The sequence below is a fragment of the Paraburkholderia haematera genome (genome assembly GCF_905220975.1).
In the GTDB taxonomy this organism is placed as follows: domain Bacteria; phylum Pseudomonadota; class Gammaproteobacteria; order Burkholderiales; family Burkholderiaceae; genus Paraburkholderia; species Paraburkholderia haematera.
In genome coordinates this window covers 1-87,639 of record NZ_CAJNBK010000026.1, presented here as the reverse complement: position 1 = coordinate 87,639, position 87,639 = coordinate 1, and the positions used below count along the sequence as shown (strand labels likewise).

General features: G+C 62.6%; 70 protein-coding genes and 1 pseudogene. 44 read left to right on the top strand and 27 right to left on the bottom strand.

The window, feature by feature from the left end; all coding sequences use genetic code 11:
* Window positions 1–37: 37 nt before the first annotated feature.
* The 5 genes from KHO23_RS29430 to KHO23_RS29410 form a co-directional block, all read right to left on the bottom strand.
* Window positions 38–796: a patatin-like phospholipase family protein gene (locus KHO23_RS29430; protein ID WP_211615738.1), complete on the bottom strand. Its 759-nt coding sequence runs from the start codon at window positions 794–796 to the stop codon at window positions 38–40.
* A gap of 142 nt (window positions 797–938) precedes the next feature.
* The gene (locus KHO23_RS35500; RefSeq protein WP_211615736.1) at window positions 939–1,442 is read right to left on the bottom strand and encodes a GGDEF domain-containing protein; all 504 of its coding nucleotides are present in this window, start codon (window positions 1,440–1,442) and stop codon (window positions 939–941) included.
* 207 nt (window positions 1,443–1,649) lie between these two features.
* On the bottom strand, window positions 1,650–2,543 hold the full coding sequence (locus tag KHO23_RS29420; RefSeq protein WP_211615734.1) for a LysR family transcriptional regulator: 894 nt from the start codon (window positions 2,541–2,543) through the stop codon (window positions 1,650–1,652).
* A 104-nt stretch (window positions 2,544–2,647) separates the two neighbouring features.
* On the bottom strand, window positions 2,648–3,256 hold the full coding sequence (locus KHO23_RS29415; RefSeq protein WP_211615732.1) for a cysteine hydrolase family protein: 609 nt from the start codon (window positions 3,254–3,256) through the stop codon (window positions 2,648–2,650).
* A 172-nt stretch (window positions 3,257–3,428) separates the two neighbouring features.
* Window positions 3,429–4,577 (bottom strand): acyltransferase family protein, encoded by a 1,149-nt coding sequence (locus KHO23_RS29410; protein ID WP_211615730.1) that lies wholly within the window; start codon window positions 4,575–4,577, stop codon window positions 3,429–3,431.
* 134 nt (window positions 4,578–4,711) lie between these two features.
* Between KHO23_RS29410 and KHO23_RS29405 the strand changes: the two genes are divergently transcribed.
* A complete protein-coding gene (locus KHO23_RS29405) occupies window positions 4,712–5,131 on the top strand; it encodes a DUF1801 domain-containing protein (protein ID WP_211615728.1) in 420 nt (139 codons plus the stop codon).
* 76 nt (window positions 5,132–5,207) lie between these two features.
* Here the strand turns inward: KHO23_RS29405 and crcB are convergent, their stop codons facing one another.
* Window positions 5,208–5,588 carry a fluoride efflux transporter CrcB gene (crcB, locus tag KHO23_RS29400; protein WP_120293069.1) on the bottom strand — a complete coding sequence of 127 codons (381 nt, stop codon included), beginning with the start codon at window positions 5,586–5,588 and terminating at the stop codon, window positions 5,208–5,210.
* Window positions 5,589–5,892: 304 nt separating this feature from the next.
* Between crcB and KHO23_RS29395 the strand changes: the two genes are divergently transcribed.
* Window positions 5,893–6,240, top strand: a complete 348-nt coding sequence (locus tag KHO23_RS29395; protein ID WP_236067031.1) for a DUF190 domain-containing protein — start codon at window positions 5,893–5,895, stop codon at window positions 6,238–6,240.
* Window positions 6,241–6,260: 20 nt separating this feature from the next.
* Here KHO23_RS29395 and KHO23_RS29390 read toward each other — a convergent pair whose 3' ends face one another.
* Window positions 6,261–7,463 carry an ammonium transporter gene (locus KHO23_RS29390; RefSeq protein WP_211615726.1) on the bottom strand — a complete coding sequence of 401 codons (1,203 nt, stop codon included), beginning with the start codon at window positions 7,461–7,463 and terminating at the stop codon, window positions 6,261–6,263.
* A 409-nt stretch (window positions 7,464–7,872) separates the two neighbouring features.
* Between KHO23_RS29390 and KHO23_RS29385 the strand changes: the two genes are divergently transcribed.
* Complete coding sequence (locus tag KHO23_RS29385) at window positions 7,873–9,624, top strand: sensor histidine kinase (RefSeq protein ID WP_211615724.1); 1,752 nt, start codon at window positions 7,873–7,875, stop codon at window positions 9,622–9,624.
* Here the strand turns inward: KHO23_RS29385 and KHO23_RS29380 are convergent.
* Window positions 9,611–9,937 carry a hypothetical protein gene (locus KHO23_RS29380; protein WP_211615722.1) on the bottom strand — a complete coding sequence of 109 codons (327 nt, stop codon included), beginning with the start codon at window positions 9,935–9,937 and terminating at the stop codon, window positions 9,611–9,613. The genes KHO23_RS29385 and KHO23_RS29380 overlap by 14 nt on opposite strands.
* A 129-nt stretch (window positions 9,938–10,066) precedes the next feature.
* On the bottom strand, window positions 10,067–10,648 hold the full coding sequence (locus KHO23_RS29375) for a DJ-1/PfpI family protein (RefSeq protein WP_211615719.1): 582 nt from the start codon (window positions 10,646–10,648) through the stop codon (window positions 10,067–10,069).
* Between the two features lie 308 nt (window positions 10,649–10,956).
* On the opposite strand from KHO23_RS29375, the gene KHO23_RS29370 reads away from it, so the two are divergent.
* The 4 genes from KHO23_RS29370 (at window position 10,957) to KHO23_RS29355 (ending at window position 15,581) form a co-directional block, all read left to right on the top strand.
* A complete protein-coding gene (locus KHO23_RS29370) occupies window positions 10,957–11,433 on the top strand; it encodes a hypothetical protein (RefSeq protein ID WP_211615717.1) in 477 nt (158 codons plus the stop codon).
* 87 nt (window positions 11,434–11,520) lie between these two features.
* Entirely contained in the window at window positions 11,521–11,976 is a 456-nt protein-coding gene (locus KHO23_RS29365) for an Rrf2 family transcriptional regulator (protein WP_211615715.1), read from the top strand.
* A gap of 144 nt (window positions 11,977–12,120) precedes the next feature.
* Entirely contained in the window at window positions 12,121–12,768 is a 648-nt protein-coding gene (locus tag KHO23_RS29360; protein ID WP_211615713.1) for an NAD(P)-dependent oxidoreductase, read from the top strand.
* A 191-nt stretch (window positions 12,769–12,959) separates the two neighbouring features.
* On the top strand, window positions 12,960–15,581 hold the full coding sequence (locus KHO23_RS29355; protein ID WP_211615711.1) for a mechanosensitive ion channel family protein: 2,622 nt from the start codon (window positions 12,960–12,962) through the stop codon (window positions 15,579–15,581).
* Between the two features lie 47 nt (window positions 15,582–15,628).
* On the opposite strand, the gene KHO23_RS29350 is transcribed toward KHO23_RS29355, so the two are convergent.
* Window positions 15,629–16,282 (bottom strand): cysteine dioxygenase family protein, encoded by a 654-nt coding sequence (locus KHO23_RS29350; protein WP_211615709.1) that lies wholly within the window; start codon window positions 16,280–16,282, stop codon window positions 15,629–15,631.
* 138 nt (window positions 16,283–16,420) lie between these two features.
* Between KHO23_RS29350 and KHO23_RS29345 the strand changes: the two genes are divergently transcribed.
* Window positions 16,421–16,903 carry an Lrp/AsnC family transcriptional regulator gene (locus KHO23_RS29345; RefSeq protein WP_211615707.1) on the top strand — a complete coding sequence of 161 codons (483 nt, stop codon included), beginning with the start codon at window positions 16,421–16,423 and terminating at the stop codon, window positions 16,901–16,903.
* Between the two features lie 86 nt (window positions 16,904–16,989).
* Window positions 16,990–17,199 (top strand): hypothetical protein, encoded by a 210-nt coding sequence (locus KHO23_RS29340; RefSeq protein ID WP_211615705.1) that lies wholly within the window; start codon window positions 16,990–16,992, stop codon window positions 17,197–17,199.
* Between the two features lie 15 nt (window positions 17,200–17,214).
* On the opposite strand, the gene KHO23_RS29335 is transcribed toward KHO23_RS29340, so the two are convergent.
* Window positions 17,215–19,719: an FUSC family protein gene (locus KHO23_RS29335; protein ID WP_211615703.1), complete on the bottom strand. Its 2,505-nt coding sequence runs from the start codon at window positions 19,717–19,719 to the stop codon at window positions 17,215–17,217.
* Window positions 19,720–19,931: 212 nt separating this feature from the next.
* On the opposite strand from KHO23_RS29335, the gene recC reads away from it, so the two are divergent.
* Genes recC through KHO23_RS29320 form a run of 3 tightly spaced genes read left to right on the top strand, consistent with a single transcriptional unit; the run spans window position 19,932 to window position 29,298 of the window.
* Window positions 19,932–23,315: an exodeoxyribonuclease V subunit gamma gene (gene recC, locus KHO23_RS29330; protein WP_211615701.1), complete on the top strand. Its 3,384-nt coding sequence runs from the start codon at window positions 19,932–19,934 to the stop codon at window positions 23,313–23,315.
* Entirely contained in the window at window positions 23,312–27,004 is a 3,693-nt protein-coding gene (gene recB, locus KHO23_RS29325) for an exodeoxyribonuclease V subunit beta (protein ID WP_211615699.1), read from the top strand. The genes recC and recB overlap by 4 nt, the downstream gene beginning before the upstream one ends.
* The gene (locus KHO23_RS29320; RefSeq protein WP_211615697.1) at window positions 27,001–29,298 is read left to right on the top strand and encodes an AAA family ATPase; all 2,298 of its coding nucleotides are present in this window, start codon (window positions 27,001–27,003) and stop codon (window positions 29,296–29,298) included. The genes recB and KHO23_RS29320 overlap by 4 nt, the downstream gene beginning before the upstream one ends.
* A gap of 156 nt (window positions 29,299–29,454) precedes the next feature.
* On the opposite strand, the gene KHO23_RS29315 is transcribed toward KHO23_RS29320, so the two are convergent.
* Window positions 29,455–30,096: a VC0807 family protein gene (locus tag KHO23_RS29315; RefSeq protein ID WP_211615695.1), complete on the bottom strand. Its 642-nt coding sequence runs from the start codon at window positions 30,094–30,096 to the stop codon at window positions 29,455–29,457.
* Between the two features lie 152 nt (window positions 30,097–30,248).
* Here KHO23_RS29315 and arfB point away from each other — a divergent pair, with 152 nt between their 5' ends.
* Window positions 30,249–30,653, top strand: a complete 405-nt coding sequence (gene arfB, locus KHO23_RS29310; RefSeq protein WP_120292934.1) for an alternative ribosome rescue aminoacyl-tRNA hydrolase ArfB — start codon at window positions 30,249–30,251, stop codon at window positions 30,651–30,653.
* Window positions 30,654–30,697: 44 nt separating this feature from the next.
* Here arfB and KHO23_RS29305 read toward each other — a convergent pair whose 3' ends face one another.
* Entirely contained in the window at window positions 30,698–31,993 is a 1,296-nt protein-coding gene (locus KHO23_RS29305) for a sensor domain-containing phosphodiesterase (protein WP_211615693.1), read from the bottom strand.
* 588 nt (window positions 31,994–32,581) lie between these two features.
* On the opposite strand from KHO23_RS29305, the gene KHO23_RS29300 reads away from it, so the two are divergent.
* The gene (locus KHO23_RS29300) at window positions 32,582–32,872 is read left to right on the top strand and encodes a putative quinol monooxygenase (protein ID WP_211615691.1); all 291 of its coding nucleotides are present in this window, start codon (window positions 32,582–32,584) and stop codon (window positions 32,870–32,872) included.
* An 85-nt stretch (window positions 32,873–32,957) separates the two neighbouring features.
* Here KHO23_RS29300 and KHO23_RS29295 read toward each other — a convergent pair whose 3' ends face one another.
* The 3 genes from KHO23_RS29295 to KHO23_RS29285 all read right to left on the bottom strand — a co-directional run bounded on the left by KHO23_RS29295 (window position 32,958) and on the right by KHO23_RS29285 (window position 34,632).
* A complete protein-coding gene (locus KHO23_RS29295) occupies window positions 32,958–33,215 on the bottom strand; it encodes a hypothetical protein (RefSeq protein WP_007182306.1) in 258 nt (85 codons plus the stop codon).
* A gap of 213 nt (window positions 33,216–33,428) precedes the next feature.
* The gene (locus KHO23_RS29290; protein ID WP_211615744.1) at window positions 33,429–33,671 is read right to left on the bottom strand and encodes a hypothetical protein; all 243 of its coding nucleotides are present in this window, start codon (window positions 33,669–33,671) and stop codon (window positions 33,429–33,431) included.
* Between the two features lie 244 nt (window positions 33,672–33,915).
* Entirely contained in the window at window positions 33,916–34,632 is a 717-nt protein-coding gene (locus tag KHO23_RS29285) for a YdcF family protein (protein ID WP_236067030.1), read from the bottom strand.
* A gap of 266 nt (window positions 34,633–34,898) precedes the next feature.
* Between KHO23_RS29285 and KHO23_RS29280 the strand changes: the two genes are divergently transcribed.
* Entirely contained in the window at window positions 34,899–35,222 is a 324-nt protein-coding gene (locus KHO23_RS29280) for a hypothetical protein (protein WP_211615687.1), read from the top strand.
* A gap of 372 nt (window positions 35,223–35,594) precedes the next feature.
* Here KHO23_RS29280 and KHO23_RS29275 read toward each other — a convergent pair whose 3' ends face one another.
* Together KHO23_RS29275 and KHO23_RS29270 are read right to left on the bottom strand one after the other, a co-directional pair.
* The gene (locus KHO23_RS29275; RefSeq protein WP_211615685.1) at window positions 35,595–35,849 is read right to left on the bottom strand and encodes a hypothetical protein; all 255 of its coding nucleotides are present in this window, start codon (window positions 35,847–35,849) and stop codon (window positions 35,595–35,597) included.
* A gap of 298 nt (window positions 35,850–36,147) precedes the next feature.
* A pseudogene (locus KHO23_RS29270) lies at window positions 36,148–36,543 on the bottom strand (transposase); the annotation flags it as partial.
* A gap of 408 nt (window positions 36,544–36,951) precedes the next feature.
* Between KHO23_RS29270 and KHO23_RS29265 the strand changes: the two are divergent.
* The 9 genes from KHO23_RS29265 (at window position 36,952) to truB (ending at window position 49,810) form a co-directional block, all read left to right on the top strand.
* Complete coding sequence (locus KHO23_RS29265; protein ID WP_211615684.1) at window positions 36,952–37,854, top strand: LysR family transcriptional regulator; 903 nt, start codon at window positions 36,952–36,954, stop codon at window positions 37,852–37,854.
* Window positions 37,855–37,986: 132 nt separating this feature from the next.
* Window positions 37,987–39,222, top strand: a complete 1,236-nt coding sequence (locus KHO23_RS29260; RefSeq protein ID WP_211615682.1) for a pyridoxal phosphate-dependent aminotransferase — start codon at window positions 37,987–37,989, stop codon at window positions 39,220–39,222.
* Between the two features lie 361 nt (window positions 39,223–39,583).
* Window positions 39,584–40,672, top strand: coding sequence for an SMC-Scp complex subunit ScpB (gene scpB, locus KHO23_RS29255; protein WP_211615680.1), 1,089 nt, complete (start codon window positions 39,584–39,586; stop codon window positions 40,670–40,672).
* Between the two features lie 64 nt (window positions 40,673–40,736).
* Complete coding sequence (rluB, locus tag KHO23_RS29250) at window positions 40,737–42,668, top strand: 23S rRNA pseudouridine(2605) synthase RluB (protein ID WP_211615678.1); 1,932 nt, start codon at window positions 40,737–40,739, stop codon at window positions 42,666–42,668.
* A gap of 533 nt (window positions 42,669–43,201) precedes the next feature.
* A complete protein-coding gene (gene rimP, locus KHO23_RS29245; protein WP_074286020.1) occupies window positions 43,202–43,660 on the top strand; it encodes a ribosome maturation factor RimP in 459 nt (152 codons plus the stop codon).
* Window positions 43,657–45,132 (top strand): transcription termination factor NusA, encoded by a 1,476-nt coding sequence (gene nusA / locus KHO23_RS29240; RefSeq protein WP_211615676.1) that lies wholly within the window; start codon window positions 43,657–43,659, stop codon window positions 45,130–45,132. The genes rimP and nusA overlap by 4 nt, the downstream gene beginning before the upstream one ends.
* A 93-nt stretch (window positions 45,133–45,225) precedes the next feature.
* Complete coding sequence (gene infB / locus KHO23_RS29235; protein ID WP_211615674.1) at window positions 45,226–48,198, top strand: translation initiation factor IF-2; 2,973 nt, start codon at window positions 45,226–45,228, stop codon at window positions 48,196–48,198.
* 204 nt (window positions 48,199–48,402) lie between these two features.
* On the top strand, window positions 48,403–48,768 hold the full coding sequence (gene rbfA, locus KHO23_RS29230) for a 30S ribosome-binding factor RbfA (RefSeq protein ID WP_120292913.1): 366 nt from the start codon (window positions 48,403–48,405) through the stop codon (window positions 48,766–48,768).
* A 106-nt stretch (window positions 48,769–48,874) separates the two neighbouring features.
* On the top strand, window positions 48,875–49,810 hold the full coding sequence (truB, locus tag KHO23_RS29225; protein WP_211615672.1) for a tRNA pseudouridine(55) synthase TruB: 936 nt from the start codon (window positions 48,875–48,877) through the stop codon (window positions 49,808–49,810).
* A gap of 144 nt (window positions 49,811–49,954) precedes the next feature.
* Here the strand turns inward: truB and KHO23_RS29220 are convergent, their stop codons facing one another.
* The 4 genes from KHO23_RS29220 to KHO23_RS29205 form a co-directional block, all read right to left on the bottom strand.
* Entirely contained in the window at window positions 49,955–51,517 is a 1,563-nt protein-coding gene (locus tag KHO23_RS29220; RefSeq protein WP_211615670.1) for a DHA2 family efflux MFS transporter permease subunit, read from the bottom strand.
* 31 nt (window positions 51,518–51,548) lie between these two features.
* Window positions 51,549–52,775, bottom strand: coding sequence for an EmrA/EmrK family multidrug efflux transporter periplasmic adaptor subunit (locus KHO23_RS29215; protein WP_211615668.1), 1,227 nt, complete (start codon window positions 52,773–52,775; stop codon window positions 51,549–51,551).
* Between the two features lie 76 nt (window positions 52,776–52,851).
* The gene (locus KHO23_RS29210) at window positions 52,852–54,375 is read right to left on the bottom strand and encodes an efflux transporter outer membrane subunit (RefSeq protein ID WP_211615666.1); all 1,524 of its coding nucleotides are present in this window, start codon (window positions 54,373–54,375) and stop codon (window positions 52,852–52,854) included.
* 49 nt (window positions 54,376–54,424) lie between these two features.
* Window positions 54,425–54,940, bottom strand: a complete 516-nt coding sequence (locus KHO23_RS29205; RefSeq protein ID WP_201084056.1) for a MarR family winged helix-turn-helix transcriptional regulator — start codon at window positions 54,938–54,940, stop codon at window positions 54,425–54,427.
* A 318-nt stretch (window positions 54,941–55,258) separates the two neighbouring features.
* Here KHO23_RS29205 and typA point away from each other — a divergent pair, with 318 nt between their 5' ends.
* Window positions 55,259–57,085, top strand: a complete 1,827-nt coding sequence (gene typA, locus KHO23_RS29200; RefSeq protein WP_211615664.1) for a translational GTPase TypA — start codon at window positions 55,259–55,261, stop codon at window positions 57,083–57,085.
* A 163-nt stretch (window positions 57,086–57,248) separates the two neighbouring features.
* Here the strand turns inward: typA and KHO23_RS29195 are convergent, their stop codons facing one another.
* On the bottom strand, window positions 57,249–58,364 hold the full coding sequence (locus KHO23_RS29195; protein ID WP_211615662.1) for a hypothetical protein: 1,116 nt from the start codon (window positions 58,362–58,364) through the stop codon (window positions 57,249–57,251).
* A 690-nt stretch (window positions 58,365–59,054) separates the two neighbouring features.
* Between KHO23_RS29195 and KHO23_RS29190 the strand changes: the two genes are divergently transcribed.
* The 5 genes from KHO23_RS29190 (at window position 59,055) to KHO23_RS29170 (ending at window position 66,702) form a co-directional block, all read left to right on the top strand.
* Window positions 59,055–61,916, top strand: coding sequence for a 2-oxoglutarate dehydrogenase E1 component (locus tag KHO23_RS29190; protein WP_211615660.1), 2,862 nt, complete (start codon window positions 59,055–59,057; stop codon window positions 61,914–61,916).
* 143 nt (window positions 61,917–62,059) lie between these two features.
* Window positions 62,060–63,334, top strand: a complete 1,275-nt coding sequence (gene odhB / locus KHO23_RS29185) for a 2-oxoglutarate dehydrogenase complex dihydrolipoyllysine-residue succinyltransferase (RefSeq protein WP_211615658.1) — start codon at window positions 62,060–62,062, stop codon at window positions 63,332–63,334.
* A 139-nt stretch (window positions 63,335–63,473) separates the two neighbouring features.
* The gene (lpdA, locus tag KHO23_RS29180; protein ID WP_211615656.1) at window positions 63,474–64,904 is read left to right on the top strand and encodes a dihydrolipoyl dehydrogenase; all 1,431 of its coding nucleotides are present in this window, start codon (window positions 63,474–63,476) and stop codon (window positions 64,902–64,904) included.
* An 88-nt stretch (window positions 64,905–64,992) separates the two neighbouring features.
* Complete coding sequence (gene zapE, locus KHO23_RS29175; protein WP_211615654.1) at window positions 64,993–66,090, top strand: cell division protein ZapE; 1,098 nt, start codon at window positions 64,993–64,995, stop codon at window positions 66,088–66,090.
* A gap of 162 nt (window positions 66,091–66,252) precedes the next feature.
* Window positions 66,253–66,702, top strand: coding sequence for a transposase (locus tag KHO23_RS29170; RefSeq protein WP_211615652.1), 450 nt, complete (start codon window positions 66,253–66,255; stop codon window positions 66,700–66,702).
* A gap of 148 nt (window positions 66,703–66,850) precedes the next feature.
* Here KHO23_RS29170 and KHO23_RS29165 read toward each other — a convergent pair whose 3' ends face one another.
* The 4 genes from KHO23_RS29165 to KHO23_RS29150 all read right to left on the bottom strand — a co-directional run bounded on the left by KHO23_RS29165 (window position 66,851) and on the right by KHO23_RS29150 (window position 72,743).
* The gene (locus tag KHO23_RS29165) at window positions 66,851–67,336 is read right to left on the bottom strand and encodes a DUF2147 domain-containing protein (RefSeq protein WP_211615650.1); all 486 of its coding nucleotides are present in this window, start codon (window positions 67,334–67,336) and stop codon (window positions 66,851–66,853) included.
* A gap of 244 nt (window positions 67,337–67,580) precedes the next feature.
* The gene (locus KHO23_RS29160; protein WP_211615649.1) at window positions 67,581–69,290 is read right to left on the bottom strand and encodes a ShlB/FhaC/HecB family hemolysin secretion/activation protein; all 1,710 of its coding nucleotides are present in this window, start codon (window positions 69,288–69,290) and stop codon (window positions 67,581–67,583) included.
* A 268-nt stretch (window positions 69,291–69,558) separates the two neighbouring features.
* Window positions 69,559–70,986, bottom strand: a complete 1,428-nt coding sequence (locus tag KHO23_RS29155; protein ID WP_211615647.1) for a collagen-like triple helix repeat-containing protein — start codon at window positions 70,984–70,986, stop codon at window positions 69,559–69,561.
* A 221-nt stretch (window positions 70,987–71,207) separates the two neighbouring features.
* Window positions 71,208–72,743 (bottom strand): collagen-like triple helix repeat-containing protein, encoded by a 1,536-nt coding sequence (locus KHO23_RS29150; protein WP_211615645.1) that lies wholly within the window; start codon window positions 72,741–72,743, stop codon window positions 71,208–71,210.
* A 659-nt stretch (window positions 72,744–73,402) separates the two neighbouring features.
* Here KHO23_RS29150 and KHO23_RS29145 point away from each other — a divergent pair.
* The 14 genes from KHO23_RS29145 (at window position 73,403) to KHO23_RS29080 (ending at window position 87,149) form a co-directional block, all read left to right on the top strand.
* The gene (locus tag KHO23_RS29145) at window positions 73,403–73,573 is read left to right on the top strand and encodes a Flp family type IVb pilin (protein ID WP_211615643.1); all 171 of its coding nucleotides are present in this window, start codon (window positions 73,403–73,405) and stop codon (window positions 73,571–73,573) included.
* Between the two features lie 149 nt (window positions 73,574–73,722).
* Window positions 73,723–74,223: an A24 family peptidase gene (locus tag KHO23_RS29140; RefSeq protein ID WP_211615641.1), complete on the top strand. Its 501-nt coding sequence runs from the start codon at window positions 73,723–73,725 to the stop codon at window positions 74,221–74,223.
* Window positions 74,220–74,717 (top strand): TadE/TadG family type IV pilus assembly protein, encoded by a 498-nt coding sequence (locus KHO23_RS29135; protein WP_211615639.1) that lies wholly within the window; start codon window positions 74,220–74,222, stop codon window positions 74,715–74,717. Before KHO23_RS29140 ends, KHO23_RS29135 begins: the two co-directional genes overlap by 4 nt.
* Window positions 74,718–74,808: 91 nt before the next feature.
* Window positions 74,809–75,738, top strand: coding sequence for a Flp pilus assembly protein CpaB (gene cpaB / locus KHO23_RS29130; RefSeq protein WP_211615637.1), 930 nt, complete (start codon window positions 74,809–74,811; stop codon window positions 75,736–75,738).
* Between the two features lie 40 nt (window positions 75,739–75,778).
* Window positions 75,779–77,230 (top strand): type II and III secretion system protein family protein, encoded by a 1,452-nt coding sequence (locus KHO23_RS29125; RefSeq protein WP_211615635.1) that lies wholly within the window; start codon window positions 75,779–75,781, stop codon window positions 77,228–77,230.
* 135 nt (window positions 77,231–77,365) lie between these two features.
* Entirely contained in the window at window positions 77,366–78,607 is a 1,242-nt protein-coding gene (locus tag KHO23_RS29120; RefSeq protein ID WP_211615633.1) for a fimbrial protein, read from the top strand.
* A gap of 3 nt (window positions 78,608–78,610) precedes the next feature.
* The gene (locus KHO23_RS29115) at window positions 78,611–79,978 is read left to right on the top strand and encodes a CpaF family protein (protein WP_211615631.1); all 1,368 of its coding nucleotides are present in this window, start codon (window positions 78,611–78,613) and stop codon (window positions 79,976–79,978) included.
* Entirely contained in the window at window positions 79,971–80,978 is a 1,008-nt protein-coding gene (locus KHO23_RS29110; protein ID WP_211615629.1) for a type II secretion system F family protein, read from the top strand. The genes KHO23_RS29115 and KHO23_RS29110 overlap by 8 nt, the downstream gene beginning before the upstream one ends.
* Window positions 80,975–81,976, top strand: a complete 1,002-nt coding sequence (locus KHO23_RS29105) for a type II secretion system F family protein (RefSeq protein ID WP_407946083.1) — start codon at window positions 80,975–80,977, stop codon at window positions 81,974–81,976. The genes KHO23_RS29110 and KHO23_RS29105 overlap by 4 nt, the downstream gene beginning before the upstream one ends.
* A 22-nt stretch (window positions 81,977–81,998) precedes the next feature.
* Window positions 81,999–82,823 carry a tetratricopeptide repeat protein gene (locus tag KHO23_RS29100; RefSeq protein ID WP_211615740.1) on the top strand — a complete coding sequence of 275 codons (825 nt, stop codon included), beginning with the start codon at window positions 81,999–82,001 and terminating at the stop codon, window positions 82,821–82,823.
* A gap of 26 nt (window positions 82,824–82,849) precedes the next feature.
* Window positions 82,850–83,197: a DUF3613 domain-containing protein gene (locus KHO23_RS29095; RefSeq protein WP_211615627.1), complete on the top strand. Its 348-nt coding sequence runs from the start codon at window positions 82,850–82,852 to the stop codon at window positions 83,195–83,197.
* A 1-nt stretch (window position 83,198) separates the two neighbouring features.
* Window positions 83,199–84,983 carry a TadG family pilus assembly protein gene (locus KHO23_RS29090; RefSeq protein ID WP_211615625.1) on the top strand — a complete coding sequence of 595 codons (1,785 nt, stop codon included), beginning with the start codon at window positions 83,199–83,201 and terminating at the stop codon, window positions 84,981–84,983.
* 10 nt (window positions 84,984–84,993) lie between these two features.
* On the top strand, window positions 84,994–86,385 hold the full coding sequence (locus KHO23_RS29085) for a sigma 54-interacting transcriptional regulator (protein WP_120292864.1): 1,392 nt from the start codon (window positions 84,994–84,996) through the stop codon (window positions 86,383–86,385).
* A 47-nt stretch (window positions 86,386–86,432) separates the two neighbouring features.
* Window positions 86,433–87,149 carry a DUF2968 domain-containing protein gene (locus KHO23_RS29080; RefSeq protein ID WP_211615623.1) on the top strand — a complete coding sequence of 239 codons (717 nt, stop codon included), beginning with the start codon at window positions 86,433–86,435 and terminating at the stop codon, window positions 87,147–87,149.
* Window positions 87,150–87,639: the final 490 nt, after the last annotated feature.

Genomic DNA, 87,639 nt, shown 5'->3' with positions numbered 1-87,639 from the left:
TCCTGATTCCATTACCACGTTGCGTATCCTGCTTGGACTACGGCTCATGCAACGATGGCACTCTTCCTGTGCGGGAATAGATTGCACGAGCATTTATATGACACAGTAAGACTAGCGGTGTGTTCGAGTAGATGCCGCCGTCCCAGTACGATTCGCCTTCCAGTCGCACCGAAGGGAAGCCGGGGGGGAAAGCGGCGGATGCCATCACGTGCTCGACGTCCATCGGCGCGTCGCGATTGGTGAAATACCGCATACGGCCGCTGCGGACATTGACCGTGCCGACCGTCAATCGCGTCGCCTTGCGATTCAGGTAGTCGAAGTCGATCAGCGAAGAGAGGGTTTCACGCAGTGGCTCGGTCGAATAGAATGCCGCGCGCTCAGGGCCAACGCGCGCCTGAATATTCACCCATGCCCCCGGCTGTGGGGTGAAGAACGACGGCACGCCTTGCGTGACGATCGCCAGGTCGCGCGACCAGTTTGCGAGCCCTGGCAGCAACCAGCTTGCTGCGTCGACGCCACGACGCGCCACGCCGTTCCAGAACTGCGTTAATCGCGCCATGCGATTCTCAGGCGGATTGCCGGCGATGATCGCGCCGTTTATCGCACCGATCGACGTGCCGATCACCCAGTCGGGTTCGACCTTTCGGTCATGCATCGCCTGATAGACACCCGCCTGGTATGCGCCGAGGGCACCGCCTCCCTGGAAGACAAGGACAACCTGTCCGGGAATGTCCGGTGCGGCTTTCGGCTGGCCGGCCGCCTTGGTGTTGCGTTCGCCGTGCGTCTTGTTGCCCATTGCAGGTCTCCCGGACGAATACCGCGGTGCCGGTGATTTTGCCACGGGTAGAGGCGGTCTGACGCGAAAGCCGGGATTGTGGTCAGAGGTGAGAGAGGCGGCGGCCAGCGTTAGGCCTCTGCTGCCCGAAAACGATCGCGCTTTACCGTCTATGCGTGACGGACTGAACCCGATTGCGCCCTGCACGTTTCGCGTCGTAGAGCGCGGCGTCCGCCGCCTGAACCAGCGCGTTGGTCGAGCTCAGCGTGTTCTGTTCGTTCGTCGCGCACCCGGCGCTGACGGTGACCCGGCCGGCAGGCATCGGCGCCGTCAGGCTCAGGTCCATGATTGCGAGCCGGGCCTGCTCGGCAATAGCCGATGCTTCTTCCAATCCCGTGTTGGGTAACACCAGGGCGAACTCTTCGCCGCCGAGCGCGCCGAGCATCGGTTGGGGTGTCACCGTAAAGCGGGCGCCGAGCAGGAACGCGGCAATGCCCGACGTGGTGAACACCGTGAGCGCGCACATCGGCATGAAGGGCATGATGGCCGGCAGCGTCTGGTGCGCCTGCGGACCCGCGATCATCAACGTGAGCAGAACGAATAACGCACAAGTACCTGCAAAAATAACCTGTTTGCGCGTCGCCGGCCCTATAAGCACGCTGTTCATGCTGACCCGTTCGGTTGGTGTTCGTTCGTCTCAGTGCACTCGCGTCGCCAACCGTCCAACGTGTATGCCGTGTCGGGCGACACATCGTGGCGTTCGCTACGGACCGCATTGATGCTTTCCCGGCAAAGCGCAACGGCGCGCGGCAGCCGGCTGGAACATATTGTCCTACAGATTGTGTCCTACAGATTGGCTCCGGTGATCAGGGGGTTACCGTTCGCGATAGTGTTCGGCCATATGGTCGACGAAGGCCCGCACCTTGGGCGCTACATACCGCGTTTGCGGGTAAAGGGCGTAATAGTGGCGCACCCCGAGAGAATAGCCGGGAAGGAGTTGAACCAGTTGGCCGCGAGCCAGATCGGTCTGGACGGTGTGGCGCGTGAACGCAGCGATGCCGGCACCTGCGAGCGCGGCGGAGTAGAGCGCGGTGATCGTGTCCGATGCCAACCGGCCGTTCAGGTCAACGTGAGCCGGTGCGCCCCGCCCGGACGTCAGCACCCATTGGTCCGCCGCATGGGCACCCGAGAAGGTCAGCAAGGCGTGTTTGGCAAGTTGCAGAGGTGTGCGTGGAAGCCCGTGTTGTGCCAGATACGCGGGTGACGCGACGAGGACGATGTCGGATACCGTCAGCTTCCGCGCAACCAGGCTCGTGTCGGACAAGGGCTCGCTGATACGCAGGGCAACGTCGAAGCCCTCTGCAACGAGATCGACAAATTGATCGCCGCAGGACAGGTCGAGCTGGAGGTCGGGGTAGCGTCGCTGGAACGCCGGCAGCCAGTCCGCCAGTTCAAGCGTGCCGATGGCAAGGGGCACACTGACGCGCAACCGGCCGGCCACCCGTTGATGTTCACCGGCCATCGCCTGAGTTGCCGCATCCACGCGTTCGAGAATGTCGACGCTGGCCGCGAAGTAGTGTTCGCCCGCGGCAGTGAGCGCGAATCGCCGCGTGTTACGGTTGATCAACTGGACGCCGAGCGTAGCTTCAAGCTGCTTCAGTTGGCGCGATACGGTGGAATGCGATGTGCCGAGCCGTTCGGCCGCAGCAGAAAACCCCTTGGCATCCACGATGCAGCGGAAGACCCGCATGGCGAGCAGTTGATCCATGAATCGAGCGCGTTGTCGAAGCGTCGGATGCTACCACGACGCGGTATCTGGATCGCACGGCAGCGCGCCGGATAGGGCGTGCATGGCCGGTTCAGCAAGGTGTATCAGGAACTCAGCGACAGCACATCCCGCGCATTCATCACGGAGCCAAAGGTATCCGCGATCTCGGCTAACGCACTCAGATGCAACATGTCGTGCGAGACGCTAACCGTGTCGTTGAATTCGACGTCCCGGGTCGCGCAAGCGTCGGCTACCACTACAACTTCAAAGCCCGCGGGCACAGCGTCACGCGCAGCGCCGGCAACACAGGCGTGTGTCATCAGACCGCATATCACGAGGTGAGTGACCCCATCGGCTTTCAACGTCTGCGCCAGATCGGTGCTGGCAAACACGCTCACGGAAGTCTTCCTGATCACCCGATGACCGGGTTTCGGCTGGATATCGGAGCAGATTTCGGCATTCCGGCCGTTGGCGGCGAACAAGGGCGACTCTGCCGTCGCGACGTGCTGCACATGCACCACTCGCCAGCCATGGTGATCGGCGCAATCGACCAGAGAGCGCGCGTTTTGCAACGCACTCGTGCCGTTGGGAATCGGCAGCGAGCCCGTGAAGTATTCGTTCTGGAAGTCAATCACCAGCAATGCGGTGGTGCGGGACGGCAAAGAAGGGGGCGTACCGGCACCGAGGATGCTACGCAGTGTGCGCTTCGACATGATGAGGTTCCTTTCGGCTGACTGGGAAGGAACGAAGTCTAGGGGCCGCAGGTTGACGCTACAACGCCGCGTGCGTCACAAGATTTGTGCATGAAGTGCACAGTGCCGGCGGCGATTGCCGCTGCCTACCGAAGACCCAGCGCCAGCTCGACAAACTGCATTGCCCGGGCGGTCATGCAGCCGGAGCCGCCGGCGCACCCGGCGTGTATTTCCTGAGTCGCTGGGAAATCAGATGGGAAGGCTTTTCGATCATCCGGTAAAACGCATAGCTGATGGCGAACGCCAACGCCACCTGGACGAACCATGCGAATCGGGACGTCTCGTCGAACGAGGTCATTTCCAGCAGTGCAAGCGCCATCTTGTGGCAAAGATAGAGGCTATAGGACCATGCCCCGAAAGCAGCCAGTCTGGGCCAAACGCCACCTTTGGAAGGCGTGGCTGTCTCCGCCGCGATCCAGACTGCCGCAAGGAACTGAAATAGCGGAAGCGTGATATCGGGCGTAATCAACGGCACAATTGCCGGTTTGAGATTCGATTCGGATAACAAAATCATAATGGCCGCCCCGGCCGCGACAACTGCCACTCTCAGCGCAATCAGATGGTGTGCGAGATAACGAGTACTGCAATCAAGGCCGCGCTTGATCAGCAGCGTAAGCGGCGAATACGCGCCACGGACGTGGAACTGCTCCGCGTTGCGCTGGGTCTCCGCGATCAGGCAGCCGAAAATCCATCCAGCCGCATACAGCAATGCCGTACCTGGAACGCCATAGGTCTCAATGACGCAGCCGTGGCAAACCGGATGTCCTATGAGACGAACCACAGCCACCATCACGCCTGCCGCAATCGCGCAGCCAACAATCATTTCGCCGATGTAGCGAAAGCGGGCGCGCAAGATCGGATAAGCGGCGTAATACATCATCTCGCAGTAGAGCGACCACAGCACGGACTCCAGATAATTCTGCCCCGTCGGCAAGGGTTGAACGACGCACAGCAGAATGACCAGCGGCAATCCAATGCGGATGAATCTGGATGCGTAATAGTTGATCGGCTTGAGCGTCACATCCCTTTGATATGCGTTATGGATGCAATAACCGGAAATGACAAAGAATACGATGACAGCGGCGGGACCCGCGAATAGCGCGGTCGACCCTGACCACAATGCGCCGCCGAGGAATGCCAGCCGATGCGGCAGCAGTTCTTTGAACGCGGGCGGCCGAAAGTGATACATCAGGACCCAGAAAGCCGCAAGAAATCGAATGGCGTCTATCTTTAACGACTTGCTCGGATGTGCGGACGTTGACAGGTTCAAGCCGATTGCCATTTTTTTGCCCCTTCTTTTATTCAGGCTGCGGCGATCTTACCTCCGTGGTCAACAACAAAAATCACAACAAAAATCGAAAAAAATGGAGAATCTAATTCCCCCTCCAGGCCACCAACAGGAAGCATAAGGATCCAATGAATCCATCGGAAAGCATTGACCAATTGATCGCGGGAATCACGGACTGGCGCGGTAAAACGTTCGCCAGCATCCGCAAGACCATTCTTGAAGCCGACCCGGAGATCATCGAGGAATGGAAGTGGATGGGAAGCCCGGTATGGTCGCGCGGCGGAATGATCGCAGTCGCCAACGCCCACAAAGGGAAGGTGAAGCTGACCTTTGCCCACGGGGCGAGCCTCCCGGATCCCGACAAGCTCTTCAATGCGGGCCTCGAAGGCAACGCGAGGCGGGCGATCGATTTTTCCGAGGGCGACAAGATCAACGCGCGTGCGCTAAAGAATCTCGTCCGAGCCGCTATTGATCACAACCTGACCAGATTGAAGAAGAACGCGTCGGCGAGTACGCGGGCGAAAGGACTCAAAACTCAAGAGAAGTGAAGCGATCGGACTATCGTTTTTGCTCGCGAGTGCGTTGCTGATTCGAGTCAGCGCGCTGCGCCGCGCACGCGCATCTTCAGCGCGACAGCAACGAAACGGTTGCGATGCCCAGGATGGTCATCACGAGCGAAGCCGCCACGTGAATGACGATCTCGCCGGCCGCCCAGCCGAGCCGGCCGTCCTGCAAGCGCTGCACGACTTCCGCCGAGAACGTCGAGAAGGTCGACAGGCCACCCATCAATCCCGTGATGACGAAGAGCCGCCATTCGGGCGCGATCTGCGGCGCCCGTGCGAACCCCGCGACCGCGACGCCGATGACGTAGCCGGCAATCACGTTGGCGGCGAAGGTGCCGAGCGGCAAGCCCGTGAACAGGCCGTTCAGACGGATACCGAGAAACCAGCGGAACAGCGAGCCGAGCGCGCCGCCAATGCCGACCGCGAGAATGGACAAATACATGCAAAAGTACTCTGGCGAAGCCGAAAGGTCGACAAACCGGACTGAAGCCGGCGGCGCGATGCCGCGTCCGCAGTTGCCCGGGCGAAGCAGGCGTTATCAGCCATCAAGGGATGGCTAACGGAGCATAAGGAGAACATGGGGAATGCGATTTCCAGCGCGCAAGTCTAGCACCGGCGGGGCATTGGGGACAGGTGAGCGCGGTCGCGGCGCGCGCATGGTCCGCATGGCATGAGGCGTGATCTAGAATGAATGAAGGGCCTGCGAGCGCTTGCCGCGGGTTCACTGCAACCGTGCGGAGGCCGCCATGATGAAGGGCTACCAGCTCACGTTCTATACCGAGAAAAACCGGCGCCACGGCAATCAAACGGTCGTGGAATGCCTGCTGTCGATTGCGAAGATCGTCGGCGTTCATGGCGCGACCGTCGTGGCCGCGGCCGAAGGTATCGGCCACGCGGGCGCGCGGCACGCAGCACGCTTCTTCGAACTGGCGGACCAACCGCAGCAGGTGATTTTTGCGGTCACCGACGGAGAGGCGGAAGCCTTGCTCGAGGCGGTGCGCGCGGGCAGCGTCCCGGTGTTCTACACGCGTTGCCCGATCGAATTCGGCCTGATCGGCGCGCACGGGGACGCGAAACATCCAGCGCGCCGCTAACCCGGTTGGCGGCTAACCCATCAGCCGACGCTTTCGCGCTCCGGCGTCGCCGAGATCTTGTGGATCGACAGGTCCGCGCCGTTGTATTCGTCTTCCTGATCGAGCCGTAAGCCCACCGTCAGGCGAATGGCCCCATACACGAGCGTGCCGCCGAGCGACGCCACCACGATGCCGCCCAGCGTGCCGATCAGTTGCGCGCCGAACGATACACCGCCCAGGCCGCCGAGCGCGTGCAAGCCGAAAATGCCGGCCGCGAGGCCGCCCCACGCGCCGCACAGGCCGTGCAGCGGCCACACGCCGAGCACGTCGTCGACGCGCCAGCGGTTCTGCACGCAGGTGAACATGTAAACGAACAGCACACCCGCAATGCCGCCCGTCACCAGTGCGCCGAGCGGATGCATCACGTCGGAGCCGGCGCATACCGCGACCAGCCCGGCCAGCGGGCCGTTGTAGGTGAAGCCGGGATCATTGCGGCCCGCGAGCCAGGCGGTCAGCGTGCCGCCGACCATCGCCATCAGCGAATTGACCGCCACGAGGCCGCTGATCTTGTCGATGGTCTGCGCGCTCATCACGTTAAAGCCGAACCAGCCGACCGCCAGCACCCACGCGCCCAGCGCGAGGAACGGAATATTCGAGGGCGGATGCGCGGCGATGCCGCCGTCGCGGTGATAGCGGCCGTGGCGCGCGCCGAGCAGCAGCACGGCCGGTAACGCGACCCAGCCGCCGAACGCATGCACCACCACTGAGCCCGCGAAGTCGTGAAACGGCACGCCGAATATCTGGGTGAGCCAGTTCTGAATGCCGAAGCGGCCGTTCCACACGATCCCTTCGAAGAACGGGTAGACGAAGCCGACCAGCACGAAAGTGGCGAACAGTTGTGGATTGAATTTCGAGCGCTCGGCGATGCCGCCCGACACGATCGCCGGAATCGCCGCCGCAAAGGTCAACAGGAAGAAGAAGCGCACCAGCGCATAGCCGTTGTGCGCGGCCAGCGACTCGGCGCTGCCGAAGAATTGCACGCCATAGGCGATCGTGTAGCCGATGAAAAAGTACGCGATTGTCGAGACCGAGAAGTCCACCAGAATCTTGACCAGCGCATTGACCTGATTCTTTTTGCGCACCGTGCCGAGTTCGAGAAACGCGAACCCCGCATGCATGGCCAGCACCATCGCGGCACCCAGCAAAAGGAAGAGGGTGTCGGTGCCGGTTTTCAGACTTTCCATCGTTATGTCCCGCTTATGCCAAAAAAGCGGGCATTGAATGCAAGAAGCGGGCCAAACCTGTGCCTTGGTGCGTCGATCAGGTGCAATACCGCACCGGAATGGGCCTCGTGTCACGCGGTGCCGATCGGAGATCGCACGATTCCTTGCACCTCGAAAGACAAAAAGGCACAAAAAAAGTGCGTGACGGTTTTATATCGGTCGTCGCGATCCAAATAGGGGCGAAATATTCGATTTTCTTTACGTTTAATTCAAAAACCTGACGGTTTATGCGCAATCGTTGCGCACGGGGCTGTATCTGAAGGCAGGCGCGCGGTTCGTGGCGCATCGTCTTTGTCTTCCTGCGCAAACGCCGACATAATGTGCCGTCCCCGTGCACGATCTGCCGGCCATCGACCTCCAATGCGTACGCATGAGACTGACCACTAAAGGCCTGTTGCTGATCGCAATTCCGGCCCTCTTCGAACTGGCGCTGCTGTCCGGCCTGGTCAAGGCGCAGTCCGACGCGGCGCAAGCCGAGCAGTGGGCCATCCATAGCGAAGACGTGCTGCGCCAGACCACCGCGATTCTCGATCCGGTGCTGGGCGAGTCCGTAGCGCTGCGTGGCGCGGTGCTTGCCAACGATACGCACTTTATGACGCCGGTCGCCGTGTGGGTGGACGTCGATCGGCGCATCGATCAATTGGCCGAACTGGTTGCCGATAACCCCGCGCAAGTCGAGCGTGTGGTGCAGGTGCGCCAGGCGGTGCAAGGGTATCGCCAATGGTCGGACCGCGTTCAGGACATGTTGCATTCGGGGCGGCGCCGCGATCTGCTCGATCGTTTCCGCGACCTGACGTCGACCGACGTGCTCGATCGTTTCCGTCAGCAGGTGGTGGCCTTCCAGACTGAAGAGCGGCGCCTCGACACATTGCGCTCAAATGCCGCCGACGCCGCGCGTGAACGGCAACAGGCGCTTGTCGTCGCCGCCGTGTTGGGCTCCTTGCTGTTTGTGGCGCTGGCCGTCTGGCTGTTCACTCGCGGTGTGCGCGGCCGGCTCGCGCTGCTGTCCGATAACGCCGGGCGCCTTGCGGGCAACGAGCCGCTCGCGCCGATCAGCCCGGGCCGCGACGAAATTGCCCGGCTCGATCTGACCTTGCATGAAACCAGCCGACGCCTGCTCGAAGCCGAGCGTATCCAGGCGCGTTTCCAGGCCGATCTTGCGCGCCGCACGGGTGAACTCGCGCGCATTAACGAGACCTTGCGGCAACAGACCCAGGAAAACGAAATGTTCATCTACAGCGTGTCGCATGACCTGCGTGCGCCGCTGGTGAATCTGCAAGGCTTCTCGAAAGAACTGACCCGTGCCTGCGACGAACTGCGCGCGGTGCTGCGCCAGTCGTCGCTCGCGGCAGAACCGCGGCAGCGGATCGAGCGGGTGGTGGACGAGGATATCGGCGAGGCCTTGCACTTCCTGCAGACGGCCGTGCTGCGTGCGTCTCATATCATCGACGCGCTGTTGCGGCTGTCGCGTGTCGGCCGCGTCGAGTATCGGCAGCAAAAGGTGGAGGTGCGCGATATCGTCCCGCGCGTGGTCGACGCCATGCAAGGGTCGATCCGGGCGCGCCGGGCGCAAGTGATCGTCGACGAGTTGCCGGCGGTGTGGGGCGACCCGACCGCGCTTGAACAGGTATTCGCGAACCTGATCGGCAACGCGGTCAATTATCTGGACCCGGTGCGCGAAGGCCAGATCGAAATCGGCACGACGCCGGCGCCGCCAGGCGTGCATTCGCTACGGATTTTCTACGTGCGGGACAATGGGCTGGGCATTCCGGCGGTCGCGCTGCCGCGGCTTTTCAATGCTTTTCAGCGGCTGCACGGCAATGTGGCGGCAGGTGAGGGGATTGGCCTTGCTCTCGTGCGGCGGGTGGTGGAGCGGCACGGCGGGCGCGTGTGGGCGGAGTCGAAAGAGGGGAAGGGCACGACGTTTTACCTGTCGCTGCCAGAAGCCGAGGCGCGGACGGCGCAGCCGGCGGTCGACACGCGAGTCAAGCTGGCGGACGGTGGTCAAGCGGTTCGCGGCGTGCGCGAAGTGCGCTCGGGCCAGGCCGATTGTGATGACCTTAGCCTGAGCGGTGGTGTGGCGCATGCCACGAAGGCCGCGCCCGGCATCAGTACGCGGTAAAGAGGCGGCGCGGCTTGAGCAGTTTGCTGCCGCGAATCGACCAGTAGCAGCCGCAGGCAATCAGGATAGTGACGCCGGTCAGCGCCTGGAGCGGTGCCGGGTGGAGGCCGGGCAGGCCGTTCAGGGCGAACAGGCCGTGCGCGACGATCAGCAGCGCCGCCCATAACGAACATGCGGCTTGCAGCAGCATGCGCGTGCCCGCCAGACGCCGCGCGCGGTTTTCTCGCGACCAGCTGGCCGGTGCGCGTGCGCAGAAAAAAGCAATCGCCATGAGCGTGACGGCGAGAATGACAATCCAGTCAGTCAGTTCCATAGAGCAAGGTTCCCAAGTCAACCGGCGACTATAGGAAAGCCTTGCGCTGCGAACTATCGGACTAGTCTCAAATGCGGGTGGGTTTTGACGAGCGCGCAGTGCCGCGAGGGCAAGGCGCTCGCCTCGCGATCAGAGTTCGATCCGCGTGCCGAGCAGCACGAGGAATTGACGCAGCCATTCAGGATGAGCAGGCCATGCGGGCGCGGTCACGAAATTGGCGTCGGTGATCGCAGCGTCGACCGGAATATCGGCGTACTCGCCGCCGGCCAGCTTGACTTCGGGCGCGCAAGCCGGGTAGGCGGAAATGCGCTTGCCGCGAATCACATCGGCGGCGGCCAGCAGTTGCGCCGCGTGGCAGATCGCGGCGATTGGCTTGCCCGATTCGGCGAATTGCCGGACGAGTTCGATCACCTTGTGATTGAGCCGCAGATACTCGGGCGCGCGGCCACCTGCGATTGCCAGCGCGTCGTATTGACTGGAATCGGCGTCGTCGAACGTTGCGTTGAGTGTGAATTGATGGCCAGGCTTCTCGGTGTAGGTCTGGTCGCCTTCAAAATCATGAATCGCGGTCTTGATCTTATCGCCCGCCTTCTTGTTCGGACAGACGGCGTCGACCACGTGGCCAACCGCTTGCAGTGCCTGAAACGGCACCATCGTTTCGTAATCCTCGGCGAAGTCGCCGGTCAGGAACAGGATCTTCTTTGCTGCCATCACATGCCTCCAGTTGATCAACGGAACACATCGAACGCTCAGCGAGTCTACTCCAACGCGTTTGACAGAACCGCGACGAAGGGCTCACGGAGTGTATTCAATGGCGCAGGGTGCAGGCGGGCGATGCCGCGTCGCTTGCAGGGCTGTTTCGCGCCGCCGTCACACCGCTTGCAGCCGCTGACTATGGCGCCGCGGCGCGTGCTGCATGGGTGACTGCCCCTGAAGGCGAGCAAGCCTTCGCGGCGCAACGGCGTATCATTGGCGCGTTTTCGCATGCGGAAGCCGCTCGATGCGGCTCACACTCAGATATGACTTTATCTATTCGTTCACCCTTGTTGCGCCGTGTCGCTGTTGTCGCCCTCGTGTTTGGCGGCCTGGCGGCATGTCAGAAGAATGATGCGTCGGCAGGACAGGTCGCCGGCAAGCTTGACGATGCGGCGCAAGCCGCCGGTCAGAAGCTCGATCAGGCGGCCAGCTACGTCGGCCAGCAGGTCGATGCGACCAAAGCCGCCGCGCAGCAGAACCTCGACTCGGCCTCCGCGCCGTCGATCAAGATCGATCCAGCCGCGCTGGCATCGACCGCGCAAGCCAATCTGCAAGGCGCGGCGAGCGCGACCAATGCCCAACTCGGCAAGGCGGCGGCGCTGACCGGCCAGGGCCTTGAGACGGCGGGGCGCAAGTTGCAGGAGTGGTCGGCGCAAAATACGGCGTCGTCGGCTGGCGGTTCGGCTTCCTCGTCGGCCTCGAGCGATTCCGGCGATGCGCAAAAGCAGATGGACAAGTGAGATGGCGGCCCGTGCGGCCGTCCGTTTGACAGCCAGATTAAATGTAATTACTATGGTTACACATTGTCGCCGCAGGGCAGGTTTGCTGTGAATACGAGTAGCCGGTTTGCGTTTGCGGTGCATGTGCTCGCGCTGCTGTCGTTGCAGGAGGGCGTGCCGCTCTCGTCGGAGATGATCGCGGGCAGCGTGAATACGAATCCCGCGTTGATCCGGCGTCTGTTGACCATGCTGGCCGATGCGGGCCTCACGGCCTCGCAACTCGGCGCGGGCGGCGGCGCGCTGCTCGCCCGGGCGCCTGGCGACATCACCTTGCTCGAGGTGTATCGTGCGGTGGACGACGCGCAATTGTTCGCCATGCATCGCGAGGAGCCGAATCCGGCGTGCATGGTGGGGCGGAATATCCAGGGCGTGCTGCGCGGCATCATCGACGACGCGCAGCAGGCCATGGAGGCGTCGCTCGGTGCGCGCACGCTCGCCGATGCCACTGCCGACGTCGTGCGCGCCGAACGGGCGCGTGAACGCAAGCGGCGTCCGCATGGGTGACGCAGCAAAGAAGTGATACAAGAAGGGCGTGCGTGGCGTAGTCGGGACGCGCGCCTGAGAATGGACGGGGGCTTATGCCCCTCTTTTTTCCGCGTTATATGTAATCAATGTAGTTACATATAGGCTTATAACAGGAGCATTCAAATGAGCAAACAGTTGAAAATCGCATTGTTCGGCGCCACCGGCACGATTGGTTCGCGGATCGCCGCGGAAGCGGCCCGCCGTGGGCATCAGGTGACGGCGCTGGCGCGCAATCCGGCGCGTGTGCCGGCACGCGTGGCGAACCTGAAAGCCGCACAGGCCGATCTGCTCGACGCCGCTAGCGTCGGCGCCGCGGTGAGCGGCCACGATGTAGTGGCGAGCGCCTATGCGCCGCCGCAAGACGATCCCGCGGCGGTGTCCAAGGCAACCCATGCACTCGTCGACGGCGTGCGCGCGGCGGGCTTGAAGCGCCTCGTAGTGGTGGGCGGAGCGGGTTCGCTCGAAGTAGCGCCGGGCAAGCAACTGGTTGACACGGACGGTTTCCCGGACGCCTACAAAGCGGTTGCACTGGCCCACCGCGACGCATTCAATTACTACCGCGGCGTTACCGACCTCGACTGGACTTTCTTCGCGCCGGCCGCGCTGATTGCCCCGGGCGAGCGCACCGGCAAGTTCCGCACGGGCGCGAATACGCTGCTCGCCGACGCTGAAGGCAATAGCCGCATTTCGGCGGAAGACTACGCGATCGCCTTTGTCGACGAATTGGAGCAGGGTCGTTTCGTCCGTCAGATCGCGACGGTGGCTTACTGAGCCTGAACAGACCGTGCGCGCCTCGTGTCGCGCATGGCCCGTTTCGCGTATTTCAGCGGCCGCTTCGCGGATGAGGGCGGCCCGCCAATGTTCCCATTTGCGCAAGCGTCCTAACAATCAGTTACGCATGTTCAGGCGCCGGTGGCAAAACTGCGGCTACACTGGCGTCTCCCGTTTTCTTACGGATCGCCATGCAGTCATGCCCATTGCGGCGTGAGTCCGGGGCCGCGCCGTCTAACGGCGGGCCACTGGCGACTCACGCCGCCTTTCAATTTTCTTCCAGTTATGCCGGATGCAACGCGCGACGCGGCATTCGTACGCTCGCCGCCATGCGGCCTGGCGCGTGGCTGGTCACGGTCTGGCTCGCGCTGATCCTCGGCATCATCGGATGGTTGCCCGCGACTGCTGAGGCGGCCGGTACCGGCACGCCGGTCATTCCGGCCTTGCAGAGCCTGATCAATAGCGCAACAGCGACGGCAACGCCTGCGTCCGCCGCCTCGGGCGCCTCGGCCGCGGAAGCGGCCTCCGCGCCGTCGCCCGCGAGCCAGGCTGAACTGGCGCGCTCGCTCGACAGCGTGATCGCCACGCTCGACAACGACCGGCAGCGCACCGCGCTTGTCGCCCAGCTCAAAAAGCTGCGCGACGTTTCGCGAACGGTCGCGCCGCCCGCGCCCGCGCAACCGAGTCCCGGCTTGCTCGGCGCGATCGCGTCGGGTATCGCGTCGTTCGAATCCGATGTGCATCAGGGCCGCACGCCGGTGCGCTATTGGGGCGGACGCTTCAACGCGGCCGGCAATGAGCTCTACACGATCATTTCGGGGCAGGGGCACGAGAGTTTCGGCCGCGTCATTTTTTCGATGATCGCCATGCTGGCCGGCTGGGGCGCGTGCGCCGGCGCGCTGATCTACCTGCAACACCGGCTATACCGGCGCTTCGGCATCCTCATGGGGCTCAACCCGAATCCCACCACGCGCGAGCTGCTGGTCTTCGCGCTGCGCCGCGTCGGGCCGTGGATCATCGCCTTTCTCGCTGCGCTGCTGTTCGTGCGCGCCATGCCCGATGCGCTCGGCCGCACGCTCGGCATGGTGGTCGCCTATGCGATTGTTGCCGGCGCGATATTTTCGGCGATCTGTCTGATCATGTTTTCGCTGTTCGGCTCGGGACATCGGCGGACTGCGGTGCGCCTGCTGATCGATCACGCGCGCCGCGTGCTGTTCGTGGTGGGCGTATGCGCTGCGCTCGGCGATGCGGCGGTCAACTACGATGTCGCGCATCAACTCGGATCGAATCTCGCCGCGCTGGTTTCGACGGCCGCCAATATGACAGCCGCCGTGCTCACCGGCTATTTCGCGCTGGCGTTCCGCCGGCCCGTCGCGCATCTGATTCGCAACCGGCCTTACGAGCAGCGCCACGATCACAGGGCCGCGACCGACGCGTTCGACGTGCTCGCCTCGCTCTGGCACGTGCCGGTGCTGGTGCTCGCCGCCGCGTCGGTAGCGGCCACGCTCGGCGGCTCGGGCTCCAGCGAGAACGTCCTGCAGATTTCGGTGGTGACCGCGCTCTTGCTGGTGCTCGCATTCTTCCTATCGGCGGTCGTGCTGCGCGTGACGCGCCCGCGCAGCCCGCGCGCGCGGCGCCGCTCGCCTTATCTGTCGCGCTTGTTGCGCTTTTGCGGCACGCTGCTGACGCTGTTCATCTGGCTGTTTTTCTTCGAACTGGCGTCGCGTTTGTGGGGGGTGTCGCTCGCGGAGGTCGTGGAGGAAAACGTTGCGGCGCGAGGGATTGCGCACGCGGTGACGGCGATCATCGCGACGATCTTCATTTCGTGGTTGCTGTGGATTCTGGTCGACACGGCCATTACCGAGGCCCTCAATCCAGGCGGCCCGCGCAACAAGTCGCGCAATCCGAGCATGCGGGCGCGCACGATGCTGCCGCTGCTGCGCAACGTGCTGCTGGTGTCGATCATGACGATTGGCGGCATCGTCACCGCGGCGAACCTGGGCATCAATGTGACGCCGCTGCTGGCCGGCGCCGGGGTGATTGGTCTCGCGATCGGCTTCGGCGCGCAGTCGCTCGTGACCGACCTGATCACGGGCCTGTTCATCATCATCGAAGACACGATTTCGGTCGGCGACTGGATCGACGTGGACGGCGGGCATGCGGGCACTGTCGAGCATCTGTCGATCCGCACCGTCCGTTTGCGCGATGGACAAGGCGCGATTCACGCGATTCCGTTTTCGCAGATCAAGATCGTCAAGAACCTGTCGCGCGACTTTGCCTACGCGGTGTTCGAAGTGCGCATGTCGTTCTCGACCGACGTCGATCAGATCACACAACTGATTCGGGAAGTCGGCGCCGAGATGATGGCCGACTTCCGCTACCGGCGCGAAATGCTCGGGCCGATCGAGGTATGGGGGCTCGACCGCTTCGATCCGAACTGGATGATCGTGAAAGGGCAGATCAAGACGCGGCCGTTGCAGCAATGGAGCGTGGCGCGCGCCTTCAATTTGAGGCTCAAACGCAAGATGGACGAAGCCGGTATCGAGATTCCGGTGCCGCAGATGCGTGTGTTCACGTCGTCGAAGGATAGCGAAGGACAGCCTTTACCGGACGATGAGCTGCCCGAGGCCGGTCCGCATGGACATGGGCACGCGCATGCGGAGACGGGGGGCTCGACGCGGGCCGCGCACGTTGCCGTGGCGGTGGCGCGCGATGTGTCGCACGAACCGCGTCCGGCGCCGCCGTCAACAGGGCAGACCGCACCGATTCCGCCACAGATTCCGACGGCGAGTGAAGCGGGCGGGAAAAGCTGACTACGCCAGGCGCGGGGGGCACCGGCCCCACGCGCGATGCACGGTTTTTAAACGAGCGCTGGTGCGTCGGCTGTGCGTACGATGTCGTTGACGTGCGTGGCGATCTGCGCGCCCGCGACACCATAAATATGCAACGAGACCGCGGGTGCGTCGCTGCAATTCCCGAGCCGGTGAATGGCGCCCCGGCCGCCGCGCACGAACGACACGGCTCCGCAATGACGCGCTTGGGTACGGGTAGCGCTTGCGCAGTGCTGTGCACCATTCCATTCGAAGACCGTTTCGCTCAGCGTGCCGTCGAGCACCGCGTAGCCGCACCACGTATGGTGCGCATGCACCGGGCTTGCCTGGTGTGGCAGCCACACCAGCGCGGCGATCGCATAGCGGCCCTCCGGGTCGGCGGCCAGCAGGTGACGCCGGTAATTTTCAGTGGAGCCTTCGCGTTGCGCCGGTGTGAGCAATTCGGGATTCGCTGCGGCTTCGGTCAGCGCGATCCGCATGCTGCGCGCGAAGAAGGTCGAATCCGACGGTTCAGGGAATTTCACGCAGGCTTCGAACATCGCGTCGAGCGTGTCGCACAGGTGCGCGAGCGGTGCGGTGCGATACGCGTGCGCGGGTGCTTCATTCGCCCCGGCTAACGGGACGGCGTGGGCGGAAGAACGGGCAACGCGGGCAACGGATATGGAACGGAGGTCTTGGCTCATGATCGCTGTGCAGCTGCATCGCTGCTTATCGGCTATTTTTGGATAGACATATTTATACCTGTTTGCTCGGAGAAAGAGTTTCCATATAATTCCACTCGAAATCTTAAAAGTAGAATAATTTTCTATGAGGGTGTCGCGATGGGAATGGATATCATCGATCGGAAGCTGCTTGAGCTGTTGCAGGAAGACGCAACCATGCCGATCGCCGAGCTGGCGCAACGGGTGAATCTGTCGCAAACGCCGTGTTGGAAGCGGCTGCAGCGTCTGAAAGAAACCGGCGTGATTCGTGCCCAGGTGGCCCTGTGCGATGCGCGCAAACTTGGCGTGGGCACGACCGTGTTCGTGGCGGTGCGAACCAATCAGCATACCGAGGCTTGGGCGCAGACCTTTACGCGCGCGGTGCAGGAGATTCCGGAGGTGGTGGAGGTGTACCGGATGAGCGGCGAAACCGATTACCTGTTACGCGTGGTGGTATCCGATATCGACGACTACGATCGGGTCTATAAACAGTTGATCGCCGCCGTGCCGCTGTACGACGTGAGTTCGAGTTTTGCAATGGAACAGATCAAATACTCGACAGCGCTCCCGGTGCGGCCTGCGGCGGTGATAGAAGGGCGCTGACTGCAAGCCGTGTGCAAGCTCAGTGGGCGTAGAATGCCGCCTTCCCAGACACTATCCGCGACTGCCTCGCGAACCGAGCCCGCCTCATGAACAAACCACCGCGCAAGAAGAACCCGACCTTTGGCATTGCTGTTTTCATCGTGGTCGCGGTCCTGCTGGTGATCGCCACGCTCTTCTATAACGCGATTACAGAAAAGCGCGATTTCGACCGCCTGAACGCGCCGGCGCCGACGATCGCATCTGACGCGGCCGCTGCGGCTACCGCCGCGAAGCCCGCAAGCGGCGCCGCCCAATAAGGCGACGCGCCTGTTTCACTCTTCCGGCAGGCGAATCACGCTCGCATCCTTGCGAATCAGCGCCGACGCCGTCAGCATCTGCTTGCACTGATGGGCGAGCAATTTCATGTCGTGCACGGCGTCCGCCGGGTGGTCTGGCGATTTCTCCGTCTCGACCACCATCGCGTCCAACTCACGCATCAATAGTTTGACCTGCTCGCCCTGATCGGCCGGCGGCGCGCTACCCGCTTCCGCCTCGGTCAGATTGTCGCGGACCACACTCAGCGCGCGTTGCAAGGGCTGTTGCGAAACGCTGTCGGCGTGCTGCGCGGAGGTGCGCAGCAACGGCGCGACCGCTGTGATCTGCGAGGCGAGTACGTGGCTGCGTACCAGCAGATCGTTTAGTTCCGGCACGAACTTTTGCGCGGATTTCGGTTCGAGCATCATGCGCTGGAACGCCTGGCCCAGATTGGCAAACGCAACGTGGACGTTCTTGCGCGCGAGCCGGTAGCGATAATCGCGATCGAGTGCCGTTGCGGCCGCTACGGCTGCAGGGGATGTACCGCCGGCCGGCTTGGCGGTTGCGTGGCTGGCTGGGGTGGTGCCGGCGCTGCCTGAACCAGCGTTTGTAGCACTAGCCGCACTGGTGTTCGCACTGGCGCTTGTACCGGCATCCGGAATAGCGTTGCCGCGCGCATTGGCGCCGGCGATTGCCACCGCGCGCGCCGGCGTGCCGAATTCGATCGCCGGATCAGCCATTGCCGCGGCGGGCGCGAACGCACCGGCTTCGGTTACCGTGGCGACCACCGCGGCGGCCGGTTTGCCGCTCCACCACCAACTCGCTTCCAGATACTGCCGCGTCGCATTGATCATGTTGTTGACGAGTTTGCCCATCAGCCGGTATTCCCAGTAGGGGAACAGGTGGCTCGCGGCAATCGCGATCGCGCAGCCCACCACGGTATCGATTGCACGTTCGCCGATGATGCGCATGCTGCCCGGCGCGAGCAGATGAAACATGAGCAGCACGTACGAGGACGTGAACACCACGCTCGCCGTGTAATTGAACAGCAACAGGCTGTAGCTCATGACCATGGAGGCGAACATCACCACGAGCAGGATGTGCGGCTCCTTGACGAAAATCATCAACGCGATACTCGCCGCACAGCCGATCAGCGTGCCGACTATCCGCTGCCCATTGCGCTGCTTGGTCAGCGAATAACCTGGCTTCAGAATGATGACGGTGGTCATCACGATCCAGTACGCGTTGGTGAGCGGCAGCAGACGGCCGAGCCAGAAACCCACGGCGACCGCAATCGTCACGCGCAGCGCGTGGCGGAAGCTCGGCGAGGCCATGGTCAGATTCGAGAAGATCTGCCCGAACGGCACGCGGCGGCTCGATACGAAGCGGGAGAGCGCCTTGTCGAGGCGCAGTTCGGTCTCCGTCTCGCTTGCGCCCGGATCGCTCGACAGGCTCTTGCGCATCTTGTCGATCAGGCGCGTGGCGCTCCAGATACGCCGGAAGGTGGACGATATCGCCGAATAAGCTTCCGGATTCCTGGCCGGCAGGTCCTGCTTGCGCATCAGTTCGATTTCGAACTCGATGGCGCGCAATTCGGCTTTGACATTCACGCGCACGCGGGGCGGCTGGTTTTGCAATACCGCGAGTCCGACTTCTTCGAGATCGGCGGCGGATTTTCGAATCAGATCGCGGTAGAACACCAGCAGGTCGGAGCCGCCAAACGTGTTGCGCACCAGCGAGTAATCGACATGCGCGCCGACAAACAATTCGTGCAGGTCGACGGTATTGATGAACAGATTGAACAGCATTGCCCGGCGCGGTTCGAGCCGGCCGGTTTTCAGCTTCGGCAGGTTGCGCAGCACGATGTCGCGCGCGGCATCCTGACGATCGACCGCAGCGATCTGTTTGTCGACCAGATTGCGATAGCACTCGTCGAGATCGTTATCGAGATCGTAAAAGGCGGCGCGCGCGAGCAGATAATCCGCACACGCGAACACGCTTTCGGCGAGCGCCTGCTGTTCGATGCGATGCATCATCCAGCGGCTAACAAAGGTCGACCAGTAGGTGTACCAGAGACCGCCCACCAGAATCCATGACGCATTGACGAGCGCCTGCATCGGCGTGAAATGCTCTTCCAGCGTCATGATCATCATGAACAGCGTGGCAAAGCTGATCTGCGGCCAGCGGTTGCCATACACGACGATCAATGACAGCAGGAACGTGAGCGGCACGACCGTGCACCACAGCGCGACCGGGTTGACGGTGGCGAGACCGGTGGCGAGCGCGGACAGGAAGCCGATCACCGTGCACGCCAGCATCTCGTTGTGCTTGTACTTGAGCGGGCCCGGCATGTCGACCACACATGCGCCGAGTGCGCCGGTCGCGATCGTGAAGCCGAGTTCGCGATCGTGAAATACGATCAAACACAAAATGGCCGGTAACGACACACCGACTGCGATGCGCAGGCCGCCATAAAAGTACTGGCTGTAAAGGAATTTCTTTATTTCAACCGAATAGCGCATCGACTGCCTGAATTCCATTCACTGAGAAAACACGGTTGAAGGGGCCAACCGGGGGCAGACCCAAACTGCCGTGGAGTCTAACTGATTTTGTGCCTGATCTGACCTCGTCCATTCGGCCAGGTTCTGCCCTTGGAGCGCGTTTGTTATGCTGTCGCTTCAATGTCTGTCGCGGCCCGGGCGTTCCGCCCGCGTCGCCTGCTTCTCCGGGATCCATGCTCCAACTCTTCTACTCGAACCGCTACGAAACCCTTGTCGGCGCGCTGCTCGACGACCTGGCACAAGCGCCGTCCGACCCCTGGACCGCGCAGCCTGTGATCGTCCCGAGCGCGGCGGTGCGGCGCCGGCTCGAGCTCGACATCGCTGCGCGCCAGGGCATCTGCGCGAATGTCAATTTTGGTTATCTCGCGCAGTGGCTGTGGGCGCAAATCGGCGGTGTGATCGAAGTGCCGAAGCATTCGCCGTTCGCACCGGACCGGCTCGTCTGGCGCTGCTACCGGCTGCTGGGAGAGGCGGATGAAGCGCTGCCCTGGAATGCCTCGCCGCGCCTGCGTACTTATCTCGACGCGGCGGACGCGTCGATGCGTTACGAACTGGCGCGCCGCGTGGCCACCGTGCTCGACCACTATCTGACCTATCGCCCGGAATGGTTGCTGCAATGGCAGAAGGGCGGTTCGATCTTCGCGAGCGGCGCCGCTGAGGACAACGGTCCACGTCTAGTCGGCGCGAGCGTTGCTGCGCGTGAGGACGAACGCTGGCAAGCAGCACTGTGGCGCGCCGTGCTTGCCGAAGTGGCGGGCAACGCGCAAACGCCCGCGGCCGCCTTGCCGCCCGCTTATCGCTTTCTCGAAGAAATCGGCACGCTCGATCTGGAAGCCATCTCGAACGCGCAGTGGCCCGAGGCCGTCAGCGTGTTCGCACTGCCGACCATGCCGCCGCTGCACGTCGCGTTGCTGCGCGCGCTGTCGCGTTGGGTCGACGTGCGCCTGTATGTGATGAACCCATGCCGCGAGTTCTGGTTCGACGTTGTCAGCGCGGGGCGCGTCGAGGCGCTCGATGCCGCAGGCCAGCTCGATTATCAGGAAGTGGGTCATCCGCTGCTGGCTGAGTGGGGCCGCCAGACTCAGGCGCAACTGCACATGCTGCATGAACTGACCGAGAGCGCGGCATCCGGCGAGACAGGCGACTTCACCGAGAATCCGGAGCCGAGCTGGCTTGCCGCCGTGCAGAACGGCATTCTCGATCTGCGGGCGGAAACGGGAAACGACGCTGACGAATTGCCGGTCGAGAACGGCATTGAAGTCCACGTGTGTCACAGCCTGTCGCGGCAGCTCGAAGTGCTGCATGACCGCCTGCTCGGCTGGTTCGACGAGTTCGACGATCTGCAGCCCTCCGACGTGCTGGTTGCCGTGTCCGATCTCGCGGCCGCCGGGCCATTGATCGATGCGGTGTTCGGCACCGCGCCCCCAGGCGACACTCGCCGCATTCCGTATCGGATCACGGGCTTGCCGCCCTCGCAGGCCAATCCGGTCGCGCGTTTGTTGCTGGACTGGCTGGCGTTGCCTGAGCGCAGCGTGGGTGCGCCGGATCTGATCGAATGGCTGCGGGTCGACGCGATCGCCGCGCGTTACGGAATCGATGCCAGTGCGCTCGAAGCCGCGCAGGAATGGCTTGCGGCAGCCGGTGCGCGCCGGGGCCTTGTGCCGAGTGAGCCGACCGGCGAGCACGTGCCTGTCGCGCGTCATACGTTCGCCGATGCGCTGACCCGGCTGTACCTCGGTTACGCGATGCCGGATGGCGGCGAGCCGGTCGATGCCTGGCTGCCCGTTGAAGGCGCCGATGGATCGGACGCTGAGCTTCTTGGCCGGCTGTCACGTTTCGTCGACGACATCGAAACCTTCGCGCAGCGCTGCGAGGTTGAGCAGACGCCTGCGGAATGGACGCAACTGCTGCTCGAAACGCTCGCGCAGTGTTTCGACGGCGGCGTGGAGTTTGCCGATTCGCTCGCCGCAGTGCGCGACGCCATCGACAAGATGGGTGACGCGATGCAAGCGGGCGCAGAAGACGTCGTTCTGCCGGCCGCCGTGGTGCGCGGCGCGCTCACCGAGGCGCTCGACGACCCGGCGCGCGGCGGCGTGCCTTGGGGCAGCGTGACGTTTTCGTCGCTGACCAGCTTGCGCGGCTTGCCCTATCGCATCGTTTGCCTGCTCGGCATGGACGACGGCGTATTGCCGAGTCTCGCCCGCGCCGACGAATTCGACCTGATGGCCGCGTTCGGTAAGGCAGGCGACCGGCAGCGCCGCGACGACGAACGCAATCTGTTCCTCGATCTGCTGCTGGCCGCGCGCGACCGGCTGTTTATCGCCTATACGGGCCGCAGCATTCGCGACAACGCGCCGTTGCCGCCGGCCGCGCTGGTCGACGAATTGCTCGACCACCTGGCGCAAGTGTCGGCGGGGGAAGGAGCGGCGCCCGCGGAAATAGAAGCCGCGCGGCACGCTTTCATCATCGATCATCCGCTGCAGGCGTTCGCGTCGGACTATTTCTCGTCGCAGCGAGGCCTCTTCACGTACGACATGGATCGCGCGGAACTGGCCAGTTTGCTAGCCGCGCCCCAGCATCCGGCCGCCGCGCCGTTCTTCGATCAACCGTTGCCGGCCGAAGACGCCGCCTCCGTTGCATTCGACGAATTCGTGCGTTTCTGGCGTCATCCGGCGCGTGCGTTGTTGCGCGACCGCCTGGGTATCGTGTTGTCGGATGCGCAGGGCGAATTGCTCGACACCGAGCCGTTCGAACTCGATTGGGCCGGCCGCGATGCCCTGGCGGAGCGGCTCCTGCCGGTCCTGTTGAATAGCGATACCGAAGACGACGACAGCATGTTCGAACGCGTGCGCCGCGTTGCCGCGGCCAGTCCCGAACTGCCGGGTGGCGCGACCGGCGCGGTGTGGCGCTCGCGTGAACTTGGCGCGCTGCGCCAGCTCGCCGACAGCGTGCGCCGCGAAGTCGCCTCGGGTGTCGAGCGTCTGCCGTTCGTGCTCGATATCGTGCCGCGCTGGCCCGATCACGCCGACATTGCCGATACGCTATTTGGGGCTCATGACGCACCGCTTCGCAAAGCGGCCGAAATACCGCTGCAGTTGCACGGCACTCTGAATTTGCTGACCGAAACAGGACAGGTGATTTTCCGCTACGCCAAACCTACTGCGCGCGATTATCTGTCGGCGTGGCTTGCACATCTGGTCTATTGCGCGGCACAGCCGAACGGCCCGCGCCGCACGGTCTGGCACGGCAGCGGCGAGAGCTTTGAGCTCACGCCGGTCGCCGCGCCGCTCGATGAACTGGCGCCGCTTGCCGCGTTGTTTAGAGCAGGGCGCATGCTGCCGCTGCGCTTTTTCCCGAAGAGCGCGTGGGTGAAGGTCAGCGAGAGCGAGTCCGCCGCGCAAGGCGTGTGGATCAATGATCGTGTGCGCGGTGAATCCGACGACCCCGCTTTGCGCATCGCACTGCGCGGCACGCCGCTTACGCTCGACGAACCGTTCGGCAGTCTTGCCTCGATCGTCTTCAAACCGCTCGTTCAGCATCTGCGGAGCGCATCATGAGCGGCGCTGTTCACAACCACGCGCTGGTCGCGGAAGAACTCGACGTCTTCGCCTGTTCGCTCGACGGCGTCAATCAGATCGAGGCATCGGCGGGCACCGGCAAGACCTGGAACATCTGCGCGTTGTACGTGCGGCTGCTACTCGAAAAGAACCTGAACGCCGACCAGATTCTGGTCGTTACCTTTACGAAAGCGGCGACCGCGGAGTTGCACGAGCGGATTCGCGGGCGGCTCGCGGAACTAGATCGGGCAATCGATACGGATGACGACGGCGGCGATCCGTTCGTCCGGCGTCTCTTTGAAACCACCCTTGCGCCGGAGCGCGGCATCGATCGCGAGACCGCATTGAAAGTCGTACGCCGTGCACTGCGCACGTTCGACCAGGCCGCGATTCACACCATTCATGCGTTCTGCCAGCGTGCCTTGCAGGAGGCGCCGTTCGCCGCGGCTATGCCGTTCGCCTTCGAAATGGAAGCCGACGACGCTGCCTTGCGTTTCGAAATGGCAGCCGATTTCTGGCGCGAGCAGGTGGAACCGGTGGCCTATGCGCATCCTGCTTTCGCTGCATGGCTGGTGGCCAAACGCGCCGGTCCCGCGTCGCTCGATGAGCAGCTCGCGCGACGGTTGAAGAAGCCGTTGGCGCAGCTACGCTGGGGCAAGGTCGATGCAGGAGGAAGTGGCGCCGATCCGCAGGCGGGTTTCTCTGCTGCTAGCGAAGTCTGGCAGGCAGAGCGCGATACGATCGTGAGATTGCTTGCAGAAGCGCAAGACCGTCTGAGCAAGACCTCGCACAAGCCTGATCTTGTGAGCGCAGCGATTTCCGCGTGGACCGAGTACTTCGCCCAGGGCGATTGTCATGCGCCGCCGCCAAAGGCGGCCTTGAAGCTGACGGCCTCCGCATTGAAGAAGGCCACCAAGGTCAAGTTCGAACCGCCCGAGCATCCCTTCTTCGAGCACGCCGAAGCGCTGGCCGCAGCCGTGGTCGCGGCCGAAGCCGCGCAACGCGCGCGCTGGCTCGCACTTGTAGAAACCTGGCTCGACTACGCGCCCGCCGAACTGGTGGCGCGCAAGCGCACGCGCAGGGTGGTGTCGTTCGACGATCTGCTGTCCAATCTGTATCGCGCGCTCGCAGCCAACCCCTGGCTTGCCGATGCTTTGCGCACGCGTTATCCGGCCGCGCTGATCGACGAGTTTCAGGATACCGATCCGTTGCAGTTCGCGATCTTTAGCCGCATCTTCGCGCCGGCCGGCCCGCTGTTTCTGGTGGGCGATCCGAAGCAGGCGATCTACAGTTTTCGCGCGGCGGATCTGCATACCTATCTGGCGGCGCGCGCGGCGGCTTCGGCGTGCTACACGCTCGCGGTCAATCAGCGTTCGACGGCGCCGATTGTCGACGCCTGCAACCGGTTGTTCGAAGCCAACCCGCAGGCATTCGTGCTCGACGGTCTCGACTATCAGCCGGTGCGGGCCGGCGAGCGGCGTCGTCCGCCTTTCTCCGAACCCGGTGCTAGCGCGGGCGACTTCCGGATCTGGACCCTGCCGCAAGGCGACGCGGCGCTGACCAAACGCGAAGCGCAACGCGCGGCGAGCGAAGCCTGTGCCGCCGAGATCGTGCGGCTCCTGCGCGGTGCGCGCGAGGGGTCGGTGACCATCGGCGACGCGCCGCTCGCGCCGGGCAATATCGCGGTGCTGGTGCAAACGCATAAGCAGGGCAGTTTGATCAAGCGGGTCCTGGCGTCGTGGGGCGTGGGCAGCGTGGAACTGGCGCAGGCCTCGGTGTTCGCGACGCTCGACGCCGAGCAGATCGAACGCGTGCTGGCCGCAGTCGATACGCCGGGCGACCTGCGCCGTTTGCGCGCCGCGCTCGCCACCGATTGGCTCGGTCTCGACGCCACCGCGCTGTGGCGCCTCGAGCAGGTCGCGGACGCGCCGGTGCCGGTCGACGATCCCGCGCATGCCGCGGACGCGATGGGCTGGGTCGAACGTTTTTCACGCTATCGCATGCTATGGCATGAGCGCGGCTTCGCCTTGATGTGGCGCACGCTGATGCGCGAACTGCGCGTTGCGCAACGGCTGGTGGCCGGACCGGACGGCGAACGCCGTCTGACGAACGTGAATCATCTGGCCGAACTTGTGCAGGCGCGTGCCGCTACGCAACCCGGCATCGCGCCGACTTTGCGCTGGCTCGCCGCACAACGCACGCAAGGTGGTGGCGAAGACGCGCAGTTGCGGCTCGAGTCGGATCGCAACCTCGTGCAGATCGTCACCGTCCACAAATCGAAAGGGCTCGAATACGCGGTCGTGTTCTGTCCGTTTCTGAACGACGGTGCGCTGCGCGAGCCGCCGTCCTCCGGCTTGCCCGATGCGCGCGAGTATCACGACGAAACGGGCGGCGCGGTGCTGCATTACGGTTGCGACGACGATGAAGCTGAACGTGCGTCACGTTACGCGGCGCGCGAACAGGCGGCGGAGCGGGCACGGCTCGTCTACGTGGCGCTGACACGCGCGGTATACCGCTGCTATCTGGTTGCGGGTACGTATCTTTCGTCGCGCTCCACCAAGGAGTCGCGCCGTAGTGTGCTGAACTGGCTGGTGGCTGGCGGCGGTCACAGCTTTGACGACTGGCTTACCGATCCACCTGACGAAGCCGCCTTGTCCGAGCGCTGGCGCGCGCTGGCAGGCGGCCCGGTTACCTTGCAGGCGTTGCCGAAAGTGGAGCGCCGTGTGCCGTTGGAAAGCCTCCAGGATAGCGGCGCGCGGATGCAGGCGCGCGCCAACCGGCGGCCGTTGCGCGATCAGTGGCGCATGGCGAGCTTCAGCGGCCTGATCGCCGCCGGCAGCAAGGCCGAGGAGCCGCGTACGCCGGTGGAAGAGGTGCGTCCCGATCACGATGAAATTGCCGATGCGCTCGCGCCTGCGCCGGTGCCGGTACCGCAAGCGCCGTCCTACGCCGAGGACGACATTCTCGCGTTTCCACGGGGCGCCGCGGCCGGCGAATGTCTGCACCGCATGTTCGAGCTCGCGGATTTCACCGACCCGCATACGTGGCCGGATGCGATCCGTGGCGCCTTGCGCGAGCGCCCGGCGCCAGCTGTGCCCGAACTCGCGGCACGATTGCCCGCCATGATGCATAAGCTGATTGCGGACGTCGTGACCACCGAGCTTGTACCCGGCATGGCGCTCGCCAAACTGAATCCGCGGCGGCGCCTGAACGAACTCGAATTTCTGTTTGCGGCGCCTTCGCTCGATTTTCCAGCGTTGCGCGAGCTGTTGATCGAGCACGGCTTTCCCGACGTTGCACTGGAGCCTGGCGTGTTGCGTGGTTTCGTCAAAGGATTTATCGACATGATCGTCGAGCACGACGGACGGTTCTGGGTCGTCGACTGGAAATCGAACCACCTGGGCGACACCGCCGCCGACTACGCGGCGGCACCGCTCGAAGCGGCCATGGCGAGCCACGCGTATCACCTCCAGGCGCTGCTCTACACGGTGGCGCTGCATCGCTATCTGAAAACGCGGGTACGCGATTATGCATATGACACGCACATTGGCGGCTATCTCTACCTGTTCGTGCGCGGCGTTCGTCCGCAGTGGCGCGATGCCGACGGGGCGGCGGGCGTGCATATGCGGCGGCCCGCCTTCGAACTCGTGGCGCTGCTCGACGCGGCAATGATCGGAGGTGTCGCATGAGCACGTTCGAGCGGAACTCCTCTGCGCCGCCGGAGCTCGATGACATCGGCGTGGCCTTACCCGCGCCGGCCGATTTCAGCACCGCGCTTGCCGAGGGGTTCGCGCGGCGCATCGGTATGCTGGCGCGGCGCGGTGGTGGGTCGGGCGAAGCGGTGAAGTGGGCGGCGCGGGCCGCCTTCGCCGCGAGCCGCGCCACGGCCGAAGGGCACGTGTGCCTGCCGCTTGCCGCGCTGGCGCGACGCTTTGATGCATCGAGCGCGGAAGTGCGCGCAGCGCTGTTTGCAAGCGGCATGGCCAGTGACGGTTCGGAAAGCGCGGCGGCGTTGCGGCCGCTCGTGATCGACAGGCAAGGGCGGCTGTATCTGGCGCGCTACTACGACTACGAGCGGCGTCTCGCGCGCTCGCTGGTGATGCATGCGGGCGGGGGGCGGGTTGAGGGTGCGAGGGTTCGCGAGCATGCGCGGGATGCGGTCGACGCCAATACCCGTGCGAGTGCGGGCTCCGACGCGGATGCCAATGCCAATGCCAATGCCAATGCCGGTGCCGGTGCAAACGCGGACACCACCGTTCAGATGTTGCACGAACGTCTGCTGCGCTATTTCGGTCCGCCGCGGGATGACGAGGTCGACTGGCAACGTGTCGCTGCTGTCATGGCGCTGTCCGGGCAGTTGACGATCGTCAGCGGCGGCCCGGGCACCGGCAAGACGACTACCGTGGTCGGCGTGCTTGCCTGTTTGCTGGATGCCCGCGCCGATCTGCGGATCGCATTGGCGGCGCCCACCGGCAAGGCCGCGCAACGGATGCAGGAAGCCTTGCTCGCACGTGCCGGCGATTTGCCGCCCGAACTTGCTGCACGCTTGCCGCAGACGTCGTACACCTTGCATCGGCTGCTCGGGTCCGGGCCGGGCGGGCGCTTCAGGCATCATCGCGACAACCCGCTGCCTTACGACGTCGTAGTGATCGACGAGGCGTCGATGATCGATGTCGCGATGGCGGCGCATCTGCTCGATGCCATTGCACCGCAGACGCGTCTTGTGATGCTGGGCGACAAGGATCAACTCGCCGCGGTCGAGGCGGGTGCGGTGTTCGCCGAGCTCAGCGCGCGGCCTGCTTTTACGCATGACGGACTGCAGCGGATCGCTGAGGCGCTTGGCATTGAAGCGGCGCGGTTGTCGCAAGCACTGCCGGGCGCATCGGGCGGCGTCGACCAGGCGCATGACGATTTTTTTGCGCATGCGGGTGCGTCGGACGATTTCGATACGCCGCCTGGCGACTTGTTCGGCGATGCTGATGCGCGCGGCGCTTTTGATGGCCTACCTGGTGACGATCTTTTTGCGAGTAGTCCGGTGACGGCCGAAGGAGCGGCATTGGCTTCGTCTTCGGGAATGGCACCCGCATCAACGTCAGCGTCGGGCTCAGGCTCAGGCTCAGGATCCGCTTCACGCTCGCCTTCATCGGCTCAAAACCCGCTCGCCGACTCCGTCGTCTGGCTCGAGCGCAACTATCGATTCGGCCTCGAGTCGCCGATCGGCCGCTTGTCGCTGGCGATTCGCAACGGCGCGACCGCCGCGGCGCTCGAAGTCCTGCGCATCGACCCTGTCGAGCCTTGCGCCGCAGCGTTGTACGAAGACACTCACGCGACGCTTGCCGAGCGCACCGTTGCGCGGCTCGCCGCAGGTTTTGCGGCGTACGCGGAGTTGCTAGCCGAAGCATTAGCCGCCGATACACCAGACCCATTGCCGCTCTTCGAAGCGCTAAACCGTTTCCGAATTCTGTGCGCGACGCGTTCGGGGCCGCGCGGCGTCGATCAGGTGAATGCCGCGATGGCCGCGCAGGTGAGGCGCTCGGCGGGCGTCACGTTGGCTGTAGGCGCACAGTGGTTTGCCGGACGCCCCATTATGGTCACGCGCAACGATTACGCGCTTGGTCTGTTCAACGGCGACATCGGCATTGCGCTGCCGGGTGCGGGCGGTGCGTTACGCGTGTATTTCCGTACGGGTGACGGCGGTCTGCGAGCCGTATCGCCTGCGGCGCTGCCGCCGCACGATACGGCATTCGCGCTCACGGTTCATAAGTCGCAAGGCTCGGAATTCGAGCATGCGGTGCTCATGCTGCCGTCGGTGTTCAGCCGTGTGTTGTCGCGCGAACTCGTGTACACGGCCATTACCCGCGCGCGTGAACGGGTGGAGGTGATCGGCGCGCGCGCCGTGCTGACGCAGGCCATCGCGACGCCGACGCAGCGCGACTCAGGCCTGGCTGCGCGAATCGCGGAGGCGTGGCGCTCCGCCCGGTAGCATGGCGCGGGCGACGAGCGTATTCGTTCGTCGCTTGATAAAGCTGTTCAGGCGGTCGAGGTAACTCAGGCGTAACACGCGGAACAAGCCGATCAAGCCGATCAAGCCGATCAAGCCGATCAATTGGGCGAGCGCCCCAAAGCGCCCAGACCGTGCCTAGTTCGCGATCCCGCCCGGCTGCACTTGCGCCTCGGCCCGGCTGCGCATGGTCTTGCGGTACCACAGCGTCCATAGCGCCAGGCCGCCGTAAATGCCATAGCCGATGAACGGTGAGACCACCAGAAAGCGCTCGACCGGCCAGGTGAGCGCCATCCATGCGCGCAGCGCCGTTTCGCCGGTCAGGCCAACGCCCCATACCAGCGTCATGAACCGTATCGCACTGACGAGCGCCGGCCGCTCGCGCCACAAGGTTTCGAATCGCGCTGCGCCGCCTTCCATCTCACGGGCGACGGTGGCGCGCGCGAGATAGAAGATTAGCGGCCGGTGCATCGGCAACGACAGCAGAAACACCACGCCTACCGCGCCGGACACCAGCGACTCCCGCAGCAACAGCATGCGGGGACTGCCGCCCAGCGCCATTGCCGCAACCGACAATACGATGCCTGCTACGACCATGACGCTAAGCGCGTCGACGCGTCGAAAGCGCACCAGTTCGATCAGGCTCCAGACGATCGGCGGCACCGCAGAGGCGATCAGTGCGCCGGTCTCGCCCAGGTGCGGCAGCGCCAGGCGGTAAGCAAGCCACGGCAGCAGAAAGTTGACGGCCAGTTCCAGCACAAAACCCGGACGGAGCTTCATATGAATTTACGCTGTAAGCGAAAACGGCAGTATCCGTGAACCGGCTGGGTCGATGCAAATAGTTTTTCGCATCGATGGCCGCGCCCGATAGTCCGTAGTCGGTAATCGGCTGCGCCCTGTGTACACTTTGCGTCTCCGAGTTCAATCCCGTCATGACATCCCGTTACCCGATCCCGCCGAACGAAATCGAATTGACCGCAGTGCGCGCGCAAGGAGCGGGCGGTCAGAACGTCAATAAGGTCTCGAGCGCCATCCATCTGCGTTTCGACGTGCAGGCGTCGTCGTTACCGGAAGTGCTGAAGATGCGCCTGCTCGCGCTGTCCGATCACCGGCTCACGCGCGACGGCGTGGTGATCATCAAGGCGCAGGAGCATCGCACGCAGGAGATGAACCGCGCGGCGGCGCTGGCGCGGCTCGATGAACTGATCGAAAGCGTCAGCGTGACGCGCAAGCCGCGCGTCGCGACCCGGCCGACGCGCGCCTCGAATCGGCGTCGCCTCGACAGCAAGGCCAAACGCAGCGAGATTAAATCCGGCCGCGGGCGGGTAGAGGATTAAAGGGGGAACGGGGGAAAGGGGATAAAAGGCGGAGCCGGTCGGGCTCAGCGTTTGCCCCCGCGCCCGCCAGAACGCGTATCGGCCGGCGACGTCGCGGGCACAAAGTCGACGCAAAGCACATGCGTGCCGTCACACTCGAATGCAATTGCCGCGGTATAGCAGTCCTGGCCGTCCGCGAGCGAATAGTGCGGCCCCATCATGGCGACGCGTCCTGGCGCCGCGAGCGCATGCTTGAAATACGCCCGCCGCGACCAGTTGCTGCGCGTATCGGTGTAGAGCGGCGCGAGCCGCGACGGAGGCGGCGGCACCGAGGCGGCCGAGATCGACGCCTGCGTCTGTTCGCCTTGACCGTCGGTGATGAACACCCGGCGCGCTTCGCGCAAATGCCATATTTTTTGTGCTGCCTGCTGCAGATCGCCGGTGGCTTTGAAGGCGTCGGCGGCGTCGAGCACGGCTTCGGCGAACCCTTCGAAGCCCAGCCGCTGGTGGCCGGCGTGAGCGAGTTCATAAGCGGCGAATTTGGCCCACATCGACTCGATCAGCGCCGGCACCCTGGCGCACGCGGCCTGCACCGAACTCTGCGGCTGGCCAAGCCAGAAGCCCTGCACGAAATCGACGTCGGCCTGCATCAGGATCATCAATTCTTCGTCGGTTTCGACACCTTCGGCCAGCACCAGCGTACCGGATTGATGCAGCATCGCGATCAGATGGCTGATCATCGAATCGTCGCCTTCGCGCTTGCCCGCACGGGCGACGAGGGAGCGGTCGAGTTTCACGATGTCGGGCCGGAAGCGCCACACGCGGTCGAAGTTCGAAAAACCGGTGCCGAAGTCGTCGATCGCAATCAGGAAGTCGCGTGGCTGCGACGCCGCGAGCATGCTGGCGACGGCGGATTCGTCGTCGGCGGGTTGTTCGAGCACTTCGATGACGATGCGCTCCTGCGGCAGGCCGAAGTGCGCCGAGAGTTCATCGATGAAGGTGCGCTGCGGCCAACCGGTTTCGAACACCTGCGGGCGCGTATTCAAAAACAGCCACCCGGTGCTGATGCCTTGCTCCATGAAATTCGCCACGTGCAGGCAGCGTGCGATGCGGTCGAGTTCGCGCGCATCGGCGGCCGAGCGTGTGCCGGAGAAAAGCACCTCCGGCGATACCGGCAAGCCGACCGGGTCGAACGCGCGCAGCAGGCCCTCATAGCCGACCACACGCTGATGCGTGACGGACAGCACCGGCTGGAACACGCTGTGCAGGGTCAGCGCGCGCCATGTCGCGGTCCAGCCTGACTCGTCCCGGACCAGGTGCGGGAGCAGGCCGCTCAGGGTCAATTCGCTGACGGTTGGCATAAAAGCGGGCATGAGAGCGGGCATAGTGACATCGCGGCAATCGGGTGACGGGGCGCGCGAACCGATTCAGCGCGCAACGGATGCACAGCCCAGGCGTCGGCAGGGTAAGGTGGGCACAGCCCGGGAACGCGGAGAGCGATGCCAGCCATGCTGGACTCCGGCGGGATTAGTCAAAACCAGTCTAGCAGTTTGCACTTTGCATGAATGTGCGGGTAATCACAGACGCGGGACGTGGCCGAAGGCCCGGTAAACCGGCTGAAGCGCGGTAGTCGGCCCTGGCGTCGTGGCCCTGGCGTCGTGGTCGTGCCGCGTGAGCGTCAGAGGCGTGGCCTCGCGCAAAATCGACCGTTTCAAACGCAATCCATCGCGCGGATGAAGCCGAGGGTAGCAGGGTGGTGAGTGGCCGCCCGCCAAACTCCAGGCAAGGACGGTGCTCAGACGTTTTGCGCATGTTTCGCGCACGCGCAAGGCCTTGGATCAGAATCATCCTGCCGTCGCCATGTGAGCTTGCCTGCTACGCGTGGCCGCCTGCAGGTTTGGCGGGTGGCGGGTATGCTGCTGCTTTTCGCGAATAAACGGAGGGCAAGCATGGCGGAAATCGCGGTGGTCGCAATCTCGGTGGCAAAGCCGGGCTATGAAGAGCAATTGCGCGAGGCGCTCGAAGGCATCGTCGGGCCGACGCGCAAAGAGCAGGGCGCGCTTCAGTACGATCTGCATCGGGACGTGCAGGAGCCGCGCAGGTTCGTGTTTGTGGAGCGTTGGGAAAGCCAGGAAGCGCTGGCGGCGCATGCCGGATCCGCGCACATTGCGGCTTATAAGAAAGCCGCGGCGGATTGGGTCGAACACGCGGAAATTCGAGTCTTGTCGAAGATCGCGTGAGCGCTAGGAGGCGGACAACGAGAGACGAACAACGGCGAGTGAGCTGCCGGCCGGATCCGGCCCGTGCGGCACTCGCCGTTTATCTTTAGTGCGTGGCTTGCGGGACGTCGAGGATCAGGATGATGGTCCAGTCGGCATCGCCATCGTGGTGATACTGGCGTTCCGCGACAATAAACGGTTGCTGCTTGCCGTCCGGGCCAAGAAACAGCACGTCGCCTTCCATCGGCAGGCATTCGACGGGCGGCAGCGCGAGGAACGCTTCCTGACCGCCACGCGGCATCAGTTTTTCGATTTTGCGAGATGCTGCTTCAGTCCATTCGATATCTAGCTGAATGTTGCTCATGCTGTCCTCCGCACCAAGGTGCGCACAGGTTAGGGGGATTCCGGCCGGGCGACGGTCGCCGGGCGCCGGTCGGTGCGCGACTTTAGCATAACGTCAGCCGGGCGCAGCGGGCCTGCAGCGAGTTCATTAGACAACAAAAAAGCCGAAACCGGCGGTGCCGGCTTCGGCTTTTCATCTCCGCGGCGAGGCCGCGGGTAATGCGCCCAACTGCGCTTACGAACTGGCGGCCATCGGCTTCGCAGCCTTCTTATGATGCGGCGCCATCTTGTGATGTTTTTCCGGCATAGCCGGTGCGCTTTCCATTGCTTGCTGGCGGTTTTGTAACTCTTGCGCGCGCTGCTCGACGTCGGCGGCCTTGGCAGGATCGGTGCTCATCATGACGCCGTTGTCCTGCGCATAGGCCACGCCCGTTACGGCACCGAGGGAAATCAGGATCGCCAGGGACACTTTCTTCATTGTTACCTCCGCAGAGTGGTTATGGACCCGAGTATTTGCCTGTCCAATCGGAAAGACAATGCATTCTAGCGAGCAATATCCGCTCCAGCGGACGTTTGTAACTGCCATGACAATTCGTTACATCTTGTTACGTTCGGCCCACTGTCGCTTTCGATAACGATCTCGCGTCAAAGCCGACAGTGCGTTGCCGGTATCAAGAATATTCGCATCTCTAAATAAATTACCGCGTCTCACCGCGCGATATTCAGAACCATCCGATTGCACGATAGACGTGAAATTGTGCAATTCCAATCAGTTCGTGCAGCGCAATCTCCGCGCTCACCAGATTGTCATAGCGCGGCAGTATACCGAGACGTGCGCGCCGCGCGCTCGAGATCAACGGCTGCGGCGCGAGGCCGAAACGATGGAAGTCGAGCAATGCGCGTGGCATCTGATACGCAGAGGTGACGAGTATCAGGGAATCGTAACGGGATCGTTCGAGAATCGCCGAGACGTTGCGCGCGTTTTCGTAAGTCGTGCGGCTGCTGTTTTCCAGCACGATGTCCGTACGCGGTACCTGTTTGCGCAGCAGGTATGGCAGATAGGTGTCCGCTTCGGTTGCGGCACGCCGCTGCGGATTGCCACCGCTCACGATCACCTGACACGTGGCTGCAGTACGCTTGCAGGCGGCATAGTTCTCGGCGCTCACCGCGATGCGCGCAAGCACGTCAGGCGGCGGTACGAGGATGTTATCGTCGTAGACGGTGCCGCCACCGAGCATGATGATCGCGGTGCGTGGCGCGAAACTGGCAGGCGTGTCGCTCTGCCGATACGGTTGCGCCAATTCAAGCAATGGCGCGGTGAGCCAGCCGGCGGCGAGCAGCCAGAACAGGGCGATCGTGACAATGGCGAGAGGCCGTCGGGCGCGTTTCCATAGCACGATTGCTGCAAAAAAAAGCGCTAATAAAGTGAATAGAATCAATTTAAATGGGGTAACGTATGACTTTCGGGATGAATCTATGGGCTTGCTATCGCGCCGCAGCGGTTGCATCGTCGGCCCGTAGATAGAACGCTAACATGCCGTTCTGACGGGGGTTCCGAAAACGAGAACAGGCAGCACCTGGCAGAGTTCTGCTGCATAGTATGCAGACGGCTTCCAGCCAAGGGCGGGTGCCATGCGCGTCACTGGTGGCGCGGTGACGTGTTGGGCATAGATGTGTCATAGCTGCACTTTAAGAAAGAAGTGAGATGACCACGTATTCCAACGAAGCGGTACTTGAAGCGCTGCGGCGGGCGCAATATCGCCAGGTCCCATGGGCCAGACGGCCGGGTGTATTCCAATATCTTCGCGCGCTAGGCCTGATGGACACTGTTCGGCAGCGCACTGTCGCGCCGGCACCGGGTTTTCATGCGCCTGTCGATATCGCCGTGCTCACCGAGCGCGGCAGGGCCGAATTCGCGAGACTGGCGCACGACGAGCGCCTGTTGAGCTGGACTGCACAGCGCATGAACGACTACGTCGTTGCTACAGCCGAAACGCGACCCACAGCCGCTCTCGAAGCCCGGTCCTAGGACGGTCGGCAGGCTGGCGCCGTTTTTTCCGGCCGCTTGACGCGGCTGGCGGCGATTTCATTGCTCCGCCTTAATGCTTGGCTTATGCGCCTGGGTACAGCGCGCACGGCCCGCTCGTCGGCGCAAAAAAAAGCCCGTATCGCAAGGATACGGGCGTACCGGAATTACTACTGCCACGCTGTGCTAATGGCGTTAAATCAGACTGGCGCCGCGCCGGGTGGTTCCCCCAATCGTTCAATTCGCCGTGCAATGTGTTATCTCGCGATTGCGGTGAACACTAGCCGTCGCGGACAACAGCCAGCGGTCCTGAAACACACGATCTGAAACGGCGATCTGAAGCGCGCCCCGCCATACGCGCGCGTTGGCGCGTGGCTAGCGGCGGCGTGTGGGATCTTCGCGCGGTGGTTCCGGCCGCATGCGTACATTGCTCGCGATATCGCCTCGCAAGTCGCCGCGCGGCGCAGGCGGTGTGAAGTCGCGCTCGCGAGTATTGCTTTGCTGCCAGGCTTCAACTGTGGCCGTGCGATCCGGCCGCCAGTTCCCGACTTGTGGATGCTGCTGTGCGAGCGCCGGTGCGGCCATTGATGAAACGACAATGCCGCACAGAAGCAGTGACATTGGTTTCATGCTGAGCTCCCGTCAAGCCGATCGACTCAAGGCCTGTTTGCATACACATAAGGTATGCCGAGTAACGAAAGCACGCTGTAAGCAATAGTAAATGGATGTTTCACCCGCAACAATCGAACCGCTTCAGCGTCTGAAGCGGCTCGGCAACGAAGTCGGCGAAGCGGGAAGGGACGACTGCGCTGGGCGCGCCGAGTAGCGGTGCCCATTGAAGGTCGGGCGGGCGTCGACAGACAGCCCACGGCGGCCCAGATACACGCCGGGCGCCAGCAGGCGCCCGGAGGCAAAACAATTCGCGTCAGGCCATCTTGACCGGCGCGCGCCACGATTCCGGATTGGTCCAGAATGCGCCACGCAGGCGGTCGCGGCTCGGCGGTGCCGGCGGTTTCGCCGCGGTCGCGCCAATGCGGCCGCGTAGCGAAATTTCACGGCCGCTGGTGCCGAGTCGCTTAACTATTTCGGCGAGCGTACCATCGGCTTGCCATTCGTCGAAGCGACGGCGGCAAGTCGGCGGTGACGGATAGCGGCCCGGCAGCTTGGACCAGCCTTCGCCCGTCGACAGCACCCACAGCACGGCGTTGACAACCGCGCGTGCTTCCACGCGTGGCCGACCGCGCCGTTCGCTCCGTGCTGGCTCCGCACAGAACAACGCCTCGACCAGCGCCCACTCGTTGTCTCTCAAATCGTCGAACAGCATCATGTTTCACCTCAGCGAAGCTAACTCCGGTGCGCTGCCCCGCGCCGCGCACTCTCCATGCACTCGATAGGCGAGTGCCAAGGGGGGTCGGGCTTGCCACGGTTTCATGTCAGTCAGAAGTCATGGCGCCGACCCTGTGTGCATGTAAATGCAGGAAGTGTGCCAAGTTGAGTCCAACTACCTGAAAGCCCTGTGACAGCGGGCCAGCGCGGGCGCCAGCTAGGGGCGTATAAGAATCCAAAAAACCCATCTCGCAAATCGGGACAATCACCAATCTTGTGCAATTAGGCCCGGCCAGCGTGCGTTTGCGCCTTATTGCTGCATTGCAGCGAGATCGCTAAATACGATAGTGGTGCGGCATTTCGCCCTACAATGCGCATCAAATGGAGTTATTGATGAGGTTGGTAAATGAATGTAACGCTGCGCCAGCTAAGGGTTTTCATTGAGGTCGCCCGTCTGCAGAGCTTCAGCCGGGCCGGCGATGAGATCGGTCTGACGCAATCGGCTGTCAGCCGCTGCGTACGCGAATTGGAGGGCGAGATCGGCCTCAAGCTGATCGACCGCACTACGCGCGAGGTGCAGCTCACGGATGTCGGCGGCAACCTGGTATCGAGCGTGTCACGCCTGCTGACGGACCTGGACGACGCGCTGCGCGAGATTCGCGAAATCGGCGAGCAGCGTCGCGGGCGCGTCGTGGTGGCCGCGAGCCCGACGGTCGCCTGCCGGTTGATGCCCGGCGTGGTGGCGTCGTGTGGACGCCAGTTCCCCTACATCACGTTGGGTCTGCGCGACGACGTGCAAAGCGACGTGGTGCGCAAGGTCAAGTCGGGCGAAGTCGATTTCGGCGTGATCATCGGCCCATTTTCCGCCGACGACCTGCTCAGCGAATCGCTGATGACGGACTCGTTTTGCGTCGTTTCGCGCGACGACCACCCTCTGGCGGCGCAGGAGCGGGTGGCATGGACCGACCTGGATGGCCAGCAGCTCGTCATGCTCGATTACGCGTCTGGCAGCCGGCCGATCATCGACGCCGTGATGCAGGAGTACGGCGTAAGCGCCACCGTGGTGCAGGAGTTGGGGCATTCCGCGACCGTTTTTGGGCTGGTTGAAGCGGGCGTCGGGGTAAGCGTGCTGCCCTGGCTTGCGCTGCCGCTGCCGGCGGGCGCCTCGCTGGTGGCGCGGCCACTCGTGCCGCGCGCCGAGCGCACGGTCGAACTGGTGCGGCGGCGCGACCGCTCGCTGTCGCCGGCGGCGGAGGCGGTCTGGGGGCTGATTCGGCAATTGCCGGCGCGGGCTGAGGATCTGGACTGATGACCTGGGCGCGGCCTTTTCACCCAGTGGCTTCACTTCGCCGTCCCAAAAACAGGCGCCGCGCTAAACTGTGGCTTTCCCCAAGCGTCAACCTTGAGCCATTGCCCGGCCGTCATCCATCTGGAAGCCTTGATGAGCGAATCGGATCTGCCTGTGCCCCCCATCCCCAACGCGCGCGATGCCGTGCGCGGACTACGTCCTTCGCAAATTCGAGAAGTCGCGAATGCCGGTTTCGGCGTCGCAGACGTGCTGCCATTCTGGTTCGGCGAATCTGACCGGGTGACGCCGGCCTTCATCCGCGACGCCGCCAGCGCTGCGTTGGCCGCCGGCGCTACCTTCTATACGCACAACCTGGGCATTGCGCCGCTGCGCGTGGCACTCGCGGACTACGTGAGCGCATTGCACGGGACGACGTCGCCCGACCATATCGCGGTGACGAGCGCCGGTGTCAACGCGCTGATGCTGGCGGCGCAACTGGTAGTGGGCGCGGGTGACCGTGTTGTCGCGGTCACGCCGTTGTGGCCGAATCTGGTCGAAATTCCCAAGATTCTGGGCGCGCATGTGGAGACCGTCGCGCTGGACTACGGAGAACGCGGCTGGCAGCTCGATCTCGAACAGTTGCTGGCGGCGTTGACGCCGGACACGAAGATGTTGCTGATCAACTCGCCGAACAATCCGACCGGCTGGGTGATGAGCCGCGACGAGCAGCGCGCCGTGCTGGCACATTGCCGTCGCCACGGCATCTGGATCGTCGCCGACGAAGTCTACGAACGTCTTTATTACGCCGACGCAACCGCCGACGCCGATTCCGGCACGCCAGGAGCCGATTCGCGCACGGCGCCGTCGTTTCTCGATCTGGCCACGCGCGACGAGCGCGTGATCTGCGTGAACTCGTTTTCCAAGGCATGGCTGATGACCGGCTGGCGGCTCGGCTGGCTCGTCGCGCCGGCCGCGCTGATGGACGATCTCGGCAAGCTGGTCGAATACAACACGTCGTGTGCGCCGGCGTTCGTTCAGCAGGCGGGCATCGCGGCCGTCCAGCAGGGTGAGCGCTTCACGCGGGAGCTGGTGCTCGACCTGAGGGCGTCGCGTGACCATCTGGTGGACGCGCTGTCCACCGTGCCGGGCGTCGACGTGAAGGCGCCGCCGGGCGCGATGTATCTATTTTTCTCGATGCCGGGTGCGTCGCGCAGCCTCGAGCTATGCAAGGCGCTGGTGCGCGAAGTAGGGCTGGGGGTGGCGCCCGGCAGCGCGTTTGGCCGAGAAGGCGAGGGCTTCGTGCGCTGGTGCTATGCCTGCGACACGGCCCGGCTCGACGCGGGTGTCGAGCGTCTGAAGCGATTCCTCGCGCAACGCGGTACGCATTGAGCCGGGGCGCGGCGGGCAGGCGGCCTGACTTAAGGGGCGATTGCGGGCCTGATCCGGTCCGATTCCCGTTCATTTCCGCCCGCTTTTCCTTTTAGGCGGTCGCATTGAGGCATAACTGAAAAATGCGCCGGGGATTTCGTCTTTACGCACCGATTGTTTTTGCGTAATATGGCGCTCAGTCACGCGATTCCTTTCAGGAACATCGCTGCTCCGTCCGGCTGGGTTTGGCTCGATTGCCTGTTTCGCCTCCCCCCGGTGCGTGCTCCCATCAATATGACCGATCAGAATCGGGCGAGCGCGTCTTCAGTTCCACATCGTCTGTTTGATCCGGTTCTTTGACCACAGGGTCTGACCTAGCTGCATGAATACCCAAGAGGCGAAGATCGTCCTCGAGACTGCCTTGATCTGCGCGCAGGAGCCGTTAAAGCTCGGCGATTTGCGCAAGCTCTTTGCCGACGGCGTGTCGGCAGACACTGTTCGGAATTTGCTCGAAGACCTCAAGCAGGATTGGTCTGGGCGCGGTGTGGAGCTGGTCGGGCTGGCATCGGGCTGGCGATTTCAAAGCAAGCCCGCGATGCGTTCGTACCTGGATCGTTTGCATCCTGAGAAGCCGCCGAAATATTCGCGCGCGGTACTCGAGACGCTGGCGATCATTGCGTACAGGCAACCGGTCACGCGCGGCGATATCGAAGAGATTCGCGGCGTCACGGTGAATACGCAGGTCGTCAAGCAGCTCGAGGATCGCGGCTGGATCGAGGTGATCGGCCATCGTGATGTGCCAGGCCGTCCGGCGCTGTACGCGACCACGCGGCAATTTCTCGACGACCTCGGTTTGAAGGCGCTCGACGAATTGCCTCCGCTCGCCGATCCGTCGGCGCAGTTGAACGCGGATCTGCTCGGTCAGCATGCGATCGAATTTTCGGAGGTCGAGGCCGCCCAGGCATCGGCTCCCGGCGAAGAGGGCGCGTCGGCGGTGCCGTTTGACGCCGCCGCGAGCGAATCGGTGGGAACGGCAATCGGCGGCGAATACGCCGAAGAACATCAAGCGCCGCTCGATCAGGTGCAGCGCGCAGAGTCGACTGAAGCGAGCGGGGCAGTCGAAGCAAGCGAGGCCACTGAACTCGCCGAGGCCACGAATGGCGTGGCGAATGTCGAGCCGGCATTCGAGCCGCATGAGGATGCCGCTGAAGTCCCGGCCGCGCAGGAACATGCCGAAACGGCAAACGTTGTACCGCAGGCCGGCGCTGCCGAACCCGCACTGAATCACGATCCGGTCTCCCAGGCCGATCCGGCAATACCCGCGCACGACTCGGGCGTACTCCGCGATACGGAGCACGCCGCCGAGCCGAACCCGACCACGGCGGCGCACGGCGATCCTGAGGATCGTCGCGATGCCGCGCAGGACGCAGGCATTCTGACCGACGACGAACCCGAGTCGCGCAGCGCCTGACGTAACCGAACTTTTTTTGCCACGCCCGCAATGGGCGTGCGCGACCTGACATTTTGAGGTTGTTTTGACACATACCCACGACACCGATTCGTCCGAATCCGAGCGCGCCGTGCCGTCGGCACGCGCCGACGAAGCGCGCACCACGCAAGCATCGGCAGGCGAGGGCGAGCGCCCGGCGCAGACCACGGAAGCAGACGGCGAAGACCGTCCGCGCCGCGGCCTGCGTCGCGGACCGCGCAGCCTGATCGCCCGGCGCCGCGCCGGCGCGAAGACGAAGGGCGCCGAAGGCGCGCCCGCGCAAGGAGCGCCGGTCGTCACGGAAGCGCCGCCGGACGGCGAGGTGGTCGCGCAAGTGCGCATGCCGCGCAAGGATGCCGGCGCCAAGGGTCAGGGCCCGCGCCGCAATGCGGGCGGCGCGAAGCGCGAGGGCGGTCAACGTGAAGGCGCACCTCGTGAAGGCGCACCTCGCGAAGGTCAACGCGAAGGTCAACGTGAAGGGCAGCGCGATGGCGCACCTCGCGAGCGTCAGCCGCGCGAAGGCGCCCGGCGCCAGAATCGCCGTGGCGGCGAAGCACCGGTGGCAGCCGCAACCGAAGCGAGCCCGGACGATCTGTTCTCGTACGTCACCTCACCCGCATTCGATGCGGACAACAGCGCCACCGGCGGCGTGCGCGCGCCGATGCTGCGCCGTGGCAAGCCGGCCGCGCCCAAGCGGGTCCTCGCCGCGGACGACGACGCACCGAAGCTGCACAAAGTGCTGGCCGAAGCCGGCATGGGCTCGCGCCGCGACATGGAAGAATTGATCGTTGCCGGCCGCGTGTCGGTGAACGGCGAACCGGCCCACATCGGCCAACGCATCATGCCGACCGACCAGGTCCGCATCAACGGCAAGCCGGTCAAGCGCAAGCTGGCTAACAAGCCGCCGCGCGTGCTGCTGTATCACAAACCGACCGGCGAAATCGTCAGCCATGCCGATCCGGAAGGCCGTCCGTCGGTGTTCGACAAGCTGCCGCCCATGAAGACCGCCAAGTGGCTCGCGGTCGGCCGCCTCGACTTCAACACTGAAGGTCTGCTGATGCTGACCACCTCGGGCGATCTGGCAAACCGTTTCATGCATCCGCGTTACAGCGTCGAGCGTGAATATGCGGTGCGCGTGGTCGGCGAGCTGGCGGAAGGCATGCGTCAGAAGCTGTTGCACGGCGTCGAGCTGGAAGACGGCCCGGCGAATTTCCTGCGCATCCGCGATGGCGGTGGCGAGGGCACTAATCATTGGTATCACGTCGCGCTCGCCGAAGGGCGTAATCGCGAAGTGCGCCGTATGTTCGAAGCAGCCGGCCTGATGGTCAGCCGCCTGATCCGCACGCGTCATGGCCCGATCTCGCTGCCGAAGGGTCTGAAGCGCGGTCGCTGGGAAGAACTCGAAGACAATCAGGTGCGCGCGCTGATGGCGTCGGTCGGCCTGAAGGCGCCGTCGGAAGAGAAGGGCGGTCGCAGAGAGGCGCCGGAGCGCAAGCAGCCGGATCCGATGCAAACCTCGATGGGCTTCATTGGCCGCGAACCGGTGCTGATGTCGCATGGCCGCTTCGATCAGCAGCAGCCGCGCGGTCAAGGCCGTCGCGGAGCGGCGGGTGGCGGGTTCGGTGGTGGTGCGGGCGGTGGTTTTGGCGGCGGTGGCGCCAGCGGCTACGGCAATCGTGGCGCTGGGCGCAGCGCCGGTGGCTTCAGTGGCCCGATGGGCGGCGGCGCGCCTGGTCCGCGTGGCGGCCGTGGTGGTGACGTCGACGGCAATCGCGCGCCGTCGGGCGGTGGCAATCGTGCGGCTGGCGGCGGTAAGCGCGCTGGCGGCCCTGGCGGCAATCCGGGCAGCGGCGGTGGCAGTCGCGGGCCGGGCGGCAATCGTGGCGGTAACGCCAACCGCGCCGGTGGTGGCAACGCCAACGCAGGCGGTGCCAATCGCGGCGGCGGCGCGCCGCGCGGTCGCTCGCGTGGCCGTTAAGCAGCAAGCGCTGTAAGCATGACGGTGGGCGGCTGATTGTTTCTCAACGATTCACGCCTCGCCACCGTCAGAATCGATCGACGAGCGCCGCGGGTTTTATCGCAGGTTTCATGTAACGCATAAAACCGTGGCGTGCACATAAGTAGGGGCAGAGTTTCCTGGCCCTACGTGCGCGGCGCGGGTCTGAGGCGGCGCAAGCCGCCTTGCAAAAGGCCCGAAGCGTCGCCATATCGTTGAAAGATTCCCATGAAATCAAGCGGAAATGCGCTTTGCGCGGCGTTCTGCGGTTTGCGTTTGTCCCGAAAAATGGCTACAATCGCGGAGTCGCTGGGCGTGCGGCTTTTCATGTGCGGCTCAGGTGCGACCACCGGTAATAAGATGATGGGCGTTTAGCCCATTTTTTTTTGCCGCTCAGTTCTAAGTGGTTCGGCATCTCGGGTAGCACGAACGTGCGCCGGCTTGGCGCGCGGCCCGCATTGGTGTTTGCAGACAAACCCGGCAGGTCTCGCCGCGCGAACATCTTAGAGGGCACTGTGCAACTGACGGAACTGATTGAAACCACGGTCGTGGGACTCGGCTACGAGCTCGTCGATCTCGAGCGCACCGGGCGCGGCAGTTTGTGTATTTATATCGACCAGCCTGCCGGCATCGCGATCGAAGACTGCGAGAAAGTCACGCGTCAGCTCCAGCACGTTCTGACGGTCGAAAATATCGATTACGAGCGGCTTGAAGTGTCGTCGCCGGGTCTCGACCGCCCGCTGAAAAAACTGGCGGATTTTGAACGCTTCGCAGGCAGCGAAGTGGTAATCACATTGAAAAAGCCATTGGACGGACGGAAATCGTACCGGGGCATTCTGCATGCTCCGCAAGGCGAGACGATCGGTCTGGAATTTGAAGGGAAGGAAGGCGCCGCGATGCTCGATTTCACCGTCGCGGATATCGATAAGGCACGCCTCGTTCCGAAAGTTGACTTTAGGAGCCGCAAACAATGAGTCGCGAAGTGTTGATGCTGGTGGATGCGCTGGCACGCGAGAAGAACGTCGATAAAGACGTGGTATTTGCCGCGCTCGAGGCGGCCCTCGCTTCGGCCTCCAAGAAACTCTTCGAAGAAGACGCGGACATCCGCGTCCAGATCGACCGTGAAAGCGGCGAGCACGAAACGTTTCGCCGTTGGAAAGTGGTGCCGGACGAAGCGGGTCTTCAGGAACCGGATCAGGAAATCCTGCTGTTCGAAGCACGCGAACAGAAGCCGGAAATCCAGCTCGACGAATTCATCGAAGAACCGGTGCCGTCGATCGAATTCGGCCGTATCGGCGCGCAGGCTGCCAAGCAGGTGATCCTGCAGAAGGTGCGCGACGCTGAACGCGAGCAGATCCTGAACGATTTCCTCGAGCGTGGCGAGCACATCATGACCGGCTCGGTGAAGCGCCTGGACAAGGGCAACTTCATCGTCGAAACCGGCCGAGTCGAAGCGCTGCTGCGCCGCGACCAGCTGATTCCGAAGGAAAATCTGCGCGTGGGCGACCGCGTGCGCGCCTATATCGCCAAGGTCGATCGCACCGCTCGCGGTCCGCAGATCGAGCTGTCGCGTACGGCGCCCGAATTCCTGATGAAGCTGTTCGAAATGGAAGTGCCGGAAATCGAACAGGGCCTGCTGGAAATCAAGGCCGCGGCCCGCGATCCGGGCGTGCGCGCCAAGATTGGCGTGGTTGCTTACGACAAGCGCATCGATCCGATCGGCACGTGCGTGGGTATCCGCGGTTCGCGCGTACAGGCGGTGCGTAATGAGCTCGGTGGCGAAAACGTCGACATCGTGCTATGGTCGGAAGATCCCGCACAGTTTGTGATCGGCGCGCTCGCGCCGGCAGCCGTCCAGTCGATCGTCGTCGATGAAGAAAAGCATTCGATGGACGTCGTCGTAGACGAAAACGAACTGGCGGTCGCGATCGGCCGAAGCGGCCAGAACGTGCGTCTTGCCAGCGAACTCACCGGCTGGCAGATCAACATCATGACGCCGGACGAATCTGCGCAGAAGCAGAATCAGGAGCGCGGCGTACTGCGTGACCTGTTCATGGCGCGTCTCGATGTCGACGAAGAAGTTGCCGACATCCTGATCGACGAAGGCTTCACGAGCCTCGAAGAGATCGCTTATGTGCCGCTCAACGAGATGCTCGAAATCGAAGCATTCGACGAAGACACCGTTCACGAATTGCGTAATCGCTCGCGCGATGCATTGCTGACGCAGGCGATCGCAAATGAAGAAAAGGTCGAGAATGTTGCACTCGACCTGAAGAGCCTGGACGGCATGGATGCCGACCTGCTCGCCAAGCTTGCCGAACACCAGATCCAGACGCGCGACGACCTCGCCGAGCTGGCTGTGGATGAACTGGTCGAGATGACCGGAATGGAAGAGGATGCCGCTAAGGCGTTGATCATGAAAGCACGTGAACATTGGTTCCAGTGAGAAATGACCATGGCGCACTAAATTGACGCGGCCGTTAGGCCGCATGACAAGATGCTAACCGCAAGGAATCGGTCCTTGCATTAAGAGGAATGAATGGCGAGTAACAACGTAGCCCAATTTGCCGCGGAACTGAAAATGCCTGCAGGCGTGCTCCTTGAGCAGCTTCAGGCAGCAGGCGTCACTAAAGCGAGCGAAGACGACAGCTTGTCCGAAACGGACAAGGCGCGTCTGCTCGACCACTTGCGCAAGTCTCACGGCTCGACTGATGCGGACAAGCGCAAGATCACGCTGACGAAACGGCATACGTCGGAGATCAAGCAATCCGACGCGACGGGCAAAGCTCGCACCATTCAGGTCGAGGTGCGTAAGAAGCGCACTTTCGTCCGCCGCGACGAATCCGCCGCTGAAGGCGGCGATGCATCGAATCATGTGGCCGAGGCCGACGTCGACGCCGACGATCTGGAACTCCAGCGTCGTGAAGAGGAAGCTCGTCACGAAGCGGAGCTGCTCGAAAAGCAGGCTCAGGAGTTGAAGGCGCGTCAGGAACAACTCGAACGCGAAGAAGCCGAACGTCAGGCGCGCGAAGCGGCTGCTGAAGCCGAGCGCCGTCGTGCGGAAGAAGAAGCGGCGAAGAAGCGCGCGGCGGCTGCGGCCGAAGCGGCTGTTCGCGAACAGGCTCAGGCTGCGAAGCCGGCGCAGGCTGCCCAGCCGGCGGCGTCGAAGGCTGAACCGGTAACGGCCAAGGCTGCAGAGCCGGCAGTTGCCAAGGAAAGCGAGCAGGACGACGAGCGCGCTGCGGCAGAACGGGCGGCACAACGCGAAGCGGCGAAGAAAGCGGAAGACGCAGCGCGTCAGGCCGCCGAGAAAACGCGCGCCGAGCAGGAAGAAATCAGCAAGCGCCGTGCGGCTGCAGAAGCCGAAGCGCGTGCGATTCGCGAAATGATGAACACGCCGCGCAAGGCGCAGGTTAAGGCGCCGGAACCGGCACCGAAGCCCGCTGAGCCGGTCAAGCCCGCGGAAGCCAAGGGCACGCTGCACAAGCCGGCTCGTCCGGAAGGCGCAGCGCCGGCACGTCCGGCAGCCAAGAAGCCGGCTGCTGCGGCTCCGGCTGCCACGACCACGCCGTCGGCTGGCGACAAGAAGAAGCCGGGCGGCGGTAAGGGCGGCTGGCAGGACGACGCAGCGAAGCGCCGCGGCATCAAGACGCGTGGCGATACCAGTGGCGGCGTCGATCGCGGCTGGCGCGGTGGCCCGAAGGGTCGCGGCAAGCATCAGGATCAGAACACCACGTTCCAGGCGCCGACCGAACCGATCGTGCGTGAAGTGCACGTGCCGGAAACCATCACGGTCGCCGATCTGGCGCACAAGATGGCGGTCAAGGCCTCGGAAGTCATCAAGTCGATGATGAAGCTCGGCCAGATGGTCACGATCAACCAGATGCTGGACCAGGAAACGGCGATGATCATCGTCGAGGAACTGGGCCACCACGCGGTTGCGGCCAAACTGGACGATCCGGAAGCCATGCTGGTCGAAGGCGAAATCACGGACGCAGAAGCACTGCCGCGTCCGCCGGTCGTCACGGTCATGGGCCACGTCGACCACGGCAAGACTTCGCTGCTCGACTACATCCGCCGCGCCAAGGTTGCAGCGGGCGAAGCGGGCGGGATTACGCAGCACATCGGCGCCTATCACGTCGAAACGCCGCGCGGTGTCATCACGTTCCTCGATACGCCGGGCCACGAAGCATTTACGGCCATGCGTGCTCGCGGTGCAAAGGCAACCGACATCGTGATTCTGGTGGTCGCAGCCGACGACGGCGTGATGCCGCAAACGAAGGAAGCAATCGCCCACGCGAAGGCAGGCGGCGTGCCGCTCGTCGTCGCGATCAACAAGATCGACAAGCCGGATGCGAATCTGGAGCGCGTGAAGCAGGAACTCGTCGCGGAAGGCGTCGTGCCGGAAGAGTACGGTGGCGAATCGCCGTTCGTACCGGTGTCGGCCAAGACCGGCGCGGGTATCGACGAACTGCTGGAAAACGTGCTGCTGCAAGCCGAAGTGCTCGAGCTGAAGGCACCGGTCGAAGCGCCGGCCAAGGGTCTGGTCATTGAAGCGAAGCTCGATAAGGGTAAGGGTCCGGTTGCAACGATCCTGGTCCAGTCGGGTACGCTGAACCGCGGTGACGTGGTGCTGGCAGGTAGCGCTTACGGTCGCGTGCGAGCCATGCTCGACGAAACCGGCAAGCCGACCAAGTCGGCAGGTCCGTCGATCCCGGTTGAGATTCAGGGTCTGTCGGAAGTGCCGCAAGCAGGTGAAGAAGTCATCGTCATGCCGGACGACCGCAAGGCGCGTGAAGTTGCGCTGTTCCGTCAAGGCAAGTTCCGCGACGTCAAGCTGGCCAAGCAACAGGCCGCGAAGCTCGAGAACATGCTGGAACAGATGGGCGAAGGCGAAGTGGCGTACATGCCGCTCATCGTCAAGGCCGACGTGCAGGGTTCGCAGGAAGCTTTGGTGCAGTCGCTGCTCAAGCTGTCGACCGACGAAGTTCGCGTGCAGATCGTGCACGGCGCCGTGGGTGGCATCAGCGAGTCGGACGTCAACCTCGCTACGGCGTCGAAGGCGGTCATCATCGGCTTCAACACCCGTGCGGATGCACAGGCGCGCAAGCTGGCGGAAACCAACGGCGTCGATATTCGCTACTACAACATCATCTATGACGCAGTAGATGAAGTGAAGGCCGCGATGTCGGGCATGCTGGCACCGGAGAAGCGCGAAGTCGTGACGGGTACGGTCGAAGTGCGTCAGGTCTTCAAGGTACCGAAGATCGGTGCGGTGGCCGGCTGTATGGTCACGGACGGTTTCGTCAAGCGCTCCTCGTCGGTGCGCGTGCTGCGCAACAACGTCGTCATCTTCACGGGCGAGCTCGATTCGCTCAAGCGCTTCAAGGACGACGTGAAGGAAGTCCGTCAGGGCTTCGAGTGCGGTATGTCGATCAAGAACTTCAACGATATCGTCGAAGGCGATCAGTTCGAAGTCTTCGAGGTTACCGAAGTCGCGCGTACGCTGTAATTCACGCGGCACGGCTAAAACGGGCGGAGCGGGCTTTAACGCCCGCTCCGCCCGTTGTTTTTGGGCCGGCGCGTTTGTCGCGCATAGCGCCTGCGGCGATTTACCGTTGCTATCCGAGCCGCTTTCATGCCGCTCGGATAGCAGCCCCTACGGCGCCGCGCGAACAACTTTTTTGCATCCGTCAGAACGGATCACACAAACATCATGCCTAAAAAACGTTCTTCTCCCAATCGCAACGTGCAGATCGCCGATCAGATCCAGCGCGACCTGTCCGAGCTGCTGCGCGAGGTCAAGGACCCGCGCATTGGCATCGTCACGATTCAAAGCGTCGAGCTGACGCCCGACTACGCGCACGCGAAGGTGTACTTCACGACGCTGACCGGCGACCCGCAACAGACGCTCGAAGCGCTCACGCACGCGGCCGGCCATCTGCACAATCAGCTGTTCAAGCGCCTGCACATCCATACCGTGCCGACGCTGCATTTCCATTACGACCAGACGATTGAACGAGCCGTTGAAATGTCCCGTCTGATCGACGAGGCGAACGCCAATCGCGCGAAAGAAGACTGAACGCTCCGTTATCCGCGTTCCGGGCTGCAATACTTCCGTTGCAAGAGCTCAGTTGCCGTTCATTTAGCGCTGTTTCCGTCCACTTCGAAGACTCTGTCTGTCTGACATGACCGCACCTCAACGCCCCCGCGTGCCGCGTCGCGCGCTCGACGGCGTGCTGCTGCTCGACAAGCCGCTCGGCCTGTCGAGCAACGACGCGCTGATTCGCGCGAAGCGTCTCTATCTGGCAAAAAAAGCGGGCCACACCGGCACGCTCGATCCACTCGCCACCGGTCTCCTGCCGCTGTGTTTTGGCGAGGCGACCAAGTTTTCGCAAGATCTGCTCGAAGCCGACAAGACCTATGAGGCGACCCTGCGCCTCGGTATCCGCACGACCACCGGCGACGCCGAAGGCGAAGCAATCGATACGCGCGACGTGACGTGCGATCAGGCGGCCGTCCAGGCGGCTATGCTGAAATTTCTCAGCGTGATCGTCCAGGTTCCGCCGATGTATTCGGCGCTCAAGCGCGACGGCAAACCGCTGTACGAGTACGCGCGCGCCGGCCAGACGGTCGAGCGGGAAGGGCGTCAGGTGACGATTCACGCGCTCGATATGCTGGCCTGCGCGTTGCCCGACGTGACGTTTCGCGTGACGTGCAGCAAAGGCACGTATGTGCGCACGCTTGCCGAGGATATTGGCGAGGCGCTCGGTTGCGGTGCGCATCTGGTCGCGCTGCGGCGTACGGGCGTCGGCGCGCTGACGCTGGAGAATTCGGTGACGCTCGACGCGTTGTCCGATGCGACGGAAAGCGAGCGCGATGCATGGCTGCAGCCGGTCGATGCATTGCTGTCCACCTTCCCGCTCGTCACACTCGACGAAGACGCGACCCGGCGTTTCCTGCATGGGCAACGTCTGAAGCTCTCCGAGTTGACCATCACCGGCGATGCTGTGAATGCGCCCCGCGTCCGCGTGTATGCAGCTGAAGGGCGGCTGCTCGGCGTTGCGAAGCAAGGCGAGGGCGTATTGGCGCCGGAGCGGCTGGTGGTCACCGCGGAGAGCTAGGTCGCTAGCTCGCCGGTCAACCTGCGAATCTGCCGGCGCGCCACCATGCACCACCACGCGCCACAAGAAAAAAGGCGGGACCGCTACCACGCGGTCCCGCCTTTTTTTTTACGTCATCTGCTGCTGCGTAACGAGCCTAAACCCTCAATGCGCCGCCGCGGCCGCCGCACCCGCGTCACCACCGGCGCGTTCCGGCTTTGCCATCCAGATCAGCGCGATCAGCGCGACAAAGATCCCCGCCGATACAAAGAACAGATCATTCACACCCAACTGCGCAGCCTGCTGCGTAGCCATCGTATTGAACAGGCCATACGCCTGCGGCTGACTGAAGCCCGCCGCACCCATCTGCCGGATGGACTGATCGAACACCGGGTTGTATGCGCTCGCCTGTTCGGCCAGTTGCGCATGATGCATGATGGTGCGGTGATCCCACGCGGTCTGGAAAATCGACGTGCCAATACCGCCGCACATGATCCGCACGAAATTCGACAAACCGGACGCCGCGGGAATCCGGTTGCCCGGCAAGCCCGACAGCGTGATCGACACCAGCGGAATAAAGAACCCGGCCATACCGATACCTTGAATCAGCGTCGGCAACAGCAGCGAATACGTATCGACGCCGGTTGTATAACGCGAGCGCATCCAGAAACACAGCGCGAATACAAGGAACGACAAGGTCGCGATATAGCGCGGATCGGTACGCGGCAACACCTTGCCGGTGATCGGCGAGAGCAGCACGGCGAACACGCCGACCGGCGCCATCACGAGACCCGCTTCGGTGGCGGTGTAGCCGATATCGGTTTGCAGCCACAACGGCAACAACACGAGGTTGCCGAAATAGAGCCCGTAGCCAATCGACAACGCAATCGTGCCGCTCGTGAAATTGCGCCGGCTGAACAGCGACAGATCGACCACCGGATGCTCGGCCGTCAGTTCCCACACAATGAAGAACGCGAGCGAAATGACCGCGACCAGCGCCAGCACGACAATCGTGGTCGACGAGAACCAATCGAGGTCCTTGCCCTTATCGAGCATCACCTGCAACGAGCCGACCCAGAGAATCAGCAGGCCGAGACCGACGCCGTCGATCGGCGCCTTTTTGATGACCGAATCGCGGTTGCGGAAGATTGTCCACGTTGCTATTGCAGCGATCGCGCCGACTGGAATGTTGACGTAGAAGATCCACGGCCACGAGATGTTGTCCGAGATCCAACCGCCGAGAATCGGTCCGGCCACGGGCGCGATCAGTGTGGTCATCGCCCACATCGATAGCGCCATCGGCGCCTTGGCGCGCGGATAGCTGGCGAGCAGCAGCGTTTGCGACAGGGGAATCATCGGGCCGGCCACGGCGCCTTGCAGCACGCGCGAGGCAAGCAAAAACGGCAGGGTGGGCGCGAGGCCGCACATCCACGACGAGATCACGAACAGGATGATCGACGCCATGAACAGGCGTACCTGACCGACGCGTTCGGTGAGCCAGCCGGTCAGCGGCACGGAGATCGCGTTCGCCACCGCGAACGACGTGATCACCCATGTGCCCTGGTCGGAAGACACACCGAGGTCGCCCGAAATGGACGGGATCGACACGTTCGCAATCGACGTGTCGAGCACGTTCATGAACACGGCGAGCGACACCGCGATGGTGCCGATCACCAGTTGCGCCCCCTCGAGCGGCGGATGAGGGGCTTGCGCCTGAGCCTGAGCCATTAAAAAAGCCTTTTATGAATCGTCGCGCCGCTTACATCAACTTTGCAGCGGGCTTTGCGGCGCCGGCTTGATCCGATTTCTGCGAGCCGCCGTTCGGACCTGCGTTTGCCGAAATGATGCGAGCGATTTCAGCGTCGGCCTCATCGCCGTACTTGTCGAACACGTTGGTCTGATAGACCGTGTTCGGCGCCTGGCCCAGCTCGCCGCCGTTGCCGTCCTTGATGTTCACGTCGGCTTGCATCGACAGGCCGATGCGCAGCGGATGCTTTTCAAGTTCCTGCGGGTCGAGCGCGATCCGCACCGGCAGGCGTTGCACCACCTTGATCCAGTTGCCGGTTGCGTTCTGCGCGGGCAGCAGTGAGAACGCCGAGCCCGTACCCGCCGAGAAGCCGACCACCTTGCCGTGGTACACCACCGACGAGCCGTACACGTCGGCCGTCAACTCGACCGGCTGACCGATGCGCATGTGCTTCAGTTGCACTTCCTTGAAGTTCGCATCGACCCACACGCCACCCAGCGGCACGATGGCCATCAGCGGGGTGCCGGGCGAGACGCGCTGGCCGACCTGCACCGAACGCTTCGCCACGTAGCCCGTGACCGGCGCCGGCAGGTTGTTACGCGCGTTGGCCAGATAGGCGTCGCGCACCTTCGCGGCGGCGGCCTGCACGTTCGGGTGATTCGCGATCGTGGTGTTGGCGGTCAGCGCGCGGTTCGAGGCCAGTTGCTGCTGGGCGGCGTCGACGGCGGCCTGCGCGCTCTTCACGGCGTCGCGGGCGTGCGAAATTTCTTCTGCCGACACGGCGCCGGTTTGTGCGACCGTCATGCGGCGCTTCAGGTCGTCCTGAGCGCGCGACAGATCGGCCTGGCGCTGGGCAACTTGCGCCTGATACTGGTTGTCGTCGGCAAACAGGCCGCGAACCTGGCGCACCGTCTGTGCGAGATTCGCTTCGGCTTGCTGGAGCGCGACGCGTGCGTCGGCCGGATCGAGTACGACGAGCGGGTCGCCAGTCTTCACCGTTTGCGTGTCGTCCGCGTTCACGGCGACAACCGTGCCGGTGACTTGCGGCGTGATCTGTACGACGTTGCCGTTCACGTACGCGTCGTCGGTGTCTTCATGGAAGCGTGCGTCGAGGAAGTAGTAAAGGCCGTAGGCGACCGCGGCGATCAGGATCACGATGACGAGCAGCGTCATCATGCGCTTGCGTTTGCCGTTGTTCGCCGATTGTGCGGGGGCCGCGGGCTGCTGGGGGGTGCTCATTGATGTGCTCCGGGTTCTCTCAAGCGTCGTCGTTTATTCGGATGTTCGTGCGAGTGTGGGTCGCGTCGATGTGGCTTCAGTTTGCAGCGGCGGTCGCGGCGGTGGCCGATGCCGCGGCCGCCGGTGCCGGAGCATCGGTCGGCACCACGAGGCCGGTCTGCGTTGCGTCGAAACCGCCACCGAGCGCCTTGATGAGACCGATCTGCAAATCGCGGCGGCGCATCTTCAGGCTCGTTACCGTCTGTTCGGCGGCAAGGCGGTTCTGGTCGGCCGTCAGCACCTGCAGTTGTTCCGACAAGCCCGCCTTATAGCGGATCACCGCGAGCTGATAGGCCTTGGTCGACGCGTCGAGCGCGCGCTGGGCGTCGCCCGATTGCTGGTCGATCGAACGGATCGACGACACTTGCGTCGCGACATCCGAAAGGGCATTGATCAGCGTCTGGTTGTAGTTCGCCACATCGAGATCGAAGTCGGCGTAGCGGCCCTTCAACTGCGAGCGCAGCGCGCCGGCGTCGAAGATCGGCAGGTGAATTGCCGGACCGAATTGCATCTGACGGCTGCCCGCCTTAAGAAAGCGGCCCCAGCCGAACGCATCGAATCCGACGCCGGCCGCGAGGTTGACGTCCGGGAAGAACTCGGCTTTCGCTTCTTTCACGTCGTGCATCGCGGCTTCGACCTGCCAGCGTGCGGCGACGATATCAGCGCGGCGTGCCACGAGGTCGGCCGGCAGGTTGTTCGGCAGCGCTACTGTGTCGCCAGTGGTCAGAACCGGCTTGGCGATCTGCAGGCCACGATCGGGACCCTTGCCGAGCAGCGCGCCCAATTGATAGCGCACCACGGTGATTTGGCCGTCGAGGTCGGTCAGGTTCGACTGGCTGGTTGCGATGTTGCCGTTTGCGGTTTCCCGCTCCACATTGGTGTCGAGGCCGGCGCTGACGCGTCCGTTGGTGATGCGGCCGATATCCTGGCGGTTGGCGATTTCGCGCGCGGCGATGTCGCGGAATGCGTACAGCTGAGCGAGCTGGTTGTAGGTGCTTGCCACGGAGGCGGCGAGCGTCACGCGCGCCTGCTGCATATCGGCTTGCGCGGCCTTTTCCTGCGACACGGCCTGGCCCAGGCGCTGGCGGTTCTTGCCCCACAGGTCCAGATCCCACGAGGCGCTCGCCAGCACGTTGTTCTCGCTATACCAGGTGCCGCCGTACGGAGGCGGGTAGAGCGCGTTTTCCGAGAACAGCTCGCGGTTCCATGAGTAGCTGCCGTTGACCTTCGGGTACAGCGCCGAGCGCGAGCTTTCAATGTACGACGAAGCCTTGGCGAGGCGCGCCTGCGCCTGAGCGATCGAAGGGCTGCCTTCCAGCGCCTCTGCAATCAGCCTGGGCAACTGCGGGTCGCCGAACTGGCCGGCCCAGTCGAGCGACGGCCACTGGCCGCCCTGGCCCGACAGACTCTGGGCGGACTCGTACTGAGCCGGCGACGAGATCTGCTTGTCGCTCTTCATACCGAAGTAGTTCGCGCACCCCGTGAGGGCGAGCGCCGTCACCGCGGCGGCGACAGCGGCCCGGCTCGAAAGCGCGGGCGCGGACAGGGAAAGGGATTTCATCGCTCGACTCTTTGAGTGGAATGTAATGATGGACGCTGCAAGCAATTTATTACGATTTGCTGTCAAAATTGCTTGCTGCATCACGGGTGAGTCCCGTATGTTCGCCGGAATTGACGAGTACGCGGCGTAGCATGCTCTTCAGGAAGCCCACTTCTTCTGGCGTGAATCCGCCCAGCAGACTGTCAATTACGCCGTTGAAAATGGCGGGCATTTTGGCCGCGATCGCATGACCTTCCGGTGTCAACGCCAGCCGTACGACCCGCCGGTCCTCGTTGCTGCGCACTCTGGTCAGCAGGCCACGTTTCTCCAGGCGGTCGACCAGACGCGTGACGGCGCTGGCGTCAATGCCGTATTCACGCGCCAGTTCGGCCGCCAGCAAGCACTTGCCGCTCGCTACCATGAACAGGATGCTGCCTTGCTGACTGGTAATACCCAACTCGGCCATGCTGCGCTGGGTGATCAGGTTCGACATTGTCGATTTCACTCGCGAGAGCAGATAGCCGACGCTTTCGCCTAGCTGATACACGCTGAGCTCTGAGTCGGGTGTTGAGGACGGATCCGTCATGATTCTCGTGCGAATGCAATGGTTGACTAGGCAGGATTATAGGCAACGGTTGGTTGACGCGGCAAGCGTTATTACAGCTTAGGCAAGGATCTTTTCCTGCTCAAGGCACAATGCGAGCGGTTTTGCGTAGGGCATTGCCGATGCGCAGCGAGTTCATTTCCTACGCGCCGCTGCCTGGAAGATGGTGGGGTAATCAGGGAATACCAGAAAGCTTCATTCGGGCGTGCTATAATGTTGGGTTCCCAAAAGTGCGCTTTGGGCTTTGTTGGCTTCGTACACAATGCTGCTGCTGGCGCACTCAACTGCCTCCAGGTTCCTATGACTCGCGCCCTACGCAACATCGCCATCATTGCCCACGTCGACCACGGCAAGACCACGCTCGTCGATCAGCTTCTCCGCCAGACCGCCACGTTCCGCGACAACCAGCAGGTTGTCGAGCGCGTGATGGACTCGAACGACATCGAAAAGGAGCGTGGCATCACGATTCTTTCGAAGAACTGCGCGGTCGAGTACGAGGGCACGCACATCAACATCGTCGACACCCCGGGCCACGCCGACTTCGGTGGTGAAGTGGAGCGCGTGCTGTCGATGGTCGACTCCGTGCTATTGCTGGTCGACGCCGTTGAAGGCCCGATGCCGCAAACGCGCTTCGTGACCAAGAAGGCGCTGGCGCTCGGCCTCAAGCCGATCGTCGTGATCAACAAGGTTGACCGGCCGGGCGCGCGGATCGACTGGGTGATCAACCAGACCTTCGACCTGTTCGACAAGCTGGGTGCAACTGACGAACAACTCGACTTCCCGATCGTCTACGCGTCGGGTCTGAACGGCTATGCCGGCCTCACGGCGGATGTGCGCGAAGGCGACATGCGTCCGCTGTTCGAAGCCGTGCTGCAACACGTGCCGGTTCGCCCGGCCGATCCGGCTGCGCCGCTGCAACTGCAGATCACGTCGCTGGATTATTCGTCGTACGTCGGCCGTATCGGCGTGGGCCGCATTACGCGTGGCACGATCAAGCCGGGCATGTCCGTCGCCGTACGTTCGGGCCCCGATGGTGCGATCCTGAACCGCAAGATCAACCAGGTGCTGTCGTTCAAGGGCCTGGAGCGCGTGCAGGTGGATTCGGCTGAAGCCGGCGACATCGTGCTGATCAACGGTATCGAAGAAATCGGTATCGGCGTGACCATCTGCGCACCGGAACAGCCGGAAGCGCTGCCGATGATCACCGTCGACGAACCGACCCTGACGATGAACTTCCTTGTCAATTCGTCGCCGCTGGCCGGCCGCGAAGGCAAGTTCGTCACGAGCCGTCAGATTCGTGACCGCCTGATGAAGGAACTGAACCACAACGTCGCGCTGCGCGTGAAAGAAACCGGCGACGAAACCACCTTCGAAGTGGCGGGTCGCGGCGAATTGCACCTGACGATTCTCGTGGAAAACATGCGCCGTGAAGGCTACGAGCTGGCCGTGTCGCGTCCGCGCGTGGTGATGCAGGACATCGACGGCGTGAAGCATGAGCCGTACGAAAACCTGACCGTCGACATGGAAGACGGCCACCAGGGCGGCGTGATGGAAGAGCTGGGCCGCCGTAAGGGCGAAATGCTCGACATGGCGTCGGACGGCCGTGGCCGTACGCGTCTCGAGTACCGTATTTCGGCACGTGGCCTGATCGGCTTCCAGTCGGAATTCCTGACGCTCACGCGCGGCACGGGCCTGATGAGCCACACGTTCGATTCGTATCAGCCGGTCAAGGAAGGCGCGGTGGGCGAGCGTCGCAATGGCGTGCTGATTTCGCAGGACGACGGCGCAGCCGTGGCGTACGCACTGTGGAAGCTGCAGGATCGCGGCCGTATGTTCGTGTCGCCGGGCGAGCCGCTGTATGAAGGCATGATCATCGGCATTCACAGCCGTGACAACGACCTGGTCGTGAACCCGATCAAGGGCAAGCAGCTGACCAACGTGCGTTCGTCGGGTACCGACGAAGCGGTGCGCCTCGTGCCGCCGATCCAGATGTCGCTGGAATACGCGGTCGAATTCATCGACGACGACGAGCTCGTCGAAGTCACGCCGCAATCCATCCGTCTGCGCAAGCGTTACCTGAAGGAACACGAGCGCCGCAGTGCGAGCCGTAAGGGCGCGGTGGACTAATCGTGTAGCCGGTGCGTTGAGGGAGCGCCGTTCCTGATTTCAACGCCGCGTGCATGATGAAAAGAAGCCGTTCCGGGCATGCCCGGAACGGCTTCTTTGTTTCGTTAGATAGCTATGCGGGATTCCGCAACCTGGTCACATGCCAGATTTATCCACGGCGCCATTAGAGCTCATCCAATCCGCGAAAATTGTGCTGCGCAATTTCTGGAGGCTCGGTAGGTAGAGGGGCATCGGGGGGGGTGAGTAAGGGGCGGAAGGGGGAGAAGGGCGTAAACGGCTGACTCCCACTTCCTGACCCATCCAGACGAAGGTAGCTGACCCTGTCCGGTACGGCGTGATAACCATCCTCGGCAAATGCTGAATCCATATAGCCTCGCAAGGCGCTTTGCATGGCACTCAAGCTGTTGTATACGAACACACCGTTGTTTGGATCGAAGATGGCATGTCGTTCTGGGGAGTTTTCTCCCGGGTCATGTACATCAGAGGGAAGGCGCTGTACCAGTAGGACATGACCGTTAGGCAACGCAGGCTCACCAGGGCGTTGCACGCGTACGCCTATGAGTGCGAGGTCACCCGGGGCCAGTCCGTGCACGTTGCCTACGGCGTCTATAAGGGCGTCTATGCGTCCCTCATGCGACACGCTGGCGTTCGGGTTCATATTCATGCTCGAGGAACTGCTGTAATTTCGTAGGCTGAGGCGGTTGTTCTGGTCGCGCTGGAGTGCTTCGATTCTGTCATAAAGGCCGTTTTGGGTTGCTCTGCCGCTGCTCATGTCTGTGCGCATGTTGGTGACCACTGACAGTAAATCTGTCGCCGCCCCCCTCGCAAGATTGTTGTCGATGTCACCCATTGCTGCCCGAACGATGCCGTAGCACGTTCCACGCCTCTCGTCACCCATAGTCTCTTTGTGGCTGAATTGATCGAATTTCACGAATGACGATGCGCTATCTTTGAGAGCCTCGCCACCCCGGCATTCTCTAAACTCCGATTTCGCACATGCTCCCAACGCGCTCAACACGGGGCCGCGCTTTTGCCGACTGAGTGTCTGGTCGGCGTCTGGCGGAGCTTTGCTGGCCCCGGCTTGGGGAAACATGCTCGCCTTGGGATGCAATTTGACTGACAGGTCATCTGGCCTCATTGCGAATTGACGGCTGACATCGGACTCAGAAAAAACCTTTGCTTGAGTCGGCGACGCGTTCGGGTGCACCGTACGGGCAGCGGATTCCTCTGAGGACGTGGTTAGCGCGGATGCATTCGGGTATTGAGTAGTGACTTCCATGTGCTGTTCCTTTTTGGAGGGAGGGGCGCAGGATCGGACGGCACGCCGATGCGCAACCGTTTCGGCAATCCGCGCTTATGGGCGCCAATACGGCAACCGTATTGCGCACATCCAGTGTGTGGAAATTCTCGCAGGCGAGGTGTTCAATAGATATGACGGCGGTGCGGCGCTGCCGATCAGGGCGTAAGGGCGAGCGCGGGCCGGGATTCCTCGCGTGCTGCATCAATTGATCAGGTGGATGATCGTATGCAGCTTGACGTGTGGCCGGGCGTTGCCCGTGCAGCCGTCGGCAAGATGCAGTCGCTTTCCTGTGCAGAAGCTTGGGCGGCGGCTCGCTCGTCCGAGCGCGCTTTACTTCAGACTTTCTGCTCTCTGGTGAAAAGCCCGTCTAAGTTCGTTGTGCACGGCTACTTGTTGCTGGCGAACGAATTGCGAGGCGTTTGCCCCCATTTTCTGAGGAAGACTGTTGCGAGCGCTGGTAATGTCGCTGAAAGCCCGTCGCCACGGGCTTGAGCGGCAATCCGTCTGCTATCTGCACTATCCGTTCTGTGATATGCTCCCCGGGTGCAAAGTTTTAGGTCCTTCCAAGCAAGACTTGATTCGCGCAATCCGCTAAACGGTCAGGCCGTGTCGCGGAAGGTTCTGTAACCCGCTATTTCTCGAGAAACTCGAAGAAAGGTGAGCGTAAAAATGATGAAGCAATTCCAGTCGAACTCTTATCTGTTCGGCGGCAATGCTCCGTACGTAGAAGAAATGTACGAAGCGTATCTCGATAATCCGGCGTCAGTGCCCGAGAACTGGCGCAGCTATTTCGACGCGTTGCAGAACGTCCCTGCATCGGATGGCAGCAATGCCAACGACGTGGCCCATGGCCCGATCGTCGAATCGTTTGCGCAACGGGCCAAGGCTAACGCCTTTATCCCGCGCACGGCGGCCGGCGGCGAAGATCTCGCTACCTCCCGCAAGCAAGTTTATGTGCAGTCCCTCATCGGCGCATATCGCTTCCTCGGCTCGCAATGGGCCAATCTCGATCCCCTGAAGCGCCGCGAACGTCCCGCTATCCCCGAACTTGAACCCGCGTTCTACGACTTCACCGAAGCCGACATGGACCAGGAGTTCAGCGCAACGAATCTGTATTTCGGATTCGAGCGTGCTTCGCTGCGCGAGATTGTCCAGGCCCTGCGTGACACGTACTGCGGCACGATCGGCGCCGAGTACATGTACATCAGCGATCCGGAACAGAAGCGCTGGTGGAAAGAGAAGCTCGAGTCGATCCGTTCGACGCCGAACTTCTCCAATGAAAAGAAAAAGCACATCCTGAATCGCCTGACGGCCTCTGAAGGCCTCGAGCGCTTCCTGCACACCAAGTACGTCGGCCAGAAACGCTTCTCGCTCGAAGGCGGCGAAAGCTTCATCGCCTCGATGGACGAAGTCGTGCGTCACGGCGGCGCCAACGGCGTGCAGGAAATCGTCATCGGCATGGCCCACCGTGGCCGTCTGAACGTGCTGGTCAATACGCTCGGCAAGATGCCGGCGGACCTGTTTGCCGAATTCGAAGGCAAGCACGTCGACGACCTGCCGGCTGGCGACGTCAAGTACCACAAGGGTTTCTCGTCGGACGTCTCGACCGAAGGCGGCCCGGTTCACCTGTCGCTCGCGTTCAACCCGTCGCACCTCGAAATCGTCAACCCGGTGGTCGAAGGCTCGGCCAAGGCCCGTATGGACCGTCGCGGCGACGACAGCGGCCTGCAGGTTCTGCCGGTGCAGATCCACGGCGACGCGGCTTTCGCTGGCCAGGGCGTCGTGATGGAAACGCTGAACCTCGCGCAAACGCGCGGTTACGGCACGCACGGCACGCTGCACATCGTCATCAACAACCAGATCGGTTTCACGACGTCGGACCCGCGCGATTCGCGCTCCACGTTGTACTGCTCGGACGTCGTCAAGATGATCGAGGCGCCGGTGCTGCACGTGAACGGTGACGATCCTGAAGCGGTTGTGCTGGCTACGCAGTTGGCCATCGACTTCCGGATGCAGTTCCACAAGGACGTCGTTGTCGACATCGTCTGCTTCCGCAAGCTGGGTCACAACGAGCAGGACACGCCGGCTGTCACGCAGCCGCTGATGTACAAGACGATTGCGAAGCACCCGGGCACGCGCGCGCTGTACGCTGAAAAGCTGGTGCAACAAGGCGTGATCACGGCGGCTGACGCAGACGAATACGTCAAGGCGTACCGCAAGGCGATGGACGAAGGCCATCACACGATCGACCCGGTGCTCTCGAACTACAAGAGCAAGTACGCGGTGGATTGGGTTCCGTTCCTGAACCGCAAGTGGACCGACGCAGCCGACACGGCAGTGCCGCTGGCTGAGTTGAAGCGCCTCGCTGAGCGCGTCACCACGATCCCGGAAAACTTCAAGGTTCACCCGCTGGTTGAGCGCGTCATCAACGACCGTCGCGCGATGGGCCGTGGTGAAGCGAAGCTCGACTGGGGCATGGGCGAACACCTGGCATTCGCTTCGCTGGTCGCATCGGGCTATGCAGTGCGCCTGACCGGTCAGGATTCGGGCCGTGGCACGTTCACGCACCGTCACGCGGTGCTGCACGATCAGAACCGCGAACGCTGGAACGACGGCACCTACGTGCCGCTGCAGAACATCGCCGAAGGTCAGGCGAAGTTCACGGTGATCGACTCGGTGCTGTCGGAAGAAGCGGTGCTGGGCTTCGAATACGGTTACTCGACCGCTGAACCGAATACGTTCGTCGCGTGGGAAGCGCAGTTCGGCGACTTCGTGAACGGCGCGCAAGTCGTGATCGACCAGTTCATCTCGTCGGGCGAAGTGAAGTGGGGCCGCGTGTCGGGTCTCACGATGCTGCTGCCGCACGGCTATGAAGGTCAAGGTCCGGAGCACTCGTCGGCACGTATCGAGCGTTTCCTGCAACTGTGCGCAGACCACAACATGCAGGTCGTTCAACCGACCACGCCGGCGCAGATTTTCCACCTGTTGCGCCGTCAGATGATCCGCCTGTTCAGGAAGCCGCTGATCGTCGCTACGCCGAAGTCGCTGCTGCGTCACAAGGAAGCCGTGTCGGATCTGTCCGAACTGGCGAAGGGTGCGTTCCAGCCGATCATCGGCGAAATCGACGAAGCGATCGAGCCGAAGAAGGTCAAGCGCGTGGTGGCCTGCTCGGGTCGCGTGTACTACGACCTGCTGGCACATCGCCGTGAATCGAAGTCGAACGACGTCGCGATCATCCGTATCGAACAGCTCTATCCGTTCGCGCATAAGCAGTTCGAAGCGGAAATGAAGAAGTACGACAACGCGACCGAAGTGGTCTGGGTGCAGGACGAGCCGCAGAATCAAGGCCCGTGGTTCTACATCGAGCACCACCTGAAGGAAGGCATGAAGGAAGGGCAGAAGCTGGCATACAGCGGACGTCCGGCTTCGGCCTCGCCGGCAGTCGGCTACTACGCGAAGCACTACGAGCAGCAGAAGGGGCTGATCGAAGGCGCTTTCGGCCGCCTGAAGAGCGCGTCGATCGCTAAATAAACACTAGAACCGAACCGGGAAAGCGCAGGGCGCTTTCCCGTGCCGTGTCTGAATGATCAGTCACGGCATTCGAGGTTCGCAGGCGGTCGTCGCGGGTTCATGGATCGCGCGCCGTCACCCGATACGTATTCAGGATACTCATAATGGCTATTGTTGAAGTCAAGGTTCCCCAGCTGTCCGAGTCGGTCTCGGAAGCCACCATGCTGCAGTGGAAGAAGAAGCCCGGCGAGGCTGTTGCACAAGACGAAATTCTCATCGAAATCGAGACCGACAAGGTCGTGCTCGAAGTGCCGGCACCCTCCGCCGGCGTGCTCGCACAAGTGATCTCGAACGACGGCGATATCGTCGTCGCGGATCAGGTGATCGCCAAGATCGACACCGAAGGCAAGGCAGGCGCCGCTGCTGTCGAAGCCGAAGTGAAGCCGGCTCCGGTTGCCGCATCGGCAGCGGCACCGGCCGCTCAGGCTGCATCCGCAACGGGTGCGAACACCGCTGCTTCGCCGGCTGCCGGCAAGCTGATGGCCGAGGCGGGCCTCGCCGCAGGCGACGTCGCCGGCACGGGCCGCGACGGCCGCATCACCAAGGGTGACGTGCTGAGCGCGGGTCAAGCCGCACCGGCCGCCAAGGCTGCACCGGCTCCGGCTGCCGCACCGAAGGCTGCGAAGCCGTCGCTGCCGGACGTCAAGGCACCGGCCTCGGCCGAGCAATGGCTGAAGGACCGTCCGGAACAGCGCGTGCCGATGTCGCGTCTGCGTGCGCGTATCGCCGAGCGTCTGCTCGAGTCGCAACAAACCAACGCCATCCTCACCACGTTCAACGAAGTGAACATGGCGCCGGTGATGGACCTGCGCAACAAGTACAAAGACAAGTTCGAAAAGGAACATGGCGTGAAGCTGGGCTTCATGTCGTTCTTCGTGAAGGCGGCTGTTCACGCGCTGAAGAAATTCCCGCTCGTGAATGCGTCGATCGACGGTAACGACATCGTCTATCACGGCTACTTCGACATCGGTATCGCGGTCGGTTCGCCGCGTGGCCTGGTGGTGCCGATCCTGCGCAACGCAGATCAGCTGAGCCTCGCTGAAATCGAAAAGAAGATTGCTGAATTCGGCCAGAAGGCGAAGGACGGCAAGCTGTCGATCGAAGAAATGACGGGTGGTACGTTCTCGATCTCGAACGGTGGTGTGTTCGGTTCGATGCTGTCGACGCCGATTATCAACCCGCCGCAGTCCGCCATTCTGGGCGTGCACGCCACGAAGGAACGCGCTGTGGTCGAAAACGGCCAGATCGTGATCCGTCCGATGAACTATCTGGCGCTCTCGTACGACCACCGGATCATCGACGGTCGCGAAGCGGTGCTGTCGCTGGTCGCAATGAAGGATGCGCTGGAAGACCCGGCGCGCCTGCTGCTCGACCTGTAATCGGCGGTTCTGCCGGCGTCGGCTTGCTATCGCGCAAGTCGACGCCATATCAGCAGCATGTCTTTAGCATTCCGCAGTACTGGAACGACGCGCGCAACGAAGCGTGGCCGCGCGCCGTTTCGCCATCAAAAGGATTGTCATGTCCAAAGAATTTGACGTCGTCGTGATCGGCGCCGGCCCTGGCGGCTACATCGCCGCTATCCGCGCAGCGCAGCTCGGCAAGACCGTCGCATGTATCGAAAAATGGAAGAACCCGGCCGGCACGCTGAAGCTCGGCGGCACGTGTCTGAACGTGGGTTGCATTCCGTCGAAGGCGCTGCTCGCGTCGTCGGAAGAATTTGAAAACGCGCAACATCATCTCGCTGACCACGGTATCAACGTGTCGGACGTGAAGCTCGACATCACGAAGATGCTGGCCCGCAAGGAAGGCATCGTCGAGAAGATGACGAAGGGCATCGAATTCCTGTTCCGCAAGAACAAGATCACGTGGCTCAAAGGCCATGGCAAGTTCACCGGCAAGACGGACGCCGGCGTGCAGATCGAAGTGAGCGGCGAAGGCGAAACTGAAGTGGTCACAGCAAAGAACGTGATCATCGCTACGGGCTCGAAGGCGCGTCACCTGCCGGGCATTCCGGTCGACAACAAGATCGTCGCCGACAACGAAGGCGCATTGAGCTTCGACTCCGTGCCGAAGAAGCTGGCCGTGATCGGCGCCGGCGTGATCGGTCTGGAACTCGGTTCGGTGTGGCGTCGTCTGGGTGCCGAAGTCACGGTGCTCGAAGCGCTGCCGGAATTCCTCGGTGCCGCTGACCAGGCGCTCGCGAAGGAAGCCGCCAAGCAGTTCAAGAAGCAGGGCCTCGACATCCACGTGGGTGTGAAGGTCGGCGAAGTGACGACGACGGACAAGAGCGTCACGCTGAACTACACGGACAAGGACGGCAACGCGCAAAAGCTCGAAGCTGACCGCCTGATCGTGTCGATCGGCCGCGTGCCGAACACCGACAACCTCGGTCTCGAAGCCATCGGCCTGAAGGCCAACGAGCGTGGCTTCATCGACGTCGACGACCACTGCGCAACGGCTGTGCCGAACGTGTATGCAATCGGCGACGTGGTGCGTGGCCCGATGCTCGCACACAAGGCTGAAGACGAAGGCGTCATGGTGGCCGAAATCATCGACGGTCAGAAGCCGCATATCGACTACAACTGCGTTCCGTGGGTGATCTACACCGAACCGGAAATCGCGTGGGTCGGCAAGACGGAGCAGCAACTGAAGGCTGAAGGCCGCGAAGTCAAGACGGGCCAGTTCCCGTTCATGGCGAACGGTCGCGCGCTGGGCATCAACAAGGCGGATGGTTTCGTCAAGATGATCGCCGACGCGAAGACCGACGAACTGCTCGGCGTGCATATCATCTCGGCAAACGCATCGGACCTGATCGCGGAAGCCGTGGTGGCGATGGAATTCAAGGCGGCTTCGGAAGACATCGGCCGCATTTGCCATCCGCACCCGTCGCTGTCGGAAGTGATGCGCGAAGCGGCGCTCGCCGTGGACAAGCGCGCGTTGAACATGTAATCACGCACGCCTGACGGAACGCAATTCTGGCATCACCACAAAGGCGGGCGGGTTCACTCCCTCCCGCCTTTCTTTTTGCAGCAACACAATGAACGTCACCGAATACTACGAAAAAGAACTGCAGACGCGGGGCTATCAATCGGACCCGGCGCAACGCGCGGCGGTCGACCGTCTGCAGCGGTGTTATGACGAGTGGGTCGAGTACAAGTCGCGCCGCTCGAACGCGTTCAAGAAGCTGATCATCCACCCGGATCTGCCACGCGGCGTGTACATGTGGGGCGGCGTAGGGCGGGGCAAGAGTTTCCTGATGGACAGCTTCTACATGATCGTGCCGGTGCAGCGCAAAACGCGGCTGCATTTCCACGAGTTCATGCGTGAGGTCCATCGCGAGCTGGAAGACCTGAAGGGCACGGCCGATCCGCTCGACGAACTCGCGCGTCGTATCGCCAAGCGCTACCGCCTGATCTGTTTCGACGAATTCCACGTCTCGGATATTGCCGACGCGATGATTCTCTACCGTCTGCTCGACAAGCTGTTCGAGAATGGCGTTCAATTCGTGATGACGTCCAACTACGATCCGGACACCTTGTATCCGGACGGCCTGCATCGCGACCGCATGCTGCCGGCCATCGAACTGATCAAGTCGAAGCTCGACGTGATCAACGTCGACGCGGGTATCGACTACCGCAAGCGCACGCTGGCCCAGGTCGAGGTGTATCACACGCCGCTCGGCGCGGCTTCGGACAAAGCGTTGCGCGACGCGTTTTCGCGCCTTGCAGCGGTTCCCGATGAGAGCCCTATTCTGCGCATCGAAAAGCGGGAACTGAAGGCGCTGCGGCGCGCTGACGGCGTCGTGTGGTTCGATTTCGCGACGCTCTGCGGCGGTCCGCGCTCGCAGAACGATTACCTGGAACTGGCGAGCCGCTTTCACGCGGTGATCCTGTCCGGCGTGCCGCAGATGTCGGTGCGCATGGCCTCGGAGGCGCGCCGCTTCACCTGGCTGATCGACGTGTTCTACGACCACAAGGTCAAGCTGCTGATGTCGGCAGCGGTGCCGCCCGATCAGCTATATCTCGACGGTCCGATGGCCAACGAATTCACGCGGACGGTGTCGCGCATCGTCGAAATGCAATCGAAAGAATATCTCGACGCGCCGCGCCGGATCGTCGATACGTCGCTAACCTGAGCAGCCGCGTGACGCTGGCGCGGTTGCTTTTGCGATAGATCACGGTCCGCTCGCCGAAGAGGCTGAGTCCGGAGGCGCATTTTCAAGATTCGGATTGATCTTATATTCCGTCGGCGGACGACTGGATATCTTCTTTGTCATGGTTCTGACAAAGGAGAAACCATGAATCCGTACCGTGATATCAATGATGAAGAATGGCAACGTATTGCACCGTTGCTTCCCGAACTGCGTCCGCGTTCCGAACTGCGTGGCCGGCCGCTTGCCAACACGCGCTCCGTGCTCAACGGCGTGCTGTGGGTGATGTACAGCGGCGCGACCTGGTCCGCTATGCCGCGCAAATATCCGTCGTATCAAACTTGCCATCGCCGTTTCAAGGCATGGTATGAATCCGGCGTGCTCAAGCGCGTCATGGAGCAATTGTTCGGCGCTGCGAGCGAAGAGCTCTGCAACCTGATGGAAGCACGCATGCGTACGCATGTGAGCGCGGAACAGAAGAGCGTTGACGCAGATAAGGCTCCGGCCACGGCACCCGCGGTGTACAGCCCGGCATCGGTCAAGCCGTTACCGTCGTCGCCGTTCGCGTATTCGTCGCCCTTCAAGCACGCTGCATGACAACCCCAACCAGCCAGACTCAAACAAAAAAACGGCCAGACGATGGCGATCGTCGGCCGTTTTTTCCGGTTCCATCAGGGCTGCGGTAATGGCCCCTGATGGAACCCACCTTCGTGTCTCAGGCATTGCTGCCTGAACGGCTCGTCCGCTATTGTTGGCGAATCCAGGTTTGCGAGCGGCCCAGCAGCGACACGCCAATGTAGCCGCGCACCACCAGCTTGTTCCCACCGTCTTCCAGGTGCATCTTGCACTTGTAGACCTTGCCGTTTTCCGGGTCGAGAATCTGCCCGTGATCCCAGCCGTCGCCGTCCTTTTGCATATCGTTGACGATCGTCATGCCGAGGATCAACTGATCCTTGCGTGCATCCGTACATTCTGTGCAGCGGCGATCCGGTTTATCGTTCGCATTGAGCCCCTTGATCACCTTGCCGCTCAACGAGCCGTTGCTATCCTGCGCAATTTGCACGAGCGCTTTGGGCTGGCCGGTGTGATCGTCGATGGTTTGCCATGTGCCGATCGGGGAATCGGTCTGCGCCATGGCAGTGACCGCGCTGGCGATCAGTACGCCGGCGAGGGCGGCATGTTTGGCTGTGCGAATCGCGATTGCGCGCGCGCGTTGAGTGAATTGCATCATTGTCTTCCTCCTTGATTAAAGACGGCGCGATCATGGTCGCGCGGCGTTATTGGCATCCCGGGCCGTTTTCAACTGCCGGCTGCCGTGACGCCCTGGTCGTGCCCCTCAGGTTCGACTTCGGCTACAACGGTCTGCGGCTCGCGGCTTGAATGCCGCGGGTCGCACATCGTCAGCGCAGAATACGTGAAAGTGCGCGCGCCGTTTGATAGTGGAACCTCTAATCAGGACGCGGCGCTTTCGAACGTCAGTTCAGCTGATACGAGAACGTCGCGTTGATACGCGGGCTGCGCGACGCGCTCTCCACCGGTGCGTCGCCAATCGGCTTGGCCACCGACAAATCCAGGCTGTAATACTTCGCGTCCGAGATCCGGAAGCCGAATGCAATCGACGACAGTTTCGACGGCGACGGCGTCCCTGCATGCAGATAGACGCGGGCCATGTCGAACGAGACATAGGGTGTGAGGGTGCGCAGATACGTGAATCCCGGCGTGAACGCCCGATTGACTTCGAACATGGCGCCCCAGCCTGAATCGCCCGACGCCTCTCCCGGTTCATAACCCTGCGCAAAGCGTTGCGCGCCAAACGAAATCTGTTCCGATGTCGGCAGCGAGACGGCGCTGTATTGGCCGGTCAACGAAACCGAGGTGCCGATCTTCAGCGGCCACTCGTTGGTTTGCGAAAAGCTTGCACCGCTCCGCACGAAGTTGATCGACGCCGGATTCGTGACGGTCGTGCCGGGAACGTTCGAGTCGCCGGATTTCGATGCGCCGAGAATATCGAATGCCTTCGCCAATGTGATACTCGCGCGGCGCACCTGGCCGGTCTGCACGCTGGCGTAGTCGGCCTGCAATTGCATCACCCGGATCTGCGAGCGCAAGCCGATCTGCGCGCCGGTGTCGTGGTTGTTATAGCGGTCCTCGTCGTGCGACGCATAGACGGAGGCCGTGCCGATCACGCTTTGTGTGTTGCTCAACAGGATCGGATAGGCCAGCGAGCCGCCGACCTTGTCGTTGATGACCGTGCGCTCGATATAAGAGGGCAGGCCGGGATTGTCGACCGGATTGCCGCGATAGTGCGACGCGTCGATCTTGGCGATCAGTCCATTGCTGCCGATCGGCGCCGCAGCGTGCGCCGCGAGATAGGTGACGTTGTCACGCCCCTTCGGCAGCAAGGCGGACACGCTCAACTGTTCGCCGAGGGCAGTCAGGCCGTTTTCGGTGGCGGTCAGCAGGCCTTGCACGCCGGGGTGATTGAAGTCGATGCCGGTGCTGAAGTCGACCGGTTTGCGGTCTACTTTCAGTTCGAGCGTCGTGGCACCGTCGGTATTTTGCGGCGGCGCCACGTTGGCCGCGACCTTCACGCCGGGAAGCAGGCCCAGCACATTGATGTAACGCTCAAAGGTGGCGCGCTTGAGCGGCCGGTCGGCGACAATGTGGTCGGCGATCGCGCGGATCTTGTCTTCGATCGCGCCGGCCTTGCCCGTCACCTTGACCGTGGATACATAACCTTCCACAACGGTCACGCGTACCACGCCGCCCTCGAACGTCTGCGCGGGAATGAACGCGAAGGAGAGCGCATAGCCGCGATCCTGATACAGCCTGGTGACGCCGTTGGCAACCTGAATCAGATCGCCGATGGTGGTGTCCTTGCCGACGAGCGGCGTGAAGCGCTGCGCGACTTCATCGAACGGAATGGACTTCACGCCCTCGACCTGAATCCTCGAAGGCGTCAGATGGCGGGCGAGCAGTTCCTGAAGTTGGGGGGCTTGCGGTGCAACCTGCACGGTTACGTTCGGGCCCTTGTCAGGCGCCTTGATCTGCGGTAGCGAATCGAGCGGGTTGCCGCCGGCAATCGAACCGCCAGGGCGTGACTGTGCTTGTGCTTCTACCTGCATCGCGCTTGCCGCTATCGCAGCGAGCAGGAGGGTCCATTTACTGCCGTACCCGAGTTTCATCGGATTTTCCTCGTATGCCGTTCTTGTATTGCGGACGCGCCGCCTGGCCGGGCTGGTCGCGATCGCTTATGTGTGGCTCGACGCATACTGCCATGCTTGCATGTATTACGTCACGTGCTCCCTCGGGCTTGAGCATCGTCTGCAAAAGCGCGGAGCACGTGATAAGGCGGACTGCTATGCGCACTGTCTAAACTGTCTAACGGGACGTGCGTGGGGACGTCCGTGGGGACGTCCCATGCGTGCGGCATCGATCAGAGACTTATGCGGACTACTTATGGCTCACCGGCACGAGGCCGCCGAGAAGTGTCGTCAGGCCGCCTGCCGGACTGGTCGAGCCGCTCGTCGAGCCGGCCGCCGAGCTGAGCGCGCCAGTCAACGTGCCGACGAGGGCCGTCACGGGGGCGAGCGGGTTGCTGCCGCTGCTGCCCGATGCGCTGCTGGTGACGCCCGAGAGTGCGCCGGTCAGCGTCGACAGCGGATTCGATGCGCTACCCGTGCCGCCCAACGCCGAGGTCAGCGAACTCAGGGGCGTGCCGCCCAGCACCGAAGTCAGCGAACCCAGCGGCGAGCCACCCGTTCCCGAAGTCAGCGCGCTCAAGGGCGTGCCGCTCAGCGCCGAGGTCAGGCCGGACAGCGGGGTGCCGCCGAGCAGCGTCGACAGCGAGCCGAGCGGGTTGTTGCCGAGCCCGAGACTCGCGAGCGAGGTTTGCAGCGGGCCGAACGGGCTGCCGTTGGCAGGCGGTCCATTGACGACGGCCACGTTTGTGCTGCCGACCAGACTCGTAATCAAGCCGGGAATCGGATTCGCGCCATTCGGGCCGTTCGGATTGACGAGGCCGCCGGCGTTTGTCACCGTGTTGCCGAGCGAGCCGACCAGCGTGCCGAGATCGACGCCGACCGGATTCTTCGTTGCGGTGCCGACTTGCGAGCCGGCCGAGCTCAACGCGCCGCCGACTTGTGCGAGCAAGCCGCCCACTGGGGCGCCCAGGCCGGTTTGCGTGCCGACCGTTTGTGTCACGAGTCCGACCGTCTGCACGATCGGCGTGATCGCGGTGCTGAGCGGCTGGGTGATCTGTTGCACCGGCACGGAGGCCAGCGAATTGCCAAGCGTCGCGCCACCGGCATTCAGCGCGCCGGCGGTCGTGGACAGCACGGTTGCAAGCGGCGTGGTGAGCGGCGACAGCGGCGCGAGATTGCCGGTGCCGAGTCCGCCGACCGTGGTGCTCAGACCTTGTACGACACCGCTTGTCGAGCTGACCACTGAGCCGAGTCCGGCCACCGTGGTGCCGACTGGATTGGAGGTCGTGCCGATTTGCCCGAGGCCGCCGCTCACTGCGTTGGCGAGCGAGTTCAGCGTGCCGCTCGTACTCGACACTGTGTCGCCGAGACCTTGCGTGACTTTCGGGCTGAGACCCGGGATGCTCAGGGAGCCGACCGTGTTGCCGAGATCGCTGGTGGTCTGCGCGGCTGCGGTGGCGAGGCCATTGGTACTCGACGTCGAGGCGGTGGGTGTGTTGCCACTGGTCGAACCGCCGCCGCCGGCGCTACCGCTGCCGGATGCGCTCGGTGGCGCTGTGACGCCATTGCCGCCACACGCGGCGAGCAAGCCGGCAACCGCTACGGCGATCAACGGTGCGCGCAACGACGACACGGTCGCGCACGCCGCATGGAGAGTAAAAAAACGTTGGGTGGACATGTGTGCTCCTCAGTGTCTTCTAGATGTCGTGTGCGTTGTTTCCGTGCGCCGGTGCAACGGATGTCTGAGCGGCGCGGCTCAATCCAGACAGATTCCGGCAGAACCGGGGCGCGGCTGGCGGGCCGCACTCCGGGTTCCGGACGCCGGGTTGCCGGACGCCGGGTTTTCGGACGCCGGGTTGCCGGTTACTGCACTTCTTTCGATCGCTGCGACGGTATTGCTTACTTCTTCGACAGACCGCCGAGCAGGCCGCCGAGGAGCGACGTCACCGGGGCGAGCGGGCTGTTGCCCGATCCCTTGCCGCTTGTGCTCGACAGCGACAGGCCGGGGCCCGTGGTGGTCGAAGCGGTCGTCGTCGTGGCCGGCGTATTGGCCGCCGTGGTCGTGACGCCACCGAGCGCGCCGGTGACGCTCGACAGCAAGCCGGTTACCGGGGCGAGCGGGCTGCTGCTGCCACCGGAGGCGCCGCTCAGGCCGTTTGTCACGCTCGAGAGCAGGCCGGTGACAGGCGCCAACGGGCTGCCGCCGCTCGAGGCGCCGCCTAGACCGCCCGTTACGCTGCTGAGCGCGCCGGTGAGCGGAGCGAGGGGGCCGCTGCTGGTGCCGCCGGTCAGGCCGCCGAGTGCGCTGGTCAGCGGAGCGAGCGGACCGCTGCTGGAGCCGCCGGTCAGGCCGCCGAGTGCGCTAGTGAGCGGAGCGAGGGGGCCGCTGCTGGTGCCGCCGGTCAGGCCGCCGAGTGCGCTCGTGAGCGGAGCCAGCGGATTGCCACCGGTGCTGCCGGTGAGCAGGCCGCCCACCGATGCGACCGTGGTGCCCGTATCCGTGACCGTATGGCCGAGAGCGGCCGTGATCGGATTGCCGCCGGTTGCGCTGATCAGCGTGCCGGCTTTGCCCAGACCGCCGCCGAGGGTCGAGAGGAGGCCGTTCAACGGTGCTCCGAGACCCGTGGTGTTGCCGACTGTCTGTGTGGTCGCCGCGACCATCGACGTAATCGGCGTGATCGCCGTGCTGAGCGTTTGCGTGATTTGCTGGACCGGGCCCGTCGAGAGCGCGGTGGTGAGCGTGCTGCCGCCGTTGGTCACGGCGCCGCCGAGCGTATTGACGACGCCGCCGAGCGGTGTGGTGAGGGCGGCCAACGGTGCGAGGGGGCCGCTGCCGAGGCTCGTCACGAGGCTGCCTGCGTCCGTCACTGCACCGCCGACATGACCGACCACGCCACCGAGGCTCGACACTGTCGTGCCGACCGCGTTGCCGCCCGTGCCGAGTTGGCCGAGCCCTTGGGATACACCGCTGCCGAGCGTCGAGACAGCCGAACCGACTTGCTGCACGATGCCGCCGGCGGCCTGGGTGGTTTGTGAGCTGACGCCAGGGAGGGATTGCGAGCCGATCACGGTACCGATGCTCGAGACCGTCGAGCCAACATCGCTGACCAGACCGCCACCGTTGCCGACTACTGTCCCGAGCGCATTCGCGACGGGGGTCGTACCTGTTCCTGTGCCCGTTCCGGAGCCCGAGCCGCCTCCCGAACCGTTGCTGCTGGTGTTGCTGCCGGAGCCGCCCGAGCCCATCGAACCGCTGCCGCTGCCGCTGGTGGTCGAAAGTGCGCCGCCGGCAGAGCCGCTACCGCTGCCGCTGCCGCCGCCGGTGCCGGAACTCAGGGTTCCGGAGCCGCCGCAAGCACCAAGAGAAAGCATTGCCGCCACGCTGGCCGCAATCAGGGTGGTTCGTACTGTCGTGTTGGCCGTTTGAATCTTCATGTCGCCCTCGCATCGCATGTGTTATTGGATGTTGCTGCGTGGCTATCTCTGCATGAGCCGTGCCATTTCGACTGAATAATGCGAATTATTTTTCTGCCGAAGGGCATGAAGCCATGCGTGATATGGCTTTGCTAGGAATTGATGAAGTGTCCGCTAACTCAGATATACGCCTCGATAATGAATCTGCTAAACGTTTGCGAGGGCTACGTAACGTAACGAGCCGCGCGCGCCGTTACGAAACGTGGCGTAACGCAAGCGCAATGAGAGGGTCCCGGGCGCTTGAAACGTTCTGTTCAAACAAATAATTAGTGCAGCGAATCTAACTTATGGTTATTCCTATGTGCTGCAACGCACGAACTGCCGTTAACCTGAGTACGGCGGCAAAACGCATAGGGTGTTGGGCTAAGGGCGGCGGACAATTGCTTAAATATGATTGTTCGGCTATAAAACCCGAAAGCATCAAGGATTGACGAGGGAGGTGCGCAATCGAACAGACAGCTCATAGATATCTGTTTTATTGAAGCCGGCTGCCAGGCGGTACTTCTGCAGCGCAACACGCAGGACCAGGAATGAGAGACCAATGGTTCTGAGCGCCCAAGACTCCGTCATCCGAAGCAGCACGTAAACAAACGAAATAAATGAAAGTCCGAGGGTAAAAAATGAAAAAGTTCACACAACGCTTCCTGAGAGATAACCGTGCGGTCACCGCACTGGAATACGGGCTGATCGCCGGCCTTATCGTCGTCGTTATTGGGGCGACGGTACAGGGTCTGGGCCTTCAATTGGACGCGGCGTTCGTCTCCATCACCAAACTGCTGCCAGCGGCTTAATAGACTGCCGCGGCCCCTGCAATCGCGTGTTGAGTAAAGCCGTCGTATGCGTCGGCTGACTTGGTAATAATTCAGGGGTCTTCCCGATAGGAGACATACGGACTGCCGTCGTGGTCCGTATGTGTTTTGTTTCACCTGTCGAGGCTGACATGAACTCGTCCGTCACTCTGTTTTTGTTCGTAGCGTGGGCAGCGTGGGTCGCCGTATGCGATTGCCGTAGTCGGCGTATTCCGAATTCAATAATCGTTACCGGTTTGGTGACGGCATTGGCTTGCGCATTGCTGCGCCAGAATCCATTCGGCATTTCCATCGCGCAGGCTGCCCTTGGCACCGCGGTTGGTCTGCTTGCGTTGCTGCCGTTCTTTGCCATTGGTGTGATGGGTGCCGCCGACGTCAAAGTGTTCGCGGTGCTCGGCGCATGGTGCGGGGTGCACGCATTGTTCGGTTTGTGGGCGGTCGCGAGTCTGGTGGCTGGCGCCCACGCAGTGTGGTTGCTGATTGCAACCCGTACCCGTTTCGCATCCTTGCTGCAGCGTCGAGCGCCGACATTCGAGTTGTCGGGCAGGCGCGCCACGCCGTTTGTTGCATGCCTGACCGTGCCGACGATTGTATGGATGGTGACCCAGGTTGTTGCCGGGGGCGCGCGATGACAATGTATTCGGCGCGGCGCAACCCTCGCAAGTGGGTGCGACCTCACAGTTGCAGAAGAGATGCGCAACGCGGCGCGACCGCTATCGAATTCGCGCTGGTATTTCCGATCTTTTTTTCGATTTTTTACGTGATCGTGACGTTCAGCATGATCTTCGTTGCGCAACAGAGCCTGACGCTTGCGACAGCGGAGGGCGCGCGCGCAGCGTTGAACTATCAGTCGGCGAGCAGTGTGCCCGGTGCGGTTAGCTTACGTGCCACCGCTGCTTGCAATACCGCTACTAACATGGTCGCACCGATGATTCAGAGCGCCGCCTGCCAAACCGCTCAAGCTACGTGTAACTACGATTCCACCATGACCTGTATCGCCGTAACGTTGACCTATAACTACGCGGCCAGTCCGCTCATACCGACCTTGCCGGGTCTCGGTCTATTGCTGCCACAGAACCTGACCAGTACAGCAACAGTGCAACTCAATCCGGTGAACATACTTTGACTTACGCGCCTGCTCCTCGTCGCACCGCACTGCTTCGCTCTTCCGAGCGCATAAGCCAGTGGGAGCATTCGACTCATCCAGCGAGCCCAGCATGCCAAAACTAATCAAAATCGCTGCGGGCGGGCTGATTGCACTGGCAATTTTGCTCGGCATTTTTGCGGTAACGCTTTCGCGCAGGCCGGTCGCTTTGCCGGCAGCGTCGGTCGCACAAGCCAGTTTTCCTTTGGTTGTCGCAACCCGCCTACTGCCTGCCGGCCAGCCGATCAAGGCCGATGGATTGCGCGTTCAGTCGTTGCCGATCGATCCGAACGGCGCCTTTGCCGATCCGGCGCAACTTGTAGGCCGAATTCCGAATGCGGATGTCGGTGCGCAAACGCCGGTGCTGGAATCTCAACTGTCGTCCGGGATTGCAGAGCGCATTGCGCCGGGTGAGCGTGCGATCGCTGTGCGCGTCGACGAATCCAATGCGGTCGGCAATCGGCTGCGGCCAGGCAATTTCGTCGATGTTTTCTTCACGCTCAAGCGTGACGGAAACCTGGGTGGCAACGCCGAGATCGATCGGTCGCAGGCGCGCCTCCTGATCTCAAAGTTGCGGGTGTTAGCTTTCGGTAATGCCACGGCCGGCAACGACAACTCGGGTGATCCGAACGGAATGGTGCGCACTGCCGTGCTTGCAGTTCCCGTCGCCGACGTGGACCGGTTGACGCTCGCCGAAACTTCCGGTCGTCTTGTATTCGCGCTGCGTAATCCAAACGACACCGAAGTCGTCGATGCAGGCGCATTTGCGGCACTACCGGCCGTGTTGAAGACATCGACGCAAGCGGGCGGTGAGCCTCTCAAAGATTCGACTCGTGCGGCCGCCGGCGTTTCGCTTGATACGTTGTCGGGTGCGACCGGAAACTCGACGAGTCGAGCACTAGCAGCGCCACGGATTGCCACGCCCATGACGAGGGTTGCAGGGAATACGAGTGGTGCGATTGAAGTCATACGGGGTGGGCGTGCCGAAATGGTCGCCCGATAGCAGTTTCAGGGAGCAGGCGGCCACACGCGCCCAAAAGAAAATGAAAGAACGCTTTTTTGCATACGGGACTATGGCGATGTTGTGCGCAGCATCGCTCGCCGTGTCGTCGGTGAGCGATGCCGCGGCCGACGCACGGAATGTCGACATCATTGTCGGCTCACAGCAAACGCTCGCGAGCGGGCACACATTGCGGCGTGTCGCGATCGGCGACCCGACGGTTGCGGACGTGCTGATCGTCAAAGGCGACAAAACGGGCGGCGTGCTGTTGATCGGAAAATCGCCCGGCACGACCAACATCATGCTGTGGGAGCAAGGTAAAGATGCGGCCCTCACCTATACGGTCAACGTGACTACCGCAGCATCGCGAACCCTGCTCGGGCCTGACACGCCTGCCGTGAAAGTGCTTGGCGACACCGCGCTGATTTCTGGCGCGACGTCGACCATGGAAAAGCATCAGCGAGCCGTAGCGGCCGCAGAAATTGAGGCACATCAGCGCGCGGCTCGCGGGAACGGTAACAATGCCGTCGGCGGCGCTGCCGGTCCCGGTGCGAGTGGTAAGGGGGGCGACGCGGGCGGAGCCGGCGGTGACAGTGGTGCAAGTATCGCGACGTACGACATATCGACGGTCGCTACGCGCTCAGTGGTGCAGGTCGACGTGCGGGTGGTCGAGTTCAGCCGCACGGTGCTTAAGGAGGTGGGCTTTAACTTCTTCAAGCAGAACAACGGATTTTCGTTTGGCTCGTTTGCGCCGTCTGCGTTGACCACAGTCTCCGCGACCGCGGGGCAGCAGCCGCAAACGTCGAGCACGACCCCGATATCGTCGGCGTTCAACCTGATTTTCAACTCCGCCACGCATGGGCTGTTCGCGAACCTGAGCCTGCTGGAGAACAACAATCTCGCACGGGTTCTCGCGGAACCGACACTCGTTGCGTTGTCCGGGCAAAGCGCGAGTTTTCTCGCCGGTGGCGAGATCCCGGTGCCGGTTCCCCAAGGGCTGGGTACTACGTCGATTGAATACAAACCCTATGGCGTAGGCCTGACGCTTACGCCGACCGTGCTCAGCCCACAGCGAATCGCGCTGAAAGTGGCGCCGGAGGCGAGTCAGCTGGATTTCTCGAATGCAGTGACGATTAGCGGCGTGTCGGTTCCCGCGATCACCACCCGGCGAGCCGACACGACGGTCGAACTCGGCGATGGCGAGAGTTTCGTGATTGGCGGCCTGATCGATCGTGAAACGATTTCTAACGTTTCAAAGGTGCCGTTGTTAGGCGACCTGCCGATCATTGGCGCATTCTTCAAGCAGTTGAACTACCAGCAGAACGATAAGGAGCTGGTGATTATCGTGACGCCGCATCTGGTGTCTCCGCTTGCGAAGGGAGCAACGCTGCCGTCCACGCCGGGCGAGCAGGCTGAGCAGCGCAACGCTCCGGTGTGGCGTGCTTTGATCGGCGGTTTCGCATCCCCGGATGCTGTACCGGGGTTTTCGAAGTGAGCACGCGCAAGCATTTGGCATGTGGCGCGCTCCGGCACTGCGGCGGGGCGACCTGCACGTCGGTGCAGGCCGCGTGTTGCGGTGAGCAGTACAAAGCGGCGGCGCTTCAGCCAATGCCGCAACAGGATGTGCAACATGAACGCGAGAACGCATTCATTGACTGAAAGGGCTGTCACCGATTCCTTTGTGTTCGCGTCGCTGGCTGACGAGCACGTGCATTGGCTTGCCGATACGCTGATCGCAGCGGGGCGCGTCGAGGCCGTTACGCTTGATCCGTCGACGCTGACGCAACGCATTGCTGTCCTGAATCCAACGCTGGTATTTATCGATTTTTCCGGCGGTCGCGCGGCCGCTGCGAGCGCAGCGGCAAGTACGGTGCGTGCCGCTTATCCGGGATTGCAAATCGTCGCGACCGGTTCGCTCGCCGAGCCGGAGAGTGCAATTGCCGCGTTGCGCGCCGGGGTGCGCGACTTTATCGATCTGTCTGCGCCTGCTGCCGATGCGCTACGTATCACGCATCAGGTCATCGACAATCTGGTTGAGCCGGTCAGCCGGCACGGTCATGTGACTGCGCTGGTTGGCGCGCGTATCGGCATGGGCGTCAGCACGCTCGCCGCGAATCTGGCGGTCATGTTGCAACGGCGCGACGTCGAGCAGGGGCGGCAGGCGGTGTTGCTGGATCTTGGCCTGCCGGCCGGCGACGGTACGCTGCTGCTCAACACGCGCAGTGAATTTCATTTCGTCGAAGCGGTGCGCAATCTACGTCGCTTCGACCAGACTTTCGTGCACACGGCGCTTTCACATCACGCAAGCGGTCTGGCGTTTACCACGCTACCGCCGAACCTCGCTGAGATGCGTGAAGTGTCGTATTCATCGTCGATCGGTTTGCTGAATCGCTTGCGTGCTTTCTTCGACCAGCAGATCGTTGATCTCGGCGGCTTCTCCAGCAGCGAGTTCATCGCGCACGTCGTGCAATCCGCCGACGAGACCTGGTTGGTGTGTGACCAGGGGGTCGCGTCGATCGTATCGGCGGTCGGCGTCCTCGACTCATTGCGCGAAGAGGGCATTGAATTGGGCAATGTGCGATTGATCGTCAACAAGTTCGATCCGGATCTCGGGCTGAGCGGCGTCCAGATTGGCCAACGCCTGGATATTCCATTACTTGCTACTTTGCCTGAAAGGCGCGTGGCGCTCGGGCAGGCTGCCAACCAGGGGCATCTTCTGGTCGATGTGGCCGCGCGCGACCCTTATGTACGCGCGCTTGAGCCGCTCATCGAACGCCTTGGCGGTGCCGCTTGTGCGGCAGCGCGGGTGCCCGGCAAGTCTGCGCTTGGCGCGCTCAAGCGCCTTATTCCAACCTCCACCAAGCGATCATAGACGATGGCAAAAGAGATCGAATTCGCCGACGACGTGCCTTCGTTCGCGCAAAGCCAGCAGTTCCAGGACATCAAGAACGCGGCGCACGAACATCTGCTCACGCGTATCGAGGAACTGGGCTCCGAGTTCGGCCGGTGGTCGCGCAACGCGATCAACCAGTTCGTCGACCTGGAAATGGACAGCTTTGTCCGGCTGCGGAGAATCCCGATCAACGAAGCCGAGGTCCGCTCGATTGCGGAGGCGCTTACCAAGGAACTGGCAGGCTTTGGCCCCATTGAGGATCTGCTGAACGACACAGCCGTTGAAGACATTCTGATCAATGGCTACAACGACGTGTACGTGTCGCGCCACGGCATTCTGACCAGAATTCAAGTGCGCTTTGCCGACAATGCGCATTTGCTGCGCATCGTGCGGCGCATTCTCGCGCCGATCGGCCGTCGTCTCGATGAATCGAATCCTATGGTCGATGCGCGCTTGCCGAATGGCGGCCGTGTCAACGTGGTGATCGAACCGTTGTCGATCGACGGGCCGATCGTATCGATCCGCAAGTTCCGTAAAGATCCGCTGCGCCCCGACGATCTGCTCGAAAACGGCACTTACAGCCCGGAAATTGGCGCGCTGCTCGAAGCGGCGGTCGCCGCGCGCTGCAACGTACTGGTGTCCGGCGGGACGAGTTCGGGAAAAACGTCGCTGCTCAACGCACTGGCGTTTCACATCCCCGAAGCGGAGCGTGTGGTGACGATCGAGGACACGGCCGAACTGTCGCTGAACCATCCACACGTGGTGCGGCTCGAAAGTCGCCCGGGTGGATTTGACGGCGCGGGCGTCGTGACGATTCGCGACCTGCTGCGCAATACGCTGCGGATGCGTCCGGACCGGATCATCGTTGGCGAAGTGCGCGGCGGCGAAGTGCTGGAAATGCTGCAGGCCATGAATACCGGCCATGATGGATCGATGGGCACGGTGCACGCCAGTTCGCCGCGCGAATGTCTTTACCGGCTGGAAATGCTGGCGGGGTTCGCGGGATTTCAGGGTACCGAGTCGAGCTTGCGTCGCCAGATCGCCAATGCGATCGATTTCATCGTGCAGATCGGCCGATTGTCGAATGGGCGCCGGCGGATTTTGTCCATCACCGAGGTGACCGGGCTTTCCGACAACATTATCGCGACTCAGGAACTCTATCGTTATGAGCCTGTGATGGCGCAGGACGGGGAAGAACTCGATCAGTGGGTGTCGCTCGGCATTCATCCGCATTCGCCCAAGCTGGCACGCTTCCGGCAGGCGCTTGGCGGTTCGACGAACGCCGGCGGGTTCGGCGGAGGGGGCTTCGACACTGGTAGCGGCGGTTTCGGCGGGGGCTTCAATGTCTAGCGCAGTCCTGGTCTTTGCAGCGCTCGCGCTGCTGTGCGCTGCAGGTGCGCTGCTGATATTGCAGCAGGGTGCACAACGCAAAGACCAGGCGAGTACTGAGCGCTTCATCGACAGCCGGGTGGCTGCTGCCCAGCCGGTGGCGTCCGTGACGGCGTCCCGTACTGCGACTACGCGCCGTGCGATGCCTACGGCTTCGTTTGCACCACAGGCTCCCGCAGCCGGTGCGGATTGGAATGAATACGCGCGCTATCTTAAGACGCGGATCAGTTATTCATTCGTAAACCTGATGAATCGCGCGGGGCTGAAAAAATTCCGCGCGCCCGCACTGATCGTCGCGGGGGGCGTGCTGGCGTTGTGCCTGATGGCTGCGAAGCAGGGCGGTGCGCTTGCAGGCGTCGTGACGCTCGCCGCATGCCTTGTGTTTCTCTACTTTGTCCTGTCGATGCGCGCCAACAAGCGCCGCCAGGCAATCGTTCGGCAATTGCCGTCGTTTCTTGATGGCATTGTTCGTCTGATTACGCTCGGCAACAGTGTGCCGGCGGCTTTCCAGGCGGCGTTGCAATCCACAGATGCCCCGCTGCGCGAATGCCTGGATCATGTCTCACGGATGCTGCGGTCCGGTGTCGAGATCGATCGTGCGCTCTCTCATGTTGCCGTGTTGTATGGCGCTCGCGAGCTGGAGCTGGTGGGTGCGGTGTTACGCCTGTCCGTCAAGTACGGCGGCCGGGCCGACGTGATGCTCGATCGGATGTCGTCGTTCATGCGTGATCTGGAACAGGCAGAACGTGAGCTCGTGGCGATGTCATCGGAAACGCGTTTGTCGTCCTGGGTACTCGGTATGTTGCCGGTCGGGATTGGCGGGTTTCTGATCCTGACAAACCCGAACTATTTCGGATCGATGTGGTTCGATCCGAGCGGGCGACGAATCCTGTATCTCGCGTTCGGCCTGCAAATGCTTGGCGCCTATTTGTTGTACCGGCTGGCACGGCTGAAATCATGACAGTGCAACCGAACTACCTTATTGCGCTTGCGCTCGGTCTCGTGGCGCTGGCTTCGCTCCTGATCGCAGGTCTTCTGATCGTGCGGATCGCGGCTGCGCGACGGAGCGACCGCATGCTCATGCAGGCACTCGACGAGCGCGCGTTGCAAAACGCTGTTGCAGCGGCGGCGCGCGGCACAGACGGTGCTCAGGGCAAGCAGAGTACGCGCGTGCCTGAGACTGGCATGAGGGGCGCGTTCGAGCGCTTGGCTCATACCGGTATCCGCTTGCTCGATACGCCGATTGGCCGGCATATCGTTGCGGAGGAGGACCGCCGCCTGCTGGAACAATGCGGCTTTGTTGATACGCGCACTCGCGGGCTTTTCCTGATTGCCCGAATCGTGTGCGCCGTCGTGCTGCCTCTGCTCGTTGGCACGATTGCTAGCGGTCGTATCGACGGGCCACGCTACGTAACGTTGGTGATTGTCGCGATGGCGGGCGGCGTCATGATTCCGAAGGTCGTGCTGAGCCGACGCGCGTCGGCACGGCGCCGCGGCGTCGTTGATGAGTTGCCGATGCTGGTCGATCTCTTGCGCTTGCTCCAGGGTGTCGGCTTGTCACTGGATCAGAGTCTGCAGGTGATGGTCAACGATTTTCGCGGCATATTGCCCGTACTCTCCAGCGAGTTGGAGATTGCGCAGCGGCAATTTGCTGCCGGTCGCACCCGGGAGCAGTCGTTGAATCGGCTTGCTTCAAGTTACGAAAATGAGGATATGCAAGCTGTGGTGCGTTTGCTGATTCAGGTCGATCGGCACGGTGGGGCGGTGCAAGAACCGCTCAAGCAGTTTGGCGATCGCCTCCGCGAAACGCGCCGCGCGATGTTGCGTGAACGTATTGGCCGAATGACGGTGAAGATGACCGGCGTGATGATCCTGACCTTGCTGCCGGCGTTGATGATCGTGACAGCGGGTCCCGGCGTTCTGTCGGTGTCACATTCGCTGAAAGCGATAAAGCGGTAGGAACATTGTGATGACTTCAAACATGAGATCGAATGGCTTTATCCGGGCGGCGCAGTGCGTCGCACCCGGCATTGCACTCGTGCTGCTTGGCGCTTGCACGAAAGATCTCGGCTATGGCGTCGGCCCGCAAGCGGAGCGCCAGGCTTTGATCCAGCAGGCCAATCGGGATCCAGCGCCGGACACGCCTGGGATGTATCTCGGCTTGATCGATCGCATGCAGGCGCAAGGGCTGTACTTCGCATCGCTGGCGCATATCGATGCCTATGAAAAGCAATATGGGGTGACGCCAGACACGATTCTGCTGCGCGCTGACGCCCTGCGCATGACTGATCAACCCGCGGCGAGTGCGGAGGCCTATGAACGATTGCTAAAAACGCCGCTCGCGTCGCGTGGGCATCGCGGGCTGGGATTGATTGCAGGCGCATCCGGTGATTTCAATCGTGCCGCAGACGAGTTACAGCAAGCGGCGCAACTGGCGCCGACAGATGCGTCAGTGCTGTCGGATCTCGGCTATGCGCGCATGCGTTCCGGTGATATCAGCGGTGCCCGGGTGCCGTTGATGAAAGCAGCGGAGCTTGACCAGAACAATCCGAAGATCGCCAGCAATATCGCACTGTATCTACTCGTCGACGGAGAGACGGAGCGATCGCAGGCGTTGATGAATCAGCAGAAGTTTTCGCTAGACGTACGTGCGGCGATTCGCAACGAAGCGGCCAAAGTCGTTGCCGCGTCCCGCGCACAGCAGCAGGGAGCGGCGCGGTCGCAAGGGGTTCAGCCTGGGACTGTCGCTAGCACGCAGGGCACGATGGAACCCGCGCCGCGTTTGCTTCAGCGGTTCTCACAATAACGGGCCGACGGGGAAGGGAGACCAATATGAAATACCAGGGAAGAATCAGGGGAGTGCGGAGGCTGGTTTGCGGCGCGTTGATCGCTGCGCTGGCAGCCAGCACGGTGGAAATTGCGGATGCTCAGACGGTATCGGCGCCACCGGTTGCGCGCAGCGAAGTCGGTCATGCGACGACGGCATGGCTCGATCTGCAACGCGGTAATAGTCAGGCTGCTCCGGAGCAGCCAATGCTCGGCGAAGAGGCCGGTTTGGCCTACCGTCGTTACATGGGATCGTTCAAATCGAAAATCCCCGAAACGTACGGCTCAGCGCTCAATCAAGGCAGTGGAGGCGGGCAGGGCGGTGGCATGACTGGGCAACTGCAGCAGAACTGATATGTCGTCACGTATTGCATCCCACCCCTACGCCCGGCGCTTGCGCATCTTGCGCGCGCGCCGCGCAGTCCGTATCTCACCACGCTCGCAGCGCGGTGTGGTTTCAATTCTGGCGGCAGTATGGGTGAGCGTCGCGGTTATAACGTTGGCTGCAATCGATGTCGGCCACTTTTACTATGTGCGTCGCGATTTGCAGCGCACTGCGGATCTGGCCGCTGCGGCAGGCGTACAGATGATCGGTAGCGCGGGCGGCTGTGCAGCGGCGATCAACTCAGCTCAACTGAATGCAACGGCGAATGGTTTGGCGAGCAACGGCGCTATTCAGTCAACGTGCGGCCGATGGGATCCGTCGGCGAACGCAGCGCCATCGTATTTTGTCACGGGCAGTGCGCCGCTTAACGCTCTGCAAGTGGTGGTCAGCCAGCCTGTGTCGTTTTTGTTTCTCGTGGGGCAGACGCGCACACTGACTGCGACTGCGACGGCGCAGGCTACCAACATCCGGTCCTTTTCACTTAGCACTTCGGTGGCCACCCTGTCGGGCGGACTGGTAAACGGCTTGCTGAATGGTTTGCTCAACACCAACCTTAATCTGGATGTCGGCTCGTACCAGGGCCTGGCGACAGCCCAGATCAAGTTGCTGGATCTGGCGACCGCGCTGGGCGTGAGTTCGATGGCTGACCTGCTCAAGGCGCAGGTCACTGTTGCGCAACTTGCGAACGCGATGGCGACGGTGCTGAGTCAGGGAAATGTAGTGAGCGCCAATGTCACGACCGCATTGAGTACGATTGCGAGCGCGTCGACCGGTAGCACGAAAATCAACCTGGGCAACACTGCTTCTCAGAACGGGTTGCTGGCCGTTGGTCTTGGCGACCCACAGGCGGCAGCCACGGCCACAGTCAACGCGCTCGATATGCTGATGGTGGCTGCCGAGATCGCGAACGGGTCGTCAGCCGTCGATCTTGGTACGTCGCTCAATCTCAGCCCGCTTGCGAGCATCACCGCACAGGCCCAGGTTATCGAGCCGCCTGTCATCGCAGTTGGCGAGGCTGGAAACAATCCCGACGGCACCCCCCGGACGAGCGCGCACTCCGCGGTGGTGCGGTTGTATCTGAACGTGAAGCTCCTCAACTTGAGCATTCCGTTAGTGGCGAGCATCTCTGCGTTGAATTTGCCAATCTACATCGAGGTTGCGCCGGGAAATGCCTATTTACAGACGACACAGTGTTCGACGCAACGTGCGAGCAGCTACAGCTGGATTTCCGCGACGCCTGGGGTAGCGGCCTTGTGCATCGGAGGCGATGCTGCCAGCAATATGACCAACACGACCGTTCCCACCAGTTGCAATCAGCCGGCGCTGATCACCTCAGTGTCGTTGCCTCTGCTTGGTCTCGGGCTGGCGGATGTTTCAGTCAAAAGCTCAACAGGCGGTGGACTTAATCTCAGCGTGCAGCCGCCATCCCCCACGGTTTTCAAGTTCAACGGCGTGCAGGGGGACAGCGATGACTACCAGACCACCAACACCAACGGTCTGGGCTCAGCGGTCGGCGGCCTCCTCACGCAACTCGCCAGCGGGCTTTCAGGAACAATCCACGTGAGCGTATTGGGCCTCGACGTCACCGCTGTAGCTGCACCACTGGTCAGTGCACTGGTGACAGTGTTGACGCCCATCCTGCAGTCGTTGGACTCGCTGCTCATTCCTCTTTTACAACTCCTCGGTGTCCAGATCGGCGTAGCGACGGTCCACGATCTCGGGCTTGCCTGCGGTCAGGCACAACTGGTCAATTGATTTCGCGCCTATGAGAACCAACCCCAAAATCGAGGAACTCGATATCTACGTCTGGGAGGGCAAGGCCGACATCGTCGACCGGGTCGCGCGCTGCATGGCGAGCTTCGATGTCGAAGTGATCCGCGCGGACGATATCGCGATCTCGCCTGAACGGACGGCGCTGCGGCCGTCGCTCGCGATCATCAGCGTGTCGGTGATCGACAGCGGCGCGCTACTCATGCGCGACTGGCAGGCCGCGCACGGCATTCCTGTGGTATGGGTCGGCGCCGCGCCGCGCGACCATGACCCGGCGACTTACCCATCCGACTATTCGCACATCCTGCCGCTCGACTTCACCTGCGCCGAACTGCGCGGCATGGTCATGAAGCTGGTGCTGCAACTGCGCGCGCACAGCGCCAAGACGCACGAGTCGGATGCAATGATCGCCAACTCGGAGTGCATGCAGGCGCTGCTGCACGAAGTCGATACGTTTGCCGATTGCGACACGAGCGTGCTGGTGCATGGCGAAACCGGCGTCGGCAAGGAGCGCATCGCGCAACTGCTGCACGAGAAACACACCCGCTACGGCCAGGGGCCGTTTGTCGCGGTGAACTGCGGCGCGATTCCGGACGGCCTGTTCGAATCGCTGTTCTTCGGTCACTCGAAAGGCTCGTTTACGGGCGCGGTGGTCGCGCACAAGGGCTACTTCGAACAGTCCGACGGCGGCACGCTGTTCCTCGACGAAATCGGCGATCTACCGCTCTACCAGCAGGTCAAGTTACTGCGCGTGCTCGAAGACAGCGCGGTCACGCGAATCGGTTCGGCCACGCCGGTGAAGCTCGATTTCCGGCTGGTGGCGGCGACCAACAAACATCTGCCGCAACTGGTCAAGGACGGCACCTTCCGCGCCGATCTTTACTATCGGCTTGCAGTGATCGAGTTGAAGATTCCGTCCCTCGAAGAGCGGGGCGCCGTCGACAAGATTGCGATCTTCAAGGCGTTCATCGCGCAGATCGTCGGCAACGAGCGGCTCGCCGCGTTACCGGACCTGCCGTACTGGCTCGCGGACGCGGTGGCCGACACGTATTTCCCAGGCAATGTGCGCGAACTGCGCAACCTGGCCGAGCGGATCGGCGTGACGGTGCGTCAGATCGGCGCGTGGGATGCGGCGCGCCTGCAGCGGCTGCTCGCGCTCGCTCGCACCACCCAGCCGGTGCCCGCCGAGAGCGCCGCCGAGGTGCTGGTGGACCGCAGCAAATGGGACATGGCCGAGCGCAATCGCGTGCTGGCCGCGCTCGACGCAAACGGTTGGCGTCGTCAGGATACGGCGCTTTATCTGGGCATCAGCCGCAAGGTTTTGTGGGAGAAGATGCGCAAGTACCAAATTTTTGATGAAGAGCCCGAAACGCGCGAAAGTGAGTAATAATGAGACGGTTGTACTAAAACAAAAACTGTTCGAGCAGGATTTACATGGACCGAAAGTCGAAACTACGGCAGATTGCCCTGGCTGCATTGATCGCGATGGGGGCCGTGCAGGGCGTGGGTGCGCAGGCTCTGCCGGATAGCGGGTCGAGCGCTGGCGTTGTTTCCCAGCCGGGCACGACGACCGCGTTGCCGGCGAATTCAGTTGCTGGCCAGGCGCAGACGAACGCGTTGACGCCGGACGAGGCCAAGCAATCCGCCGCGGGGAATGTGGCGGAATTGCAGCAGATGATCCGCGGCTCGGATCTGAGCGAATTGCGCACGACGTACAACGGTAGTTACGGAGCGAGCTTGCTGTTTTACGGCAAGGAGATGACGTACTACGTGGCGTTGTTCCAGCAGAAGAACTTCTGGCGCGTGATCAAGACGCAGGACGCTACGCGTGCCGACATGATCTACAAGGATTTCGTGCGTCAGACGTTGCAACTGTCGGACGTCGAGATTCGGCGTACGCAGCTGGAGGCGCAGAAGGCCTTCACGGAGCGCATGATTGCGTTGTCGCAGGACCGTGCGAACCGCTTGCAGGCCGACCTTGACGTTGCGCATCAGCAGCAGACCATTGTTGCGAATCAGCAGCAGCAGACCCGTGCTGAAGCAACGGCGCTGACGCAGCAGAAGGCTGCCGCGCAGGACCAGCTGCGCGCCGCGCAACGCCAGGTTCGCGAACTGCAGCGTCAACTGGAAAGTGGCCTGCCGTCGCACTGAGCGCGATAGCGGGAAGACCGGAAGATGGGAGGGCGGAGCGCGGCGTCGAAAGCGCCGCCCGCCCAATTTGACCATCGGACGTACAAGCCGTTTAAAGATGCAGGTCATCGATCCGCAGTAGAAAATCCGAATCCCGCAGCACCTCAGCCGCCAAGCGGCCATCCCCACACCCACTGTCCCAAGCACACCCATCCGCGACGCACGTAGTGCGGAGCGGGGGCGAATGATCCCTTAGTCACTCACGCGGAGTGTGCGAGGGCACGGAAACCCGATGCACCCCACGCGGTATCCCATGCATACCCATCCGCGACGCACGCAGTGCGGAGTGGGAGCGAATGACACCTTTGTCACACACGCAGAAGGTGCGAGGGCACAGAATCCCGATGCACCCCACGCGGTATCCCATGCATACCCATCCGCGACGCACGCAGTGCGGAGTGGGAGCGAATGACACCCTTGTCACACATGCCGAATGTGCGGGAACACAGAT

Excerpts from the sequence above, each read along its gene's own strand:
- KHO23_RS29430 (WP_211615738.1), bottom strand. The coding sequence starts at position 796 with ATGGGCAACAAGACGCACGGCGAACGCAACACCAAGGCGGCCGGCCAG.
- KHO23_RS35500 (WP_211615736.1), bottom strand. The coding sequence starts at position 1,442 with ATGAACAGCGTGCTTATAGGGCCGGCGACGCGCAAACAGGTTATTTTT.
- KHO23_RS29420 (WP_211615734.1), bottom strand. The coding sequence starts at position 2,543 with ATGGATCAACTGCTCGCCATGCGGGTCTTCCGCTGCATCGTGGATGCC.
- KHO23_RS29415 (WP_211615732.1), bottom strand. The coding sequence starts at position 3,256 with ATGTCGAAGCGCACACTGCGTAGCATCCTCGGTGCCGGTACGCCCCCT.
- KHO23_RS29410 (WP_211615730.1), bottom strand. The coding sequence starts at position 4,577 with ATGGCAATCGGCTTGAACCTGTCAACGTCCGCACATCCGAGCAAGTCG.
- KHO23_RS29405 (WP_211615728.1), top strand. The coding sequence starts at position 4,712 with ATGAATCCATCGGAAAGCATTGACCAATTGATCGCGGGAATCACGGAC.
- crcB (WP_120293069.1), bottom strand. The coding sequence starts at position 5,588 with ATGTATTTGTCCATTCTCGCGGTCGGCATTGGCGGCGCGCTCGGCTCG.
- KHO23_RS29395 (WP_236067031.1), top strand. The coding sequence starts at position 5,893 with ATGATGAAGGGCTACCAGCTCACGTTCTATACCGAGAAAAACCGGCGC.
- KHO23_RS29390 (WP_211615726.1), bottom strand. The coding sequence starts at position 7,463 with ATGGAAAGTCTGAAAACCGGCACCGACACCCTCTTCCTTTTGCTGGGT.
- KHO23_RS29385 (WP_211615724.1), top strand. The coding sequence starts at position 7,873 with ATGAGACTGACCACTAAAGGCCTGTTGCTGATCGCAATTCCGGCCCTC.
- KHO23_RS29380 (WP_211615722.1), bottom strand. The coding sequence starts at position 9,937 with ATGGAACTGACTGACTGGATTGTCATTCTCGCCGTCACGCTCATGGCG.
- KHO23_RS29375 (WP_211615719.1), bottom strand. The coding sequence starts at position 10,648 with ATGGCAGCAAAGAAGATCCTGTTCCTGACCGGCGACTTCGCCGAGGAT.
- KHO23_RS29370 (WP_211615717.1), top strand. The coding sequence starts at position 10,957 with ATGACTTTATCTATTCGTTCACCCTTGTTGCGCCGTGTCGCTGTTGTC.
- KHO23_RS29360 (WP_211615713.1), top strand. The coding sequence starts at position 12,121 with ATGAGCAAACAGTTGAAAATCGCATTGTTCGGCGCCACCGGCACGATT.
- KHO23_RS29355 (WP_211615711.1), top strand. The coding sequence starts at position 12,960 with ATGCAGTCATGCCCATTGCGGCGTGAGTCCGGGGCCGCGCCGTCTAAC.
- KHO23_RS29350 (WP_211615709.1), bottom strand. The coding sequence starts at position 16,282 with ATGAGCCAAGACCTCCGTTCCATATCCGTTGCCCGCGTTGCCCGTTCT.
- KHO23_RS29345 (WP_211615707.1), top strand. The coding sequence starts at position 16,421 with ATGGGAATGGATATCATCGATCGGAAGCTGCTTGAGCTGTTGCAGGAA.
- KHO23_RS29340 (WP_211615705.1), top strand. The coding sequence starts at position 16,990 with ATGAACAAACCACCGCGCAAGAAGAACCCGACCTTTGGCATTGCTGTT.
- KHO23_RS29335 (WP_211615703.1), bottom strand. The coding sequence starts at position 19,719 with ATGCGCTATTCGGTTGAAATAAAGAAATTCCTTTACAGCCAGTACTTT.
- recC (WP_211615701.1), top strand. The coding sequence starts at position 19,932 with ATGCTCCAACTCTTCTACTCGAACCGCTACGAAACCCTTGTCGGCGCG.
- recB (WP_211615699.1), top strand. The coding sequence starts at position 23,312 with ATGAGCGGCGCTGTTCACAACCACGCGCTGGTCGCGGAAGAACTCGAC.
- KHO23_RS29320 (WP_211615697.1), top strand. The coding sequence starts at position 27,001 with ATGAGCACGTTCGAGCGGAACTCCTCTGCGCCGCCGGAGCTCGATGAC.
- KHO23_RS29315 (WP_211615695.1), bottom strand. The coding sequence starts at position 30,096 with ATGAAGCTCCGTCCGGGTTTTGTGCTGGAACTGGCCGTCAACTTTCTG.
- arfB (WP_120292934.1), top strand. The coding sequence starts at position 30,249 with ATGACATCCCGTTACCCGATCCCGCCGAACGAAATCGAATTGACCGCA.
- KHO23_RS29305 (WP_211615693.1), bottom strand. The coding sequence starts at position 31,993 with ATGCCAACCGTCAGCGAATTGACCCTGAGCGGCCTGCTCCCGCACCTG.
- KHO23_RS29300 (WP_211615691.1), top strand. The coding sequence starts at position 32,582 with ATGGCGGAAATCGCGGTGGTCGCAATCTCGGTGGCAAAGCCGGGCTAT.
- KHO23_RS29295 (WP_007182306.1), bottom strand. The coding sequence starts at position 33,215 with ATGAGCAACATTCAGCTAGATATCGAATGGACTGAAGCAGCATCTCGC.
- KHO23_RS29290 (WP_211615744.1), bottom strand. The coding sequence starts at position 33,671 with ATGAAGAAAGTGTCCCTGGCGATCCTGATTTCCCTCGGTGCCGTAACG.
- KHO23_RS29280 (WP_211615687.1), top strand. The coding sequence starts at position 34,899 with ATGACCACGTATTCCAACGAAGCGGTACTTGAAGCGCTGCGGCGGGCG.
- KHO23_RS29275 (WP_211615685.1), bottom strand. The coding sequence starts at position 35,849 with ATGAAACCAATGTCACTGCTTCTGTGCGGCATTGTCGTTTCATCAATG.
- KHO23_RS29265 (WP_211615684.1), top strand. The coding sequence starts at position 36,952 with ATGAATGTAACGCTGCGCCAGCTAAGGGTTTTCATTGAGGTCGCCCGT.
- KHO23_RS29260 (WP_211615682.1), top strand. The coding sequence starts at position 37,987 with ATGAGCGAATCGGATCTGCCTGTGCCCCCCATCCCCAACGCGCGCGAT.
- scpB (WP_211615680.1), top strand. The coding sequence starts at position 39,584 with ATGAATACCCAAGAGGCGAAGATCGTCCTCGAGACTGCCTTGATCTGC.
- nusA (WP_211615676.1), top strand. The coding sequence starts at position 43,657 with ATGAGTCGCGAAGTGTTGATGCTGGTGGATGCGCTGGCACGCGAGAAG.
- infB (WP_211615674.1), top strand. The coding sequence starts at position 45,226 with ATGGCGAGTAACAACGTAGCCCAATTTGCCGCGGAACTGAAAATGCCT.
- rbfA (WP_120292913.1), top strand. The coding sequence starts at position 48,403 with ATGCCTAAAAAACGTTCTTCTCCCAATCGCAACGTGCAGATCGCCGAT.
- truB (WP_211615672.1), top strand. The coding sequence starts at position 48,875 with ATGACCGCACCTCAACGCCCCCGCGTGCCGCGTCGCGCGCTCGACGGC.
- KHO23_RS29220 (WP_211615670.1), bottom strand. The coding sequence starts at position 51,517 with ATGGCTCAGGCTCAGGCGCAAGCCCCTCATCCGCCGCTCGAGGGGGCG.
- KHO23_RS29215 (WP_211615668.1), bottom strand. The coding sequence starts at position 52,775 with ATGAGCACCCCCCAGCAGCCCGCGGCCCCCGCACAATCGGCGAACAAC.
- KHO23_RS29210 (WP_211615666.1), bottom strand. The coding sequence starts at position 54,375 with ATGAAATCCCTTTCCCTGTCCGCGCCCGCGCTTTCGAGCCGGGCCGCT.
- KHO23_RS29205 (WP_201084056.1), bottom strand. The coding sequence starts at position 54,940 with ATGACGGATCCGTCCTCAACACCCGACTCAGAGCTCAGCGTGTATCAG.
- typA (WP_211615664.1), top strand. The coding sequence starts at position 55,259 with ATGACTCGCGCCCTACGCAACATCGCCATCATTGCCCACGTCGACCAC.
- KHO23_RS29195 (WP_211615662.1), bottom strand. The coding sequence starts at position 58,364 with ATGGAAGTCACTACTCAATACCCGAATGCATCCGCGCTAACCACGTCC.
- KHO23_RS29190 (WP_211615660.1), top strand. The coding sequence starts at position 59,055 with ATGATGAAGCAATTCCAGTCGAACTCTTATCTGTTCGGCGGCAATGCT.
- odhB (WP_211615658.1), top strand. The coding sequence starts at position 62,060 with ATGGCTATTGTTGAAGTCAAGGTTCCCCAGCTGTCCGAGTCGGTCTCG.
- lpdA (WP_211615656.1), top strand. The coding sequence starts at position 63,474 with ATGTCCAAAGAATTTGACGTCGTCGTGATCGGCGCCGGCCCTGGCGGC.
- zapE (WP_211615654.1), top strand. The coding sequence starts at position 64,993 with ATGAACGTCACCGAATACTACGAAAAAGAACTGCAGACGCGGGGCTAT.
- KHO23_RS29170 (WP_211615652.1), top strand. The coding sequence starts at position 66,253 with ATGAATCCGTACCGTGATATCAATGATGAAGAATGGCAACGTATTGCA.
- KHO23_RS29165 (WP_211615650.1), bottom strand. The coding sequence starts at position 67,336 with ATGATGCAATTCACTCAACGCGCGCGCGCAATCGCGATTCGCACAGCC.
- KHO23_RS29160 (WP_211615649.1), bottom strand. The coding sequence starts at position 69,290 with ATGAAACTCGGGTACGGCAGTAAATGGACCCTCCTGCTCGCTGCGATA.
- KHO23_RS29155 (WP_211615647.1), bottom strand. The coding sequence starts at position 70,986 with ATGTCCACCCAACGTTTTTTTACTCTCCATGCGGCGTGCGCGACCGTG.
- KHO23_RS29150 (WP_211615645.1), bottom strand. The coding sequence starts at position 72,743 with ATGAAGATTCAAACGGCCAACACGACAGTACGAACCACCCTGATTGCG.
- KHO23_RS29145 (WP_211615643.1), top strand. The coding sequence starts at position 73,403 with ATGAAAAAGTTCACACAACGCTTCCTGAGAGATAACCGTGCGGTCACC.
- KHO23_RS29140 (WP_211615641.1), top strand. The coding sequence starts at position 73,723 with ATGAACTCGTCCGTCACTCTGTTTTTGTTCGTAGCGTGGGCAGCGTGG.
- KHO23_RS29135 (WP_211615639.1), top strand. The coding sequence starts at position 74,220 with ATGACAATGTATTCGGCGCGGCGCAACCCTCGCAAGTGGGTGCGACCT.
- cpaB (WP_211615637.1), top strand. The coding sequence starts at position 74,809 with ATGCCAAAACTAATCAAAATCGCTGCGGGCGGGCTGATTGCACTGGCA.
- KHO23_RS29125 (WP_211615635.1), top strand. The coding sequence starts at position 75,779 with ATGAAAGAACGCTTTTTTGCATACGGGACTATGGCGATGTTGTGCGCA.
- KHO23_RS29120 (WP_211615633.1), top strand. The coding sequence starts at position 77,366 with ATGAACGCGAGAACGCATTCATTGACTGAAAGGGCTGTCACCGATTCC.
- KHO23_RS29115 (WP_211615631.1), top strand. The coding sequence starts at position 78,611 with ATGGCAAAAGAGATCGAATTCGCCGACGACGTGCCTTCGTTCGCGCAA.
- KHO23_RS29110 (WP_211615629.1), top strand. The coding sequence starts at position 79,971 with ATGTCTAGCGCAGTCCTGGTCTTTGCAGCGCTCGCGCTGCTGTGCGCT.
- KHO23_RS29105 (WP_407946083.1), top strand. The coding sequence starts at position 80,975 with ATGACAGTGCAACCGAACTACCTTATTGCGCTTGCGCTCGGTCTCGTG.
- KHO23_RS29100 (WP_211615740.1), top strand. The coding sequence starts at position 81,999 with ATGAGATCGAATGGCTTTATCCGGGCGGCGCAGTGCGTCGCACCCGGC.
- KHO23_RS29095 (WP_211615627.1), top strand. The coding sequence starts at position 82,850 with ATGAAATACCAGGGAAGAATCAGGGGAGTGCGGAGGCTGGTTTGCGGC.
- KHO23_RS29090 (WP_211615625.1), top strand. The coding sequence starts at position 83,199 with ATGTCGTCACGTATTGCATCCCACCCCTACGCCCGGCGCTTGCGCATC.
- KHO23_RS29085 (WP_120292864.1), top strand. The coding sequence starts at position 84,994 with ATGAGAACCAACCCCAAAATCGAGGAACTCGATATCTACGTCTGGGAG.
- KHO23_RS29080 (WP_211615623.1), top strand. The coding sequence starts at position 86,433 with ATGGACCGAAAGTCGAAACTACGGCAGATTGCCCTGGCTGCATTGATC.